The 115,343-nt window shown below is 70.1% G+C and carries 99 protein-coding genes, 2 pseudogenes and 1 riboswitch (2 of these 102 running past the window's edge); of the genes and pseudogenes, 57 read left to right on the forward strand and 44 right to left on the reverse strand.

The window, feature by feature from the left end; translation table 11 throughout:
• From ppc to OED52_RS09775, 3 genes are all read left to right on the forward strand, one after another.
• Nucleotides 1-908, forward strand: partial view of a phosphoenolpyruvate carboxylase gene (ppc, locus tag OED52_RS09765; protein WP_264154425.1) — the 3' portion only. The gene continues 1,855 nt to the left of window position 1, outside the view; 908 of the gene's 2,763 nt are visible here — the last part of the coding sequence; its start codon lies off the left edge, out of view; the stop codon is at nucleotides 906-908.
• Between the two features lie 88 nt (nucleotides 909-996).
• Nucleotides 997-1,335: a YciI family protein gene (locus OED52_RS09770; RefSeq protein ID WP_264154426.1), complete on the forward strand. Its 339-nt coding sequence runs from the start codon at nucleotides 997-999 to the stop codon at nucleotides 1,333-1,335.
• A 3-nt stretch (nucleotides 1,336-1,338) separates the two neighbouring features.
• Nucleotides 1,339-2,571 carry an RNA polymerase sigma factor gene (locus OED52_RS09775; protein WP_264154427.1) on the forward strand — a complete coding sequence of 411 codons (1,233 nt, stop codon included), beginning with the start codon at nucleotides 1,339-1,341 and terminating at the stop codon, nucleotides 2,569-2,571.
• Here the strand turns inward: OED52_RS09775 and OED52_RS09780 are convergent.
• Complete coding sequence (locus OED52_RS09780; protein WP_264154428.1) at nucleotides 2,568-3,056, reverse strand: SRPBCC domain-containing protein; 489 nt, start codon at nucleotides 3,054-3,056, stop codon at nucleotides 2,568-2,570. The genes OED52_RS09775 and OED52_RS09780 overlap by 4 nt on opposite strands.
• A gap of 145 nt (nucleotides 3,057-3,201) precedes the next feature.
• Here OED52_RS09780 and OED52_RS09785 point away from each other — a divergent pair, with 145 nt between their 5' ends.
• Entirely contained in the window at nucleotides 3,202-3,888 is a 687-nt protein-coding gene (locus OED52_RS09785; protein WP_264154429.1) for a hypothetical protein, read from the forward strand.
• A gap of 1 nt (nucleotide 3,889) precedes the next feature.
• A complete protein-coding gene (locus OED52_RS09790) occupies nucleotides 3,890-5,659 on the forward strand; it encodes a GMC family oxidoreductase N-terminal domain-containing protein (RefSeq protein ID WP_264154430.1) in 1,770 nt (589 codons plus the stop codon).
• Between the two features lie 334 nt (nucleotides 5,660-5,993).
• Here OED52_RS09790 and pgl read toward each other — a convergent pair whose 3' ends face one another.
• Genes pgl through tkt form a run of 5 tightly spaced genes read right to left on the reverse strand, consistent with a single transcriptional unit; the run spans nucleotide 5,994 to nucleotide 12,446 of the window.
• Nucleotides 5,994-6,752 (reverse strand): 6-phosphogluconolactonase, encoded by a 759-nt coding sequence (gene pgl, locus OED52_RS09795; protein WP_264154431.1) that lies wholly within the window; start codon nucleotides 6,750-6,752, stop codon nucleotides 5,994-5,996.
• Nucleotides 6,745-7,653, reverse strand: coding sequence for a glucose-6-phosphate dehydrogenase assembly protein OpcA (gene opcA, locus OED52_RS09800; protein WP_318841921.1), 909 nt, complete (start codon nucleotides 7,651-7,653; stop codon nucleotides 6,745-6,747). The genes pgl and opcA overlap by 8 nt, the downstream gene beginning before the upstream one ends.
• Nucleotides 7,650-9,191, reverse strand: coding sequence for a glucose-6-phosphate dehydrogenase (gene zwf, locus OED52_RS09805; RefSeq protein WP_413247736.1), 1,542 nt, complete (start codon nucleotides 9,189-9,191; stop codon nucleotides 7,650-7,652). Before zwf ends, opcA begins: the two co-directional genes overlap by 4 nt.
• A gap of 2 nt (nucleotides 9,192-9,193) precedes the next feature.
• Complete coding sequence (tal, locus tag OED52_RS09810) at nucleotides 9,194-10,339, reverse strand: transaldolase (protein ID WP_264154433.1); 1,146 nt, start codon at nucleotides 10,337-10,339, stop codon at nucleotides 9,194-9,196.
• 4 nt (nucleotides 10,340-10,343) lie between these two features.
• A complete protein-coding gene (gene tkt, locus OED52_RS09815; RefSeq protein ID WP_264154434.1) occupies nucleotides 10,344-12,446 on the reverse strand; it encodes a transketolase in 2,103 nt (700 codons plus the stop codon).
• 212 nt (nucleotides 12,447-12,658) lie between these two features.
• On the opposite strand from tkt, the gene OED52_RS09820 reads away from it, so the two are divergent.
• Nucleotides 12,659-13,636: a heme o synthase gene (locus tag OED52_RS09820; protein ID WP_264154435.1), complete on the forward strand. Its 978-nt coding sequence runs from the start codon at nucleotides 12,659-12,661 to the stop codon at nucleotides 13,634-13,636.
• Between the two features lie 63 nt (nucleotides 13,637-13,699).
• Here OED52_RS09820 and OED52_RS09825 read toward each other — a convergent pair whose 3' ends face one another.
• Nucleotides 13,700-14,665 carry a quinone oxidoreductase family protein gene (locus OED52_RS09825; protein WP_264154436.1) on the reverse strand — a complete coding sequence of 322 codons (966 nt, stop codon included), beginning with the start codon at nucleotides 14,663-14,665 and terminating at the stop codon, nucleotides 13,700-13,702.
• Between the two features lie 23 nt (nucleotides 14,666-14,688).
• Here OED52_RS09825 and OED52_RS09830 point away from each other — a divergent pair, with 23 nt between their 5' ends.
• Entirely contained in the window at nucleotides 14,689-15,030 is a 342-nt protein-coding gene (locus OED52_RS09830) for a hypothetical protein (protein ID WP_264154437.1), read from the forward strand.
• A gap of 79 nt (nucleotides 15,031-15,109) precedes the next feature.
• Here the strand turns inward: OED52_RS09830 and OED52_RS09835 are convergent, their stop codons facing one another.
• From OED52_RS09835 to mptB, 4 genes are all read right to left on the reverse strand, one after another.
• Nucleotides 15,110-16,075: a COX15/CtaA family protein gene (locus tag OED52_RS09835; protein ID WP_264154438.1), complete on the reverse strand. Its 966-nt coding sequence runs from the start codon at nucleotides 16,073-16,075 to the stop codon at nucleotides 15,110-15,112.
• A gap of 70 nt (nucleotides 16,076-16,145) precedes the next feature.
• Nucleotides 16,146-16,943 carry an ABC transporter permease gene (locus OED52_RS09840; RefSeq protein ID WP_264154439.1) on the reverse strand — a complete coding sequence of 266 codons (798 nt, stop codon included), beginning with the start codon at nucleotides 16,941-16,943 and terminating at the stop codon, nucleotides 16,146-16,148.
• Nucleotides 16,940-17,884, reverse strand: a complete 945-nt coding sequence (locus OED52_RS09845; RefSeq protein WP_264154440.1) for an ABC transporter ATP-binding protein — start codon at nucleotides 17,882-17,884, stop codon at nucleotides 16,940-16,942. The genes OED52_RS09840 and OED52_RS09845 overlap by 4 nt, the downstream gene beginning before the upstream one ends.
• A gap of 11 nt (nucleotides 17,885-17,895) precedes the next feature.
• Nucleotides 17,896-19,557, reverse strand: coding sequence for a polyprenol phosphomannose-dependent alpha 1,6 mannosyltransferase MptB (gene mptB / locus OED52_RS09850; protein ID WP_413247758.1), 1,662 nt, complete (start codon nucleotides 19,555-19,557; stop codon nucleotides 17,896-17,898).
• Between the two features lie 171 nt (nucleotides 19,558-19,728).
• On the opposite strand from mptB, the gene OED52_RS09855 reads away from it, so the two are divergent.
• The 7 genes from OED52_RS09855 (at nucleotide 19,729) to OED52_RS09885 (ending at nucleotide 26,341) form a co-directional block, all read left to right on the forward strand.
• On the forward strand, nucleotides 19,729-20,526 hold the full coding sequence (locus tag OED52_RS09855) for a helix-turn-helix transcriptional regulator (protein ID WP_413247737.1): 798 nt from the start codon (nucleotides 19,729-19,731) through the stop codon (nucleotides 20,524-20,526).
• Between the two features lie 97 nt (nucleotides 20,527-20,623).
• Complete coding sequence (gene sufB / locus OED52_RS09860) at nucleotides 20,624-22,069, forward strand: Fe-S cluster assembly protein SufB (RefSeq protein WP_264154441.1); 1,446 nt, start codon at nucleotides 20,624-20,626, stop codon at nucleotides 22,067-22,069.
• Nucleotides 22,070-23,305, forward strand: coding sequence for a Fe-S cluster assembly protein SufD (sufD, locus tag OED52_RS09865; RefSeq protein WP_264154442.1), 1,236 nt, complete (start codon nucleotides 22,070-22,072; stop codon nucleotides 23,303-23,305). It begins immediately after the preceding gene.
• Between the two features lie 75 nt (nucleotides 23,306-23,380).
• The gene (sufC, locus tag OED52_RS09870; RefSeq protein ID WP_264154443.1) at nucleotides 23,381-24,169 is read left to right on the forward strand and encodes a Fe-S cluster assembly ATPase SufC; all 789 of its coding nucleotides are present in this window, start codon (nucleotides 23,381-23,383) and stop codon (nucleotides 24,167-24,169) included.
• A gap of 4 nt (nucleotides 24,170-24,173) precedes the next feature.
• Nucleotides 24,174-25,427, forward strand: coding sequence for a cysteine desulfurase (locus tag OED52_RS09875; RefSeq protein WP_264154444.1), 1,254 nt, complete (start codon nucleotides 24,174-24,176; stop codon nucleotides 25,425-25,427).
• Between the two features lie 3 nt (nucleotides 25,428-25,430).
• The gene (sufU, locus tag OED52_RS09880; RefSeq protein WP_264154445.1) at nucleotides 25,431-25,922 is read left to right on the forward strand and encodes a Fe-S cluster assembly sulfur transfer protein SufU; all 492 of its coding nucleotides are present in this window, start codon (nucleotides 25,431-25,433) and stop codon (nucleotides 25,920-25,922) included.
• Nucleotides 25,922-26,341 carry a metal-sulfur cluster assembly factor gene (locus tag OED52_RS09885; protein ID WP_264154446.1) on the forward strand — a complete coding sequence of 140 codons (420 nt, stop codon included), beginning with the start codon at nucleotides 25,922-25,924 and terminating at the stop codon, nucleotides 26,339-26,341. The genes sufU and OED52_RS09885 overlap by 1 nt, the downstream gene beginning before the upstream one ends.
• A gap of 58 nt (nucleotides 26,342-26,399) precedes the next feature.
• On the opposite strand, the gene ku is transcribed toward OED52_RS09885, so the two are convergent.
• Both ku and OED52_RS09895 read right to left on the reverse strand, forming a co-directional pair.
• Nucleotides 26,400-27,419 carry a non-homologous end joining protein Ku gene (gene ku / locus OED52_RS09890; protein WP_264154447.1) on the reverse strand — a complete coding sequence of 340 codons (1,020 nt, stop codon included), beginning with the start codon at nucleotides 27,417-27,419 and terminating at the stop codon, nucleotides 26,400-26,402.
• Nucleotides 27,420-27,505: 86 nt separating this feature from the next.
• Complete coding sequence (locus tag OED52_RS09895) at nucleotides 27,506-28,621, reverse strand: lycopene cyclase family protein (RefSeq protein WP_264154448.1); 1,116 nt, start codon at nucleotides 28,619-28,621, stop codon at nucleotides 27,506-27,508.
• Between the two features lie 196 nt (nucleotides 28,622-28,817).
• Here OED52_RS09895 and OED52_RS09900 point away from each other — a divergent pair, with 196 nt between their 5' ends.
• Together OED52_RS09900 and OED52_RS09905 are read left to right on the forward strand one after the other, a co-directional pair.
• Complete coding sequence (locus OED52_RS09900; RefSeq protein ID WP_264154449.1) at nucleotides 28,818-30,449, forward strand: ABC-F family ATP-binding cassette domain-containing protein; 1,632 nt, start codon at nucleotides 28,818-28,820, stop codon at nucleotides 30,447-30,449.
• A 76-nt stretch (nucleotides 30,450-30,525) separates the two neighbouring features.
• Nucleotides 30,526-30,789 (forward strand): helix-turn-helix domain-containing protein, encoded by a 264-nt coding sequence (locus OED52_RS09905; protein ID WP_264154450.1) that lies wholly within the window; start codon nucleotides 30,526-30,528, stop codon nucleotides 30,787-30,789.
• Nucleotides 30,790-30,805: 16 nt separating this feature from the next.
• On the opposite strand, the gene OED52_RS09910 is transcribed toward OED52_RS09905, so the two are convergent.
• Nucleotides 30,806-31,402 (reverse strand): TetR/AcrR family transcriptional regulator, encoded by a 597-nt coding sequence (locus OED52_RS09910; protein WP_264154451.1) that lies wholly within the window; start codon nucleotides 31,400-31,402, stop codon nucleotides 30,806-30,808.
• 106 nt (nucleotides 31,403-31,508) lie between these two features.
• Nucleotides 31,509-34,313, reverse strand: a complete 2,805-nt coding sequence (gene acnA / locus OED52_RS09915; protein ID WP_264154452.1) for an aconitate hydratase AcnA — start codon at nucleotides 34,311-34,313, stop codon at nucleotides 31,509-31,511.
• A 341-nt stretch (nucleotides 34,314-34,654) separates the two neighbouring features.
• On the opposite strand from acnA, the gene OED52_RS09920 reads away from it, so the two are divergent.
• The 8 genes from OED52_RS09920 to OED52_RS09955 all read left to right on the forward strand — a co-directional run bounded on the left by OED52_RS09920 (nucleotide 34,655) and on the right by OED52_RS09955 (nucleotide 43,745).
• A complete protein-coding gene (locus OED52_RS09920) occupies nucleotides 34,655-35,209 on the forward strand; it encodes an Rv1476 family membrane protein (protein WP_264154453.1) in 555 nt (184 codons plus the stop codon).
• Between the two features lie 438 nt (nucleotides 35,210-35,647).
• Nucleotides 35,648-37,495, forward strand: a complete 1,848-nt coding sequence (locus OED52_RS09925; RefSeq protein ID WP_264154454.1) for an NlpC/P60 family protein — start codon at nucleotides 35,648-35,650, stop codon at nucleotides 37,493-37,495.
• Nucleotides 37,496-37,645: 150 nt separating this feature from the next.
• A complete protein-coding gene (locus tag OED52_RS09930; protein WP_264154455.1) occupies nucleotides 37,646-39,013 on the forward strand; it encodes an AAA family ATPase in 1,368 nt (455 codons plus the stop codon).
• Entirely contained in the window at nucleotides 39,010-39,978 is a 969-nt protein-coding gene (locus OED52_RS09935) for a DUF58 domain-containing protein (protein ID WP_264154456.1), read from the forward strand. The genes OED52_RS09930 and OED52_RS09935 overlap by 4 nt, the downstream gene beginning before the upstream one ends.
• Nucleotides 39,975-40,955, forward strand: a complete 981-nt coding sequence (locus tag OED52_RS09940) for a VWA domain-containing protein (protein ID WP_264154457.1) — start codon at nucleotides 39,975-39,977, stop codon at nucleotides 40,953-40,955. The genes OED52_RS09935 and OED52_RS09940 overlap by 4 nt, the downstream gene beginning before the upstream one ends.
• A 66-nt stretch (nucleotides 40,956-41,021) precedes the next feature.
• Nucleotides 41,022-41,762, forward strand: a complete 741-nt coding sequence (gene fabG1 / locus OED52_RS09945) for a 3-oxoacyl-ACP reductase FabG1 (RefSeq protein ID WP_264154458.1) — start codon at nucleotides 41,022-41,024, stop codon at nucleotides 41,760-41,762.
• Between the two features lie 98 nt (nucleotides 41,763-41,860).
• Nucleotides 41,861-42,667, forward strand: coding sequence for an NADH-dependent enoyl-ACP reductase InhA (gene inhA, locus OED52_RS09950; RefSeq protein ID WP_264154459.1), 807 nt, complete (start codon nucleotides 41,861-41,863; stop codon nucleotides 42,665-42,667).
• Between the two features lie 4 nt (nucleotides 42,668-42,671).
• Nucleotides 42,672-43,745, forward strand: a complete 1,074-nt coding sequence (locus OED52_RS09955) for a ferrochelatase (protein ID WP_264154460.1) — start codon at nucleotides 42,672-42,674, stop codon at nucleotides 43,743-43,745.
• A gap of 3 nt (nucleotides 43,746-43,748) precedes the next feature.
• Here the strand turns inward: OED52_RS09955 and OED52_RS09960 are convergent, their stop codons facing one another.
• Nucleotides 43,749-44,408 carry a winged helix-turn-helix transcriptional regulator gene (locus OED52_RS09960; RefSeq protein ID WP_264154461.1) on the reverse strand — a complete coding sequence of 220 codons (660 nt, stop codon included), beginning with the start codon at nucleotides 44,406-44,408 and terminating at the stop codon, nucleotides 43,749-43,751.
• 133 nt (nucleotides 44,409-44,541) lie between these two features.
• On the opposite strand from OED52_RS09960, the gene OED52_RS09965 reads away from it, so the two are divergent.
• Nucleotides 44,542-45,387 carry a class I SAM-dependent methyltransferase gene (locus tag OED52_RS09965; RefSeq protein WP_264154462.1) on the forward strand — a complete coding sequence of 282 codons (846 nt, stop codon included), beginning with the start codon at nucleotides 44,542-44,544 and terminating at the stop codon, nucleotides 45,385-45,387.
• Nucleotides 45,388-45,394: 7 nt separating this feature from the next.
• On the opposite strand, the gene OED52_RS09970 is transcribed toward OED52_RS09965, so the two are convergent.
• Entirely contained in the window at nucleotides 45,395-46,204 is an 810-nt protein-coding gene (locus OED52_RS09970; protein ID WP_264154463.1) for a hypothetical protein, read from the reverse strand.
• Nucleotides 46,205-46,303: 99 nt separating this feature from the next.
• On the opposite strand from OED52_RS09970, the gene OED52_RS09975 reads away from it, so the two are divergent.
• Nucleotides 46,304-47,122, forward strand: a complete 819-nt coding sequence (locus tag OED52_RS09975) for a DUF3097 domain-containing protein (RefSeq protein WP_413247759.1) — start codon at nucleotides 46,304-46,306, stop codon at nucleotides 47,120-47,122.
• A gap of 78 nt (nucleotides 47,123-47,200) precedes the next feature.
• Here OED52_RS09975 and OED52_RS09980 read toward each other — a convergent pair whose 3' ends face one another.
• From OED52_RS09980 to OED52_RS10030, 11 genes are all read right to left on the reverse strand, one after another.
• A complete protein-coding gene (locus OED52_RS09980; RefSeq protein WP_264154465.1) occupies nucleotides 47,201-47,860 on the reverse strand; it encodes a hypothetical protein in 660 nt (219 codons plus the stop codon).
• Nucleotides 47,857-48,807 carry an MlaD family protein gene (locus OED52_RS09985; RefSeq protein WP_264154466.1) on the reverse strand — a complete coding sequence of 317 codons (951 nt, stop codon included), beginning with the start codon at nucleotides 48,805-48,807 and terminating at the stop codon, nucleotides 47,857-47,859. The genes OED52_RS09980 and OED52_RS09985 overlap by 4 nt, the downstream gene beginning before the upstream one ends.
• A complete protein-coding gene (locus OED52_RS09990; RefSeq protein ID WP_264154467.1) occupies nucleotides 48,804-49,922 on the reverse strand; it encodes an MlaD family protein in 1,119 nt (372 codons plus the stop codon). The genes OED52_RS09985 and OED52_RS09990 overlap by 4 nt, the downstream gene beginning before the upstream one ends.
• Nucleotides 49,919-51,004: an MCE family protein gene (locus OED52_RS09995; RefSeq protein WP_264154468.1), complete on the reverse strand. Its 1,086-nt coding sequence runs from the start codon at nucleotides 51,002-51,004 to the stop codon at nucleotides 49,919-49,921. The genes OED52_RS09990 and OED52_RS09995 overlap by 4 nt, the downstream gene beginning before the upstream one ends.
• Nucleotides 51,005-51,065: 61 nt before the next feature.
• Nucleotides 51,066-52,082: an MlaD family protein gene (locus OED52_RS10000; RefSeq protein WP_264154469.1), complete on the reverse strand. Its 1,017-nt coding sequence runs from the start codon at nucleotides 52,080-52,082 to the stop codon at nucleotides 51,066-51,068.
• The gene (locus OED52_RS10005; protein WP_264154470.1) at nucleotides 52,082-53,119 is read right to left on the reverse strand and encodes an MlaD family protein; all 1,038 of its coding nucleotides are present in this window, start codon (nucleotides 53,117-53,119) and stop codon (nucleotides 52,082-52,084) included. Before OED52_RS10005 ends, OED52_RS10000 begins: the two co-directional genes overlap by 1 nt.
• On the reverse strand, nucleotides 53,116-54,132 hold the full coding sequence (locus OED52_RS10010; protein WP_264154471.1) for an MlaD family protein: 1,017 nt from the start codon (nucleotides 54,130-54,132) through the stop codon (nucleotides 53,116-53,118). Before OED52_RS10010 ends, OED52_RS10005 begins: the two co-directional genes overlap by 4 nt.
• Nucleotides 54,133-54,139: 7 nt before the next feature.
• Entirely contained in the window at nucleotides 54,140-55,024 is an 885-nt protein-coding gene (locus tag OED52_RS10015; protein WP_264154472.1) for an ABC transporter permease, read from the reverse strand.
• Nucleotides 55,024-55,785 carry an MlaE family ABC transporter permease gene (locus tag OED52_RS10020; RefSeq protein ID WP_264154645.1) on the reverse strand — a complete coding sequence of 254 codons (762 nt, stop codon included), beginning with the start codon at nucleotides 55,783-55,785 and terminating at the stop codon, nucleotides 55,024-55,026. The genes OED52_RS10015 and OED52_RS10020 overlap by 1 nt, the downstream gene beginning before the upstream one ends.
• Before the next feature lie 233 nt (nucleotides 55,786-56,018).
• Nucleotides 56,019-56,882: an oxygenase MpaB family protein gene (locus OED52_RS10025; RefSeq protein ID WP_264154473.1), complete on the reverse strand. Its 864-nt coding sequence runs from the start codon at nucleotides 56,880-56,882 to the stop codon at nucleotides 56,019-56,021.
• A 53-nt stretch (nucleotides 56,883-56,935) separates the two neighbouring features.
• Nucleotides 56,936-57,580, reverse strand: coding sequence for a TetR/AcrR family transcriptional regulator (locus OED52_RS10030; protein ID WP_264154474.1), 645 nt, complete (start codon nucleotides 57,578-57,580; stop codon nucleotides 56,936-56,938).
• Nucleotides 57,581-57,793: 213 nt separating this feature from the next.
• Between OED52_RS10030 and OED52_RS10035 the strand changes: the two genes are divergently transcribed.
• Together OED52_RS10035 and OED52_RS10040 are read left to right on the forward strand one after the other, a co-directional pair.
• Entirely contained in the window at nucleotides 57,794-58,234 is a 441-nt protein-coding gene (locus tag OED52_RS10035; protein ID WP_264154475.1) for an NfeD family protein, read from the forward strand.
• Nucleotides 58,235-58,236: 2 nt separating this feature from the next.
• Nucleotides 58,237-59,475 (forward strand): SPFH domain-containing protein, encoded by a 1,239-nt coding sequence (locus tag OED52_RS10040; protein ID WP_264154476.1) that lies wholly within the window; start codon nucleotides 58,237-58,239, stop codon nucleotides 59,473-59,475.
• A 52-nt stretch (nucleotides 59,476-59,527) separates the two neighbouring features.
• Here OED52_RS10040 and OED52_RS10045 read toward each other — a convergent pair whose 3' ends face one another.
• Nucleotides 59,528-60,496: a DMT family transporter gene (locus OED52_RS10045; RefSeq protein WP_264154477.1), complete on the reverse strand. Its 969-nt coding sequence runs from the start codon at nucleotides 60,494-60,496 to the stop codon at nucleotides 59,528-59,530.
• A 150-nt stretch (nucleotides 60,497-60,646) separates the two neighbouring features.
• A riboswitch (glycine riboswitch) is annotated at nucleotides 60,647-60,735 on the reverse strand.
• Between the two features lie 270 nt (nucleotides 60,736-61,005).
• On the opposite strand from OED52_RS10045, the gene OED52_RS10050 reads away from it, so the two are divergent.
• The 13 genes from OED52_RS10050 to OED52_RS10110 all read left to right on the forward strand — a co-directional run bounded on the left by OED52_RS10050 (nucleotide 61,006) and on the right by OED52_RS10110 (nucleotide 73,944).
• Complete coding sequence (locus tag OED52_RS10050) at nucleotides 61,006-62,499, forward strand: class I adenylate-forming enzyme family protein (protein ID WP_264154478.1); 1,494 nt, start codon at nucleotides 61,006-61,008, stop codon at nucleotides 62,497-62,499.
• A gap of 39 nt (nucleotides 62,500-62,538) precedes the next feature.
• Entirely contained in the window at nucleotides 62,539-63,582 is a 1,044-nt protein-coding gene (locus tag OED52_RS10055) for an NADP-dependent oxidoreductase (RefSeq protein WP_264154479.1), read from the forward strand.
• Nucleotides 63,583-63,688: 106 nt separating this feature from the next.
• Nucleotides 63,689-64,453, forward strand: a complete 765-nt coding sequence (locus OED52_RS10060; RefSeq protein ID WP_264154480.1) for an SDR family NAD(P)-dependent oxidoreductase — start codon at nucleotides 63,689-63,691, stop codon at nucleotides 64,451-64,453.
• A 43-nt stretch (nucleotides 64,454-64,496) separates the two neighbouring features.
• The gene (locus tag OED52_RS10065) at nucleotides 64,497-65,582 is read left to right on the forward strand and encodes an ABC transporter substrate-binding protein (RefSeq protein WP_264154481.1); all 1,086 of its coding nucleotides are present in this window, start codon (nucleotides 64,497-64,499) and stop codon (nucleotides 65,580-65,582) included.
• A 29-nt stretch (nucleotides 65,583-65,611) separates the two neighbouring features.
• The gene (locus OED52_RS10070) at nucleotides 65,612-66,439 is read left to right on the forward strand and encodes a mycofactocin-coupled SDR family oxidoreductase (protein ID WP_264154482.1); all 828 of its coding nucleotides are present in this window, start codon (nucleotides 65,612-65,614) and stop codon (nucleotides 66,437-66,439) included.
• Complete coding sequence (locus OED52_RS10075) at nucleotides 66,436-67,251, forward strand: SDR family NAD(P)-dependent oxidoreductase (RefSeq protein WP_264154483.1); 816 nt, start codon at nucleotides 66,436-66,438, stop codon at nucleotides 67,249-67,251. Before OED52_RS10070 ends, OED52_RS10075 begins: the two co-directional genes overlap by 4 nt.
• Before the next feature lie 25 nt (nucleotides 67,252-67,276).
• Nucleotides 67,277-68,464 (forward strand): thiolase C-terminal domain-containing protein, encoded by a 1,188-nt coding sequence (locus tag OED52_RS10080; RefSeq protein ID WP_264154484.1) that lies wholly within the window; start codon nucleotides 67,277-67,279, stop codon nucleotides 68,462-68,464.
• Nucleotides 68,461-68,949 (forward strand): Zn-ribbon domain-containing OB-fold protein, encoded by a 489-nt coding sequence (locus OED52_RS10085; protein WP_264154485.1) that lies wholly within the window; start codon nucleotides 68,461-68,463, stop codon nucleotides 68,947-68,949. Before OED52_RS10080 ends, OED52_RS10085 begins: the two co-directional genes overlap by 4 nt.
• Complete coding sequence (locus tag OED52_RS10090; RefSeq protein ID WP_264154486.1) at nucleotides 68,946-69,377, forward strand: Zn-ribbon domain-containing OB-fold protein; 432 nt, start codon at nucleotides 68,946-68,948, stop codon at nucleotides 69,375-69,377. The genes OED52_RS10085 and OED52_RS10090 overlap by 4 nt, the downstream gene beginning before the upstream one ends.
• Nucleotides 69,374-70,516, forward strand: a complete 1,143-nt coding sequence (locus tag OED52_RS10095; RefSeq protein ID WP_264154487.1) for a thiolase family protein — start codon at nucleotides 69,374-69,376, stop codon at nucleotides 70,514-70,516. The genes OED52_RS10090 and OED52_RS10095 overlap by 4 nt, the downstream gene beginning before the upstream one ends.
• 47 nt (nucleotides 70,517-70,563) lie before the next feature.
• Complete coding sequence (locus OED52_RS10100) at nucleotides 70,564-71,853, forward strand: acyl-CoA dehydrogenase family protein (RefSeq protein ID WP_264154488.1); 1,290 nt, start codon at nucleotides 70,564-70,566, stop codon at nucleotides 71,851-71,853.
• Nucleotides 71,853-72,968: a phosphotransferase family protein gene (locus tag OED52_RS10105; RefSeq protein WP_264154489.1), complete on the forward strand. Its 1,116-nt coding sequence runs from the start codon at nucleotides 71,853-71,855 to the stop codon at nucleotides 72,966-72,968. Before OED52_RS10100 ends, OED52_RS10105 begins: the two co-directional genes overlap by 1 nt.
• An 82-nt stretch (nucleotides 72,969-73,050) precedes the next feature.
• Entirely contained in the window at nucleotides 73,051-73,944 is an 894-nt protein-coding gene (locus OED52_RS10110; RefSeq protein ID WP_264154490.1) for a TIGR03619 family F420-dependent LLM class oxidoreductase, read from the forward strand.
• 88 nt (nucleotides 73,945-74,032) lie between these two features.
• Here OED52_RS10110 and OED52_RS10115 read toward each other — a convergent pair whose 3' ends face one another.
• The 3 genes from OED52_RS10115 to OED52_RS10125 all read right to left on the reverse strand — a co-directional run bounded on the left by OED52_RS10115 (nucleotide 74,033) and on the right by OED52_RS10125 (nucleotide 77,015).
• Nucleotides 74,033-74,752 carry an SDR family NAD(P)-dependent oxidoreductase gene (locus OED52_RS10115; RefSeq protein ID WP_264154491.1) on the reverse strand — a complete coding sequence of 240 codons (720 nt, stop codon included), beginning with the start codon at nucleotides 74,750-74,752 and terminating at the stop codon, nucleotides 74,033-74,035.
• 119 nt (nucleotides 74,753-74,871) lie between these two features.
• Nucleotides 74,872-76,104: an MFS transporter gene (locus OED52_RS10120; RefSeq protein ID WP_264154492.1), complete on the reverse strand. Its 1,233-nt coding sequence runs from the start codon at nucleotides 76,102-76,104 to the stop codon at nucleotides 74,872-74,874.
• A 122-nt stretch (nucleotides 76,105-76,226) separates the two neighbouring features.
• On the reverse strand, nucleotides 76,227-77,015 hold the full coding sequence (locus OED52_RS10125) for a FadR/GntR family transcriptional regulator (RefSeq protein WP_264154493.1): 789 nt from the start codon (nucleotides 77,013-77,015) through the stop codon (nucleotides 76,227-76,229).
• 141 nt (nucleotides 77,016-77,156) lie between these two features.
• Here OED52_RS10125 and OED52_RS10130 point away from each other — a divergent pair, with 141 nt between their 5' ends.
• The 10 genes from OED52_RS10130 (at nucleotide 77,157) to OED52_RS10175 (ending at nucleotide 88,798) form a co-directional block, all read left to right on the forward strand.
• Nucleotides 77,157-77,963, forward strand: coding sequence for an SDR family NAD(P)-dependent oxidoreductase (locus OED52_RS10130; RefSeq protein WP_264154494.1), 807 nt, complete (start codon nucleotides 77,157-77,159; stop codon nucleotides 77,961-77,963).
• 199 nt (nucleotides 77,964-78,162) lie between these two features.
• Nucleotides 78,163-79,380 (forward strand): CaiB/BaiF CoA transferase family protein, encoded by a 1,218-nt coding sequence (locus OED52_RS10135; protein ID WP_264154495.1) that lies wholly within the window; start codon nucleotides 78,163-78,165, stop codon nucleotides 79,378-79,380.
• Nucleotides 79,381-79,479: 99 nt separating this feature from the next.
• Nucleotides 79,480-80,649, forward strand: a complete 1,170-nt coding sequence (locus tag OED52_RS10140; RefSeq protein ID WP_264154496.1) for an amidohydrolase family protein — start codon at nucleotides 79,480-79,482, stop codon at nucleotides 80,647-80,649.
• A gap of 240 nt (nucleotides 80,650-80,889) precedes the next feature.
• Nucleotides 80,890-82,143 (forward strand): acyl-CoA dehydrogenase family protein, encoded by a 1,254-nt coding sequence (locus OED52_RS10145; protein WP_264154497.1) that lies wholly within the window; start codon nucleotides 80,890-80,892, stop codon nucleotides 82,141-82,143.
• 86 nt (nucleotides 82,144-82,229) lie between these two features.
• Nucleotides 82,230-83,294 carry an ABC transporter substrate-binding protein gene (locus OED52_RS10150; protein ID WP_264154498.1) on the forward strand — a complete coding sequence of 355 codons (1,065 nt, stop codon included), beginning with the start codon at nucleotides 82,230-82,232 and terminating at the stop codon, nucleotides 83,292-83,294.
• A gap of 118 nt (nucleotides 83,295-83,412) precedes the next feature.
• On the forward strand, nucleotides 83,413-83,697 hold the full coding sequence (locus OED52_RS10155) for a hypothetical protein (RefSeq protein WP_264154499.1): 285 nt from the start codon (nucleotides 83,413-83,415) through the stop codon (nucleotides 83,695-83,697).
• A 30-nt stretch (nucleotides 83,698-83,727) separates the two neighbouring features.
• Nucleotides 83,728-84,912, forward strand: a complete 1,185-nt coding sequence (locus OED52_RS10160) for an acyl-CoA dehydrogenase family protein (RefSeq protein WP_264154500.1) — start codon at nucleotides 83,728-83,730, stop codon at nucleotides 84,910-84,912.
• A 28-nt stretch (nucleotides 84,913-84,940) separates the two neighbouring features.
• Nucleotides 84,941-86,104, forward strand: coding sequence for an ABC transporter ATP-binding protein (locus OED52_RS10165; protein ID WP_264154501.1), 1,164 nt, complete (start codon nucleotides 84,941-84,943; stop codon nucleotides 86,102-86,104).
• Nucleotides 86,105-86,112: 8 nt separating this feature from the next.
• Complete coding sequence (locus OED52_RS10170) at nucleotides 86,113-87,846, forward strand: ABC transporter permease (RefSeq protein ID WP_264154502.1); 1,734 nt, start codon at nucleotides 86,113-86,115, stop codon at nucleotides 87,844-87,846.
• A 148-nt stretch (nucleotides 87,847-87,994) separates the two neighbouring features.
• Nucleotides 87,995-88,798, forward strand: a complete 804-nt coding sequence (locus tag OED52_RS10175; RefSeq protein WP_264154503.1) for an SDR family oxidoreductase — start codon at nucleotides 87,995-87,997, stop codon at nucleotides 88,796-88,798.
• On the opposite strand, the gene OED52_RS10180 is transcribed toward OED52_RS10175, so the two are convergent.
• Genes OED52_RS10180 through OED52_RS10190 form a run of 3 tightly spaced genes read right to left on the reverse strand, consistent with a single transcriptional unit; the run spans nucleotide 88,791 to nucleotide 90,642 of the window.
• Nucleotides 88,791-89,303 carry a hypothetical protein gene (locus OED52_RS10180; RefSeq protein ID WP_264154504.1) on the reverse strand — a complete coding sequence of 171 codons (513 nt, stop codon included), beginning with the start codon at nucleotides 89,301-89,303 and terminating at the stop codon, nucleotides 88,791-88,793. The two genes, OED52_RS10175 and OED52_RS10180, sit on opposite strands and share 8 nt — an antisense overlap.
• Nucleotides 89,300-89,881, reverse strand: coding sequence for a sigma factor-like helix-turn-helix DNA-binding protein (locus OED52_RS10185; protein WP_264154505.1), 582 nt, complete (start codon nucleotides 89,879-89,881; stop codon nucleotides 89,300-89,302). The genes OED52_RS10180 and OED52_RS10185 overlap by 4 nt, the downstream gene beginning before the upstream one ends.
• A 56-nt stretch (nucleotides 89,882-89,937) precedes the next feature.
• Nucleotides 89,938-90,642: a DUF6875 domain-containing protein gene (locus OED52_RS10190; RefSeq protein WP_264154506.1), complete on the reverse strand. Its 705-nt coding sequence runs from the start codon at nucleotides 90,640-90,642 to the stop codon at nucleotides 89,938-89,940.
• A 330-nt stretch (nucleotides 90,643-90,972) separates the two neighbouring features.
• Between OED52_RS10190 and OED52_RS10195 the strand changes: the two are divergent.
• Nucleotides 90,973-92,341: pseudogene (locus OED52_RS10195) on the forward strand (ISL3 family transposase).
• Between the two features lie 129 nt (nucleotides 92,342-92,470).
• Here OED52_RS10195 and OED52_RS10200 read toward each other — a convergent pair.
• A pseudogene (locus OED52_RS10200) lies at nucleotides 92,471-93,863 on the reverse strand (IS1380 family transposase).
• A 372-nt stretch (nucleotides 93,864-94,235) separates the two neighbouring features.
• Here OED52_RS10200 and OED52_RS10205 point away from each other — a divergent pair.
• On the forward strand, nucleotides 94,236-103,427 hold the full coding sequence (locus OED52_RS10205; RefSeq protein ID WP_264154507.1) for a non-ribosomal peptide synthetase: 9,192 nt from the start codon (nucleotides 94,236-94,238) through the stop codon (nucleotides 103,425-103,427).
• On the opposite strand, the gene OED52_RS10210 is transcribed toward OED52_RS10205, so the two are convergent.
• Entirely contained in the window at nucleotides 103,424-104,122 is a 699-nt protein-coding gene (locus tag OED52_RS10210; RefSeq protein ID WP_264154508.1) for a TVP38/TMEM64 family protein, read from the reverse strand. The two genes, OED52_RS10205 and OED52_RS10210, sit on opposite strands and share 4 nt — an antisense overlap.
• A gap of 252 nt (nucleotides 104,123-104,374) precedes the next feature.
• Between OED52_RS10210 and mutA the strand changes: the two genes are divergently transcribed.
• From mutA to OED52_RS10230, 4 genes are read left to right on the forward strand one after another with little or no spacing between them, the layout of a single operon-like run.
• The gene (gene mutA, locus OED52_RS10215; RefSeq protein WP_264154509.1) at nucleotides 104,375-106,240 is read left to right on the forward strand and encodes a methylmalonyl-CoA mutase small subunit; all 1,866 of its coding nucleotides are present in this window, start codon (nucleotides 104,375-104,377) and stop codon (nucleotides 106,238-106,240) included.
• On the forward strand, nucleotides 106,241-108,487 hold the full coding sequence (scpA, locus tag OED52_RS10220; RefSeq protein WP_264154510.1) for a methylmalonyl-CoA mutase: 2,247 nt from the start codon (nucleotides 106,241-106,243) through the stop codon (nucleotides 108,485-108,487). It begins immediately after the preceding gene.
• A gap of 7 nt (nucleotides 108,488-108,494) precedes the next feature.
• Nucleotides 108,495-109,553 (forward strand): methylmalonyl Co-A mutase-associated GTPase MeaB, encoded by a 1,059-nt coding sequence (meaB, locus tag OED52_RS10225; RefSeq protein ID WP_264154511.1) that lies wholly within the window; start codon nucleotides 108,495-108,497, stop codon nucleotides 109,551-109,553.
• 4 nt (nucleotides 109,554-109,557) lie between these two features.
• Nucleotides 109,558-110,235 (forward strand): lysoplasmalogenase, encoded by a 678-nt coding sequence (locus OED52_RS10230; protein ID WP_264154512.1) that lies wholly within the window; start codon nucleotides 109,558-109,560, stop codon nucleotides 110,233-110,235.
• Here OED52_RS10230 and OED52_RS10235 read toward each other — a convergent pair.
• The 7 genes from OED52_RS10235 to OED52_RS10265 form a co-directional block, all read right to left on the reverse strand.
• Nucleotides 110,221-110,838, reverse strand: a complete 618-nt coding sequence (locus OED52_RS10235; protein ID WP_264154513.1) for a hypothetical protein — start codon at nucleotides 110,836-110,838, stop codon at nucleotides 110,221-110,223. The two genes, OED52_RS10230 and OED52_RS10235, sit on opposite strands and share 15 nt — an antisense overlap.
• Before the next feature lie 70 nt (nucleotides 110,839-110,908).
• Nucleotides 110,909-111,487 carry a hypothetical protein gene (locus OED52_RS10240; RefSeq protein ID WP_264154514.1) on the reverse strand — a complete coding sequence of 193 codons (579 nt, stop codon included), beginning with the start codon at nucleotides 111,485-111,487 and terminating at the stop codon, nucleotides 110,909-110,911.
• A gap of 93 nt (nucleotides 111,488-111,580) precedes the next feature.
• Nucleotides 111,581-112,540, reverse strand: a complete 960-nt coding sequence (locus tag OED52_RS10245; RefSeq protein WP_264154515.1) for a sulfite exporter TauE/SafE family protein — start codon at nucleotides 112,538-112,540, stop codon at nucleotides 111,581-111,583.
• Between the two features lie 275 nt (nucleotides 112,541-112,815).
• Entirely contained in the window at nucleotides 112,816-114,051 is a 1,236-nt protein-coding gene (locus OED52_RS10250; RefSeq protein ID WP_264154516.1) for a saccharopine dehydrogenase family protein, read from the reverse strand.
• Nucleotides 114,052-114,064: 13 nt separating this feature from the next.
• Nucleotides 114,065-114,457, reverse strand: coding sequence for a DUF2784 domain-containing protein (locus OED52_RS10255; RefSeq protein ID WP_264154517.1), 393 nt, complete (start codon nucleotides 114,455-114,457; stop codon nucleotides 114,065-114,067).
• 40 nt (nucleotides 114,458-114,497) lie between these two features.
• Entirely contained in the window at nucleotides 114,498-114,869 is a 372-nt protein-coding gene (locus OED52_RS10260; protein WP_264154518.1) for a universal stress protein, read from the reverse strand.
• Nucleotides 114,870-115,009: 140 nt separating this feature from the next.
• Nucleotides 115,010-115,343, reverse strand: partial view of an SDR family NAD(P)-dependent oxidoreductase gene (locus OED52_RS10265; protein ID WP_264154519.1) — the 3' end only. 1,136 nt of this gene lie beyond the right edge of the window; only the last 334 of its 1,470 coding nucleotides appear in the window; its start codon lies beyond the right edge, outside the window — the gene reads right to left on this strand; its stop codon occupies nucleotides 115,010-115,012.

Genomic DNA, 115,343 nt, shown 5'->3' on the forward strand with positions numbered 1-115,343 from the left:
GCACCGTCGGCCGCGGCGGCGGACCGAGCTACGACGCGATCCTCGCCCAACCCCCGGGTGCGGTGCAGGGCTCGCTGCGGCTGACCGAACAGGGCGAGGTCATCGCCGCGAAGTACCGCGAACCCGTACTGGCCCGCCGCAACCTCGAGGCCCTCGTCGCCGCCACCCTCGAATCCAGCCTGCTCGACGTCGAAGGACTCGGCGCGGACGCCCCGGAGGCCTACGCGATCCTCGACGACCTCGCCGAACGGGCACGCCGCGCCTACGCCCGGCTCGTGCACGAGACCCCCGGCTTCGTCGACTACTTCACCACTGCGACCCCCGTCTCCGAGATCGGGGCCCTGAACATCGGCAGCCGCCCCGCCTCCCGCAAACCCACCCGGTCCATCGCCGACCTGCGGGCCATCCCGTGGGTGCTGGCCTGGACCCAGAGCCGGGTGATGCTGCCCGGCTGGTACGGCACCGGCACCGCGGTGAGCGAATGGATCGGCGACGATCCCGCCCGGCTCGCGACCCTCCAGGATCTCTACCGGCGGTGGCCCTTCTTCCGCTCGGTGCTGTCGAACATGGCGCAGGTGATGGCGAAGTCCGATCTCGGGCTCGCCGCCCGCTACGCCGACCTCGTCGAAGACGTCGAGCTGCGCGAACGGGTCTTCGGCAGCATCACCGCCGAGCACGCCCGCACCGTCGAGGTGTACGAGCAGATCACCGGGTACGACTCGCTCGTCGCCGACAACCCCGCACTCGAACGGTCGCTGCACAACCGCTTCCCCTATCTCGAACCGCTCAACCACCTGCAGGTCGAGCTGCTGCGCCGCTTCCGCGCCGGGGAGGACACCGACCGGGTGCGGCGGGGAATCCAGATCACCATGAACGGCCTGGCCACCGCGTTGCGCAACAGCGGCTGAGAAATTCTTCCGGCGAGGTGTCGATCCGGCCCCGTCCCGTTCGTCGTAGAGGTGCAGGACGAACATCCCACCGACAGGAGCGACCGCCATGAAGTACATGCTGTTGATCTACGCGTCCACCACCGACGAACCGAGCTGCACCGTCGAGGACTGGCAGGACTACGAGAAGGCCATGCGCGATGCCGGAGTCCTCGTGTCGGGCCACGCCCTGCAGGACCTCGTCACCGCCACCACCGTGCAGGTCGACGCGGACGGGCGCCGCACCGTCACCGACGGACCCTTCGCCGAGACCCGCGAGGTCCTCGGCGGCTACGACGTCATCGACGTCGGCAGCCTCGACGAGGCGCTCGACTGGGCGGCACGCTGCCCCGGCTCACGGGACGGCGGCAAGGTCGTCGTCCGCCCCATCGCCGACTTCGGGGACTGAGCGGTGGGGGAGCCGGCCGCGGCCGTCGAGGCGGTCTTCCGGGAGGAACACGGCCGGCTCCTCGCCGCACTCGTCCACCGGTTCGGCGACCTCGACCTCGCCGAGGAGGTCGCCTCGGACGCGCTCGAGGCCGCCCTCGTCCACTGGCCCGTCGACGGGGTACCCGAGCGCCCCGGCGCGTGGCTTCTCACCACTGCCCGGCGCAAGGCCCTCGACCGGGTGCGCCGCGACCGCACCCACGCCACCCGCCTCGCCGAACTCGCCGTCGACACCGAACGCCGCGCGCACACCGACATCCCGGTGCGTGGGGACCTGCCCGACGATCGGCTCGAACTGTTTTTCACCTGCGCCCACCCGGCCCTGAACGCCGACGACCGGGTCGCCCTGATCCTGCGCTGCCTCGGTGGACCGACCACCGCCGAGGTCGCCCGTGCCTTCCTCGTCCCCACCACCACGATGGCCCAGCGCATCGTGCGCGCCAAGAAACGGATCCGCGGGGCACGCATCCCCTTCCGGGTACCCGCCGCGGACGAGCTGCCCGAACGCCTGCCGGTGGTGCTCGCGGCCCTGTACTCGATCTTCACCGAGGGTCACACCGCCAGCAGCGGCGACCGACTCCAGCGCGTCGACCTCGCCGACGAGGCGATCCGCCTGACCCGGATCCTGCACCGGTTGATGCCGGACCAGCGGGAGGTCACCGGCCTGCTCGCGCTGCAACTGCTCGTCCACGCCCGCCGCGACCCGTCCGGTGGGATCGTGCTGCTCGACGAACAGGACCGCACCCGCTGGGACCGCGACCTGATCGACGAGGGGACCGTGCTCGTCGAACAGGCCCTGACCGGCGGTCCGCCCGGTCCGTACGCGGTGCAGGCCGCCATCGCCGCGCTCCACGACGAGGCACCCGACGCGGCCTCGACCGACCGGGCGCAGATCGTCGCGCTCTACGACGTGCTCCTTGTCCTCGCGCCGTCCCCGATCGTCGCGGCGAACCGTGCCGTGGCCGTGGCGATGCGCGACGGACCGCAGGCGGGTCTGGACCTGCTCGACGCGCTGGCCGACGACCCCGTGCTCCGCGAGCACGGTCCCTTCCACGTCGCGCGCGGCGACCTGCTGCTCCGGCTCGGCCGCACCACCGACGCCCGGATCGCCTATCGGCGCGCCCTCGACCTCGTCGGCACCGAACCGGAGCGGCGACACCTCCGCCGGCAACTGGACGGGACCCGGCGGTCCGGCTAGCGGTACTCGTCGACGAGGTCCAGATAGTCGAGCCAGCGCGGCGGCCGCACGTGCCGCAACGCCGCGTCGAGGCGGTCGAGATAGTACTGCCAGCCCGGACCGACCTCCCCGACCTCCGAGCGCGGCACGTGGCGGTGCCGGAACTCCAGCGCCGTCACCGGCCCGGAGGCGCGTAACGCGATCTCCAGCAGCCATCCGTCGAGATCGACCGCGAGGGCCGTGGGTGGGGCACACCGCAGGATCCGCACGTCCGTCGTCGCACTGTCGACGTCGTCGTGCGTGGTCAGCCGCACCCGGCCCGAGGCCGGATCGCCGGTGTAGGTGCCGAACCACTCGTCCAGCCCCTCGGGCGAGGCGAACATCGACCACACCGTGCCCACCGGCAGCGTGAAGGTCCGGTGGTAGTGCAGCGTCACCAGCGAGGCGCCGTCCGGGCAGTCGCTCTCGGGTCGCACCTCGCCGGGGATCGTCGTCGGAGTACCCATCGCGCCCTCTCGTCGTACACGGCGGACACCTCGATTGTCGTGCACCCGGCGCGTCCGCGTGCCGGGTTACCGGGCGAACCCCCGCCAGTCTCGTACGCTGCAGCCTCGTACGCTGCAGCACCGAGAACCGACGAGGAGGAGACCGGTGGACGACCGGATGGACGAGGCCGGGCAGTGGACCAGGCGACGTTTCCTCGCTGGAACGGCCGCGACGATGCTCGCCCTGGTGGGCACCGCCGCGACGTTCGCCCGTGAGGTCCGGGCGCAACCCACCGAGACGGCACCCCCGGTCCGCGACACCGTCTGCGCGGTCCTGGCGTTCGTCGCGCCCGGCAACGACCCCTGGTCGCGGCAGCAGGGCGTGTGGACCGACCGGCCGGGCGGAGCGACCGCCGGAGCCACGGCCTGCCTCGAACGCACCCTGGACCAGGCCTCACCCATGCCGCTGCTGGGACCCGAGGCCGGCAACCTCCCGGGTGCCGCGGCGATCGCGGTGCTGCTCAACACCTTCGCGGTGACCGCCGACGTCCGCTCGGTCGCGGGACCGTTCGCGGCGCCGTTCGCGAACCTGAGCCACGCGGCCAAAGCGCAGGTCTTCGAATGGCTCGACACCGATCCCCGATTCGAGGGACTCGTGCTGAAGTTCGTGGTCAACGCGATCCCCACCCTGGCCGCGTTCGCGGCGTTCTCCGAGACCTCCGCCTTCGACCCGGATCGGCGGGAACTCATCGGACGGCCGGTGGGCTGGGAACTGACCGGCTACGCCGGTCCGAGCGACGGCTGGGACGAATTCCTCGGCTACTACGGCGGACTCGATCGGGTGGAGGACTGAGGTGACCGACGTCATCGTCATCGGCGCGGGCGGCGGTGGTCCCGTCGTGGCCAAGGAACTCGCGGCGCGCGGCCTCGACGTGCTCGTCCTCGAGGCCGGACCCCGGTTCGCCGACCCCGAATCGGAGTGGACACACTTCGAGGACGACGCGAACAACCCGATCACGGGCCTGTTCCGGCACGGTCCCGGCGACCGCACCCGCACCCCGTGGCTGCGCGACCTGCCCCAGAACTCGTTCGTCTGGCAGGTGTCCGGCGTCGGCGGCACCACCCTGCACTACTTCGGCAACTCACCGCGGGCGGTGCCCGGGGTGTTCGCCGGTTACGACGGCGCCGACCGCGAGATGTACGACACCGCACACGTCTTCCCGTTCGGCTACGACGACCTGCGCCCCTACTACGAGTGGGTGGAGGCGACCCTGCCGGTGCAGACCGCCCCGATGGGCACCAAGGAACAGGTCTTCCTGCGCGGCGCCGCCGCGCTCGGCTTGCCGCACCAGAGGACCCGCGACACCTCCGGCCCGGGCCACCGCGCCCAGCAGAACGCGGTCCTGCAACCCGGCGGCACCGCCGGCCGCACCCGCGACCCGGCGCGCCTGCATCACCCCGAGGCCCGGGGCTGCACCATGTGCGGGCACTGCTATCAGGGCTGCTACCTGCCGTTGGGGGCACCGCGGAACCTCAAGGCCAAACGCTCCACCGACAACTCGTACGTCCCGATGATGCTCACCGCCGATGCCTGGTCCCCGCACGGTCGGCCCGTCACGCTGGTGACCGACGCGGTGGTCTCGCAGATCCTTGTCGAGGAGGTGAACGGCGAGACCGTCGCGCGCGGCGTGCGATTCACCGCCGACGAGGAGGAACACGAGGCCACCGCCCGGGTCGTCGTGCTCGCCGCGGGCTGCGTCGAGAGCCCCCGCCTGTGGCTGAACTCGGACCTGCCGAACCCCAACGGATGGGTGGGCCGCGGCCTCACCGACCATCACATGGACCTCGTCGTCGGGGTGTTCGACGAGTACACCGGCCAGACCCGCGGGGCGGGGTCCAACGCGCGCGTCGACCTGCCAGGCTACGGCGGCATCGAACAGGTGGGCCTGCCCCCGGCGCTGCTCGCCTACGGACTGAACTACAGCGACTCCGGCATCCACGGCCACGGGCGGGCCGGGGGAGTCGTCGACACCGCCGGGGCCGACGGACTCGGCCGGCTCGTCGGCCGCGACCTGCTGGACACGATGGCCGACGCCGACCGGGTGCTCACTGCGCTCGTCATCACCGACGACGACGTCGAAGCCGACAACCGGGTGACCCTGTCGTCGGTGCTGTTCCCCGACGAGGCAGGCCTCGCGCCCCGGGTGACCGTGCGGCACCGCCGCCGGTCGGACCGCACCCGCCGCAACCGGGAACACGTCACCCGCACCGCGGTCGAACTGATGCGGGCCGCCGGGGCGAGACGCGTGCACCGCTGCGACTGGCCGCCGCTGATCCTGCACGCCCAGTCCAGCATGCGGATGGGAACGAGCGAGGATGATTCGGTGCTCGGCCCCGACGCCGAGGCACGGTGGGTGCGGCGGCTGTTCGTCGCAGACAACTCGGCACTCGCGAACAGCCTCGGTGGCCCCAACCCCACACTGACCACCCAGGCGCTCGCCACCCGCACCGCGGAGCGGATCTTCGCGAAGTACTTCGACGGCGATGCGTGGGTGGGGCGCGAGAACCCCGTCTCGTCGATCGACGACCGGGTCACCGCTGCGGTGCTCGACCGCGGCCTCTGACCGCACCTGCAGGCGTTCTTCTCCCGAAACGGAACCGACCGGCCCTCCCGTGCGTCGAACGAGACAGGAGGGCCGAGCACGAACGGTCCACGACGGGAGGAGCCACCGATATGGATCGACCCACCGTGAGGTGCGTCCCCACACGCTCTCGCCTGCGCGACCTGCGGCGCGCGACGGGACCACGCTCGGCCATGCGGATGCGGTGCGTCCGAGCGGGTTCCGGGACGGACGAGGCCGGAGTCGAGGAGGCCGGAGTCGAGGAGAAGGACACCACCGATCGGCGGACCGGCGACACGGACCGCGACGGAACCCCGACGTGACCGTTCCGGAACGATCAGGACGGCAGCTGCGCCGCGGCCTCCGCGTCGACGAACCACACGGTGCGTTCGGTGCCCCGCGCTCCGGCGGCGGGGAACTCCTCCGGCTCGGCGCCCCCCACGGCTGCCGCGACGGCCTCGGCCTTCGCGGCGCCGGCGACGAGGAACCACACCTGCCGGGCGCGCCGCACCGCGGGCAGAGTCAGCGTCACCCGGGCTGGTGGGGGCTTCGGCGAATCCTCCACACCCACCACGAGACGCGCGGACTCGCGCACCGCGTCGGTGTGCGGGAACAGCGAATTGATGTGTCCCTCACCGCCCATGCCCAGCAGGTGCACGTCGAACTGCGGCACCGTGCCGTCGGGGGAGTGCGCCGCGAGGATCTCCGCGTACCGCTGCGCCGACTCGGCGGGGGTGCTGCACCCGTCCTCACCGAGCGCCGGCATGGTGTGGATCCGCGCCGGATCGAGCGGGACGTGGTCGAGCAGCGCCGCCCGCGCCTGGACCTCGTTGCGCTCACCGTCACCGGGCGGCAGGAAACGCTCGTCACCGAAGTAGACGTTCACCGCCGACCAGTCGATGGCGCCCTGGTTGCGGCGCACGTGCTCGAGCATCGCGATGCCGGTGCCGCCGCCGGTGAGCACCACGTGAGCCTGCACGCGCTCACGCTGCGCCGCGACGACCGCCTCCACGAACGCGTCCGCGGCCGCGCGGGCGACCTCGTCGGCGTCGGCGAAGCGGAGAACTTCGGAGGGGGAGGTTACGTGATCAGACATATTCCACCTTCGGCAGCGCCGACAGAGCGGCCTCGTAGACGACGTCGGGATCGAGTCTGCGCAGTTCCTCGGCCAGGCACTCCGCCGAGTTGCGGCGCGCCAGGCTGATCAGCGATGCGGGCTTGCCGGTGCGCTGGAGGGTGGCCACGCGTCCCTCCTGCGGCCGCTCCAGGGCGATCGTCTGCGACGCCGTGCGGAGCTCGACCCGCAGCTCACCGGTGGTGCGTTCGACCGGGCAGTCGAGCCGGCTGGCGAGCCAGCCCGCCAGCAGGTCCACCGCGGGTTCGGTCCGCAGCCCCGACACTCGCGCCGACAGCACCGGCTCGTGCGGTGGCTGGTCGAGCGCCGATACCAGCAGCGCCCGCCAGTAGGTGACCCGCGACCACGCCAGATCGGTGTCGCCGGGGGTGTATCCGGACAACCGTGCTGTGAGTTCGGCGTGCGGATCGTCGGCGTTGGTGACGTCGGTGATGCGGCGCACCGCCAGACGTCCCACCGGATCCTGGGCGGGCACCGGCGGAGCCTGGTTCGGCCACCAGGCCACCACCGGGGTGTCCGGCAGCAGGAAGGGGACCACCACGGACTCCTGGTGCTCACCGAGCTCGCCGTGCAGCGCCAGGATCAACGCCTCGGACGCCCCGGCCTCACCGGCCACCCGGATCTCGGCGTCGAGCCGGGACGGGCCGTCGTGGCGGCCGCGGCCTACGACGATGACACGGCAGGGATGTTCCTTCGACGCCTCGGTCGCGGCGGTGATCGCGGCGTCGAGACCACGGGCGTCGCCGGCGCACACGATGAACGTGAGCACCCGGCCCTGCGTGACCATGCCGCTGGTCCGCCGCAGTTCCACCAGCTTGCGGCTGATCGCGTTCGCGGAGGTGTTGCGCAACTGGAGTCTCACGGACGCCTCCATTCCCGGCCGGAGCGACGGAGCATCTCGTCGGCGGAGGTGGGACCCCAGGTGCCGGCCTCGTAGGGTTCGGGGCGCCCGTTCGCGGCCCAGTACTCGAGCACCGGATCGAGGATCTTCCAGGACAGTTCCACTTCCTCGTCCACCGGGAAGAGGGAGGGCACGCCGAGGAGCACGTCGAGGATCAACCGCTCGTACGCCTCGGGGGAGGACACGGTGAACGCCTGGCCGTAGCTGAAGTCCATGTTCACGTCGCGTACCTCCATCTCGGAGCCCGGCACCTTGGACCCGAACCGCATCGTGACACCCTCGTCGGGCTGCACCCGGATCACCAGGGCGTTCTGGCCGAGTTCCTCGGTCATGGTCTCGTCGAAGGGCAGGTGCGGGGCCCGCTTGAACACCACCGCGATCTCGGTGACCCGGCGGCCGAGCCGCTTGCCGGTGCGCAGATAGAACGGCACCCCGGCCCAGCGGCGCGTGTCCACCTCGAGGGTGATCGCCGCGTACGTCTCGGTGGTCGAGTCCTTCGCGAAACCGTTCTCCTCGAGCAACCCGACGACCTTCTCGCCGCCCTGCCAGCCCGCGGCGTACTGACCGCGGGCGGTGGTCTCGTCGAACGGCTCGGCCGGCCGCGTCGCCGACAGCACCTTGATCTTCTCGGCGTGCAGTTCGGACGCCGCGAAGCTCACCGGCTCCTCCATCGCCGTGAAGGCGAGCAGCTGCAGCAGGTGGTTCTGGATGACGTCGCGTGCGGCGCCGATGCCGTCGTAGTAGCCGGCCCGCCCACCGAGGCCGATGTCCTCGGCCATGGTGATCTGCACGTGGTCGACGTAGTGCGCGTTCCACACCGGCTCGAACATCTGGTTCGCGAAGCGCAACGCCAGGATGTTCTGCACCGTCTCCTTGCCGAGATAGTGGTCGATGCGGAACACCGACTCCTCGGGGAAGACCTCACCGACCACCGCGTTGAGTTCGCGGGCGCTCTGCAGGTCGTGCCCGAAGGGCTTCTCGATGACCACACGGCTCCACGCCCCGTCGCGGCTCTTCGCGAGCCCGGAACGGGACAGTTGGCCGCAGACGACCGGGAAGGCGCCGGGCGGCACCGACAGGTAGAAGGCGTGGTTGCCGCCCGTGCCGCGTTCACGGTCGAGCTTCTCGAGGGTCGTGGCGAGCTCGGCGAATGCCGCGTCGTCGTCGAAGGTGCCCTGCACGAAGCGGATACCTTCGGACAGCCGCTGCCAGACCTCCTCACGGAAGGGGGTGCGGGAGTGCTCGCGCACCGCGTCGTGCACCACCTGACCGAAGTCCTCGTCGGCCCAGTCCCTGCGGGCGAAGCCGACGAGCGCGAATCCGGGCGGCAGGAGACCGCGGTTGGCGAGGTCGTAGACCGCGGGCATGAGTTTGCGGCGTGCGAGGTCGCCGGTGACCCCGAAGATCACCAGCGCGCAGGGCCCCGCGATGCGGGGCAGTCTGCGGTCCCTACCGTCCCGAAGAGGATTCACCCACGCTGCCGCACCGGATTCGGGCACGTTCAGCCCTCCGCGTTCGGAGCGTGCGCCGCCAGCTGCTCCTTCGTCGCCGCGAGGAGATCCTTCCACGACACCACGAACTTCTCGACGCCCTCGTCCTCGAGCTTGCGGAAGACGTCCTGCAGGTTCACACCCACGGAGGCCAGGGCATCGAACACCTGCTGCGCGGCACCGATACGGGCGGTGATGGTGTCGCCGGTGACCTCACCGTGGTCGGCGACGGCCTCGAGGGTCTTCTCCGGCATCGTGTTCACGGTGTTCGGCGCGACCAGCTCGGTGACGTAGAGGGTGTCGGGGTAGGCGGGGTTCTTCACACCCGTGGACGCCCACAGCGGACGCTGCGGCAGCGCACCCGCGGCGGCGAGCTGCTCGAAGCGGGTACCACCCTCGAAGGCCCTCCGGTAGGCCGCGTACGCCAGGCGCGCGTTGGCCAGGCCGGCCTTGCCGCGCAGGTTCAGCGCCTGGTCGGTACCGATCTCCTCGAGCCGGGCGTCGATCTCGGTGTCAACACGGGAGACGAAGAACGACGCGACCGACCGGATCGTCGACAGGTCGTGACCGGCTGCCTTCGCAGCGGTCAGGCCGTCGAGGTAGGACTCGATGACCCGCTCGTACCGCTCGACGGAGAAGATCAGCGTGACGTTGACGCTGACGCCCTCGGCGACGACCCGGGCAATCGCGGGCAGACCCGCCACCGTCGCCGGGATCTTGATGAACAGATTGGGGCGGTCCACGATGCGCCACAGTTCCAGCGCCTGCTGCACGGTGGCGTCGGTCTTGTGCGCCAGCCGCGGATCGACCTCGATCGACACGCGGCCGTCGAGACCACCGGTCGCCTCGAACACCGGGGCGAGTACGTCGCACGCGGCGCGCACGTCGTCGGTGGTGACCGCGAGGATCGACGCGTCGACGTCGTGGCCGCCCGCGGCGAGCTCACGGATCTGCTCGTCGTAGGCGTGCCCCTTCGACAGGGCCGCCTGGAAGATCGAGGGGTTGGTGGTCACACCGACGACGCTGCGGGTCGCGACCAGGTCGGCGAGCTTCCCCGACCGGATGAGATCGCGGGAGAGATCGTCGAGCCACACCGACACACCTTCGGCGGACAGCGCCGCCAGCGCCGGATTCTGCGTGGAAGTCTGCTGGGTCATCCGATCATCCCTTCACTCGGGTCAGCGAGCGGCGCGCAGCGTCGACGACGGCCTCGGCGGTGATGCCGAACTCGCGGAACAGGGTCTTGTAGTCGGCGGAAGCGCCGTAGTGCTCGAGCGACACGGCCTCGCCGCCGTCGCCGAGCAGGCGGTACCAGGGCATCGCCAGGCCGGCCTCGACGGACACCCGCGCGCGCACCGACGGGGGCAGGACCTCGTCGCGGTAGGCCTGATCCTGCTCGAGGAACCAGTCGAGCACCGGCACCGACACGACACGGGTGGGCACGCCCTCGGCCTCGAGGACCTCGCGGGCCGCCACGGCCAGCTGCACCTCGGAACCCGTCGCGAGCAGCACCACCTCGGGGCTGCCGGAGGACGCCTCGACCAGCACGTAGGCGCCGCGGGCGACACCCTCGGCAGCCTTCTCCCGGGTGCCCTCGAGCACCGGGACGTTCTGGCGGGTCAGGGCGAGCGCGGTCGGACCCGTGCGATTCTCCAGCGCGGCCTTCCACGCGAACGACGTCTCGTTGGCGTCGGCCGGGCGGATCACCGCGAGGTTCGGGATCGCGCGCAGCGCGGCGAGGTGCTCGATCGGCTGGTGCGTCGGGCCGTCCTCGCCGAGACCGATCGAGTCGTGCGTCCACACGTAGATCGCCGGGGTCTGCATCAGGGCCGCGAGACGCACCGCAGGCCGCATGTAGTCGGAGAACACCAGGAAGGTGCCGCCGTAGGGGCGGGTCGGGCCGTGCAGCGCGATGCCGTTGAGGATCGAGCCCATCGCGTGCTCACGGATACCGAAGTGCAGGGTGCGGCCGTAGGGCTGCGCGGTCCAGTCCTTGGTGGAGATGGACTCCGGGCCGAACGAGTCGGAGCCGGGGATCGTGGTGTTGTTGCTGCCCGCGAGGTCGGCGGAGCCACCCCACAGTTCGGGCAGGATCGGGCCGAGGGCCGCGAGGACCTTGCCGGACGCCGAGCGGGTCGCCGGGCCGTTCTCGGTGGGTTCGTAGGTCGGCAGCGCCTCGACCCAGCCCTCGGGGAACTCGCCGGCCTGCAGCCGGTCGAACAGCGCCTTGCGCTCGGGCTCGCGTGCGGCCCAGGCGTCGAAGCCGGCCTGCCACGCGGCGCGGGCCTCGGCGCCACGGTCGACGACCTTGCGGGTGTGCTCGATCACGGCCGGGTCCACGTCGAAGTTCTTCTCGGGGTCGAAGCCGAGGGCCTTCTTGACGGCGGCGACCTCGTCGGCGCCGAGCGCGGCACCGTGCACGTCGCCGGTGTTCATCTTGTTCGGCGCCGGGTAGCCGATGATCGTGCGCACCGAGATGAGCGACGGGCGGTCGGTGACGGCCTTCGCGGCCTCGACGGCCTCGAGGATGGCGGTGACGTTCTCGCCGCCCTCGACGGTCTGCACGTGCCAGCCGTAGGCCTCGTAACGCTTCGAGACGTCCTCACCGAGCGCGATCGCGGTGTCGTGCTCGATGGAGATCTTGTTGTCGTCGTAGAAGACGATCAGGTTGCCGAGCTGCTGCACGCCGGCGAGCGAGGACGCCTCGGAGGTCACGCCCTCCTCGATGTCGCCGTCGGAGGCGATGACGTACACGTAGTGGTCGAAGGGACTCGTGCCCTCGGCGGCCTCGGGATCGAACAGGCCGCGCTCGCGCCGCGCCGCCATCGCCATGCCGACGGCGGAGGCCAGGCCCTGACCCAGGGGGCCCGTGGTCATCTCGACGCCGGCGGTGTGGCCGTACTCGGGGTGCCCGGGGGTGAGTGAACCCCAGGTGCGCAGCGCCTCGAGATCGGCGAGCTCGAGTCCGTAACCGGACAGGTAGAGCTGGATGTACTGCGTCAGGCTGGAGTGGCCGCACGAGAGCACGAACCGGTCGCGGCCGACCCACTGCGGGTCGGTCGGATCGTGGCGCATCACCCGCTGGTAGAGCGTGTAGGCGAGGGGAGCGAGGCTCATCGCGGTGCCGGGATGTCCGTTGCCCACCTTCTGCACGGCGTCGGCCGCCAGCACGCGCGCGGTGTCGACGGCCTTGGTATCGAGGTCGGTCCAGTCGGCCGGATGCGCAGGCTGGGTGAGGGTGCGGATCTCGTCTGTGATCGACACGAGCTTCAAGTCTCCTGACATGGGTGTACGGGGTCCCGGCGGGTGGAAGTCGGCCCGCGCGCTACTTCAGACTAGTGCGCGGCCCGGAGTGGGTCGATTCGGTCCGGGCAAGCCTGCCGTCTACCATCGTTCGTAGTAGAGGAGCGTCCGGAATCGGGCGACCGTGAACGGGCGAAACGAAGGTGCGGATTCGCGTGGGACGAGGAGACAGCGTGCGGGTAGGGCGACGGCCGGGAGGTCACGGCTTCGGCGTCCCGGAAGCGCCGAGTACCCCGCGTCCCGACAGCGCGTGGGGCCGCATCTCGGGGACCGTGCTCGCGTACATCGCGCTCACGAAGCCCCGGGTGATCGAACTTCTGCTGGTCGCGACGATTCCGGCGATGCTGTTCGCCGATCGCGGTCACGTCGACATCGTGCTCATCCTGAGCACCCTGTTCGGCGGGTGGATGGGCGCGGCGAGCGCCAACTCCCTCAACTGCGTCGTCGATGCGGACATCGACAAGGTGATGAAACGCACGGCGCTGCGCCCGCTCGCGCGGCAGACGGTGCCGACCCGCAACGCCTTCGTCTTCGGCATGGTCCTGGGCGTCGCGTCGTTCGTGTGGCTGTGGTGGCGGGCGAACCTGCTGGCAGGCCTGCTCGTGGTGGCCACCATCGCCTTCTACGTGCTCGTCTACACGATGGTCCTCAAGCGCCGGACCTGGCAGAACGTGGTCTGGGGCGGCGCGGCCGGCTGCATGCCGGTGATGGTCGGCTGGGCCGCGGTCACCGGTTCGCTGAGCTGGGAACCGATCGTGCTGTTCCTGGTCATCTTCTTCTGGACGCCGCCGCACACCTGGGCGCTCGCCATGCGCTACAAGGAGGACTACAAGGCGGCCGGTGTGCCGATGCTCCCGGTCATCGCGACCGAGCAGCACGTCACCAAGCAGATCCTGATCTACACCTGGGCGACCGTGCTCGCGACGCTGGTGATCGTCCCGGCGGCGGGTGTGATCTACGCTGCGGTCGCGGTGCTGGCCGGGGCGTGGTTCCTGATCGTCGCCCACCAGCTCTACAACAGTGTGCGCGGCGGGGCGTCGGTCAAGCCGCTGAAGCTGTTCCTGCAGTCCAACAACTACCTCGCGGTGGTCTGCCTGGGTCTGGCGATCGACTCCGTGCTGGCGATGCCCACGATCGGCTCGTACTTCTGACACACGCCGCATGGACGATGCCCCGGCCGTCCGGCCGGGGCATCGTCGTATCCGGTCAGGAGATCACGGGAGCAGGACGATCGATCCGGTGGTCCGGCGTCCCTCGAGATCGGCGTGGGCGCGGGCGGCCTCGGCCAGGGGGTAGCTCGCCCCCACACGGATCGTCAGCGAGCCGTCGGCGAGCGCCGCGAGCACGTCACCGGCCCGCCACAGCAGCTCCTCGCGATCGCGCGTGTAGTGGACGAGGGTCGGGCGGGTGACGAACAGCGAGCCCGCCGGATTCAGTCGCTGCAGGTCGAAGGGCGGCACCGGGCCGCTGGCCGCGCCGAACAGGGCGATGGTGCCCCGCACCCGCACCGACGCCAGCGACGCCTCGAAGGTCGCGGCACCGACCCCGTCGTAGGCTGCGGCCACACCCTCTCCGCCGGTGAGTTCGCGCACCTTCCCGGCGAGGTCGTCGCCGTAGCGCAGCACCTGCCAGGCACCGGCCTCGCGGGAGAGGGCTTCCTTCTCGTCGGACGAGACGGTGGTGATCACCCGCACGCCCTTCGCGACGGCGAGCTGCGTGAGGATCAGCCCCACCCCGCCGGCACCGGCGTGGACGAGCACCGTTTCGCCGGGTTGCGCCGCGTACACGGAGTTGAGCAGGTAGTGGGCCGTCATGCCCTGCAACAGGACCGAGGCGGCCTGGTCGGCGGGCACCGAGTCGGGAACCGGCACCGCGACGTCCTCGGGGACACGGACCAGTTCGGCGTACGAGCCGGGTGCGTTGCACCACGACACCCGGTCACCGACCGCGGTTCCGCGCACACCCTCGCCGACGGCGACGACCGTGCCGGTGCCCTCCGAGCCGGGGATGTAGGGCAGTTCCGTCCCGTAGAGGCCGGTGCGGAAGTAGGTGTCGATGAAGTTGACGCCGATCGCGTCGGTGCGGACCAGCAGTTCGCCCGGGCCGGGCGTGGGGTCGGGTCGTTCGACGGGAACGAGGACTTCGGGGCCTCCGTGCTGTGCCACTTCGATTGCGTGCATGGCGTTCACAGTATTCTGCAGGCATGAGCGTCGAAACACAGGTCGTGGCCGCACCGGCCGACATCGTCTCGTCCATCCGCAGCTTCGTTGCCGAGCACGGCGGATCCGGCAAGGCCGTCCTGCAGCCGATCGGTCTGTCGGGTGTCCGGATCACCGTGGTCGCGGCCGACGGCACCCTCGGCGATCGCGTCGCCAAGGACCTCCCGACGGCGCGTGCCGTCGTCGAGCAGATCCCCGACGTGACGGTCTCGGAGTGGGACCGCGAGGTCACCAGCATCGCGACCCCGCAGAAGGGTCACTGGGCCAGGATGGCCGGCTGGGTCGCGCGGCAGACCAAGTTCCCCAAGGCACGCAACGAGCGCTGACGACGCACCTCACCGACATCTCGGGCCCGTCCACGATCGTGGACGGGCCCGAACCGTATCGAGGGCGGACCGGAGTGGCCTAGGCGGCGACGGGTTCCGGGGCGGGCTCGGTGGTGCGCACCCGGCCGGCGGCCCACACCGCGGAGGTCGCCGCCGTGCACAGGCCCGCACCGGCGACGTGCATGATCACCAGCACCGCGGGCACGTCGGTCCAGAACTGCACGAGACCGATGCCGGCCTGCACCACGACCAGCGCGAGCACGACCTTCAGGCGCAGCGTGACGGCGCGGGGGGCGTGCACGGCGTAGACGGCGAAGGTGAGCCCGATGAGCAGAGCCAGGTAGCCGACGAGGGCCTCGGCGTGCAGGTGCACGAGGTTGGTGATGTCGAGGTCGAGGCGGGGAACCGGGTCCTCGGCGCTCTTGTCGCCGGCGTGGGGCCCGGCGCCGGTGACCATCGTGCCGAGCACGAGCACCACGGACAGTGCCACACCGGACAGGACGGTCAGCCACCGCAGCGGCCGCGGCAGCACCTGGACGACCACGCCGTCGTCGGGTTCGCTCACCTTCGCGTAGAGCACCACGGCGAGCCACACCATGAGCATGGACGCGAGCAGGTGGATCGCGACGGTCCACCAGGCGAGTCCGGCGAGGACGGTTATACCGCCGATGATCGCCTGCAGCACGGTGCCGGCGGGCATGACCCAGGCCCAGGCGACGACCTCCTTGCGGCGGCGGGCGCGGGTGACGGCCAGCACGATCGCGGCCGCGGCGGCGACCACGACGAAGGTCAGCAGCCGGTTGCCGAACTCGACGACCTGGTGCAGCGTGTTCACCCCGCTGGACACGCCCACCGGGACGAGGGAGCCGGGGAAGCACTGCGGCCAGGTCGGGCAGCCGAGCCCGGAGGCGGTCACGCGCACCACCGAGCCGGTGACGGCGATGCCGCCCTGGGTGAGGATCGTGAGGAACGCGATGATCTTCTGCGTCCGCAGAGACGGCAGCGGAAGACGGTCGACAAGGCTCAGGTAGCCGCGATACAGCACGGATCCGATGGTACGGCGTGAACCACTACACACCGTAGTTGGGCCGAATCGCAGCTCTCCCGGCGCCGGCTCAGGTGAACCGGAACCAGCGTGCCGCAGCGGCCCCGCCGAGCGCCGCCCACACCACGAGCAGCACCATCGACAGCCAGTCCACCGTCCCGGCGACCGCGCTCTCGAGCGCGAGGGTCAGCGCCCCGGACGGCACCAGCCGCACCAGATGCTCGACGGTCTCGGGCACCCCGTCGCCCATCACCACGACACTGCCGATGCCGAGCAGCACGAACCACACGATGTTCGCCAGGGCCAGCACGATCTCCGCGCGCAGTGTCCCGCCGAGCAGCAGGCCGAGGGTCGCGAACATCACGGTGCCCAGCGCGATCACGACCGCGCCGATCGCCAGCCCGAGCAGGGTGGGACGCCAGCCCAGCGTCACCCCGATCCCGCCGAGCAGCACCGACTGCAGCACCACGACGATGCCCACCGCGGCGCTCTTGCCGGCGATGATGCCCCACTTCGGCAGGGCGGTCGCGCCGATCCGCTTGAGCGCCCCGTAGCGCCGGTCGAAACCGACGGCGATGGCCTGGCCGGTGAAGGCCGTCGACATCACGGCGACCATCATCACGGCCGGCAGCACCCGACCGACGCGGTCGTCGCCGAGGTCGCCGATCGGCAGGAGGGTGAGCCCGATGAGCAGGGTCACGGGGATGAGCATGGTCAGCAGCAGCTGCTCGCCGTTGCGCAGCAGCAGCTTCAGTTCCATGACGGTCTGGGCCGCCAGCATCTTCGACGGCGAGTTAGGCTTCGGACGCGGGACGAATGTCCCCTCCGCGAACCTGTTGTTCGCCAGACGATCGTGGGTCACGCTCACCCTCTCAACTCCCGGCCCGTGAGCTCGAGGAAGACGTCCTCGAGGCTGCGCTGGTCCACCCGGATCTCGGTGGCCAGTGCTCCCTGATCCGCGCACCAGGTCGCGGCGGCGGCCACGACCGACGGGTCGATCGTGCCCTCGACGAGATAGCGACCGGGATGATCCTCGCGCACGCGATGTGTGCCCGCGAGCGTCGACTGCAGGCCGGTGACGTCCAGCCCGGCGGGGGCGGACAGCCACAGCTGGCCCTCGGCGCCGCTGCGGGTGACCTCTTCGGGAGTGCCCGCCGCGACGACCCGGCCGTGGTCGATGATGACGATCTCGTCGGCCAGTTCCTCGGCCTCGTCCATCAGGTGGGTGGTGAGCAGCACGCTCACCCCGTCGCGCCGCAACGCGTCGATCAGCTCCCACACCAGCAGACGCGCCTGCGCGTCGAGACCGGCGGTGGGTTCGTCGAGGAAGACGAGTTCGGGGCGCCCCACCAGCGCGCACGCGAGCGCGAGACGCTGCTGCTGGCCGCCGGACAACCGCCGGTAGGGGGTGCGCCGGGCTTCGGTGAGGCCGAGGCGCTGCAGCAGCCACTCCGGGTCGAGGGGGTCGGCGGAATAGGCCGCCACCAGGTCGAGCATCTCCCCGGCGCGCGAACCGGGATAGGCGCCACCGCCCTGCAGCATCACGCCGATCCGGGGGCGCAGGGCATCGGAGTCGGCGACGGGATCGAGACCCAGGACGCGGACGGTGCCCGCGTCGGGGGTGACGAATCCCTCACACATTTCGACGGTGGTGGTCTTACCGGCGCCGTTGGGACCGAGGAGGGCGAGCACCTGCGCACGTTCGACGGTCAGGTCGAGACCGGCGACTGCGGTGACGCCCCCGTAGGTCTTGACGACGCCGTCCAGACGCACGGCCGGTGCCGCACCGGAGGGAGAACTCGGGATCACGGGGTTCCAGCCTAGGCGCCCGTGGTTTCCGCCGGACGCGGTGGTGTGCGCTCCTGCAACCGCCACGGCAGCCGCGAGCGCGTCGCCACGATGAGCAGCCCGACCACCACGATCGTCACGATCGACGCCTGGACGATCACGAACGGCTGGTACTCGCCGCCGTTCGGCATGAGGATCATCCCGACCACCGACGAGAAGGCGATGGTGGGGATGCGGAAGACCGGCCGGGTCGCCCACGCGGCCAGCGGGATCACCGCCCACAACAGGTACCAGGGCTGCACGACCGGGAACAGCAGCACGATCGCGCCGAGGGAGACACCGAGGGCCCCGACCGGATGGATCCGGCCGGTGAGCACGGCCAGCAGCATCCGCACCGTCACCACCGCGGCCACGAACGCCGCGATGGGCCGGGTGATCGACAACACGGCGGTGGTGTGGTCGCCCAGGCCGAGCAGCACTCCGCCCAGCCCGGTGCCCATGCCCAGCAGGGTGGGGATCGACATCCAGCTGCGCACCTCGGTCGCGGTGCCGAGGGTCTTCGTCCAGCCCAGCCCCAGGCCGCTGCCCCAGCTCACGAGCACGATCACCACACCCGCTCCGACGGCCAGGACGGCGGCGGCGGCGAGCACCGCGCGGAGCGTGCCGCCCCAGCGCCGGGCCAGGGCCATGCCGACGAAACCGAGGGCGAGCAGGGAGGGCACCTTCACCATCGACGACAGCGCGATCAGGGCCGTGCCCGCCGCGAGCCACCCGGCGACCTGCAGCCGTGTCGTCGACTCGGCGACGTACACCCCGCGCAACGCGAGCTCGACACCGGCGAGCATGAGGCCGAGCATCAGCGCCTCGTTGTGGATGCCGGCGACGAGGTGGAACAGCAGCAGCGGGTTGGCGGCGCCGAGCCACAGCGCGCTCACCGAGGCGACGCCGCACCGGCGGGCCAGGCGGGGCAGTGCCCACACGATCAGCGCGACACCCACCAGCGCCAGCAGACGGTGCACGAAGATGCCCGCGACGATGTTCTCCCCGGTCAGATGGGTGATCTTCTCGCCGATCCACAGGAAGGCCGGTCCGTAGGGGGCGGGGGTGTCGCGCCAGATGTTGGGCACCGTGCGGGTCAGGACGTGGTCCACCCCCAGCGCCCCGGCGGGCCCGATCGCGTAGGGGTCCAGGCCGCGCGCGGCGATCTCGCTCTGCGCGAGATACGAGTAGACGTCCTTGCTGAACATCGGCGGTGCCACGACGAGCGGGACGATCCACAGCAGCAGGGTGCGGTCGAGCTGGGAGCGTGACAGGCGCCGGGGTGCGCCGTCCTCGTCGCGCCGGCCGATCGCGAAGCGGCCGAGCAGCAGCCAGGACAGGATCACCAGCGCCGTGCCGGTCATCGCCAGGGTCAGCGACGCGCTGGGCATCCGGGCCGCCAGACCCAGGCCGCGCACGCCCTGCACGGGGTTCTGCAGCACCGGTTGTGCGCCCGCGCCGAGCGCGCCGACGGCCATGAGGACGGTGCCGGTGGCGCCGAGCAGCCGGATGCGGTGCAGATAGCTGGTCTCGGTCGCGTCGAGCCCGCGTCCCTCGACCTCGTCGCCGTGCAGCACGGTGGTGACGTCCGCGCCGGCGCCCGGCGCGTCGAGCCCGAGGATGCGGCGGCCCCAGCCGAGGAGGCGTCCGCCCACACCGGTGCGGTCCGGTGCGGGGCCGTCCGTGAGCGGCGCGGCGAGTGGGGGAGTCGACGACACGACAGCAGCGTAACGGGGTGCCCGGTGGGTTCCTCGACACCGCCGGAGCCGGTGTAAGGAAGGGCACCCTTGGTGGACCCGGTCCCCGAATTCCGTCACACTGGTGTTGTGAAATACCCGCCCGCATCCGCTGAGAGCGCCGAACGCACAGGTCACGCGCCTGTCGGGGCGTCGTCGCGGGTCCTGGGCGGACGTCCGGCAGCCACGGTCGCCGCGGGACGCGAGAGCCACGAGGGTCAGACCCGCGCGGCCGTCGTGCAGCTGCTCCTCGAAGAAGGACCCATCACGGCCCCCGAGATCGGCGAACGCCTCGGTCTGAGCGCCGCCGGTGTGCGCCGCCACCTCGACGCCCTCATCGAGGCCGGTGAGGCCCAGGCCGCCGCCCCGCCGCGCCGCCAGGGCCGCGGCCGCGGCCGCCCCGCCCGCCGCTTCCAGCTCACCGCGGTCGGGCGCGCCCGCCTCGGACACTCCTACGACGACCTCGCCACCGCCGCGATGCGGCACCTGCGCGAACTCGGCGGCGACGCCGCGATCGAGGACTTCGCCCGCCGCCGCGTCGAGTCGATCCTCAGTGGTGTCCAGCCCGCCGAACCCGGCACCGAGGGCGATGCCGAGGACATCGAGTCGATGGCCGAGGAGATCGCCGCGGCGTTCACCGCCTCGGGTTTCGCGGCCTCCGCCCGCCGGGTCGGCACCGGCGTGCAGATCTGCCAGCACCACTGCCCGGTCTCGCACGTCGCCGAACAGTTCCCCGAGCTGTGCGAGGCGGAGCAGGAGGCCTTCGTGCGCATCCTCGGCACCCACGTGCAGCGGCTGGCCACCATCGCCAACGGTGACGCCTTCTGCACCACCCACGTACCGGTGCTGCCGCCGCCGGGTGTCCCGCAACGGGAGCCGCCTCCGTGACATCCCCGCCGGCGCGACCCCGCCGCCCCCGAGACCCCCAGTTCACCGACGGTGCACAGCCCGCACCGCTCACCACAAGACTCCGGAAGGAGCTCGCATGACCGTCGCATCGGATCAGACGTCCGGCGGCACCCCGCTGACTCAGGAAGAGACGATCGATTCTCTCGGCCACTACGAATACGGCTGGGCGGACCCGGACACCGCAGGTGCCACCGCGCAGCGCGGCCTGTCCGAGGAGGTCGTGCGGGACATCTCCGCGAAGAAGAACGAGCCCGAGTGGATGCTCGACATCCGCCTCAAGGCGCTGCGCACCTTCGACAAGAAGCCGATGCCGGTGTGGGGTTCGAACCTCGACGGGATCGACTTCGACAACATCAAGTACTTCGTGCGCTCGACGGAGAAGCAGGCCGCGAGCTGGGACGAGCTCCCCGAGGACATCAAGAACACCTACGACAAGCTGGGTATCCCGGAGGCCGAGAAGCAGCGGCTCATCGCCGGTGTCGCCGCCCAGTACGAGTCCGAGGTGGTCTACCACCAGATCCGCGAGGACCTCGAGAGCCAGGGCGTGATCTTCCTCGACACCGACTCGGGTCTGCGTGAGCACCCCGAGCTGTTCAAGGAGTACTTCGGCACGGTCATCCCCGCCGGCGACAACAAGTTCTCCGCGCTCAACACCGCGGTGTGGTCGGGTGGCTCGTTCATCTACGTCCCGCCGGGTGTGCACGTCGACATCCCGCTGCAGGCCTACTTCCGCATCAACACGGAGAACATGGGGCAGTTCGAGCGCACCCTGATCATCGTCGACGAGGGCGCCTCCGTGCACTACGTCGAGGGCTGCACCGCCCCGATCTACAAGTCCGACTCGCTGCACTCCGCGGTCGTCGAGATCATCGTCAAGAAGGGCGGCCACTGCCGCTACACGACCATCCAGAACTGGTCGAACAACGTCTACAACCTGGTGACCAAGCGCACCAAGGTCGAGGCCGGCGGCTCGATGGAATGGATCGACGGCAACATCGGTTCCAAGGTGACGATGAAGTACCCGGCCGTGTGGATGATGGGCGAGCACGCTCGCGGTGAGGTGCTCTCGGTCGCCTTCGCCGGCGAGGGCCAGCACCAGGACACCGGCGCGAAGATGCTGCACCTGGCTCCGCACACCTCCTCGACCATCGTGTCGAAGTCGGTGGCGCGCGGTGGTGGACGTGCCTCCTACCGCGGCCTCGTGCAGGTCAACAAGGGCGCTCACGGCTCGAAGTCGACGGTCAAGTGCGACGCGCTGCTCGTCGACCAGATCAGCCGTTCCGACACCTACCCGTACGTCGACATCCGCGAGGACGACGTGACGATGGGTCACGAGGCGACCGTCTCGAAGGTGAGCGACGACCAGCTGTTCTACCTCATGAGCCGCGGTCTCGACGAGGACGAGGCCATGGCGATGGTGGTGCGTGGATTCGTCGAGCCCATCGCCAAGGAACTGCCGATGGAGTACGCCCTCGAACTCAACCGCCTGATCGAACTGCAGATGGAAGGGGCAGTCGGCTAAATGACTGCGGAAGCGAAGAACACGCCGGCTACCGCGACGGGCGTGCAGGATGCCGTGCGTGCCGAGAACCGGGTGCCGGCCGTCAACACCGCCGGCAAGCCGGCAATCAACAAGGGTGAGGTCTTCACGTCCTTCGACGTGAACGCCTTCGAGATCCCGTCGGGTCGCGACGAGGTGTGGCGGTTCACCCCGCTGCGCCGCCTCCGCGGTCTGCACGACGGCACGGCCACCGCGACCGGCACCACGACCGTCGAGGTCACCGAGGTCGACGGCGTGACCGTCGAGACCGTCGGCCGCGACGACCCGCGCCTCGGCCGGGGCGGTGTGCCGTTCGACCGTGTCGCGGCACAGGCCTACTCGTCCTTCGAGACCGCGACCGTCGTCACCGTCGGCCGTGAAGTCGAGGTCGCCGACCCCGTCGTCTTGACGATCACCGGCCCCGGTGAGGGCGAGACCGCCTTCGGCCACCTGCAGATCCGCCTCGAGGCGTTCGCGAACCTGACCCTCGTGATCGACCAGCGCGGCAGCGGCACCTACGCCGAGAACATCGAGTTCGTCGTCGGCGACAGCGCGCATCTGAAGGTCGTCGCAGTGCAGGACTGGGCCGAGGACGCCGTGCACGTCGCGGCGCACCACGCCCGCCTCGGCCGCGACGCGGTGCTGCGTCACTTCACCGTCGCGCTCGGCGGCGACCTGGTGCGCGTGTCGGCCACCACCAAGTACGACGGCCCCGGCGGCGACGCCGAGCTGCTCGGCCTGTACTTCGCCGACGCCGGCCAGCACCTCGAGCAGCGCCTGCTCGTCGACCACTCGCAGCCGAACTGCAAGTCGAACGTCGTGTACAAGGGTGCGCTGCAGGGTGATCCGGCCTCCGGCAAGCCCGACGCGCACACCGTGTGGATCGGCGACGTGCTCATCCGCGCCGAGGCCGAGGGCACCGACACCTTCGAGCTCAACCGCAATCTCGTGCTCACCGACGGCGCCCGCGCCGACTCGGTGCCCAACCTCGAGATCGAGACGGGCGAGATCGTCGGCGCCGGACACGCCTCCGCGACCGGACGTTTCGACGACGAGCAGCTGTTCTACCTGCGTGCGCGCGGCATCCCCGAGGAGGAGGCGCGGCGTCTCGTCGTCCGGGGCTTCTTCCACGAGCTGCTCGAGCGCATCACGGTCCCCGAGATCCGCGAGCGGCTCGAGGCGGCCATCGAGGCCGAGCTGGAAGCCGTCGGCGCCTGACCGTCACCCTGCGTGCCGGCACGAGCGCCGATGCACCCTAGTCCCGATACTTCTCCACTAAGGAAACGCATTTCGATGTCCACACCTTCGAACGTCCTCGAGATCAAGGATCTGCACGTCCGCGTCGCCCAGACCGACGAGAGCGCCGAGCCGATCGACATCCTCAAGGGCGTGAACCTCACGGTCCGCTCCGGCGAGACCCACGCCATCATGGGCCCCAACGGTTCCGGCAAGTCCACCCTGTCGTACGCCATCGCCGGTCACCCCAAGTACGAGGTGACCTCGGGCAGCATCACCCTCAACGGTGAGGACGTGCTCGAGATGAGCGTCGACGAGCGTGCCCGCGCCGGCCTGTTCCTCGCCATGCAGTACCCGGTCGAGGTGCCCGGCGTGTCGATGTCGAACTTCCTGCGCACCGCCGCGACCGCCGTGCGCGGCGAGGCCCCCAAGCTGCGCCACTGGGTGAAGGAGGTCAAGGAGGCGATGTCCGAGCTGGACATCGATCCGGCCTTCGGCGAACGCAGCGTCAACGAGGGCTTCTCCGGCGGCGAGAAGAAGCGCCACGAGATCCTGCAGCTCGGCCTGCTCAAGCCGAAGATCGCCATCCTCGACGAGACCGACTCCGGCCTGGACGTCGACGCCCTGCGCGTCGTCTCCGAGGGCGTGAACCGCTATCAGGAGCGCGAGCACGGCGGCGTGCTGCTCATCACCCACTACACCCGCATCCTGCGCTACATCAAGCCGCAGTTCGTGCACGTCTTCGTCGGCGGCCGCGTCGTCGAGTCCGGCGGACCGGAGCTGGCCGACGAGCTCGAGACCAACGGCTACGTGCGTTTCACCCAGGCTGCAACGCAAGGAGCGTGAGCGAATGACGGTGCCGGTGCGGACCCTCGACGTCGCCCGGATCCGGGCGGACTTCCCGATCCTCGCGCGCACGGTGCGTGACGACAAACCCCTCGTCTATCTGGACTCGGGGGCCACCTCGCAACGCCCCGTGCAGGTGCTCGACGCCGAACGCGCGTTCCTCGAGTCCTGCAATGCGGCGGTGCACCGCGGTGCCCACGCGTTGTCCGAGGAAGCGACCGACGCCTACGAGGACGCCCGCGCCGTCGTCGCCGCCTTCGTCGGGGTCGATCCCGACGAGGTGGTGTTCACCAAGAACGCCACCGAGTCGCTCAACCTCGTCGCGTACGCGTTCGCCGACGACCGGTTCCCGTACCGGCTCGGCCCCGGCGACGAGATCGTCATCACCGAACTCGAGCACCACGCGAATCTCGTGCCGTGGCAGGAACTCGCCCGGCGCACCGGCGCGACCCTGCGCTGGTACGGGGTCACCGACGACGGTCGCATCGACCTGGACTCGCTGACCCTCACCGATGCGGTGAAGGTCGTCGCGTTCACGCACCAGTCCAACGTGACCGGTGCGGTCGCGCCGGTCGAGGAGATCGTCCGGCGCGCGAAGGAGGTCGGTGCGCTCGTCGTGCTCGACGCCTGTCAGTCGGTGCCGCACATGGCCGTCGACTTCCGGGCCCTCGGTGTGGACTTCGCGGCGTTCTCCGGGCACAAGATGTTCGGTCCGTCCGGCGTCGGTGTGCTCTACGGCCGCCGCGACCTGCTCGCCGAGGTGCCGCCGTTCATCACGGGCGGCTCGATGATCGAGACCGTCACGATGGAGGCGACCACCTTCGCGGCACCGCCGCAGCGGTTCGAGGCCGGTTCGCCCATGTCGTCGCAGGCCGTCGGCCTCGGCGCCGCGGTGCGCTACCTGCAGGAGATCGGCATGGACGCGGTGGCCGCGCACGAGCACGAGCTCACCGCCGCCGCCCTCGCCGAACTCGGCGGTATCGAGGGGGTGCGGATCATCGGCCCGACCACCGCCGAACGTCGCGGCGGCGCCGTGTCGTTCGTGGTCGACGGGATCCATGCCCACGATCTCGGGCAGATCCTCGACGACGAGGGTGTCGAGATCCGCGTCGGTCACCACTGCGCGTGGCCGCTGCACCGCCGGTTCGGGGTGGCGGCGACGGCCCGCGCCTCGTTCGCCGTGTACAACACGCTCGACGAGGTGCAGGCACTCGGCGCGGCGATCCGCCGTGCCCAGAAGTTCTTCGGGGAGGCGTGAGCGATGCGGATGGAGCAGATGTACCAGGAGGTCATCCTGGACCACTACAAGCACCCGCACCACCGTGGCCTGCGTGAACCGTTCGGTGCGGAGGTGCACCACGTCAACCCCACCTGCGGCGACGAGGTGACCCTGCGGGTGCACCTGGACGGCGACACCGTGGCCGACGTGTCCTACGACGGTCAGGGCTGCTCGATCAGCCAGGCCTCCACGTCGGTGCTCACCGATCAGGTGATCGGTACCTCCCTCGGGGACGCACTGAAGATCGTCGAGAGCTTCGTCGAGATGGTGAGCAGCCGCGGCACCGTCGAGGGCGACGAGGACGTGATCGGCGACGGCATCGCGTTCGCGGGTGTGGCGAAGTACCCGGCGCGCGTGAAGTGCGCGCTGCTGGGCTGGATGGCGTTCAAGGACGCGGTCGCGCAGACCGTGGACGCCACGGGCTCCGGTGCGCCGGACGCCCCCGAAACCGTTTCGAGCGGAGGACAGAACTGATGACCGAACCCGCCCCGGGCACCGTGAACACCGACCAGAATCCGCCGGCGGACGGGGGAGCGGAGGAGGCCTCGGCCCTTGTCGCGGACACCGCCCCGCCGATGGATCCCGGCCGTCTCGACGAACTCGAGGAGGCCCTGCGCGACGTCGTCGACCCCGAGCTCGGCATCAACGTCGTCGACCTCGGTCTCGTCTACGGCATCTCCGAGACCGACGAGGCCGTCACGGTGGACATGACCCTCACCTCGGCCGCGTGCCCGCTCACCGACGTCATCGAGGAGCAGGCCAAGGGTGCGCTCGTGCGCAGCGGCCTGTGCGACGAACTGCGCATCAACTGGGTGTGGATGCCGCCGTGGGGCCCCGACAAGATCACCGACGACGGTCGCGAGCAGCTGCGCGCGCTCGGTTTCACCGTCTGACCGGCACCACCCTTCGGGCCTCGGCGCCTGACCCCATCCCGACCTCCGGGCGGGTGGGTCAGGCGCCTTTGCGTTCGCCCGAGCTCTTCTTCGCGGGGCCCTTCTCGGCAGTGCTCTTCTTCGCGGTGGTCTTCTTGGCGGTGGTCTTCTTGGCAGCCGCCTTCTTCGCAGGAGTCTTCTTCGCGGCCGTGGTCTTCCCGGCCGTGTTCTTCTTCGCCGCGGTCTTCCCGGCGGTGCTCTTCTTCGCCGCGGTCTTCCCGGTGCTCTTCTTCGCCGCCGAACCGGACGGCCGCTTGTCGCTGCCGGCCTGTTCCAGACTCTGCTTCAGAGCGGCGACGAGGTCGAGCACCTCGGCGTCCTCCTCCTCGTGCTCGGGTTCCGACACCTGGAAGACGTTGTCGCCCCGCGCGATTGCCTCGTCGATCAGCGTGCGCAACTCGACCTGGTACTCGTCGACGTATTCGGTCGGATCGAAGTCACCGGACATCGATTCGACGAGGGTCTCGGCCATCGCCAGCTCGCGCTGCTTCGGCTTCTCGATGTCGTCCAGCGAATCGAACTCCGCCGCCCGCACCTCGTCGGGCCACAGGAGTGTCTGCAGGATGAGCAGACCGTCCTGGGTGCGCAGCGCCGCCAGCCGGGTACGCTGCCGCAACGTGAAGTGCACCAGGGCGGTGCGGTCGCTCTGCTCGAGTGTCGCGGCGAGCAGCCCGTAGGCCTTCGGCGACGACGAGTCGGGTTCGAGATAGTAGGACTTCTCGAACAGGATCGGGTCGATCTGCTCGGTCGGCACGAACTGCAGCACCGGGATCTCGTGCTTCTCCGCGACCGGCAACTTTTCGAAGTCCTCGTCGGTGAGCACCACCCGCTCGCCGTCCTCGGAGTCGTACGCCTTGTCGATCTCCTGGTAGGGGACCACCTCACCGCACTCGCTGCACACGCGCTGGTACTTGATCCGCCCACCGTCCTTCGCGTGCACCTGGTGGAACGTGATGTCGTGGGACTCGGTGGCCGAGTACACCTTCACAGGTACGTTGACCAGGCCGAACGCGAGGGAGCCTTTCCAGATCGACCGCATGTGTCCATCATGATCGACGCCCGGGGCACCCGCTGGAAACCCGCGAAACTCACCCCGCACTGGACGAGACCTTCGTCACGTCCAGCTCAGCGCAGCGACCGCAGGATCGTGCGGCGCTGCGAGGACGGCAGCTCCCGGAACAGCTGCCACATCGTCGCGGCCACCCCCGCGGCGTCCTCGCGGCCCGACAGGTAGGCGCGTTGCCGGTCGACCGGCAACGCGAAGAACGCCTCGAAGAACTCCGTCGCAGCGTCTGCGTCGAGGTTCAGCAGCACTCGCAGTCCCAGCCGCCGCAGACCCGCCACCGCGCGGCTGCGTGCCGGCCACAGCACCTTCCGGGGGTCGGTACCCCGGCACATCGCGTCGACCACCGCGTCGGCCGTCGCCAGCGCCGTGGCCACCGCGTATCCGGTGGCGGGGTGCATGAGGCCGCCACGGGCACCGACCCCCAGGACCCCTTCGGCGACCGGCCCGCCCTCGACGGCGAAGCGCACCCGTTCGGTGCGCGCACCCCCGTGCACGTCCACCCCGCGCGCTGCGAGCCGGACCCGCAGCCGGCGCTCGAGTTCGGGGAGGCCGAGCGCCGGCCGCCCCACCAGGCAGGTCTCCTCCAGGATCGTGCGCCCGCCGCCGACCGGCACCGCGTACAGGAACGACGGCACGTCGCCCGGAGCGGTCCCGTTGTCGCGCCGCCAGTCCATGAACCAGGCCTGCCGGCCCTCCAGCGCGGGAGCGGCGACCGCGTCGTCGACGATCACCCCGAAGGCGGTCTGCTGGGCGCGGTGCGGCTCGGCGGGCACCCCCCGCGCGTCGACGACGTACCGGGCCCGCAACCGCCGCCCGTCGTCGAGCACCACCCCGTCGGCGCCGACGTCGCGCACCCGGGCCGCCACCACCCGCGCCCCGTCGAGACGCAGACACTGTTGCAGCGCGACGGTGTCGAGCACCCGATAGGGCCGGTCGACGACGTGCAGCCGCCGCGTCCACGCGGCGGGGGCCTGCGTGTGGGTGGCGACGGCCTCCGCGGGTAGCCAGGCGGGCAGCTCGTCCGCCCACGCGGCGTAGGTGGCGGTCCATCCCCGGTCCGGGCGCGCGTCGACGGCGGTGACCGTCAGTCCGGCGGCCGTGGCCCGGGAGGCGAGGGAGCGGCCGGCGGGGCCGAGACCGGCCACCAGCAGGTCGGTGGGTGGGGAGTCCGTCACGGCGTCAGCCTAGGCCGGGGGCCGGTAGGGCGACGCAGGCCGGGTCCGGCGGTTCCTGTGGAGGCGGCGGGGTGGGTAGCGCATCTCACCTCCGGAAACGAGCGGCGCCACGGTAAAATCAGTGGTTCGTGTGCCCGGCGATCCGGCATCCTGACACCCGTCCGAGAACTTTCCGATCCTTCTAGGAGTCCCCCGCGTGATCACCGCTACCGACCTCGAAGTCCGCGCCGGCGTGCGGACGTTGCTCAGCGCGCCGGGCTCGGCGCTGCGAGTGCAGGCGGGGGACCGGATCGGCCTCGTGGGACGCAACGGCGCCGGCAAGACCACCACGCTGCGCATCCTCGCCGGTGAGGGTGAGCCGTACGCGGGCACCGTGATCCGGTCCGGCGAGATCGGTTACCTCCCGCAGGACCCGAAGGAAGGCAACCTCGACGTCCTCGCCAAGGACCGGGTGCTCTCGGCCCGCGGTCTCGACGAGATCCTCCGCAGCATGGAGAAGCAGCAGGCCATCATGGCCGAGGCCGTGGACGAGAAGATCCGCGACCGTGCGGTGCGCAAGTTCGGGTCGCTCGAGGAGCGTTTCTCGACGCTCGGTGGTTACGTCGCCGAGTCCGAGGCGTCCCGCATCTGCCACAGCCTCGGACTGCCCGACCGGGTGCTCGGGCAGCCGCTGCGGACCCTCTCCGGCGGTCAGCGCCGTCGTGTCGAACTCGCGCGCATCCTGTTCGCCGCTTCGGACGGCTCCGGCGGCAAGTCCGACACCACCCTGCTGCTCGACGAGCCCACCAACCACCTCGACGCCGACTCGATCTCGTGGCTGCGCGGCTTCCTGAAGAACCACGACGGCGGCCTGATCGTGATCAGCCACGATGTGGACCTGCTGGCCGACGTCGTGAACAAGGTGTGGTTCCTCGACGCCGTGCGCGGCGAGGCCGACGTCTACAACATGGGTTGGCAGAAGTACCTCGACGCCCGCGCCACCGACGAGGCCCGTCGTCGCCGCGAGCGCGCCAACGCCGAGAAGAAGGCCGCCGCGCTGCAGAAGCAGGCCGCCAAGCTCGGTGCCAAGGCCACGAAGGCGACGGCCGCGCAGAACATGGCCAAGCGCGCCGAGAAGCTGCTCTCGGATCTCGACGAGGTGCGGGTCGCGGACAAGGTCGCCAAGATCCGGTTCCCGACGCCTGCTCCCTGCGGCAAGACGCCGCTGATGGCGAAGGAACTGACGAAGGTCTACGGCTCGCTGGAGATCTTCACCGGCGTCGACCTCGCCATCGACCGTGGCAGCCGCGTGGTCGTGCTCGGCCTCAACGGTGCCGGCAAGACTACACTGCTGCGCCTGCTCGCCGGAGTGGAGAAGCCCGACCTGGGTGAGCTCGTGCCCGGGCACGGCCTGAAGATCGGTTACTTTGCGCAGGAGCACGACACCATCGACGACTCGGCGACCGTGTGGGAGAACATCCGGCACGCCGCCCCGGACGCGGGGGAGCAGGACCTGCGTGGGCTGCTCGGCGCATTCATGTTCACCGGTCCGCAGCTCGATCAGCTTGCCGGGACGCTGTCCGGCGGTGAGAAGACGCGTCTGGCGCTCGCGGGCCTGGTGTCGTCGGCGGCGAACGTGCTGCTGCTCGACGAGCCGACGAACAACCTCGACCCGGTCTCGCGCGAGCAGGTGCTCGACGCGCTGCGCAGCTACGAGGGCGCCGTCGTGCTGGTCACCCACGATCCGGGTGCCGCCGAGGCCCTCGACCCGGAGCGCGTGATCCTGCTGCCGGACGGAACCGAGGACCACTGGTCGCAGGAGTACCTGGAACTCATCCAGCTCGCCTGATCCGATCCGCACCGCGCGGGCCTGCGGTTCCTCTAGCCTGGGGACGGGACCTTTGGCGAGGTGCAGGGAGGATCCGATGGCGCGGAATTCCGAACGTGGACAGGCACGTGAAGGCACGACCTACGCGAAGGGAGCTCGGGTCACCGGCGAATCGCGGGACCGTCTGCAGGAGGAGTTGAAGCGCCGCTACGAGGAGGGCGCGAGCATCCGCACCCTGGCGAAGGAGACCGGACGGTCCTACGGCTTCGTGCACAACGTCCTGGTGGAGTCCCGGGTGCAGCTGCGTGGCCGGGGAGGCCCGAACCGTCGCCGCGCCACGGCCGGCGACGCCCAGGGGTGAACTCTGCGCCGGTGATCTAGCCGGTGGGCCGGTCGGCGTCGGACGGCCGATCGGGGCGCCGCACCGATTCCTCGACGAGGTCCAGCACCGCCTCCAGGTTCCGATCGGTGTGCCCGGAGGCGAGACGGGCGATGAGCCCGTCGAGTACGAGATCGAGATAGGCCAGCAGCACCTCGGTGGGCACGTCCTCGCGCAGCCGCCCGGCTTCGCGCTGCCGTTCGAGGCGGCCCACGGTGGCCTCGGTGAGTTCGACGGAGTGCTGGGTCCACGCCTTCGCGAACTCGGGGTCGGTGCGCAGACGGCGGGTGATCTCGAGGCGGGTGCCGAGCCAGTCGAACTGGTCGGGGGAGGACAGCATGTCGCGCATGACCTGCACGAGGCCCTCGTTGGCGGCGACGTCGGCCATCCGCTTGGCGTCCTCCTGCGCGAGCGCGAGGAACAGGCCGTCCTTGTCCTTGAAGTGGTGGAAGATCGCGCCGCGGGACAGGCCCGTGGCCTCCTCGATCAGCCGTACGGTCGCGCCGTCGTAGCCGTATTCGGCGAAGCAGCGACGGGCACCGTCGAGGATCTGCCTGCGCCGTGCGGCGAGATGGTCCTCACTGACCTTGGGCACGAGCCACATCCTTTCCGCTCAGGGGAGACGGCGGGCCCGAGACGAGTCTCGCCCCGGGCCCGCCGCCTTCACACAGATGTGACCACTGGGGTCACGCGCAGTGCACTCAGCCGCGGATCATGTTCCGCAGCACGTACTGCAGGATGCCGCCGTTGCGGTAGTAGTCCGCCTCACCGGGGGTGTCGATGCGGACGACGGCGTCGAAGACGACCTTCTCGCCGTTCTCCTTGGTGGCGGTGACCTTGACGGTCTTCGGCGTGACGCCCTCGTTGAGCTTCTCGATGCCCTCGATGTCGAAGACCTCGGTGCCCGTCAGGCCGAGCGACTTGGCCGACTCGCCCGCCGGGAACTGCAGCGGGATGACGCCCATGCCGATGAGGTTCGAGCGGTGGATGCGCTCGAACGACTCGGTGATGACGGCCTTCACGCCGAGCAGGCGGGTGCCCTTGGCGGCCCAGTCACGCGACGAACCGGAGCCGTACTCCTTGCCGCCGAGCACGACCAGCGGGATGCCGGCCTTCTGGTAGTTCTGCGAAGCGTCGTAGATGAACGCCTGCGGAGCGCCTTCCTGCGTGAAGTCGCGGGTGTAGCCACCCGAGACACCGTCGAGCAGCTGGTTCTGCAGACGGATGTTCGCGAAGGTGCCGCGGACCATCACCTCGTGGTTGCCGCGACGCGAACCCAGCGAGTTGTAGTCCTTGCGCTCGACACCGTGGGAGTCGAGGTACTGCGCGGCCGGGGTGCCCGGCTTGATCGGACCGGCGGGGCTGATGTGGTCCGTGGTGACCGAGTCACCGAGCAGCGCGAGGACGCGGGCGCCCTTGATATCGGAGACGGGCTCCGGATCCAGCGGCATGCCGTCGAAGTACGGGGCCTTGCGGACGTACGTCGAGTTCTCGTCCCACGCGAAGGTGTCGCCCTCGGGGGTCTCGAGGTTCTGCCAGCGCTCGTCGCCCTTGAAGACATCGGCGTAGGACTTGCGGAACATGTCCTGGCTGATCGCCGACTTGATGGTGTCGTCGATCTCCTGGGCGGAGGGCCAGATGTCCTTCAGGAAGACGTCGTTGCCGTCCTTGTCCTTGCCCAGCGGGTCGGTCTCGAAGTCGAAGTCCATCGTGCCCGCGAGCGCGTAGGCGATGACCAACGGCGGCGAGGCCAGGTAGTTCATCTTCACGTCGGGCGAGATGCGGCCCTCGAAGTTGCGGTTGCCCGAGAGCACCGCGGTGACCGAGAGGTCGTTGTCGTTGATGGCCTTGGAGATCTCCTCCGGCAGCGGGCCGGTGTTACCGATGCAGGTGGTGCAACCGAAACCGCCGAGGTAGAAGCCGAGCTTCTCGAGGTACGGCCACAGGCCGGCCTTCTCGTAGTAGTCGTTGACGACCTGCGAGCCGGGCGCCATGTTGGTCTTGACCCACGGCTTGGTGGACAGGCCCTTCTCGACCGCGTTGCGGGCGAGGAGGGCGGCACCGAGCATGACCGACGGGTTCGAGGTGTTGGTGCAGGAGGTGATACCCGCGACCACGACGGCGCCGTGGTCGAGGATGAACTCGCCGCGGTCCTCGGAGACGACCTTGACCGGCTTCGACGGACGGCCGTGGGCGCCGTTGGCGGCCGACTGCACGTCGACGGCTCCGTCGTCCGCGAAGGACAGGACGGCCGGATCGGAGGCCGGGAAGCTCTCCTCGACGGCCTCGTCGAGCTTGGTGTGCTCGGCCGGGAGGTTCTCCTCGACGTAGTTGTGGATGTCCTTGCGGAAGGCGACCTTCGACTCGGACAGCAGGATGCGGTCCTGCGGGCGCTTCGGGCCGGCGATCGACGGGACGACCGTCGACAGGTCCAGCTCGAGGTACTCGGAGAACTCGGGCTCGCGGCTCGGGTCGTGCCACAGGCCCTGCTCCTTGGCGTACGCCTCGACGAGAGCGAGCTGCTCGTCGCTGCGGCCGGTCAGGCGCAGGTAGTTGATGGTCTCGCCGTCGATCGGGAAGATCGCGGCGGTGGAACCGAACTCGGGGCTCATGTTGCCGAGGGTGGCGCGGTTGGCGAGGGGGACCTCGGCCACACCGGCGCCGTAGAACTCGACGAACTTGCCGACGACACCGTGCTTGCGGAGCATGTCGGTGACGGTGAGCACGACGTCGGTGGCGGTCACGCCCGGCTGGATCTCACCGGTGAGCTTGAAGCCGACCACGCGCGGGATGAGCATGGAGACCGGCTGGCCGAGCATGGCGGCCTCGGCCTCGATGCCGCCGACGCCCCAGCCGAGCACGCCCAGGCCGTTGACCATGGTGGTGTGCGAGTCGGTGCCGACGCAGGTGTCGGGGTAGGCCTGGCCGTTGCGGACCATGACGGTCGGGGCCAGGTACTCGATGTTGACCTGGTGGACGATGCCCATGCCCGGCGGGACGACGCGGAAGTCGTCGAAGGCGGTCTGGCCCCAGCGCAGGAACTGGTAGCGCTCGCCGTTGCGCTCGTACTCGAGGTCGACGTTGCGCTCGAGGGCGTCGGCGCGGCCGAAGTAGTCGAGGATGACCGAGTGGTCGATGACCATGTCGGCGGGGGAGAGCGGGTTGACCTTGTTCGGGTCGCCGCCGAGGGTCGTGACGGCCTCACGCATGGTGGCGAGGTCGACGACACAGGGCACGCCCGTGAAGTCCTGCATGATCACGCGGGCGGGCGTGAACTGGATCTCGATGCTCGGCTCGGCCGAGGCGTCCCAGTTCGCGATGGCGCGGATGTGATCGGCCGTGATGTTGGCACCGTCCTCGGTGCGCAGCAGATTCTCGGCCAGGACCTTCAAAGAGTAAGGAAGTTTCTCGGTGCCGGGGACGGCCGACAGGCGGAAGATCTCGTAGGAGTTGTCTCCGACCTGCAACGTTCCCTTGGCGCCGAACGAATCAATACTGGTGCTCACGTCAGCTCCACTCGTCGTTTCGGCTCGCCGCCGACGGGGCTGTGTCGACGGCTGAAGCGAGGCACACGTGATCTGCCGGACCGGTGGACCGGATGCAATCGTCGTGGCGTCTCGCACTCGATTCTAACAGTACGCTTGTCCTGCATTGAACCGGATCGGGGGATGTCGCGCCGTGTCGCGGCCGCGCGGGATCGTCCCTGCTCGGTGGTGCGCGGCGGCGCCTGCTCGGGCCGATCGCGTAGTGTTCCCAGTGCCGCACGGGTGTCGCGCGCTCCGTCCCGGCCACCCGCGGTGGCAGGGACGGCGGACGCCCGCTCCTGCCCCAGCACCACCGGAGAGAGATGTCTGCGCCACTGCTTCGAGTACCGGGTCCTGTGCACACGGATCTGCCCACCGGGGTGTCCGTCGACAAGGTTCTCGTCGACCTCGCCGACGACCAGGTCGCAGCGCCCCCGGAGTACGTGGACCGGCTCGTGGCCGAGGTGCAGCGGGCCCGGGACAACGGCATCGACCTCAGCGTGGTGGTGCTCGACGAGGACCCGAGGGTCGACTCGCAGCTGCGCGATCTCGCGACCGAGGTGGGTGTCGAGGACGGCGGCACGGTGCTCGTGCTCAGTCCCGGCTGGGTGGGTACCTACAGCGACAGTCTGGACCGGGTGACCCTCGAGGCCGCCCAGGACCGCACCTACACCGGCGACCCGGTCGTCTCCACCCGCAACTTCGTCGACTCGGTGCTCGAACCCTCCCCGCCGTGGACCGGGATCACCCTGGTGCTCGTGCTGCTCGTCGCCCTGGTCGGCGGCGCCACCTACTGGGCGAAGGTGCGCCGGTCCCGTCACGAGCAGGCCTCGGAACACCGGGCCGAGCCTCCGCAGGCGCCGACGAAGACCCTCTGACGTCCCGTCTGTCGTCGTCGCCGACGTCCCGTCTGCGTCATCACCGACGTCTCGTCTCCGTCACGACCGGGTTCGGTGAGGTCGAAATCGAGTAGCGAACCCGTCATACCGGACGTAACGGTGCATTCGTTGTGGCCCGTCGTATCTCCGACCCGCGAAATTCGTGACTGTCGTGCGACATACACGCTCCATGTCGTACGGTGCTCATGACACTCTTGGGGAAGGTGTGTCACAACCCGGCTCGTGGGGACGCTGCCCGCAGCCGGTGCAGGACAGGCAGCGTGTGAACCGTGAGGTGCTCACGGTAGGGCGGTGCTGTCTGTCGATGCTGCGTGCCTTCCTTCGGGTGTCGGGCCGGATGTCTCGGCCACCAGGCACGACCGAGGGAGACGTGAAGTGAGACGGTTCGGCATCCACGGAGGGATTCCGCGACGGTCCGTGCCGGAAGGCACCGTCACGACCAGGGCCACGGTCGACGAGACGAACGGTTCGCCCCCGGCCCGCCGCTCACCCCGTCGCCGCACCGGCAGACTCCTCGCAGGACTCGGTCTGGTCACCGCTGTACTGCTCACGGTCTCCACGACCGCCGGGGCCGCACCGCCCCCGCCGCCGAATCCGTCGGACGCCGAGATCGACCGGGCCGGCGCCGCGGTCGCCGCGAACGTCGACCGGGTCGGCGAGCTGATCGTCCGCATCGCCGACGCCGACCAGCGCCTGTCCGAACTCGACGCGCAGGTCGCGATCAAACGCGAGGACGTCAACCGCGCCCTCGTCGACCTGCAGGCCGCCCGCGACGCCGTCGACGCCGCCGAACGCTTCGTCGCCGACACCCGCCGGGCACTCGAGGACGCCGCGGCCCACATCGCCTTCGCTCAGAAGGACTTCGACGCGTTCGTCCGTAACAGCTACATGCGCGGGTCCAACTCGGCGTCGCTCGCAGCCTTCCTCGACGTGGACGGTCCCGACGACCTGCTCGACCGCGCGCAGGTCATGCGGCTGCTGTCGACGGGCCGCGCCGCGGTGCTCGATGCCCTGCAGCGCGCCCGCACGGTCGAGGCCAACTCCAATTCGCGGGCCCGCGCGGCCAAGCTCGAGGCCGACGCCGCCGCGCAGGCCGCCGAGCAGCGCAAGGCCGAGGCCGAGGCCGCCATCGTCACCGCCCGGGAGGCCCTCGAGAAGCAGGCGGCGGAGAAGGCCCGCATCGAGCAGGAACGCGCGACCGCGCAGGCGGCGCTCGACGAGGCGCGGTCGACGGTCACCGGTCTCGAGGGTCAGCGCGCGCAGTATCTCGACTGGGAACGCCGCAAGGCCGCCGAGGAAGCCGCGGAAGCGGCTGCGGCCGAGGCCGCTCGGGCGGCCGCCGCGGAGGCGGCCGCGCGGGTCGCGGCCGACGAGGCGGCACGGGCGCGCGCGGAGGAACTCGCCAACGGCCGGCGACCGCACACCCAGATCGAGGACACGCCCCGGAACTCGGAGAGCGCCCCCGACACGAGCAGCGGCACGACCGGCGGCGGTACCACCACCGATCCGGATCTGTCCGGTAGCGGACCGGTGCCCGACGACACCGATCCCGGCACCGGCCTCGGCGGCACCGAGTACGACCCCGACTACGGCTCCGGTGACCCCGATTACAGCTCCGACGACGACACGGACTACGGATCGGGTGACGACTCCGGGTACGACGACCCCGATTACGGCACCGACGACGGCACGGAGGATTCCGACGACTCGGGCAGCGGCAGCGACACGGACAATCCGGATCCGAGCGATCCGGTCCACGAGGACGGCCCCTCGGGCACGGGTTCGCAGCCGTCGAACTCCGGCTCGACGCCGCGTACGGGCACGCGTCCGACGGTCACCGGCGCTGCTGCGATCGAGATCGTGATCGACCGCGCGATGTCGCAGATCGGGGTGCCCTACGCGTGGGGCGGTGGCAACGAGAACGGCCCGACCCGCGGCATCCGGGACGGCGGTGTCGCCGACGTCCACGGCGACTACAACAAGATCGGTTTCGACTGCTCGGGCCTGATGGTCTACGCCTTCGCCGGCATCGGTATCTCCCTGCCGCACTACACCGGCTACCAGTACACGGCCGGCACGCAGATCCCGTCCGCGCAGATGAGACGCGGCGACATGATCTTCTACGGGCCCAACGCCAGCCAGCACGTCGCGCTGTATCTCGGCAACGGGCAGATGCTCGAGGCGCCGCAGTCGGGATCGTTCGTGAAGATCTCGCCGGTACGCTGGGACGGCATGACACCGTACGTGGTGCGCATGGTGTCGTGACGGTGAGGTTGCCGCGGCCGACGTGCCGCCGAGGACGGGTGCTCCCTCCCGGCCGGTGCTGTGGTGACGGCACACCGAGCCGACACCTGCCATAGTGGTGCGGCAGGTGATTTCCAGCGGAGCAACGTAGGCGAAAGCGGTGGATTCTTGGTGACCTCACGCGAGGGTGGGACGTCGGGTTCGGCAACGCCGGGCAACCAGGGCGGCAGTGACGAACGGAAGAACGACCGGACCGCAGGGGGAGCGGCCGCGACTCGGAAGGACACCCCCGCACAGCAGCCCGGGTCGTCGTCCGCGTCGGCGGAACCCACGGTGGACACCACGAAACGGATCGACTCCCCGAAGACCGGCACCGACAAGGCCGACCCGAAGAAGGCCGATGCGGCGAAGGTCGACGCCCCCGAGAGCGACGTCACCGAGAAGGCGTACGACCCGGCCGAGGACGTCCGGCTCCTCGAACGCGCCATCTACGAGGTCAAGCGCGTGATCGTCGGCCAGGACCTGCTCGTCGAACGCATGCTCGTCGGTGTGCTCGCCCGCGGCCACGTGCTGCTCGAGGGTGTACCGGGTGTCGCGAAGACCCTCGCGGTCGAGACCTTCGCCAAGGTGGTCGGCGGGTCGTTCTCCCGCGTGCAGTTCACCCCCGACCTCGTGCCCACCGACCTCATCGGCACCCGCATCTACCGGCAGGGCCGCGAGGAGTTCGACACCGAACTCGGCCCCGTCGTCGCGAACTTCGTGCTCGCCGACGAGATCAACCGTGCCCCCGCCAAGGTGCAGTCGGCGCTGCTCGAGGTGATGGCCGAACGCCACGTCACCATCGGCGGCAGGACCTTCCCGATGCCGGAACCGTTCCTGGTGATGGCCACCCAGAACCCGATCGAGAACGAGGGCGTCTACCCGCTGCCCGAGGCGCAGCGCGACCGCTTCCTGTTCAAGGTGCTCGTCGACTACCCCACGGTCGAGGAGGAACGCGAGATCGTCTACCGGATGGGCGTCGCCGCACCGGAACCGAAGCAGGTGCTCGACAACGAGCAGCTGCTGCGGCTGCAGAAGATCGCCGGCCGGGTCTTCGTGCACCACGCGCTCGTCGACTACGTCGTGCGGGTCATCTTCGCGACGCGGCAGCCCGCCGATCTCGGCCTGCACGACGTGCAGGGCTGGATCGCCTACGGCGCCTCCCCGCGCGCGACCCTCGGCATCATCTCCGCGGCCCGGGCCCTCGCCCTCGTGCGCGGCCGCGACTACGTCGTGCCGCAGGACATCGTCGACGTCATCCCCGACGTGCTCCGGCACCGGCTCGTGCTGTCCTACGACGCGCTCGCCGACGACGTGTCGGCGGACCGGATCATCACCCGGATCCTGCAGACCGTCGGGCTGCCGCAGGTCGCCCCGCAGGCCAACGTGCCGGTCCCGGCCGGACCCGCCCCGCAGCAGCCGGTCGGGCCTCGACCTCCTGCCGGTGCACAACCTCCCGTCGGCGCCCCCGGTCCCCAGGCGGGCACAGGCCCGCGGTGAGCACACGTCGTCACGACGGAGCGCCACCGACGTTCCGGTCCGGTGAACTGCGCGACCCCGCCCTCACGGCGGCGTTGCGCACCCTCGAGCTCACCGTGCGGCGCCGGCTCGACGGTGTTCTGCACGGCGACCATCTCGGGCTGATCCCCGGGCCGGGCTCCGAACCCGGCGACGCCCGCGAGTACCAGCCCGGCGACGACGTGCGGCAGATGGACTGGTCCGTCACCGCCCGCACCACCCACCCGCACGTGCGGCAGACCGTCGCCGACCGCGAACTCGAGACGTGGCTGGCGATCGACATGTCGGCCAGCCTCGACTTCGGCACCGGGGCCTGCGAGAAACGCGACCTGGCCGTCGCCGCGGTCGCCGCGCTGGCGCACCTGACCACCGGTGGCGGCAACCGTATCGGCGCCGTGATCTCCACCGGTCACGACTCCGTCCGGATGCCCGCCCGCGGCGGCCGCCTGCACGCCCAGTCGCTGCTGCGCACCGTCGCGACCACCCCGCACCCGCCGGACGGCACCCGCGGCGACCTGCGCGGCGTGATCGAGGCGCTGCGGCGTCCCCAGCGCCGCCGCGGTCTCGCCGTCGTCATCAGCGACTTCCTCGGCCCGATCGACTGGGAACGCTCCCTGCGCGCCCTGTCCGCGCGGCACGAACTGCTCGCCGTCGAGGTGCTCGACCGGCGCGACCTCGAGCTGCCCGATCTCGGCGACGTGGTCCTCCACGACCCGGAGACCGGACGCACCCGGGAGTTCACCACCACACCCGAGCTGCAGGCCGACTTCGCGCAGGCCGCCGCCGAGCATCGCGCCGCGGTGCACCAGGCGTTGCGCAGCTGCGGAGCGCCCGTGATGACATTGCGGACCGACCGCGACTGGATCGGCGACATCGTGCGGTTCGTCGCCGCCCGCCGCCACAGCTACGGCGCGCCCACCGGTCCCGCACGGAAGGGGGGACGATGAGCCTGTCCGGCTTCACCTCACCCTGGTGGCTGCTGCTGCTGTTCGTCGTCGCCGCACTCGGCGTCGGCTACGTGATCGTCCAGCGCAGACGCCTCACCAACACCCTGCGCTTCACCAACCTCGAACTCCTCGAGAAGGTCGCGCCCAACCGGCCCGGCCGGGCCCGCCACATCCCGATCGCGCTGCTGCTCGTCGGCCTGACCTTCCTCACCGTGGCACTGGCCGGACCGACCGCCGAACAGCGGGTGCCGCGCAACCGCGCCACCGTCGTGCTCGTCATCGACGTGTCGCTGTCCATGGAGGCCACCGACGTCGCCCCCACCCGCCTCGCGGCGGCGCAGGAGGCGGCGAAGCAGTTCGCCGACGACCTGACCCCCGGCATCAACCTCGGTCTCGTCGCGTTCTCCGGCACCGCCTCGGTGCTGGTCTCACCGACCACCAACCGCGAGGCCACCAAGACCGCGATCGACAACCTGCAGCTGAGCGAGCGCACCGCCACCGGCGAGGCCATCTTCACCGCCATGCAGTCCATCGACACCCTCGCGGCGGTGCTCGGCGGCAGCGACCAGGCGCCACCCGCCCGGATCGTGTTGCTGTCCGACGGCAAGCAGACCGTCCCCGAGAGCCCCGACGACCCCCGCGGAGGATTCACCGCCGCCCGCCAGGCCGCCGAGAAGGGCATCCCCGTCTCGACGATCTCGTTCGGCACCGAGACCGGCACCGTCACCATCGAGGACGAACGCATCCCCGTGCCCGTCGACGATCCCTCGCTCAAGGAGATCGCCAACCTGTCGGGCGGAACCTTCTTCACCGCGTCGAGCCTCGAGGAACTCGAGGACGCCTACGACACGCTCGAGGAGCAGATCGGCTACGAGACCACCCGCGGCGACGCCAGCCGTCCCTGGCTGCTGCTCGGTGCCCTCTGCGTGGCGGGCGGGCTCGTCGCGGCGATGGTGCTCCGCCAGCGGCTGCCCTGATCCGCTCGACTGTGCGCCCGGGAAGCGGTTTCCGTCTCCGATCGATCACCAGATAGGTTGGAGCCCATGACTGACGCAGACAGCAGCGCCGCGCGCGCGGTAACGCCCCGGTCGGTTCTCGTCACGGGAGGTAACCGGGGCATCGGCCTCGCCGTGGCCCGCCGCCTGCAGGCCGACGGCCACAAGGTCGCGGTCACCCACCGCGGGTCCGGTGCGCCGGAGGGCCTGTTCGGTGTCCGGTGCGACGTCACCGACGCCGACTCGGTGGACGCGGCGTTCAAGGAGGTCGAGGAACACCAGGGTCCCGTCGAGGTGCTCGTCGCCAACGCCGGCATCACCGACGACACCCTGCTGATGCGCATGACCGAGGACCAGTTCACCAAGGTACTCGACGCGAACCTCACCGGCGCCTTCCGCTGCGCCAAGCGCGCCAACCGGGCGATGCTGCGGGGCCGTTGGGGCCGGATGATCTTCCTCGGCTCCGTCGTCGGTCTCGCCGGCCAGGCGGGCCAGATCAACTACGCCTCCTCGAAGGCCGGTCTCGTCGGCCTCGCCCGCTCGATCACCCGCGAGCTCGGCTCCCGGTCCATCACGGCCAACGTCGTCGCCCCGGGCTTCATCGAGACCGACATGACCGCCGACCTGTCCGACGACCTGCGCGACACCGCGAAGAAGTTCATCCCGCTGCAGCGGCTCGGCAGACCCGAGGACGTCGCCGCCGTCGTCAGCTTCCTCGCCTCCGAGGACTCCGCCTACGTCTCCGGCGCCGTGATCCCCGTGGACGGCGGGATGGGCATGGGCCACTGACGGTCCCCCCGGGGACCGTATGGGCCACTGGCGGTCCCCGCGGACCACACCGGATCGCATCGACCACATCCGAATCTCACTGGAGGACCGACACACTCATGGGCGGACTGCTCGAGGGCAAGACCATTCTCGTCACCGGCATCATCACCGATGCCTCGATCGCGTTCCACACCGCGAAGGTCGCGCAGGAGCAGGGCGCGAAGGTGATCATCACCGGCTACGACCGGCTCCGGCTGATCGACCGTATCGCGCAGCGCCTGCCGCAGCCGGTGCCCCCGGCGATCGAACTCGACGTGCAGAACCCCGAGCACCTCGAGGGTCTCGCCGAGAAGATCCGCGAACTCGCACCCGAGGGTCTCGACGGCGTCGTCCACTCGATCGGCTTCGCACCCCGCTCGTGCCTGGGCAATCCCTTCCTGGACGCCCCGTGGAACGACGTCGCCGTCGCCGTCGAGGTGTCGGCCTACTCCTACGCCGCGCTCGCCAAGGCCGTCCTGCCGGTGATGAACGAGGGCGGCTCGATCGTGGGCATGGACTTCGACCCGTCGCGGGCCGTGCCGTTCTACAACTGGATGGGCGTCTCGAAGGCCACGCTGGAGGCCGTGAACCGTTACGTCGCCAAGGAGGTCGGCCCGCGCGGCATCCGCTCCAACCTGGTCGCCGCCGGCCCGATCAAGACCCTCGCGGCCAAGGCCATCGCCGGCGACGCGACCGGCCCGGGCGCCGAGATGAACCGCCTCAACGAGGGCTGGGCCGCCGCGTCCCCGATCGGCTGGGACGTCGACGACCCGACCCCGGTCGCCAAGACCGTGTGCACCGTGCTGTCCGACTGGCTGCCCGGCACCACCGGGTCGATCGTCTACGTCGACGGCGGCTTCCACTCCCAGGTCGGATTCGGGGCCTGATCCGATGAGCGAGAACGCCCCCTACGACGCACTGCTCGTGCTCTCCTTCGGCGGTCCGGAGGGACCCGACGACGTGCGCCCGTTCCTCGAGAACGTCACGCGCGGCCGCGGCATCCCGCCGGAGCGGCTCGACGAGGTCGCCGAGCACTACCTGCACTTCGGGGGCGTCTCGCCCATCAACGCGCTCAACCGCGCCATCATCGACGCCGTGCGCGCCGAGTTCGACGCCCACGGCATCGATCTGCCGATCTACTTCGGCAACCGCAACTGGCACCCGATGGTCGAGGACACCGTCGCCGCCATGCGCGACGAGGGCATCCGCAACGCCCTGGTCTTCGCGACGTCCGCCTGGGGCGGCTACTCCGGCTGCCGGCAGTACCACGAGGACATCGCCCGGGCCCGCCAGGCCGTCGACGGCGCCCCGCAGCTGACGAAGCTGCGCCAGTTCTACGACCATCCGCTGTTCCTCGACGCGGTCGCCGACGCCGTGCGCGCAGCCCGCGTCGAACTGCCCGACGAGGTGCGCGACACCGCGCGGCTGGTGTTCACCGCGCACTCCGTCCCGAACTCCTTCGACGCCACCGGTGGTCCGGCGGAGGCGGGCGGGCACCTGTACAGCCGGCAGGTCGCCGAGGCGGCGCGGCTCGTCGCGGAAGCGCTCGGCGTCGCCGACTACGACCTGGTGTGGCAGTCCCGGTCCGGCCCGCCGCAGGTGCCGTGGCTCGAACCCGACATCGTCGACCACATCGACGCGCTGCACGAGCGCGGCACCGAGGCCGTCGTCGTCGTGCCCGTCGGGTTCGTCTCCGACCATCTCGAGGTGGTGTGGGATCTCGACACCGAGGCCCGCGACCGCGCCGCCGAGCACGGCATGGGCTTCGTGCGGGCCGGCACCGCCGGAACCGATCCGCGCTTCGCGCAGCTCGTCCGCGAACTCGTCGAGGAGCAGCGGAACGGCGTCGCCGCCCGCCGCCGCGGCACCGAGCCGCTGCTCGGGGTGGGCTGCAACGGCAGCCTGTGCGCGGCACGCTGCTGCGAGCCGCCCAAGCGGCCCACGCGTCCCGCGGCCTCGCGCTGACCGTCAGACGGCGAGCGGGGAGACGAACCAACGCGGCAGGCTGCGGCGCAGCGGCGACGGCCCGTCGATCGTCACCGCACCCGACCGCTGCGCACCCTCCCAGGTGGCTTCGCCCCGCCAGATCTCGGTGAGTTCGCGCAGCCTCGCGGTGACGGTCACCGACACCTCGAAACCCGGGTCGACGTCGCACACGTCGACGTCGTCGGCGGTGACCACGAGCCACCACCGGCGCGACGCCCGCGTCACCCCGGGGAAGACGAACTGCACCACCACCCGGGCCTCGGGGACCTGCGCGTGGTCGACGTGCCGGTGCATGTCCCACATCAGCAGTTTCGGATCGAGATCGGCGTCGCCGAGCCGGCCCGTCCACCGGGCACCCCACGCCCCGAGCGCGTCGACGACGGTCTCGAGTTCCCGGCCCGCCGGGGTGAGCACGTAACGCACCTCGGACCCGTCGGTCACGCGCCGCACGATGCCCGCCGCGGTGAGCTGGTGCAGCCGCTTCGACAGCAGGCTCGGCGACATCCGCGGCAGACCGCGCCGCAGGTCGTTGAAGCGTTCGCTGCCCAGGACGAGTTCACGCACCACGAGCAGCGTCCACCGCTCGTCGAAGAGTTCCATCGCCTTGGCGACGGGACAGAACTGGTGGTAGGGCGAACCCATGGTCGAATCGTAGGCCCGCCGGGGGAGCGCGGTACAGATCCTGTACTGGAGGCGGATCTCCACGCGTTCCTACAGTCGAGACGTGACCCGGCACCGCGCCGGATCGCGATCGCATCCGACAGGAGGAATCGCGATGACCGACACCTCGACGACCCCCGGCCTCTGGGCCACCGACGCCGACCGTGCCCTCAAGGCCAAGCATCGCATCATGTGGGCCCTCGGCGACTACCCCGCGGTGGCGACGGAGGTCATCGCCACCCTCGGCCCGACCCTCGTGGACGCCACCGGCATCGCTGCCGGAGACCGTGTCCTCGACGTCGCCGCCGGCTCGGGCAACGCCGCGATCCCGGCCGCACTCGCCGGCGCCGACGTGCTCGCCACCGACCTGACCCCCGAACTCTTCGACGCCGGCCGCCGTGCGGCCGCCGCGGCCGGCGCGACCCTGACCTGGCAGGAAGCCGACGCCGAGGCGCTGCCCTTCGACGACGCGAGCTTCGACGCCGTGCTCTCCTGCGTCGGCGTGATGTTCGCGCCGCATCACCGTCTCGCCGCCGACGAACTGCTCCGCGTCACCCGCCCGGGCGGACGCATCGGGCTGCTGAACTGGACCCCCGGTGGGTTCATCGGCCAGATGTTCGCGACCATGAAACCCTATGCGCCGCCGCCCCCTCCGGGTGCGCAACCACCGCCGCTGTGGGGCGACGAGACCCACGTGCGCGACCTGCTCGGGCACGCCGTCACCGACCTGGAGGTGCGCACCGACAACCTGCGCGTCGAACGGTTCGCGAGCGCCGAGGACTTCCTCGACTTCTTCAAGTCGACCTACGGACCCACGATCGTGGTCTACCGCAACATCGCCGACGATCCCGACCGCGTTGCCGCCCTCGACCGCGCCCTGCTCGAACTCGCCCTGCGCCACGACATCGGTGGGGGAGCGATGAACTGGGAGTACCTGCTGGTCACCGCGCGTCGCGCCTGAGCCGCCGTCAGGGGTGGTGCTCGGCGCGCAGCGCGGCCGTCACCGCGCACACCCGCGCCTCCCGCACCGCCGTCCACAACGGCTGCAGCACCGCCTCCCGTCCGGCGGTCGCCGACGCGGACCCGGCCCGCAGGCCACCGCCGCGACCGGCGACGGTGAGGATCGCCGCGACCTGGTCGGCGGTGTCGAGGATGCGCGCCGCGCGCGGCGGCAGCGACCCCGGATACCGGTGCCGCGCGAGTTCGGCCACCTCGGTGGCGATCTCCTCCCGGGGATCGGCACGACGACCGTCGGTCCCGACGGTGGGGATACCGGTCAGCGCCGACGCCGCGTCGCGGACGGCCTCGCGCATCGCGAACTCGGCCTCCCCGAGACCCCGGTCCGCGGCGGACTCGGGCACCGACTCCAGGGCGAACACGCTCCAGCGCAGCACGTCCGGGCCCTCCCGGTGCGGGACGAGCCCGAGCCCCGGGGCGCCCGGCGCACCCACGACGACACCTTCACCCGTGGCGAGGGCCGCGCCCGCGAAATCCGTGCCGGCCGGCAGACCGCGCACGTCGCCGGGCGCCGGCAGCACCAGCCGCAGTCCCGCGCTCTCCGCCGAATCCACCTGCCGGATCAGCGCGAGCAGCAGGGCCGCACCGTCGGAGACACCCCGCTCGGGCAACCCGGCCGAGGCGGCCGCCGCCGCGTCGTGCGCGCCGACCAGATGCATCGGAGCCCACGCGTGCAGAGCGTCTATGACGTCGTCGGGTGCGGCGTGCCCGGACAACCACGACCCGGCCCAGACGGTCAGTGTCAGGCTCGGAGAACTCACCCGCAAAGCATACGACCGGGACGGGTGCCGTGGCCCGGCGTGGCGGACGGATCCGGTTCGGACGATGTCCTAACGTGGGTCGGCGTGAGCCCACGCGACATGTATGCCGGCGACATCCTCGCCGGTCACACCCGGAGGAAGAAGAAGTCCGTCCCCGAACTCGAAGCCGAGCGCGGGGTCGTCGTCGAGGACGCCGCCTCCGGCTGGTGCGGTGCGGTCGTGGGCTTCGAGAAGACCTACGACGGCGACTTCGTCCGGCTCGAGGACGCCCAGGGCCGCACCCGGCTGTTCGCGATGCGCCCCGCGGCGTTCCTCGTCGATGGTGCCCCTGTCACCCTCGTCAAGCCGAAGGCTCGGTCCGCCGCGCAACCGGCCCGGTCGGCCTCCGGGTCCACCCGCGTCGAGGGACTGCGGGCCCGGGTCGCGCGGGGCAGCCGCATCTGGGTGGAGGGTGTGCACGACGCCGCTCTCGTCGAACGGGTGTGGGGCCACGACCTGCGCGTCGAGGGTGTGGTCGTCGAACAGCTCGAGGGCCTCGACAATCTCGGTTCGCGGCTGGCCGAGTTCGGCCCCGGGCCCGGCCGGCGCGTCGGTGTCCTCGCCGACCACCTCGTCACCGGTTCCAAGGAAGAGCGGCTCACCGCGAACCTCGGCCCGCACGTCATGGTCACCGGCCATCCCTACATCGACGTGTGGCAGGCGGTGAAACCGAAGGCCGTGGGTATCGACGCCTGGCCCGTGATCCCGCGCGGCGAGGACTGGAAGACCGGCGTGTGCCGTGAGCTCGGCTGGGGCACCCCGCAGGACGGCTGGCGCCGCGTCTACGACGCCGTGAACTCGTTCCGTGACCTCGAATCGCACCTCATCGGTGCGGTCGAACGTCTCGTGGACTTCGTCACCGAGCCCGACGAGGGCTGAGCCCTCACAGAATCCGACGAGGGCTGAGCCCTCACAGAATCCGACGAGGGCTGAGCCCACCCCGGGCTCGGGCCGGGCTCAGCGGCCGCCGGTCTCCGTGGGGGCGTCCCCGGTGCCGGGCAGGCCCGTGCCGACACCGCCGACGTCGACGATCGTCCAGTCGGAGGCGCGGTCCATCGTCACCGTGTAGGTCGCGGTGGCGGCGACCCCGTCGGGGGTCTGCTTGCTCTTCGACACCATGTCGACGAACACCTGTACCACGTAGGTGTCGCCGTCGGTGTGCGACGCCTCGGCGGCGAGCAGCCGCGCGTCGGCGGTGTACTCCATCTGCGTCAGCCACGGCGACACCACGTCGACGGCACCCTCGAGCTTCGGCGTCAGCTGTTCGCTGACGCCGTCGGTCAGCGCGGCCCGCCACCCCTCGAGGTCCCGGAAGTCGACCTCGGAGACGCTCAACGCGTACTCGGAGGCGACGGCTTCGGCCTCGGCTTCGACGTCGAGCCGGCTCTGCAGGGCCTGCAACTGCTCGGACGAGTCGTCGGTCGCCCACAGCGCCCCGAATACCACGGCGGCGACGACCGCCGGCGCCGCGACGATCCAGGCGGTGCGGGCGGAGGTGAGGCCGCGGCCCGGGCCCGCCGTCGCGGTGCCGGTGCCGGTGGTGGCCGGATCCTGTTCGGGGAACTCGGTGTTCGAGGCCGAGCCGGTGTTCGACATGACGCTGTATTCCTTCTTCATCGGGGGACGCTCACGGTGAATCGGACGCTGTCGCCCGGTAGCGTGGCGATGGCCTGTTCGAGCAGAGTACCGAGATCCATCCGGCCCACCACGGATCCGGTGGCCTGGGTGGCCGGTCGCAGCGCCACCCCGATCGCGCCGAGTTCGGGTGCCATCTTCTTCAGGAAGTCGGCGAGCTCGATCTCCTGCTGACGCCACGACCCGAGGACCTCCTTGCCGCGCAGCACCGACGAGCCTTCGAACAGGTACTCGTAGGAGACGCCGAGGGTTTCGCCGAACTGGTCGAGCATCGGCGGTGCGGCGACCATTGCGGGCCGCACCCAGTCGACGTCACCCATCATCCACATCAGGTCGCTCAGCACCGTCTCCAGTGACCCGTCGTGCCGGGTGAGGGTCGCCAGCAGCAGTTCCGCACCGCGCGCGGCCGCCGGCATCGTCTCCTGCAGCCCGGACACCGACTCGGTGAACGTCGTGACCAGCTCGTTCAGTGACTCCGCGTCGGTCTGTTCGAGCAGTTCCGAGGTGGTCGCGAGCAGATCCGGTACCGAGGTGGGCAGCTCCACGACCTCCGTCAGGTGCGCGCCGTCCTCGAGATAGGGGCCCTGCGAGGTCGCCGGCAGGAACGAGAACACCGGCTCGCCGAGCGACGACAGGTTCTCCACCCGCATCGTGCTGTCGACGGGGATGCGGTGCTCGGCGTCGTAGGAGATGTTCAGGCGGACGAACCCGTCGAGGTTCTCCATGCCGTCCACGCGGCCGATGTTCACACCCCGGTAGACGACCTTCGAGCCGGTCCGCAGACCGGCGGCGTCGCGCACGTCGACCATCGCGTGGGTGCGGCTGCGCGTCGGGTCGATCTGCAGCACCCCGACGACGAGATACCAGCTGCCGAGGGTCATCACCACGACCAGGGCGAGGGCGGACAGCCAGGCGGGAATACGGGTCACGGCAGAGCTCCGATCATGCGCAGGAGGACCAGACCGTCGGCGAGGGGACTCTCCTCCTCGCCGGCGATGGTCACCTCACGGATGTCGATCCCCGGTTCGAGCAGGAACGGCACGAGTTTCTCGTCGACCAGCGCGACGAGTTCGGCGGCGTTGCCGCGCAGTTCGTCGGCGTTGGGGGACGGCTCGCGCAGCAGCGGCGTGAGGGTCTCGAGATTGTCGTTGATGTGCGGCAGACGCGGGATCAGCCATTCGAGGCCCGTGACCATCGTGTTCACGTCGATGACGATGTTGAGCACGGCCTCCATGAAGTAGGGCACCCGGTCGAGGCGGTAGCGCGCGGTGTCGGAGAACAGGAATCCGATGTCGTCGCGCGCGGCGTCGAGCCGCTGGGACAGGTCGTCGGTGGCGACCACGATGCGGTCGATCTGGTCGATGTTCGCGGCGGCCTCGTTCAGGTCGTTCGAGATCACCGCCGACAGGTCCCGGGTCTCGGCGGGGTCCTCGGGCAGCACCTCGTTGAGGCGGGCGATCGAGTCCTGCAGCCGGGTGATGCTGCCGCCGTTGACGAACATCGCGATCCGCTCGAGCATCTCCTCGATCTGCGGGCCGGGATCGGTGTCGCTCAACGGGATGGTGTCACCGTCCTGCAGGGGCGCGCCGCCGCCGTTCTCCGGCGGCAGCAGCGCGATGTAGATGTCGCCGAGCGCCGTGTTCTGACGTAGTTCGGCGCGGGTGCCGGCCGGCACGATCACCGAGTCGCGCACGTCGATGCGTGCGACGGCGCTGTGCGGTTCGAGGTCGATCGCGCGCAGGGTGCCGACGGAGATGCCGCCGCTGCGGACGTCGGCGCCCGCGGGCAGGCTCAGCAACGACTCGAACTCGAGGTTGAGCCGGTAGGTCGGGCCGCGCACCCCGGAGCCGGGCAGTGCGTGGTCGCTGGGGTCGAAACTGCACCCGCACAGCACGAGCAGCGCGGCGAGCATCGCGCCGACGAACCGCCCTGTGTGGGCGCGGTGGCCGAGCCGCCCTGTGTGGGCGCGGTGGCCGAGCCGCCCTGTGTGGGCGCGGTGGCCGAGCCGCCTCGAGTGGTCGGAGCGGGGGAACGAACGGGTCACGGCGTTGCTCCGATCGTCGACAGGACCAACTGGGGCAGCGGCACCGCCACCGACCGGGAGGACACCACGGTGCAGCTGCCCGGGGCGACCTGTTCGAGTGCCGCGCAGGTCAGGGCAGCGTCGGGGGTGGGTACCTCGGCGCGGGCCGGATCGAGTTCCATCGCGACGGATCCCGGATGGGACTGCACCATCGTCTCGAGCATGGTCAGCGTGCCGGGGATCGTCGCGAGCAGTTCGCTCGAGCTCTCCGCCTGGGTGCGCAGCATCGTCAGGGTGGGCAGCGACGAGTTCAGCGCGTTCATCAGGTGGGGGAAGTGCTCGTTGAACAACCGGTCGAGCGGGCCCACGGCCAGTGACAGTTTCTCGACGAGGATCTTCGCCACGACCAGCATCTGCTCGATGCCGGCCAGGCCCGGCGCGAACGTTTCGATGGTGGACTTGACGTTCTCCCAGTCGCCGACGAGGAGCGAGCTCATCTCGGCGGAGTTGTCGAGGATCTGCCCGAGCTGGTCCATGAAGTTGTCCGGGGAGGACAGCAGCTCCGCGAGATCCCGCAGTTCCCGGTTGAGGGTCGGGCCGAGTCCCTCGAACTCGCGGCCGGCGTCCTGCAGTGCCGACTCGAACGGCGCCGTGCCGTCGGGTCCGCGTTCGGTCATCTTCCGCACGAGCTCGGAGAACGAGCCGAGCGCGTCCGAGACGCTGACCGGGGTGCGGGTGCGGGCGGTGTCGATGCACGTCTCCGGCGACAGGGTCGGGCCGGGGCGTGGATCGGCGTCGACGAGTTCGAGTCTCCGGTCGGTGAGGATCGACGCGTTGGTGATCACGGCGCCGGTCTCGGCGGGCAGGTCGCGGTCGTGGACGGCCATGTCGACGCGTACCCGTGTGCCGTCGGGTTCGACCCGGTCGACGCTGCCGACCGTGATCCCGCGGATCGTCACGGGCGAACCGGGGTACAGGCCGTATGAGTCCTCGAAGTACGCGCAGATCGAGGTGTCGTCGCGGGAGGTCGCGGTGAAGGCGGTTGCGCCGGCCACGGCCAGCGCCACCACCGTCACGGCGGGGACGAGTCGTCGAGTGTTCATGATCGCTGGTCGCAGGTCGGCTGGTCGCAGATCGGCTGGTCGCAGATCGGCTGGTCTCATATCAGCACCGCACTCCCGGCCTCGGGAGACAGACGTCGGGTCGTTCGACCGTCAGTCCGCTCTGGTCGACGAGGGCCTGGCCTTCGGGCCCGGCGACGGCCGCCAGGCCCGTGAGGGTCTCGCGGAGGGACGCCGTCATGGACTCGACGGACGCCTGCAGTTCCGCGCCGCGCTCACCGGCCTCCACGAGGTGGGGGATGATCGGCTCGACCTTCTCCGGGTAGGGGCCGCTGAGGAAGTCGAACAGCAGTCCGGCGAGACCGGAGAGCCCGTCCGCGAAGATCCTCACGTCGTCGGCGGCCTCGATGATGTTCGGGCCGAGGACGGCGTAACCCCGGATGATCTCGAGTGCGAGTTCCTTGTTGTCGTTGGCGGTGCGCAGGTACTCGTTGGACAGCTCGAGCAGGCTCTCGATCTGGTCCTTCTGGGTTGCCATGACGTCCATGACCGACTCGAGGTCGGTGACGGTGATGCGTACCGAATCCGGGGATTCGCCGAGCAGCGCGGCGGTCTTGTCGAGGGCGGTGCGCAGCGCGCCGGTGTCGAGTTCCTCGACCACGGCGGTGGCCTCCTGGAACATATCGTCGACCAGGAACGGCAGGGCGGCGCGGTTCGCCGGGATGGGTTCGGTCAGCGGTTGCCGGCCGGCCGGGTGCAGGGCGAGGTACAGGCCCCCGATCGGGGTGAGCATCCGCACCGACACGGAGGTCTGGTCGCCGACGAAATGCTCGGAGTCGACGGTGAACTCGACGTCGACGTGGTCGTTCGCCAGGCTCGTCCGGGTCACCGACCCGACCGGGACCCCGGCGATGCGCACGTCGTCGCCCGCCGCGAGACCCGCGGTCTCGGGCAGTTCGAGCCGGTAGGTGTGTGCCCCGACGGGACGCAGGTACAGGGCGAGGACGACACCGGCGATCAGGGCGAACACCAGCAGACCCGACAGCGCCCACCACATCTGGGTGCGGGGATCGGCGTCCTCGGCGCCGAAGTCGAGTCGTCCGAACAGGCGGGTGCGCATCAGGCACCTCCGTTGCAGACGGTCAGGGCGCGGCCCTGGAGCAGGACGTCGGCGGCGATCGGCAGTTGCACCGTGCCGTTGCTGCACTGCCGGGCCGTGTCGGTGCGGGGGATGAGGGAGTTGATTCCCTCGAAGATCCCGGGCAGCACCGTGAGCGTGTCGATCGCGGTCTTCGGATCCGGGATCACCTGGTCCACCCGGCGGATGAAGTCGTCGTTGCGTTCGAGGAACCCGTCGTGCTCGGTTTCGGCGCCGAGGCCCAACTGGGAGAGCAGGTTCACGGTGCGGTCCACCTCGGCCATCTCGATCGCGCCGAGCTCGGTCAGGGACAGGAACTCGGTCATGCGTGTCACCAGGGGGGTGAAGATCGAATGGAAGACCTCGAGGATGTTCTCGAGGTTCTCGGATCGGCTCTCCAGTCGGTCGTTGAGGGCGGTGAAGTTGTCGAGGAGCCGGCTCATCAGGGCGCTGCGGTCCTCGGCGTAGCTCGCGAGTTCGGCGATGTCGCGCATGACCGGGGTCGGGCTGGACTCACTGCCTTCGATCAACGCCGCGACGTTGGTGGCCAGCCGGTTGTACACGGCCGGATCCGCTTCGCGCAGAAGCGGTTTGAGGCCGTTGAAGATCGTGGTGATGTCGAACGAGTCGACGGTGTTCACCACCAGGCCGGCCGGGTCGAGTTCCTGCCCGCCCTCCTCGCTGCGCTGCAGTTCGAGATAACGCTGGCCCGTGAGGTTCTGGAACTTCACGAGCAGCCGGTCCGTGTCGCGCAGCCGGTACTCCTCGAGCACGGTGAAATCCACGAGCGCACGGTTGCCGTCGGAGACCGAGATGTCGGTGACCTTGCCGATCTGCACGCCGCGCAGACGCACGTCGGCGTTCTCCTTCAGACCGAAGACGTCACCGAACTGCGCCTTGTAGGCGATGGTCGTGCCGCCGACGGGACGTTCGATCGCCTGCACGATCAACACGATGATCAGGGCGACGACGCCGGCGAGCAATACCAGCCGGATCGCGGCCTGTCGGGGAGTCCTCATCGGGTACCTCCGGTGGTCTCGAGCGGAACCCGGAAGGCGGGGAAGGTGTCGACCAGCACGTCCACTCCCAGCACCACACGATCGCCCTGCCGGTGCAGGGCACCGCCGGCGCCCTCGGTCAGCCGCGCGACCTGGTCGGGGTCGACCGTCTGCAGGCTCTGGTTCATCGGGATCAGGATGTCGAGCAGCATGTCCACGGCATCCGAGGTCGGTCCCAGCGCACCGACGATCTCACCGGACAGGGCGAGCACCAGGTGCGACACCTCGGTGATGGTCTCGCTGGCCTGCTGGGTGCGGAAGTCGTCCTCGAGTTCCTCGACGGACGCGATCGCCGACAGGGTGTTCAACGCCGACGGGGTGAACGCCGCGATCCCCTCGGTGACGTCGGCGAACTTCGGCAGCAGTTCGCTCAGCGGCTCGTTCTGGGTGCGGGCGATGTTCCGCATCACCAGCAGCGACGAGGCCAGCAACGGTGCCATCTGCTGGGTCAGCTCGGCGGCGCTGTCGATCGAGTCGGACAGCTGTGGTGTCACCACGTCGAGCAACAGGCGCCCGGAGTCGCGCAGCACCGTGGTGACGGTGTAGTCGCCGACGTCGCCGAGGTCGAGGGTGCTGCCCGGGGTGATCGGCTGCCCACCCGGCCGGGGGATGAGTTCGAAGGCCGTGGAGCCGAAGATGTTCGACGAGACGAAGCGGGTGTGCATCGTCGACGACAGCTCGTCGAGGTGGTTCTCGTCGACGCTGAGGGTGACGACCTGCTGTTGCGGTCCCCGCGGCTCGACGTCGACCACCGAACCGATCGTCATGCCGCGCAGGCGGACCGCGGTGTCGGTGGAGACACCGTCGCCGAGATTCGATGCGGTGACGGCGAACTGGACCTGGCCCGAGCGGTCCGGTTTCGTTCCCCACCAGGCCGCGGCGGCGACCACGGCGGCGGCGACGAGGACCGCGAGGCCGCGGATGCGCAGCCCGCGCCGGGTAGGCCCGAAGGCCGTGTACTGTGCGTTGCTCACGTGGTCCTCACCCCGAGAAACTGATCGTCGCGTCGAGGCCCCACATCACGAGCGTGAGCACCATGTCGGTGGTCACGATCAGGACGAGGCTTGCCCGGATGGCGCGTCCGGAGGCGATGCCGACCCCCTCGGGGCCGCCGCTCGCGTGATAGCCCTGATAGGCGTGCACGAGCGTCACGACCAGGACGAACACCACCACCTTGATCAGCGAGTAGATCAGGTCGACCGGTTCGGTGAACATGTGGAAGTAGTGGTCGTAGGCGCCGGATCCCTGTCCCTGCACGACGGTGACCGTCACGCCGGTCGCGGCGAAGCCGAGGGCGAGCGCGATGAGATAGGACGGCACGACCGCTCCGACCGCGGCGATGAGCCGGGTGGACACGACGTACGGGATCGAGTCGATGGCCTGCGCCTCGAGCGCGTCGATCTCCTCCGAGATCCGCATCGCGCCGACCTCCGCGGTGATCCGGCAGCCGGCCTGCGCGGCGAACCCGATGGCGGCGATCAGCGGGGCGAGTTCCCGCGGGTTGGCCAGTGCCGACATCGCGCCGGTCAGCGGACCCATCCCGAGCATGTCCAGGGCGGAGAAGCCGACGAGACCGACCATCGCCCCGGCTACCACGCCGAGGATCGCCAGGACCGGGGCCACGCCGCCGCCGACGATGACGGCGCGGCCGTTGCCCCAGGTCAGGTCGGTGAAGATGGAGATGGTCTGTCGCCGGTTGCGGCGCAGGGCGTGCCCGATGCCGCGGAACGAGACGACGACGAAGTGCAGGTAGGCGCCGAGGGACTCGATCGGGATCCAGCCCCGGCGGGCGTGCCGTGTCCACCGCAGGCCGCGGGGCAGATAGGGGGACGGCGTTGCGACGGGGGTCTTCTGTGCGGCGCTCATCAGAGGAACCTCATCGGGACGAACATCAGGACCACCTGGGTGATGAAGAGGTTGACGACCATGCAGGCGATGATGCTGAGCACCACGGCCGCATTGACGCTGTCGGCCACGCCTTTCGGGCCGCCCTTGGCCTCGAGGCCGCGCTGGCTCGAGATGATCGCCACCACGTACCCGAAGACCGCCGCCTTGAACAGGCACACCAGCAGGTCGGTGGTGGAGGCGAAGCTGCCGAAGGACAGCCAGTACGAGCCCGGCGCGACTCCCTGACCGAGGGAGGCCACCGCGAAGCTCGCGACGATGCTCATGAGGATGATCAGCACCGACAGCATCGGTGCGACGACCGCCATCGCCAGGATGCGGGGGGAGACCAGACGACGCTGGGGGTCGATGCCCAGGGTGCGCAGCGCGTCGATCTCCTCGCGGATGGTGCGCGAGGCCAGGTCCGCGGAGATCGCCGAACCACCGGCGCCGCCGATGAGCAGGGCCGCGGCCAGCGGGGCGATCTGCTGCATCACACCCATGCCGCCGACCGCGCCGGCCATGGAGTTGGCGCCGACGTTGTCGGTCATGCTGCCGACCTGCACGGCGATGACGACACCGAGCGGCAGGGCCACCAGCACGGCCGGGACCGCGGACACCGAGATGAAGAACCAGCCCTGCACGATCGCCTCCCGCAGCGGGAAGCGGCCACGGAGGATGTCGACGATCAGGTAGGCCGTCGCGCGGAACGCCAGCCGGAGGGTGCGGCCGAAGGTGCGCATCGACTCGGCCAGGCGTGCCGCGAAGGCGTTCCCGCGAGGTGGTGCACCTGCGGTGCCGTGTGGCGGCGCGCCCGGGACGGCGCCGTCCGCGGTGTGCGAAGTCATGTGGATCCCCCTGAGAAAAGCGATGGTGAGCGGCCCGGCGCGAAGACCGCGACCCGGTGGGGTCGGCGGTGTGCCGCAGCGCGGGCGGTGTCCGTCACGGATATGGAGACGATGACGGTGGTCGGCGGTCAGACCCCCAGAGCCGCACGGGCTTCCGGGATCATCCGGAAGCGCGCGGGCAGTGTACGGGAGGCGAGGAGCATGAACGCCAGCAGTGCCCGGAACTCGCGTTCGCGGGCGGCGCTCCACGGCACACCCCAGATCTGCCGGACGTGTTCGGGGAACGCCCCGAACATCAGCGTCTTCACCGGGCGGCCCGTGAGTTTCTTCAGCACGGCCGGAAGGGGCCGGGGGAGTTCCGCGAGCCTGGGTTCGAGGGTCGCGATGACGTCCTGCTCGTCGACGAGCTGCTGCATGCGGCGGGTGCCGGGCGACATCGCGAGCTTCTCCCGGACCCCGTCCTCGACGTAGCGGCGCAGGCCGGCGACGTCGGCGGGCATGTCGTCCTCGCGCACCCCGAACAGCCGGCCGAGGCGGCAGCTCTCCCGGTAGAAGGCCTCGACCCGGTCCTGCGGTTGCGGGCCGAAGCACACGTCGATGGCGTAGAGGAGCGATTCGACGGTGGTCAGGTGCACCCAGGCCCACACGTCGCGGTTCCACGCGTGGTAGCGGCGTCCCTCGTAGTCCTGCCCGGTGATGGGACGGTGCATCTCGCGCAGTTCCCGCGCGGATTCGGCGACGTTCTCACCGAAGTAGATGCGATAGGTGTAGGCGAGGGTGTTCTCGGCGCGTTCCGAGGGCCGGTCCCACGACTTCGAGTGCTGTTCGAGAGCCGCCATGACGGTGGGGTGCGTGCCCTGCAGGGCCAGGGCGCGGAACAGGAACATGGGCCAGATGCGCCGGTCCGCCAGCAGGTGCACGAAGGTGCGCTGCGCGACGGGAATGTCGGCTTCGATGTTCTCGGGAACGCGCTGTGCGGGAGTGATGTCCATCGCTGGGCTCCTCGGACTCGATGGCGGTGATGGCGGTGGGAAGGGTGCCGTGGTCACTCGGCGTCGGGGGAGGGGGAGGGGGAGGGCGGCGCACTCAGGAAGGACAGCAGGATCCTGGCGATCCGGCGCACGCCGTCGTCGGTGGCGGTGGCGGTACCGAGTTCGGGTGCCAGCCACACGCTCGCGAAGAAGCGCGAGACGATCTCCGCCGCGGTCTCGGTGTCGAACTCGACCCCGGCGTGCGTCGCGGTGAGTTCGAGTTCGTGGCGCACGGACACGAGCAGCATCGTGGTCAGCTGCGGGTCGTGGAGGACCGGGAGGGCGGCACCGTCGTCGACGAACCGGCGGGACACCGGATGGTTGCGGACCGTGCGTACCGCTTCGACGATCCACTCGATGGCCCGCTCGAGGGGATCCTCGATGTCGTCGATCGCATCGTGGAAGGAGCGGACGAGGCGGTCGAGTTCCCACGCGAACGCGCGGCTGAGCAGTTCCTCCTTGGTGTCGAAGCGGCGGAAGACGGTCGCCCGTCCCACCCCGGCCTCGGCTGCGACGTCCGCGACCGTGGTCCGTTCGAGGCCGTGCCGGCTGAGGCACCGGATCGTCGCCTCCATGATCGCGGTGTCCGTCGGGTCGATATCGGAGGAGTTGCCGACCAGTGCTCCTACCAGGAGCGAACGCACCGGAGTGATACCCATAGTTCGGGGACGGTATCACCGATCTCACATCCGGGGAAGGACGTGTTTCAGCCAACTATCGTTACGGGGAACAGATTCCGGGCATGACGGAAACAATCGATTGACCGAATCCAGTGGCGGCGATCCTCCCTGCTCGCGAACCCGGAAGGGCGCGAATGGGGCCTGTGGCCGCTCTCACCTGGGCTGCTGCCGCGATGTCCGATTTGTGGTTCGATGGTGACCGTGGCCGCACTGATTTGGTTGATCGCCGGCCTGGCGTTGGCGGCCGGCGAAGCCCTCACGGGCGACTTCGCGCTGCTGATGCTCGGCGGTGCCGCAGTGGTCACTGCAGGGTTCTCGGCACTCACCGAGCTGCCGCTCTGGACCGATGCGGTGATCTTCGCGCTGACCTCGGTGGTGCTGCTGCTGGGGGTGCGGCCGGTGCTGCAGCGCCGCTATGCGCAGCCGCCCGCGCTGCCCACCGGGGTCGAGGCCCTGCCCGGCAAGCACGCACTCGTGCTCGAGCGGGTGGGGGAGCATTCGGGGCAGGTCAAGATCGACGGTGAGGTGTGGACGGCCCGGCCGCTCGACGCCACCGAGGTGTACGAACCGGGCACGACCGTGACGGTGATGGAGATAGACGGCGCGACCGCCGTCGTATGGAGGGGGGTCTGAGAATGGAAGCGTTGATCGTGCTCGCCGTCGTGGTGGCACTGGTCGTGCTCCTGGTGTCCAAGTCGGTGGTGCTGGTACCGCAGGCGGAGGCTGCGGTGATCGAACGGCTGGGCCGGTACTACCGCACCGCCTCGGGCCAGCTGACCTTCCTGGTGCCCTTCGTCGACCGGATCCGCGACAAGGTCGATCTGCGCGAGCGCGTGGTCTCCTTCCCGCCGCAGCCCGTCATCACCGAGGACAACCTCACCCTGAGCATCGACACGGTCGTCTACTTCCAGGTCACGAACCCGCAGGCCGCCGTCTACGAGATCAGCAACTACATCGCCGCCGTCGAGCAGCTGACGGTCACCACGCTGCGCAACGTCGTCGGTGGGATGACCCTGGAACAGACGCTCACCTCCCGCGATTCGATCAACGGGCAGCTCCGCGGTGTCCTCGACGAGGCGACCGGCCGGTGGGGCCTGCGCGTCGCTCGCGTCGAGCTCAAGAGCATCGATCCGCCGCCGTCGATCCAGGAGTCGATGGAGAAGCAGATGAAGGCGGACCGTGAGAAGCGCGCCATGATCCTCACGGCCGAGGGTCATCGCGAGTCGGCGATCAAGACCGCCGAAGGCGAGAAGCAGTCCCGCATCCTCTCCGCGGAGGGCGCGAAGCAGGCCGCGATCCTCGAGGCGGAGGCCGACCGGCAGTCGCGGATCCTGCGCGCGCAGGGCGACCGCGCCGCCCGCTATCTCGAGGCACAGGGCGAGGCGAAGTCCATCGAGAAGGTGTTCGCCGCGATCAAGTCCTCCCGCCCCACCCCCGAACTGCTCGCCTACCAGTACCTGCAGACCCTGCCGCAGATGGCGCAGGGCGACGCGAACAAGATGTGGGTGGTGCCGAGCGATTTCGGCAAGGCGCTCGAAGGATTCGCGCGGAGCCTCGGTCAGCAGGGCGAGGACGGCGTGTTCCGGTTCGAGCCCAGCCCCGTCGAGGAGGATCTGGAACGGCCCGAGGACGACTCGGCCGAGGTCGAGGACTGGTTCACCACCAAGCGCGATCCCGAGGTGGCGCAGGCCGTCGCCGAAGCCGAGGCCGTGGCCCGCACCCCGGTGGATCCGGCGGTCCGGACCGCCGCGCCGAAGCAGGACACCGGACCGGGCGGCGATCAGGCGGCGCTGCCGACCCCGACGCCGCCCACGCAGACCTGGCCGGCGCAGGACGCCGACGAGGCCCCGGCGCCGCGGCACTCCCAGCAGTAGACGGAAGACGGTGCGGGGCGGCCACCGAAGTGGGCGCCCCGCACCCGCGTCGTCATCGCGCTCGCGCGACCAGTGGTAGTGCCATCGACAGCAGGATCAGGCCGGCGCCCAGTGCGGCGAGGGTCGAGACCGCCTCGCCGAACGCGAGCATGCCCACGGCGAGAGCGACGACGACCTCCAGATAGGACAGCCCGGACAGTTCGGCGGCACGCAGGTGCTTGCCGGCGACCACCAGCAGCCCCAGGGCGAGTAGACCGCAGACGGCGAAGAAGCCGCCGGCCCACATCCAGTTCTCCGTCGTCATCCCCGACAGGTCGGGACGGGTCACCACGACCATCGCGCCGGTGGCGACGGCGCCGAACGCAAAGTTCCAGAAGCACCGCACATCCGACGGCATGTCGCGGCGGTAGCGATAGCAGAGCAGCGCGGCGCCGTAGAACAGGCCCGACGCGACACCCAGCACCGTCCCGAGCGTCTCGTGCTCGCCGCTGGACGCGTCGCCGCCGACGAAACCCGCGGCGAGCAGCATGCCCGCGAAGGCGGTACCGATCGACAGCGCATCGAGTCGGGCGATCCGTTCCTTCAACACGACGCGGGCGAGGACGGTGGCGACGACCGGACCGAGATAGTGCAGCACCACCGCTCGGGAGAGATCGGTCAGCACCGTCGCCGACAGATAGGTCGCCAGCGACAGGCCGAGGAACACCCCGCCGCCCACGACCGACCACGACAGTCGCTCCCGGCGCACCTGCCCGAGACGTCGGGTGGCGGCGAGCAGCACGAGCATGCCCAGTGCGCCGACCGCCATCCGGCCCAGGGTCAGAGCCTCACCGAGCACCGCTCCGTCCGGGCTGGCCTTGCGCCCGAACAGGCCGGCCGCGCCCATCGCGGTGGCGGACACCACGATGGCAACGATGCCGAGCCGACGATTCGGGCGTGGAGCGGCGACAGGGGTGGTTCGAACAGCAGCAGGTGGAACAGCGATATCGGCGCGCGCAGGCGCGCCCAGGGAAACGGTCACACGTCTTCCTCGGGTCCAGGGTGCACGAAAGAGGGCACCAGCGGGTGTCTGTCGTTTCCCCGCTCTGTCATCGGACCTGAGAGCTTTCGCGGACGTGGATCCGCCTACACCGTCGGTGAACTCGAAATCGAGTTGCTTTCCAGAGGAGCCTCGCCGTCGGCGGTCTGGGGGCCTGAGAGATTCCCGGGGAGGTTGCTCCTTCGGCGCCCGCGCATGCGGGACTCTCCCGCCGCGGTTCGGTGGCTGTTCAGTTGTCGCGGTCAGTATGCCATGCCCTTCGGAACGGAGCGTCGTTGCCCTGAGGCATGGGGCGTGTCTCACATTCCTGCTGGTGAGAGGGCTGCCGAAAAACTTCTGCCGATACCTTCACAAATATTGGCATAATTGCTATGGTGTGCATCACACGGTCTCGTGAGGGGTGTGGACGACATTCCGCATCCGGGGGGCACGAGGTCCGATCCCTTCGTCTCTTCTCGTACGGCACTAGGTATCTACAGACAGGTGGTCACATGGGCATCGGGATGGTTCTCGACATGGCGTCTGCCGCTACCCCCGGGCGGATCGCGACCGGTTCGCGACAGGGTGGCACGACCTATCGGCAACTCGACGAACTCGCCTCGCGGGGGGCGGGACTGATCGGCGAGCTCGGCGCGCGCCACCTCGTGTTCGTGGGGGTCAACGGGCCGGTGCTGCCGGTGTTGATGTTCTCCACCGCGCGAGCCGGTATCCCGTTGGCGCCGTTGAACTACCGCCTTCCGTCCCATCAGTTGCTCGAGTTGATCGACCGCTTGGGCGATCCGGTGGTGGTGGCGGACGCCGAATACGTCGACAAGCTCGCCGGATGCCGGCACCGCATCCTCTCGACCGACGAATTCCTCCGCCTCGCAGGCGAGACGGAACCTGTCGCGGGAGACCGCTCGGAGGACGAGGGCACCGCGGTCGTCCTGTTCACCTCCGGTACCACCTCGGCCCCCAAGGGTGTGCTGCTCCGGCACCGCAACCTGCTGTCGTACCTGATCAACACCGTCGAATTCGGTTCCGCTGCAGAGGAACAGGCTGCATTGGTCAGTACGCCCCCCTATCACATCGCCGGTCTCGGTGCCGTGCTGAGCAACGTCTACTCGGGTCGGCGCATGGTGTATCTCCCCGACTTCACCCCGCAGGGCTGGCTCGACGTCGTCCGGCGCGAAGGGGTCACCAGTGCGATGGTCGTCCCCACCATGCTCGCGCGCATCGTCGACCACCTCGACGGTGCGCCCGCCGAGTGCCCCACACTCGAATCGCTCGCCTACGGAGGGGCGCGGATGCCGCAGCCCGTCCTCGAGCGGGCACTCGCGGCGTTCGGGAACACCGGCTTCGTCAACGCCTACGGACTGACCGAGACCAGTTCGACCATCGCGGTCCTCGGTCCCGAGGACCACCGTGAAGCCTTCGCGAACCCCGAACTGCGAGGACGTCTTTCGTCGACGGGACGGATCGTTCCCGGGGTCGAGGCCCAGATCCGGTCCGAGGACGGGACCCGGGTGCTCCCCGAGGGGGAGACGGGACTGCTGTGGGTACGTGGTGCCCAGGTCAGTGGGGAGTACATGGGCAACGGCTCGGTGCTCGACGAGGACGGTTGGTTCCCCACCCGCGACCGCGCCCGAATCGAGGACGGCTATCTCTACATCGGGGGCCGCGCGGACGACACCATCATCCGCGGGGGCGAGAACATCGCCCCGGCCGAGATCGAGGACGTGCTGGCCCATCACCCCCACGTCCGCGAGGTCGCGGTGATCGGCACCCCCGACGACGAGTGGGGTGAGCGGATCTGCGCCGTGATCGTCCCGTCGGTCGACGACCACGACGACCCCGAGGAGATCCGCACCTGGTGCCGCGCGCGTCTGCGCGGCTCGCGGACGCCGGACGATGTCGTCTTCGCCGACGACCTGCCCCGCACCCCCACGGGCAAGCTCGTGCGCCGCGACCTCGTGGAACAGATCACCGCGGGACTCGCGGGCTGACCCGCCCGGCAACGCCTTCCGCACAGAACAGGTTCTTCCGTGAGCACTCACCCCACCACCACGGCCACGCGACTCGAATGGGTCCTGCGTGCCCGCCCGAGCGGCCGGCCCCGGCCGAGCGACGTCGAACTGGTCGACTCCCCGCTCGCCGAGCGGGGCCCGGACCGGGTCCGTGTCCGCAACCTCGTCATGTCGGTCGAGCCGTACATGCGGGGCCGGATGGGCGGTGAGGCGACCTACGCGGAGCCCTACGCACTGGGGGAGCCGATGCTCGCACCGACCGTCGGGATCGTCACCGAGTCCGACGACCCGGCGCTCCCGGTCGGTGCCCACGTCCTCCACGATCTCGGCTGGCGCACCGAGGCCCTCGTCCCGGTGGCCGACTGTCGCCGCTTGCGGCACGCCGACCTGCCCGCCGCCGTGCACCTGAGCGTGCTGGGTATCCCCGGCATGACGGCCTGGGTGGGGATCGACCGGATCGCGCAGGTCCGTGCCGGGGACGTCGTGTTCGTCTCCTCCGCTGCCGGCGCGGTCGGTTCGACCGCCGTCCAGCTGGCGAAACGACGCGGCGCCGTGGTGATCGGCAGCGCCGGGTCGCCCGAGAAGGTCGCACTCGTGCGCGACCTCGGAGCGGACGCGGCGTTCGACCACCACGACGGGCCGGCGAAGGACCTGCTGCGCGAGGCCATGGCCGAGGCCGGGGTTACGGCCCTGGACGTGTACTTCGACAACGTCGGTGGCGAACAGCTCGAAGCGGCGATCCGGGTCCTGGCCGACCACGCCCGCATCGCCCTGTGCGGGATGATCAGCCTCTACAACTCCGCCGAGCCCGTGCCCGGCCCCCGCAACCTGCTCCGGCTGATCTGGCGCCGCGCCCGCATGGAGGGCTTCCTGCTGGCCGACCACCTCGACGCCCGCGAGGAGTTCGAGGACGAGATGGCCACCCTCGTGCGGGAAGGACACATCCGGCCCGTCCACACCGAGTTCCCCGGCGGCATCTCCGGAGCATGGGACGCCTTCGTCGGGATGCTCGACGGCACCGCCACCGGCAAGGCCCTCGTCCCCCTCGACCCCGCCACCTGATCCGCACCGGGACCGATCCCGACGTCGCGCCCGCGACGCCGGTGTCCCGCCGTACCTTCCCACCCCCGTCCGGCGCCCCGCGCCGACCACATCGACAGGAGCCCCCATGACCACGCATCCCCGTCCTCTCGAAGGAAAGGTCGCGCTCGTCACCGGCGGCAGCCGCGGTCTGGGCCGCGAGATGGTGCTTGCCTTCGCGCAGGCCGGAGCCGACGTCGTCATCGTCAGCCGCAAGGTCGACAGCTGCGAGAAACTCGCCGCGGAGGTCGCCGAGACCACCGGCCGCAAGGCTCTCCCGCTCGCTCTCCACGTCGGTGACTGGGACGCCCACGAACCCGTCGTCGACCGGGTCTACGACGAATTCGGCCACCTGGACGTCCTCGTCAACAACGCCGGGATGGCCCCGCTGTATCCGAGCCTCGACCAGGTCTCGGAGGAGCTGTTCGACAAGGTGATCGGCGTCAACCTCAAGGGCGCCTTCCGTCTGACCGCCCTCGTCGGACCGCGCATGGCGGCCGGCGACGGCGGATCCATCATCAACATCAGCTCGATCGCCTCCGAGCGGCCGATGACCACCGACCTGCCCTATGCGGCCGCCAAGGCCGGACTCAATACCCTCACCAAGGGGTTCGCGCAGGCCTACGGTCCCACGGTGCGGGTCAACACCATCATGGCCGGTGCGTTCCTCACCGACATCAGCAAGGCCTGGGACATGGACTCGGCCAACGAACTGTTCCGTGCCATGCCGCTCCAGCGTGCCGGTGACCCCAGCGAGATCGTCGGGGCTGCACTGTATCTCGCCGGACCCGGCTCCACCTACACCACCGGTGCAGTGATCCCCGTCGACGGCGGCCGCACCTCCACCCCCTGACCGATCCCGGCAACCCCACCGGACCGACGACCAGGAGCCCCACATGACCCCCATCAAGTCCCGGCGCACCTTCCTGTCCGCCCTGACCGCCGCCGCACTCGCTGCGACCCTCGCGGCCTGCGGCGGTAGCAGCAACGCCGACGACCGCATCACCGCCGACTCCGTCGGTGCCACCGGCCCGGCCGGTGACGAGGCGTGGCAGCAGATCGTCGAGGCTGCCCAGCAGGAGGGTGAGGTCACCATCTATTCCTCCAACGCCGCCGATGCTCTCGCCGAACTCGGACGCCGCTTCGAGGCCGACTACGGCATCCGCCTCAACGTGGTCCGAGATGTCGACGCGAACCTGCACCAGAAGATCGGTGCGGAGGCGGAGACGGGCAACCGTGTCGCCGACGTGATCACCCAGGCCAGCGTGCCCTGGGCCGTCGAGAACGGCGCGAACGGTGTCTTCGCCCAACCGGTCGGCCCCGCCTTCACCGACTCCGCGAGCGAATACGACGTCGCGACGTTGATGGACGACGACGGCTACTTCGTCACCAACGCCTCGGTGCTGACCTTCGGCTGGAACACCCAGCGTTACCCCGACGGCCTCGACAGCTACACCGACCTGCTCGATCCGTCCCTCGCCGACGGCAAGATCGGCATCGTCACCCCCACCTCGACCGCCCACGTCGACTTCTACGACAGCTATCTCGAACAGGTCGGGGGAGAGGGATTCCTCGAGAAGCTCTCCGCCCAGAAGCCGCGGATCTACCCCAGCGCACTGCCACTGGCTCAGGCCCTCGCCTCCGGTGAGATCGCCGTCGCCGCCTTCGTGCAGGACCAGAAGAGCGAACAGAAGACCGGTGCGCCCGTCGACTCGGCGTTCGGGGACGTCGTGTGGGGCGCACCCATGTACACCGCGATCCTCGCCGACGCCGTTCATCCCAACGCGGCACAGGTCCTCGCCAACTACATGATCACGCCCGCCGGCCAGGAGGCCGTCTCGTTCCGCAACGCCGCGGTGCTGCCGAACATCGCCTCGTCGGTCACCACCGTGGACAAGGTCGCCCCGCAGGACACCGAGGCGATGACGCCGGAAGCACTCGAGGACCTCAAGGCCCGCTTCGGTCGCCTGTTCAACCAGTAGCCCCGGATCGCCGGAGAAGGAGTCACCCCATGGGAAGAGTCGAAGGCAAGGTCGCGCTGATCACCGGCGCGGCCCGCGGCCAGGGACGCTCGCACGCCCTGCGTCTCGCCGAAGAAGGAGCCGACGTCGTCCTCCTCGACGTGTGCGCACCCATCGAATCGGTGCCGTATCCCCTCGCCACCGAGGACGATCTGAAGGAGACCGAGGCACTGGTCGCCGCGACCGGTCGCCGGGTGCTCTCCCGGATCGCCGACGTACGCGACCAGGCGCAGCTGGACGCCGCCGTGGCCGACGCGATCGGCACCTTCGGCCACATCGACATCGTCTGCGCCAACGCGGGCATCGTCGGTTTCCGGCCCACCTGGGAGCTGAGCGACGCCGAATGGCAGGACATGCTCGACGTCAACCTCACCGGTGTGTTCCACACCGTCCGGGCAGTCGTCCCCGAGATGATCCGGGCCGGTCGCGGCGGTTCCATCGTCATCACCAGTTCCATCCAGGCGATGCTCGGTTCGGCCAACATCGGGCACTACAACGCCTCCAAGAGCGGTGTCGTCGGCCTGATGCGCACCCTCGCCACCGAACTCGGGCCGCACGGGATCCGCGTCAACACCGTCAATCCCAGTGCCGTCGAGACCCCGATGCTGCACAACGACGCAACCTTCCGGATCTTCGCCCCCGATCTCGAGGCTCCCGGGCCGGACGATCTGTGGGAGCGCTCGAAGGGGCGCAATCCGATGGGCATCGGCTGGGTCGCCACTCAGGACATGACCAACGCCGTGTTGTTCCTGGCTTCCGACGAGGCACGATTCATCACCGGCGTGGCACTGCCGGTCGACGCAGGAGTTCGACTGTGACAACTCTGGACAACGAAACCCGTCCCGACACCGCCCGAGGGCTGCGCCGCCTCGAAGGACGCCGCATCTTCGTCACCGGTGGCGGCAGCGGAATCGGGGAGGCCGTCGCCCACCGCCTCGCCGCCGAGGGCGCCCTGGTCGCCGTGACCGACGCACGGGGCGAGGCCGCCGAATCGGTCTCCGCCGCGGTCGCCGACACCGGCGCCCGTACCCTGGGTCTGCGCTGTGACGTCGGCGACGAGACCTCGGTGGAGGAAGCGATGGCCGCCTCGGTCGCCGAGTTCGGCGGCCTCGACGGGGTGGTGACGTGCGCCGGTGTCAACGGCACCGCGATGCTGCACGAGATGGACCTCGCCCACTGGGAACGCATCCTCCGGGTGAACCTCACGGGCACCTTCCTGCCGTTGCGCGCGGCGCTGCCGCACCTGCTCGAGGCCGGGGGCGGGTCGATCGTCACCGTCGGGTCGGTCGCCTCACTGGTGGCGACCAATCTGAACACCCCCGGTTACGACGCGTCCAAGGGCGGTGTCCTGCAGCTCACCAGGTCGATCGCCATGGGCTACGCCGACCGCAACATCCGCGCGAACTGCCTGTGCCCGGGCCTCGTCCGCACCGGGCTGCGGGTGAACTCGCAGGCGTTGCAGGGACCGGAACCGGAGCCGACCCGCAGCCGGGTCGTGGAGAACACCGCGCTCGGCCGCTCCGCGGATCCCGCGGAGATGGCGTCGGTGGTGGCCTTCCTGCTCTCCGACGACGCGTCCTTCGTGACCGGCGCGGCCATCGCCGCCGACGGTGGCCTGACCGCGAACTGACCCACTAGACAGAGGTGACCCACACATGTCCACCGACCCGACCTGGCGCAGGGATGCCTGTGCCATCGCAGGAATCGGGACCACCCGGTTCTCCAAGGATTCCGGCGTGTCCGTCACGGCGCTCGCCGTCGAGGCCGCCGCTGCGGCGCTCGAGGACGCCGGCCTGACCCCCGCCGACGTCGACGGCGTCGTCCGCAACGACATGGACCTGGTCTCGTGCGCGGCGCTCGCCGACGGCCTCGGCGTACCGCATCTGACCTACTGGGGCGAAGCGGGACCGGGTGGCTCCGGTCCGGCCGCGATGGTCGCCCAGGCCGTCGCCGCGATCATGAGCGGCCAGGCGACCACCGTCGTCGTCTTCCGCTCGCTCAACGGCCGCTCCGGCCGCCGTTTCGGTCTCTCCCCGGTCGTCACCCCCGAGGTGGGCGGCAACGAGACCTTCGAGGAGTTCTTCGGTCCCTACGGGCTGCTCTCGTCCGGCCAGTACTTCGCGCTCATGGCCCAGCGCTACATGACCGAGACCGGCCTGACCTCCGAACAGCTCGCGCAGATCGCGCTGGTGACCCGCAAGCGTGCCAACGCCAACCCGGCCGCCCAGATGTACGACCGGCCGATGACCCTCGACGACTACTTCGCCTCGCGGATGCTGTCGTCACCGCTGCGCCTGTTCGACTACTGCCTCGAGACCGACGGCGCCGCTGCGGTCGTCGTCACCACCACCGAACGCGCCAAGGACCTGCGCCAGCCCCCGGCGCTGATCCGCTCGGTCGCGATGTCGACCTGCCGGCACCCGCAGCCGGGTCTGATGTACCCGACGCTCATGCGCGAGAACATCACCGTGCTGCCCTCACGTGAATGCCAGGACACGCTCTACAGCCGTGCGGGGCTCGGGCCAGCAGACGTCGACGTCGCCCAGATCTACGACTGCTATTCGATCACCGCCCTCATCCAGCTCGAGGACTACGGCTTCTGCAAGCGCGGCGACACCGGGGACTTCCTCGCCGACGGCCAGATCGACCTGGGTGGGTCCATCCCGATCAACACCAGTGGAGGACACATGTCCGAGGGATACATCCACGGAATGAACCACGTCGTCGAAGGGGTGCGGCAGATCCGCGGCACCTCCACCAGTCAGGTCGAGGGCGCCGAGGTCTCCCTCGTCACCTCGGCCCCGCCGCCGGCGGCGTCCGCACTGCTCCTGGTGGCGGCATGAGCGCCGCGCCCGCCGCGACCGCGGCCACCCCCGATACCCCCCGACTCCGCCCGCTCGTCACCGAACGGGGCAGCGCCGGCTTCTTCTCCGCCGCCGCGCGGCGCCGCATCGAGATCCTCACCTGCGAGGACTGCGGCCGGCGTATCCACCTGCCGCGTCCGCGCTGTGTGCACTGCGGCAGCACGAACGTGTCGTGGACCCCGGCCCCGCACACCGGCACGGTCTACAGCCACACGGTCGTCGAACACCAGGTCCATCCGCTGTTCCCCGTGCCCTACACGGTGATCGTCGTCGACCTCGACGGCGAGGAGGACGGCGTACGCCTGATCGGCAACCTGCCCGGCCGTGCCGAGGTCACCGCCGGCACCCCCGTCCGCTGCACCTTCGAGGACCTCGGAGAGGACGCGGCCGGAAACCCTGTGGTCCTGCCCGTATGGGAGATCGATACCGAGCGCGCGAGCAGCGGAACCGAGGAGGACGCGTGACCACGACATCCACCCGCCCGATCGATCCGGTCCTGTTCGTCGACGACGATCCGAACGGCGCGCTGCGCGGTGCCCGTTGCGCCCGCTGCGCGACCGTCACCTTCCCGGTCCAGCACAGCTGCCCCCGTTGCGGGGCCGCGGAGATGAACCCCGAGGCACTGCCCACCGAAGGGGTGCTCTGGTCCTACACCGTGCAGTCCTTCGCCCCGAAGAAGCCGTTCCTGCACACCGAACCGTTCACCCCCTTCGGGGTCGGTTACATCGATCTCGGTGACGTGATCGTCGAGTCCCGGCTCACCGTGAACGATCCGGAGTCGCTGGAGATCGGGATGCCGATGCGGTTGTGCAGCATCGTCAACCACGTCGACGACGACGGCACCGAGGTCGTCACCTTCGCATTCGCACCGAGCAAGGAGGAGGCGGCATGAAGGTCGCGATCGTCGGTATCGGCATCCACAGGTTCGGCCGCACCGAGGGTGTGAGCGGTCTCGAACAGGGCGCCTACGCGGCCCGGCAGGCGATGGCCGACGCCGGAGTCGAGTTCAAGGACATCCAGTTCGCCTACGGCGGCAGCGATTCCGCGGGTAACGCAGACACCCTCGTGTCCACCCTGGGCCTGACGGGCCTGCCGTTCGTCAACGTGTCCAACGGATGCGCCACCGGTGGCAGCGCGCTGACCTCGGCGGTGAGCCGGATCCGTTCCGGCGAGTCCGATCTCGGCCTCGTCGTCGGGTTCGACAAGCATCCCCGCGGTGCGTTCAACCCTCGTCCCGAGGACAACGGGCTCGGCCGCTGGTACGGCGAGTCCGGGATGATGGTCACCACCCAGTTCTTCGCCATGAAGATCCAGCGGTACCTCGTCGAACACGGGCTGCCGAAGTCGCTGCTGGCGACGGTGGCCGCCAAGGCGTTCCGCAACGGCTCGCTCGCCCCGCACGCCTGGCGCCGCACCCCTCTGACCGAAGAGGAGATCGCCGGCGCGACGATGGTCAACGACCCGCTCACCCAGTACATGTTCTGCTCCCCGGCCGAGGGCGGGGTCGCGCTGGTGCTCGCCCGCGCCGACCACGCCCACCGTTACACCGACACCCCGGTCTTCCTCGAGGCCGCCGAGCTGCGGTCCCGGTTGTTCGGATCGTTCGAGGTGTTCAGCCCGTGGATCTCACCCGAACGGGCCGACGGGCCGACGGTGACCGCCTCCCGGGCCGCGTTCGAAGCCGCCGGGATCGACCCGAGCGACGTCGACGTGGCGCAGATCCAGGACACCGAGGCCGGCGCGGAGATCATGCACCTGGCCGAGACGGGTCTGTGCAAGCACGGCGAGCAGGAGACGCTCATCCGGTCCGGCGCCACCGAGATCGGTGGCTCGATCCCGGTCAACACAGACGGCGGGTGCCTCGCGAACGGAGAGCCGATCGGCGCGACCGGCCTGCGGCAGGTCTACGAGAACGTCGTGCAGCTGCGTGGCGCGGCGGGCGCCCGTCAGGTCCCGGGCGACCCCAAGGTCGGGTTCACCCATGTGTACGGGGCTCCGGGCATCAGCGCGTGCACGGTCCTCACCCGCTGACCCGTCCCACCGACGAGAACTTTCACCAACGCTAGGAGACGATCGACATGGCATGGGATTTCGAAACCGACCCGGAGTTCCAGGAGAAGCTGGACTGGGTGCAGACCTTCGTGAAGGAGGAGGTCGCCCCCGTCGACCGCGTCATCGAGCACGCGTGGGACGTCACCGATCCGACGCGCAACAAGCTCATCCGCCCGCTGCAGGACATCGTGCGGGAGAAGGGCCTGTGGGCGTGCCATCTCGGCCCGAAGCTCGGTGGCCCCGGTTACGGGCAGCTCAAGCTCGCGCTGCTCAACGAGATCCTCGGCGCCACCCACAGCGGCCCGGTCGTGTTCGGCTGTCAGGCACCGGATTCCGGCAACGCGGAGATCCTCGCGCACTACGGCACACCCGAACTGAAGGAACGCTACCTGCAGCCGCTCATCGACGGCGACATCGTCTCCTGCTACTCGATGACCGAACCCCAGGGCGGCTCGGACCCGACGAGCTTCGTCACCCGCGCCGTCCGCGACGGCGACCACTACGTCATCAACGGTGAGAAGTGGTTCTCCTCGCACGCCCGGTTCTCGTCGTTCCTCATCGTGATGGCCGTGACCGACCCCGACGCCCCGCGCACCAAGCGGGCGTCGATGTTCGTCGTCCCCATGGACACCCCGGGCATCGAGATCGTCCGGAACGTCAGCGTGTGGGGGCACCAGGAATCCGAGGGCACCCACGCGTACATCCGCTACACCGACGTGCGCGTGCCCGCCGACCACCTGCTCGGGGAGGAGGGCGAGGGCTTCGCCGTCGCCCAGACCCGGCTCGGCGGTGGCCGCATCCATCACGCGATGCGTACCGTCGGCCTGGTCAAGGCGTCGCTGGAGATGATGCTCGAACGCGCCGTGTCGCGGCAGACCCGCGGTCGCTCCCTCGCGGACATGCAGATGGTGCAGGACATGATCGCCGAATCGTGGGTCGATCTCGAACAGTTCCGCCTGCTCGTGCTGCAGACCGCCTGGAAGATCGACCGGCTCGACGACTACAAGAAGGTCATCGCCGACATCTCCGCCGTGAAGATGGTGATGCCGAAGGTCCTCAACAACGTCGTCTCCCGGGCGATCCAGCTGCACGGCTCACTCGGCATCTCCACCGAGATGCCGTTCGGCAAGTGGCTGCTCGAGAGCTACCACATGGGCCTGGCGGACGGCGCCACCGAGCTGCACAAGCAGCAGATCGCCAAGCAGCTGCTCAAGACCGCCACGCCGGCCGAGGGCCTGTTCCCGACCGGGCATCTGCTCGCGCAGAACGCCGCGGCGGAAGCGAAGTTCGGGCTGCCGGCGCTGGGGGTGCAGTGATGACCGACCTCGCAGCGCGGCCGCGCGCCGGGGAGGTGGAGGAGCCGCGCGTCGAGGTCGCGCCCGTGAGGCCGGGGGAGGAGCTGGACTGGGCTGCCCTCGAGGCCTACCTGCGCACCCACCTCGACGATCTCGACGGCGAGTTCTCGGTGCTGCAGTTCCCCCGCGGCTCGGCGAACCTGACCTACCGGGTGGCGTTCGGTGACCGCTTGCTCGTGGTGCGCCGTCCCCCCTTCGGGAAGATCGCGCGCGGCGCCCACGACATGGCCCGTGAGCATCGCGTCCTGTCGCGGCTGTACCGCGCGTACGACCGCGCCCCGCGGGCGCTGCTGCACTGTGCGGACACCTCCGTCGTCGGTGCGGAGTTCTTCGCCTCCGAGTACCGCGAGGGGGTCGTCGTGTGGGACGAGATCCCCGAGTCGATGGCACAGCATCCGGACGCCGGTCGGCGGATCGGGTTCGCCGTCGTCGATGCGCTCGCCGAACTGCACGCCGTCGATCCGGCGTCGTGTGATCTCGCGGATCTCGGCCGGCCGGAGGGATATCTGGAACGGCAGGTCGCGGGGTGGTCCTCGCGGTGGGAGGCCGTCGCCGAGTACGCCTCCGACCGGGAGGTCGCCGAGCTCGTGGAGGAGGTCGGCCGCCGGATCCGCGCGGACGTGCCCGGCAGCCAGCGGGCCGGCATCGTCCACAACGATTACAAGGTCGACAACTGCCAGTTCCCGCACGGTGATCCGGACCGGGTGAAGTCGGTGTTCGACTGGGACATGGCCACCACCGGTGACGTGCTCGTGGATCTGGGCACCCTGCTCAACTACTGGCCGGACCGGACGGTGGACCCGGACTCGGACGCGGCGTTCATCGTGGTGCCCGGCATGCACGCCCTCGACCTGCCGTCGCGGGCCGAGATCGTCGAGCGCTACACGGCCGGAAGCGATCTCGATCTGTCGCGCATCGACTGGTACGAGGCCTTCGGTTGCTGGAAGACCGTGGTCATCCTGCAGCAGCTCTACGCGCGGTTCGTGCGGGGGGAGACCACCGATCCGCGGATGGGCCAGCGTGGGGAACTCGTCGCGCCGCTCGCGCGCCGGGCTCTCGGCCTGCTGCCCGCCTGACCGTACACACCGACGGGGCACGTCCGGTGGCGCGAGCCGCCCGGCGTGCCCCGTCGTCGTTTCGCCACCACGAGGAGAGAACGTGCCCACTGTCGGACTGTGCACCTACGGCATCACCCCGCACGACGCGCTCGACCTGGCCCGCGCCGCGGACGAACTCGGATTCCACGCCCTGTGGCTCGGGGAGCACGTGCTGCACCCGATCTCGTACGGGAGCGCGCACCCGTCGACAGGCACCCGCCAGCACCATTCGGGGCCGATCGTCGACGACACCACCGAACTCACCGACCCGCTCGCCCTGCACGCCGCGATCGCGGCGTGCACGCAACGGCTGATGCTCGGCACAGCCGTCTACGTCACCGCCCTCCGGCACCCCCTGCACACGGCCCGTACGACGATCACCCTGCAGGAACTCAGCGGTGGACGGTTGCTGTTCGGGATCGGTTCGGGCTGGCTCGAGGAGGAGTTCACCGCCCTCGACGTGCCCTTCACCCGGCGGTTCGCCCGCACCGACGAGTGTGTGGAGATCCTGCGTAAGGCGTGGGGCGGCGAGTCGTTCGCCCACGAGGGTGCCCACTACCGGTTCGACGAGGTACGGCTGCACCCGCGGCCGGTGACGGTGCCGGTCGTCTACGGCGGCAACGGGCCTCGTGCCCTCGCCCGCGCAGCACGTCTCGGCGATGCGTGGATCTCCTCGGGCACACCGACCTTCGAGGAGGCGGTGGAGTTGGTGGGTACCCTGCGTCGGCACCGCCGGGAGATCGACGGCAATGCGGATTTCCCGTGCTATGTGCGTGTCGAGATCACCGAGGAGACGACGGCGTCGGATCTCCACCGTTACCGGGAGCACGGACTCGACGATCTGGTCGTGTGGGCCGACGCGGGTTGGAAGGGCGCCACCCTCGCGCAGCGGCGGGAGAATCTGGCGGCCCTGGCGGATCGGCTCGGGGTGCGGTCGCCGGCGACCGTGGGCTGAGCCGAACAGCACGAGACCCCGCGGCCGGGCGCGGAATCCGGAACCGCGGGGTCTCGTCGTCCGTCCCTGGGATCGGACGGCGGCGGGGTCAGCGGGCAGCGGTGCTGCCGGTGACCGGGACGAGAGCGCCGGTCACGGCGCGGGAGGCGTCGCTCAGGAGGAACGCGATGACCTCGGCGATGTCGGTGGGGCGCGCCCATGAGGAGGTGTCGGCGTCGGGCATGGCCTGTCGGTTCGCCGGGGTGTCGATCATGGACGGCACCAGGCCGTTGACGCGGATGGAGTCGGGGGCGTACTCCACGGCCATGCTCTGCACCAGCGCGGCGACGGCGGCCTTGGAGGCGATGTAGCCGGCGGCGCCGGGGAAGGGGCTCGTGGCAGCGGCCGACCCGATGCACACGATCGATCCGCCGCCGTGCCGGATGAGTTCGGGCAGCGCGGCCTGGGTGACGAGGTAGGCGATGCGCAGGTTGAGGGAGAGCTGGGCGTCGAGCACGTCGACGGGGGTCTCGTGCACGCGGCTGCCGGAGTGGAACCCGCCGACGAGGTTGACCAACCCCGTCATGGGACGGGAGTCGTCCTCGGCGGCAAGGGAGATCACGCGCTCGACGTCGTTCTCGTCGGACAGGTCGGCCTTGACGAGCAGGAGATCGGGGTGCGGGGTGAGCCGATCGACCTCGGCCTCGTCGTACCACGGGACGACCACACGGGCGCCGGTCGCGAGGAGACGTTCGGTGACGGCGGTGCCGAGACCGCCGGTGCCGCCGGTGACCACGACGGAGCCGGATCCGGGGGTGTGTTCACTCATGACGAAGCCTTTCGGTGCGGTGCTGGGAGCGACTCTCCTGCAGGAGAGTTCATGTCGGGTGGACATAAACATGCCCATATTTAGGATGGTTGTGAGTGTACCGCGGAAAGTGGCCCGCGTCACCCTTCGGTCGGCACCGGTTCGGAGGTGGGCTCCGTCCGGGTACGCCGCCGCGACGGCAGCAGTCGCCCGCCGAGTGCGAGAGCGCCCAGACCGAGGAACGCCGCGGCCGCGGTGGCTGCGAAGGGAACCCACGGCTCGGTGGTCTGGCCGAGCCATCCGGCCAGCCACGGCGCGCAGGCGCCACCACCGAAACGGACGAAACTGTAGCTCGCCGCGACGGTGGCGCCGTCCACCGTCGAGACGTGCATCCCGATCTCCGTCACCAATGCGTTGAGCAGGCCGACGAACAGGCCGGAGACGACGATGCAGGCCGTGACCACGGCCCGGTCGTCGACGAAGACCGCGACCAGGGCCAGGGTGGCGGCGAACGACACCAGTGCCGTGGCCACGGTGGGTACCGCCCCGACGGTCGACTGCAGTCGAGGTGCCAGAAGGACGGAGGCGCAGACCAGGCACAGGCCCCATCCGGAGAACACGAAACCGATTCGGGTCGACGAGTATCCGAGGACGAACGGGCCGTAGGAGAACAGCGTGAACAGACCGAGGTGGTAGAGCAGCGATACCACCGCCACCGAGAACAACCCCCGATGCGCGAGGGCGCGGAACGGGGCGGTGAGCGAGGTCGGAGCCGCCGGGCGCGGGGCGGGGGGCAGAATCGCCACCAGCACGACGAACGAGGCGACGACCAGCGCGGCCGATCCGAGGAAGGCCGCGCGCCACGAGATCTGCCCCAGCAGTCCACCGAGCAACGGGCCCGTGGCGATTCCCGCGCCCACCGCCGCCTCGTAGAACGTGATCGCCCGGGAACGCTCACCGGGCATCGCCGCCACGATCGCAGCCAGGGAGGTCGCGACGAACAGGGCATTCCCGAGACCCCAGCCGGCGCGGAAGCCGACGATCTGCCCGACCGTCCACGACAGGCTCGATCCGAGGGCGGCCAGCGCGATGACCGCCAGCCCGACCAGCAGGGTCGTGCGCATACCGATCCGGCTGGAGATCCAGCCGGTGGCCACCATCGCCAGTCCCATCACCGCCATGTAACTGGTGAACAGCAGGGACACCTGGGCCGGTGACCCACCGAGTTCGAGGGCCAGGGTCGGGAGGATGGGGCTCACCACTCCGATGCCCATGAACACGCCGACGGTGGCGAAGGCGACCGCCAGACCGGCGCGGGGGAGAGGGGAGCGACCGCGCGAACGGTCACGGCGGATGACAGGTTTCGATGACACGCAGGTCTCCGGCTGGGTGCGACGACCTGCAGCGTCCGTCCGGCGGCCGCGGTGGCCGCCGGACGGACGATGTTCAGGTCACGGGTGGGGGACCCGGATGCCGATCGAACCGGAGGGAGTGGTCAGCGCCAGTCCACGCGTTCGTCCAGCATCCGGGGATTCACTGAGGAGAGGTTGTCCATCACGTCGCGCATGTGCTCGCGCGCGAGGCGGCGGGCGAGTTCGGGGTCGCCTGCGGCGATGGCGTCGTGGATCGCCTGGTGGGGACTCTCGAAGCTCTGACGTTCCTCCTCGCTCCACACCTGGGGATGTGCCTCGAGCATCCGATCGGTGTAGATGTGGGCGAGCGCGGAGCCCGTGAGAGTGAGGATGTAGTTGCCGGACAGCTCCCGCAGGGTCTCGTGGAACCCGACGGCGGCCTCGGTGACCTCCTCGTCCGTCATGTCCGTGGAGATGCGCTTGCCGGCCAGTGCGTCGAGGTCGACCTTCTCGCCGGCGGCGACACGGTCGGCGAGCATCGCGGCCGCGAGTCCTTCCATCTCGAGTGCCGCCTCGGCGACCTGGCGGAAGCTGACGCCCTTCGCCTGCAGATACATCGACAGGGTGTCCCCGAACTCGCTGCCCGACGGCTCGGAGACGATCGGGCCGCCGCCGAGTCCCTGCCGTACGGTCACCAGGCCCTGGGCCTCGAGCAGACGCAGTCCCTCTCGAACCGAGGCGCGTCCGACGCCGAAACGGCGGGCCATCTCGGATTCCGCCTCGAGGGCGGATCCGGGGGCGAGCTGCCGGTCGGCGATCTCCTTGGCCACCATCCGGGCCACGGTGCGCGAGACCTTCTCGTGCCGGGTCATCGCCACCGCGCGCCGGCGCGCCGCGGTGTCCGACTGCGAGCTCGTGATGTTGCGGGTCATGGTGTCCTCGTCGTTTCAAGCGGGTTCCCGCACTCGTCCGAGCGGGGTGAGCGTGCCGCCGAGTATAGGGATGGCGGCCCCTCGATGAGGCTACTTTACAAATATATGTATGTTTCGCGTGTTTGATGCTATACCACTCCTATGACCCAGAACACACCCACCTACGAATCGTTGGCGCACAACACGAACGCGCACCCCCTGTCCGGGCAGCACGTCCTGGTCACAGGCGGAAGCGAGGGTATCGGCTACGGCATCGCGGAACGTCTGCTCGACGCGGGCGGCACGCTCACCCTCGCCGCCCGGCGGCCGCAGGTGCTCGACGACGCGGTCGAACGGTTGCGGACCCGATGCGGCGACGCGGCGCGCGTGACGGGCGTCGTCGCCGACATCCGCGACGCGGACTCGATCGCCGCGATGTTCGACACGGCGCAGGACCGGAACGGGCCGCTGAACGTGCTCGTCGCCAATGCCGGCAGCGGTACCGTCGTTCCCTTCCTCGATCTCACCCGTCAGCAGTGGCAGGACTGCATCGACCTGAACCTGACGGGAACCTTCCTGTGCGTGCAGGCCGCGGCCCGCTCGATGGTCGACCGCGCAGGGGAGAACCGCTCGATCGTCGTGGTCTCGTCGATCCGGGCGCTCGGCGCGCGGCCCTCCCTCGTGCCCTACGGTACGGCGAAGGCGGGACTCAACCAGCTCGTGCGCCTGGCCGCGTACGAACTCGCCTCCACCGGCGTGCGCGTGAACGCCCTGTCTCCCGGTATCACCGCGACACCGCTCACGCAGGATCGCAACAGCCTCTTCGAGGAACGGGCCGCCACCGTGCCCATGGGCCGGGCGGGAACGCCGGCCGACATGGCTGCTGCGGCACTGTATCTCGCAAGTCCCGACTCGTCCTTCGTGACCGGGACGAATCTCGTGGTGGACGGCGGCGAATCGCTCTACTGAGGCCGACGGCGGGTGCTCGGGGGCACGCCCGAAAAAATTTGTGATGTACAACGCACAAAACATTGCTATAGTTACAGTGTTTTCAGCTCACGTCCGAGCATCCGCCGGATTCCTCACCCCGATCACGGAGTCGTCCGGCGCTCACTCCCATCCTGCGCGCGGCCCGTCGTGGCCGTGAGACGACGAAGGAGAACACTCGATGACCACGGTGATGAACGGGATCAAGGTCGTGGAGGTGGCGCTGTACGCGTTCGTCCCCTCGGCGGCCGCGATCCTCTCCGACTGGGGAGCCGACGTCGTGAAGGTCGAGCACTCCGATTTCGGGGACCCCACCCGATCCACCGCTGCGTGGGGCGTGCCCGCCGAGGTGGACGGCCTCGCAAGCCTCTTCGAGATCAACAACCGCGGAAAGCGTGCCGTCGCACTGGATATCGCGCACCCCGACGGGCGCGAAGTGCTCATGAAGCTCGTCGAGTCCGCCGACGTGTTCATGACCAACTTCCTGCCCGACGCCCGTGCCAAGCTGGGCATCGACGTCGACGACATCTTCGCGCGCAACCCCCGCATCGTGTACGCCCGCGGCACCGCCCAGGGTGTGGCTGGTCCCGAGAGCGACAAGGGTGGATTCGACGGCATCACCTACTGGGCGCGCTCCGGCGCGGCCGGATCCATCGCGCCGGACGACCTCGACTGGCCGGCCAACATGCCCGGCCCGGCCTTCGGTGACTCCCAGAGCGGCATGGCCCTCGCCGGTGGTATCGCCGCGGGCCTGTTCCACCGCGAGCGCACGGGCAAGGGCATCGTGGTCGACACCTCCCTGTTCTCGATGGGTGCCTGGGCCATGCAGGCGACCATCGCGGGCTGCCAGGTGATCGGCGCCGACGAACTGCCCTATCCCGATCGGAACAACCCCGTCAATCCGGTGTCGAACATCTACCGCACCAAGGACGGTCGCTACATCCATCTCGCGCTGCTGCAGAGTCAGAAGTTCTGGCCCGGCCTGTGCGAGGCGATCGGACTGTCCCACCTCATCGACGACCCGCGGTTCGCGACCTTCGAGGACCGGGCGCGCAACTCCCGTGAGTGCACGGCGATCCTGACCGAGTTGTTCGAGCAGCGCACCCTCGAGGAGTGGACCGACATCCTCGGCAAGCAGGAAGGTCAGTGGGACGTCTTCCGCAAGCCGATCGACGTGCTGTCCGATCCGCAGGCGCTGGCCAACGGGTTCGTGCGGACCGTGGAGTACGAGAACGGGCGCACCCTCGACATGGTCACGGCCCCGACCAGTTTCGACGGGCAGGCCCCCACGCTGACGCGGGCTCCCCGCCACGGTGAGCACACCGACGAGGTGCTCCTCGAGCACGGCCTGGACTGGGATCGCATCGTCGAACTCAAGATCTCCGGCGCGATCAAGTAGCGCCCTTCCCCGGCCGCGACCGGCCCGGTCGTCGCCCGCCTCCGCGCGCACCTGCGCGCCGACGGTTTCCGTTTCCCCTCATCCCGAGAAGGAGTTCTCGTGTACGACCTTCGAGACATCAAGATCATCGACACCGACACCCATGTCGTCGAGCCGCCGGACCTGTGGACCTCCCGCATGTCGAAGAAGTGGGGCGACCTCGTCCCGCACGTGCGCTGGGACGAGCAGCGCGGCGACGAGGCGTGGTTCGTCTCCGGCACCCGTATGAGTGCCGTCGGCTCGCCCGCGATGGCCGGCTGGCACGAGTACCCGCCGAACTGCCCGCCGCGCTTCGAGGACACCGATCCGCGCTCCTGGGATCCGGGCAAGCGACTGGCCCTGATGGACGACTACGGCATCCATGCCCAGATCCTGTACCCGAACGTCGCGGTCTTCAGCCAGAAGACCCTGCAGTCCAACGGATCCAACGAGCTCCAGCTCGAGTGCGTGCGCGCCTACAACGACTTCCTCACCGAGTGGGCGCAGTTCGCGCCCGGCCGTTACATCCCGGTCGGCATCCTGCCCTTCTGGGACATGGAGGCCACCCTCGCCGAGATCGACCGTATCGCCGCCGCCGGCCACAAGGGCCTGGTGTTCACGCAGAACCCGGCGGCCTTCGGCCTGCCGATGCTGACCGATCCCTACTGGGACCGGCTGTGGGCCTCGGCGCAGGAGAAGAAGCTGCCGATCAACTTCCACATCGCCTCGGGTGAGGTCGACCTGAGCGGCTTCGGGCACGAGAGCGTCGGCACGCACGCCAACTACGGCATGATGGGCATCTCCTTCTTCATGGACAACGCCCGTACGCTGTCGCAGCTCATCTTCGGTGGTATCTGCGACCGTTTCCCGGATCTGAAGTTCGTCTCCGTCGAGTCGGGTATCGGTTGGATGCCGTTCGCGCTCGAGGGCATGGACTGGCAGTGGAAGAACAGCGGCGTGCACAAGGAGCACCCGAACTACGAGCTGCTGCCCAGCGAGTACTTCAAGCGGCAGATCTACGGCTGCTTCTGGTTCGAGCAGGACTCGGCCCGCAGTGCGATCGAGCAGCTCGGCGCCGACAACATCCTCTACGAGACGGACTACCCGCATCCGACGTCGATGTCGCCCGGACCGGCGACCGACGCGGTCCGTCCCGACGACTACCTGCGCCGCAACTTCGCGCACCTGTCGGAGGAGGATGCCCGCAAGATCCTCCACGACAACGCCGCAGCGCTCTACAACCTGGACTGACGTCCTCGAATCCCAGGTGCCGGCCCGTATGCGACGGGCGGGCCGGCACCACGGTCCGCGGTGGGGTGCACGATCCGGCGTGGGTGACATGAATCTCCCTTGCTGCTGGACTGTGACGTAAATCTCCGTTAATATGCGTATGTTCCGAATGGATGCCGAGCGGGTAGTTCCTGCCACCGGCCGCGGACCGACCAGAAGCCCGACTGTCCTGCCCGGACGGTCTCAGCCAGTGGAGTATTCATGTCCCTCTCGGAATTCGAGACCCGCGCCCGGAACTGGGTGGTGGACACCCTGACCCGACTGGAGTTCACCGCCGTCGACGACGAGTTCGACGTCTCGGTCTTCCACGACCTCACCGAGGACGAGGAACGCGCCCTCCTCGACCGCCACCGCACCTGGCAGCGCGAGAAGTTCGACGCCGGCTACGGCGCTCTCGACTGGCCGCGCGAGTACGGCGGCGCGGAGGCGGGAACCGAGATCGCCGAGGCGTTCGCCCGGATCGACAACGAACTGTGCCCGCTCCCGCCGCACGAACTCGTCTCGGTCACCCTGCACCTCATCGCCCCCACCATCCGCCTCCTCGGCACCGACGAGCAGAAGCAGCGGTTCCTGCCTCGTATGCTCCGCGGCGAACTGCTCGCGTGCCAGCTCTTCTCCGAGCCCGACGCGGGGTCCGACCTCGCCGACCTCGGCACACGGGCCGTGCGTGACGGCGACGACTGGATCGTCTCCGGCCAGAAGGTGTGGACCTCGGGCGCACAGTTCGCCGAATGGGGTGAGCTCATCGCCCGTACCGATCCCGATCAGCCCAAGCACCAGGGCATGACGGCCTTCCTCGTCCCGCTCGACGCCCCCGGCGTCGAGATCCGCCCGATCCGGCAGATGTCCGGCGGCAGCAGCTTCAACGAGGTCTTCCTCGACAACGTCCGTATCCCCGACACGAACCGTCTCGGTGAGGTCGGCAAGGGATGGTCGGTCGCACTGACCACCCTGGCCTTCGAACGCGAGGGTGGATCGAACACCGCCAACGTCGGTGGGCAGTTCTCACAGCTCGTCGCCACCGCCCGCCGACTCGGCCGGGAGGACGACCCGCGGGTGCGTGAACAGCTGGCCCGCGTGTACCTGCGCCAGCAACTCGCCGCCGTCGACCTGCTGCGCGACCGGCAGGCACGCGAGGAAGGTGCCGCGCCCTCGGCGATCGGCTCCGTCCGCAAGATCCAATGGGTCGACAAGCTCACCGCCGTGTCGACCGCGGCGCGAACGATATTGGGCCGCAACCTGATCGCCGATACCGGAGTGCCCGGGACCTACGCCTGGAACGCCCACGTGCTCGGTGCGCCCGGCTACAGCATCGCCGGCGGTTCGGACCAGATCCAGCGCAACATCGTCGCCGAACGACTGCTGGGACTGCCCACCGAACCCCGGGCCGACCGGGGCCTGAGCTGGCGCGAAGGACGACAGCGCGCCCGCGAACGCGCCGGCTCGGCGCACTGAGAACTTCCCCCCTCGGCTCCGCCTCCCGACAGTCCCGGGATGTGCGGTCGCCGGACCCCGTCGGATCATCCCCCGAAAGGTCTGCCATGAGACTTGCGTCGTTTCGTCGCTCCCTCGCCGGAATCGGCATCGCCGCAGCAACCTTCGCTGCTGCCGCATGCGGTTCCGGTAGTGCCGCCGAGATCTCGGAAGAAGACCTCGGCCCAGCGGGTGACGGTGCCTGGGAGGAGGTGATCGAAGCAGCCAAGCAGGAGGGCTCGATCACCTACTTCACCGGCCAGGCGACGGACAACCTGCAGGAACTCGCCTCCCGCTTCGAATCCGTCTACGGCATCGACGTCGAGATCGTCCGCGACACCGACGCCAACCTCCAGACCAAGCTCGCGGCGGAAGCGGACACCGGCCGGCACACGGCCGACCTCATCGCGACCGCCTCCCGCCCCTGGGTGGACGAGAAGCTCGCCGAGGACTACTTCGTCCCGGTCACCGGTCCCGCCTTCGGCGCTCCCGAATTCGATCGCGAGAAGTTCCTGCGCGACGACGACCGGATCTTCGTCTCGTCCGCCGCCGTCCTCACCTACGGCTGGAACACCAGTCGTGTCCCGGACGGCATCGACGGCTACGAGGATCTGCTCGATCCTGCTCTCGCGGACGGCAAGATCGGGGTGATGCTCCCCGTGTCGTCGGCGGTCGTCGACTTCTACGACTACCTCGAGGAGACGGTCTCGCCGGACTACGTCGAACGTCTCGCAGCGCAGAAGCCCCGCACGTACCCGGGCGCGCAGGCCATGGCGCAGGCGCTCACCTCCGGTGAACTCGCCGCCACCGTCTACACCCTGCCGCTCACCGCGGAGAAGGAGGCCGGAGCTCCCGTCGAATCCGGCATGCCCTCGCCGGTGTTCGGCGCACCCTTCCTCACCGGGGTGCCGGCGACCGCGCCGCATCCCAACGCCGCGCAGCTGTTCGCGAACTTCCTGGTCACCAAGGCCGGTCAGGAGGCCGTCGCCAGCCGCGCCGGCGCAGTGCTGCCCGACATCCCCACGGCCGCGACCTCCGCGGACGGTATCTGGGTGAGTGGCCGGGTCGTCACCGCCGACGAGACCGAGGCGTTCCGTGCGGAGTTCACGGACATGTTCGGTTCCAGCCAGTAACCGCATCCCTGCCTGACACATCCCCAGCCACCACACCGGCGGGGAGCGCCCGTCGTACGGGCGCCCCCGTCCCTCCGGTGACCGTGACCGGTCCCGGACACGAGAGGAACGACGAAAGATGAAGGTCGGAGAACGTCTCAAGAGCCCCGTCTGCGGCGCCGAGGTCGTGGTCGTCCGCGTGGACGACGGCGTGACCGGCCCCCTGCTCTGCGGGGGAGCGCCGATGGCCGCCGATGCGGAGACCCCCGCGGCACCCGTGACCGATCCGGGGTTGCTCATCGGCAAGCGCTACGAGGGCGGAGGAGTCGAGGTGCTGTGCGTGCGGCCCGGCGCCGGCCCCCTGGCCGTCGGCGATGCGGTCCTCGCCGAGAAGCAGGCCCGTCCCCTCCCGTCCTCGGACTGAGCACACCCGGCACCCAGGAAAGGCGACACCATGATTCTCTCGAGCGCGGCCGGCGCCGAGGACACGGCGCTCCTCGTCGACACCATCCGGGCCGCCGTCGGCAGGACCGACCCCGCCGACGGACGATCCGAGCGGGTGTACCGCGACGGGCCCGTCGATCACGACCTGTGGTCGGTGCTCGGCCGCGAGGTCGGCGTCGGGGCCCTCGCCGTCCCGGAATCCTTCGGCGGCCTCGGCACCTCCTACGCCACGGTGGCGGCCGTCCTCGAAACCCTCGGGGCGGAACTGACCCGGGTCCCGGTGCTCGGCGGCGTCGTCGCCGCCGGCACGCTGGCCCGCTGCCCGGAACACCCGCTCGCCGGTGACCTGCTCACCGGGATCGCGGCCGGCACCCGGATCGTCGCCACTGTGATCCCCGGCGACGGCCTCGACTCCCCGGGAGAGGGGATCCTGCGGGCCGACGACACCGATGGAGCCGTAACCCTCACGGGAACAGTCCACTTCGTCCTCGACGCCGACATCGCCGACACCGTCCTGGTCCACGCCGTCGACCGGCGGGGAGCGCTGGGGCTGTACGCGGTCGAGCGCACGGACCTTCGGGTCGAGCGGATGGAGACCACCGACGCGACCCGCAGCCTCGCCCGTCTCGAGGCGGCCGCAGCCCCGGCGACCCTGCTCACCGACCGTCCCGAACCCGCCCGGGTCCGCGACCTGGCCCTGGTGGCCCTGGCCTGCGACAGCCTCGGTGTCGCCCGCGCCTGCCTGGACGCCGCGGTCGGCTACGCGAAGGAACGCATCCAGTTCGGTCGGCTCATCGGCGAGTTCCAGGCGATCAAGCACATGCTCGCCGAGGTGGCCGTCGCCGTCGAACTCGCCGACTCCGCGGTGGCCCACGCCGCCTGGGCGATCGAGGAGGGAACGGACCACGATCTCGCCGAGGCCGCCGCGATCGCCGCGCTGACCTGCGGGGACGCCGCAGGCCTGGCATCCGCCACCAACATCCAGGTGCACGGGGGCATCGGTTTCACCTGGGAACACACCGCACACCTCTACTACCGCCGGGCCCTGAGCTCGAGCGTGTTGTGGGGCACCGCCGACGATCACGCCCAGCGTCTGTATCGGCTCGCGACCGGTCGCTCGGACCGGGAAGGCGGCACCCCGTCCTCCGAACCCGCCCGCGAGGCGGCCACGGCCCTGTCCGCCACCGAGGCCTGATCCCCGCCGGTCAGAAAGTGAGTACACGATGTCCCACGTCTCGATACGCCAACTCCTGAAGAACTTCGACGGCAAGCCCCCGACGGTGGCCGTGGACCACCTCGACCTCGAGATCGAGGACGGCGAGTTCCTCGTGCTGCTGGGCCCCTCGGGCTGCGGCAAGACGACGACCCTCCGGTGCCTGGCGGGGCTCGAACAGCCCGCGAGCGGCTCGATCACCCTCGGCGACCAGGTGGTCTACGACGGAGCCCGCGGCGTGAACCTGCCGCCCGACAAGCGCTTCATCGGCATGGTCTTCCAGTCGTACGCCCTGTGGCCCCACATGACCGTGCGCAAGAACATCGCCTACCCGCTCAAGTCCCGCAAGCTCACCGACGCCCTCGCGAGCGGTCGCGTCGAGGAGACCGCCGCCCTCGTCGACTGCGAACGGCTGCTCGACCGGCTTCCCGCCGAACTGTCCGGCGGCCAGCAGCAGCGCGTCGCGCTGGCGCGCGGCCTCGTCTCCCACCCCGACCTCGTGCTGTTCGACGAACCGCTGAGCAATCTCGACGCGCGGCTGCGCGACCAGGTCCGGGCGGAACTGCACGACCTGCACCAGCGCAAGCCGTTCACCGCCGTGTTCGTCACCCACGACCAGAGCGAGGCGCTGGCGCTGGGCACCCGGATGGCCATCATGCGCGCCGGCCGCATCGTCCAGATCGGGCCGCCGCGCGAGGTCTTCGAGGAGCCCGTCGACGAGTACGTCGCCGGCTTCACCGGCATGTCCAACCGGCTGCCTTGCGAATACGTCGACGGACGGTGGTACGCGCTGGGCACCGAGATCCACGGAACCCAACCGGGGACGGTCGCCGCCGGCGAGTTCGTCCTGCGCCTGCGCCCCGAGAAGATCCGTCTGGTGACCGACGTCGCAGACCTGCTGCCCGGCGAGGCCGGTGTCGCCGTGACCGTCGACGACGTCGAGTACGGCGGCCTGCACTTCGACGTCATGTGCTCGGTGGTCGGCGACGGTGCGGTGCGCCGCCAGCTGCACGCCCGGATCCCGACCTTCGATTCGGCGCGCACGCCCCGCACGGTGAACCGCGGCGCGACGATGATCTTCGCGTTCGATCCGCGCGACGCCCGCACCTTCGACACCGACGGCAACGCGCTGGCCGTGCCGCAGCAGGCGCTGACCGGCGCTCTGGTGGGGTGAGGGCGGACATGGCTGTCATGACACTGCCGACCCGTGAAGTCGGCGAGGCCCCCACGAGCGTTCCCCGCGGCCTGCAGAACGAGGCGGTGCGGGTCGTGGCCCGACGCCTCGGCGTCATTGCCTTCGTGGCGCTGCTCGGCTATCTCGTCGTGCTGCCGGTAGTTCGGCTGCAGGCGACCGCCTTCGAGGACGGCGCCGCCGGTTACAGCCGGGCCTTCGGGCTGCCGCGCATCGGCCAGATCCTGTGGAACACCGTCGGTCTGGCGTTCGGATCGCTGGTCATCGCGATGGTGCTCGGCACCGCCCTGGCATGGGCGGCGAACCGGCTGCCCCGGCGGCTCGCGGTGCTGCAGATCCTGCCGATCCTGCCGATCGTGATCCCCGCCGTCGCCGCCATCGTCGGCTGGGCGTTCCTGCTCTCCCCGCGCCCGGGCTACCTCAACGCGATGCTGCGGAACCTGCCGTGGTGGTCGCACCTCGAGGAGGGCCCGATCGACATCTACTCCATCCAGTGGATCGTCATCATCACCGGTTTCTCCCTGAGCTCGTTCGTGTACATGTTCGTCCGGTCCGGGTTCGAGAACATCAACTCCGAGATGATCGAGGCGGCGCAGGTCTCGGGCCTGCCGGAATGGAAGGTCTTCTTCAAGATCACCCTTCCGCTGCTGCGGCCCACCCTGATCTACGGCGCGGGCGTCGCCCTGCTGCTCGGCCTCGGCCAGTTCACCGGGCCGTTGCTGCTCGGCACCAACACCGGCGTCAGCGTGCTGACCACGGAGATGTACTTCCAGATCAGCGATTCGCCGGCGCAGTTCGCCACCGCCGCGGCCCTCGGCTCCCCGCTGCTGATCGTCGGGATCGTCGTGGTCTTCGCCCAGAAGGCCCTGCTCGGCAACCAGCGCCGTTTCGTCACCCACGGCGGTAAGGCGTTCCGCTCCCAGGGGCGCCCCTCGAAGACCGGTGTGGCGATCATCCTGCTGTTCTCGTTGCTGTCGACGGTGCTGCCGCTGCTCGCGCTGGTGTTCGTCGCCCTGTCGCGGTACTGGAGCGGGACGATCACGTTCTCGGCGTTGTCCTTCGACAACTTCCGGACCATCTTCTCCGGTTCGGCCGTGCCCGCGGCCGTGAGCAACAGCGTGATGTTCTCCCTGGTCGCCATGGCGATCGTGCTGCCACTCGGATTCGTGGCCGCGAACCTCATCGTCCGCGGTACGCGGTACCCGATCCTGCGGGTCGTCGCCGACGTCCTCGTCTCGATGCCGCTCGGTGTGCCCGCGGTGATCTTCGGTGCGGCCTTCCTGCTCACCTACACCCGCGGACCGCTGGTGCTCTACGGCACCCCGTGGGTGGTGATCCTGGTGTACGTCACGCTGATGCTGCCGTTCGCGACCCGCATGCAGCTGTCGTCGATGCTCGCCCTGGGCGACACCTATCTCGAGGCCTCCCGGGTCAGTGGCGCCGGCTTCGTCGCGACCAACGTCAAGATCCTGCTGCCGCTGATGCGGGGCAGCCTCGGCGGCACCGCGGCACTGCTGTTCGTGCTGCTCACCCACGAGTTCACCGCGTCGCTGCTGGTGCGGGCCTCGCAGACCCAGGTGATGGGCACCATCTTGTTCGAGTACTGGTCCAACGGCGGATACCCGCTCGTCGCCGCCGTCGCCCTGGTCATGACCGGGGTCACCGCGGTCGGTGTCGCCGCCGCGATGCTGGTCGGCGGGGCCGACGCCCTCAGCAAGATGTGACGACCGCCGGGCGTCGAGCCCGGTACCGACCCGCGCTGTGCCCGGCGGCGACCCGTTCGCCACCGGGCACAGCGCCCGTTGACCCCCATCGACCACAGGGCGCCGCCCTGTTCGCCGGCCGGCGCCGGCGCGGAGGAAAGGACAATCCATGACCCACGAGACCGGACCGGAACACCTCCGGGACGCGGGCGCCGTCGTCACCGGTGCCGGGCACGGCATCGGCCGGGCCCTCGCGCACCGGCTCGCCCGGGCCGGAGCTCGGGTCGTCGTCAACGACCTCGACGCCGAGGCCTGCACGCGGGTCGCCGAGGAGATCGGTGGGATCGCGGCCCCGGGCGACGCCGCCGGGGAGGACGGCGTCGCCGATCTCGTCGCCCGCGCGCAGGCCGCGCTGGGTGCGGTGGACATCTGGTTCGCCAACGCCGGCGTCGAGACGGGGGCGGCCGAGACCGAGGCGGCCTGGCAGCTGTCCTGGGACGTCAACGTCATGGGGCACGTCCGGGCGGCCCGGCTGCTGCTGCCGGAATGGCTCGAGCGGGGCCGTGGCCGGTTCGTGGCGACGGCGTCGGCGGCGGGACTGCTCACGATGCTGGGATCCCCGGCCTACTCGGTGACCAAGCATGCGGCCGTCGCCCACGCCGAGTGGCTCGCCGCCACCTACGGGGACAAGGGTGTGATCGTGCAGTGCCTGTGCCCGCAGGGTGTGGCGACGGATCTGCTGCCGACCGACGCCGCGGGGCGGGTGATCTTCGAATCGGGGGTGATCACCCCCGAGCAGGTCGCCGACGAGGTGCTGCGCGCACTCGCGGACGACCGGTTCCTGATCCTGCCGCACCCCGAGGTCGCCGACTACTACGCGGGGCGGGCGGCGGATACCGAACGGTGGTTGCGGGGGATGCGCCGGATCCAGCGGCGCATCGAGGAGGCCCGACAGCTCGACACGGTCAGCTGAGCAGCGCGTTCCCCGCTCCGCACACCGCGACCGCCCACAGCACCGAGGTGGAGGTGCCGATGATGAACTGCTCGGAGGCGTTCGGGTTGCGCAGTTCCGGATACCGGGCCAGGCCCTTGACCGCCATGACGACGGCGATGCCCTCCGGCCACCCCGCGAGGATCGAGGCGGCGACGGCGCCGCGTTCGAGCGCGCCGATGACCCGGCCGCCGCGCAGCGGGCCGGGCGGGGGAGAGGGCTCGGGTCCGGCGTCCGGCTGACGGCGGGCGATCCGGAACGCCACGAGCACGGCCGGGCCACCGCCGGTGATCGCGGCCAGGGCGGTGAGGACGAGGGTCGCGGCGAGCGCGACACCGTGCACGGGTGCGACGGCCGTCGCGGCCAGTGCCGCACCGGCGAGCCCGGCGACGCTCAGTCCCGCACCCGGCCACAGCAGCGCCGGCCGCAACGCGAGCAGGGGTGCGAGGGCGGCGGTGGCCAGGCACAGCAGCGCGAGAACGGTCACCGATCGGCCCTTTCCAGGAGACGGCGCGCGAGTTCGCGCCCGGCGACCTCGGCCTGCCAGGCGGCGGTGGTCAGCCGCTGGGACACCGCCTGGCGGCTGATGCCCAGGCGTTCGGCGATCCCGGCCTGCGACAGGCCTTCGCGGGCGAGGTCGACGGCCTCGTGCCCCTGGGCGGAGCGACGCAGCACGAGGGTGGCGAGCAATGTCAGGGCGGCGTCGGCGTCGCCGGCCGCGTCGCTGTCCGCCCCGTCGACGGCGACCCGGCCCGGCGCGTTCTTGGCGCGTTCGACGGCGCTGCGGGCGTGTTCGAAGGCGCGGCCGCGCCCGGCCCGGGTCTGCTCCGGGAGGGGGTGTTCGACGGGGCCGACGCCGACACCGATGCTCCAGTGTTCGCGACGCAGCAGGTCGAGGACGAGATCGACGACCACCACCGGATCGTCGGTGACGGCCTGGATCTCGTCGCCCGCGGTGCGTTCGAAGGGGCGCAGCAGCGGGGCGTCGCGCAGGTCGGTGAGCAGATCCGCGACGCGGTCGACGTCGCGACGGCTGTCTCGCTGGTCGACGGTCAGCACGAACATCCGTCAAGTCTGAATACTTGATCGGAAGAATGCAAGTCTCCGAGCTTGCAGAGAGGTCAGTGGGCCTGCTCGTTGCCGACCATCTCGTGGTGGGCGGTGATCGCCTCGACGACATCCCCCTCGTAGGTCATCCGCTTCGCCAGGATCAGGCGCAACGCCGAGGGCAGCCCCGGAGCGAACTTCTTGAAATAGGCCCGCAGCCATTCCGGGCGGCCCATGAGGAACGGGAAGTCCGTCGTCATCATGTTGCGCGCGACCAGCATCGGAAGCGGGGCGTCGAGTGGGTGGAAGTCGTGGTTCCACAGTCCCGGCTGGGAGCATCCGGGATAGAACTGGCCGAGCATGCATCCGCGTTCGACGAACCGCGACTTGCAGCCGGCGTGCACCTCGTCGATCACGGTGAAGTCCGTGAGATCGGGCAGCACGGTGGCCAGTGCTTTCAGAGTGCGGTCCCTGTCGTCCTCGTCGACCAGGCGGAGGTAGAGATCGTACTGGTCGGCCACGATGGTGGTCAGCGTGCCGGCGTCGACGTGGGCTCCGTGCACGAACGCCACGCCGAAGAGGTGCTTCTCGACGGAAGGGCGCACGAAGGGGCACACGGGTCCGGCGCGACCGAGGTCCGGGTGGGGTTCGACGAGATAGCCACCGATCCACGCTCGCAGCACCTGCGCGCTCGCTTCGTGTGAGTGGTCGGGGAGGTCTCCGAAGAGGTCCGCCCAGACCGTGCCCGACCGGGGCCCCACATGTCTCTGCATCGACATGTCGGCATCCTTGTTTCCGTGGAGGGAAAGATGGAAACTATTGACGAATCCCCCTGTCGAAGCGATCGGATCGACGCGAGCGGGTAAAGAATCCTTTCAGGAATGTTTTGCTCGTCGATTGGACTTCGAAGTCCTGAATCGAGCATATCCCGGACCGTGGGTTCGCTCCATATCCGAAAACGAACTCTAGCCTCAATCTTTCGCGCGGACCGCGTGCCGGCCTGAGCGGTCTCGGATTGGGTGTGGAAACCGGGCTCTTCGCACTTGGTAGGGGCGGGTGTCGATCGACGCCGTTGCCGTGTCGGTGATTGAAAAAGGGCCCGCGCCCTTGTGAGCTGGGTGTTCTCAGGCATCCAGGACAGCAAGGAACGCGGGCATGCACCACGGTAGTTCATTGCTGCTCGATCTCGACGGCGTCATCGTCGAATCGGTGCAGCGCACGGTCGAGGGCAGCCGGATCGTGCAGATCGCGACGGCCCCACAGTGGGTCGGGGTGTGCCCGCAGTGCGGGCAGAAGTCCACGCGTTCGAAGGGCTGGGTCACCACCAGACCGCGGGACGTGCAGGTCGGACCCGACCGTCCACTGCTGGTGTGGCGGAAACGGAAATGGTTGTGCACCAATAGCGCCTGTGACCGTAAGGTGTTCACCGAGTCGACGCCGGGGGTGCCGTCCCGGGCACGGGTCACGCCACGAGCGAAGGCGCTGCTGGTCGAGGCGGTCCTCGACGGGGACCGGTCGGTCGCCGCGGTCGCGGGCGACTACGGGTGCGCCGGGCACACCGTCCACGGCCACCTCGTCGTGGTCGCCGACGCCGCCCTGGCCGGCGAACCCGAACCGGTGGTCGTCCTCGGGATCGATGAAACCCGCCGCGGGAAGGCGAAATGGGAAACCGATCCGGACACCGGTGTGCGGTCGTGGGTGGACCGGTGGGACACCGGACTGGTCGACCTGACCGGCGATCAAGGGTTGCTGGCGCAGGTCAACGGACGCACCTCCGCCGTGGTGATCGACTGGTTCGACGCCCGCGACGAGACGTGGAAGGCACAGATCACCCATGTCGCGATCGACATGTCGACGGTGTACGCAAAGGCGGTGCGCGAGGCACTGCCGCACGCACAACTGGTGGTGGACCGGTTCCACCTGGTCAAGAAGGCCAACGAGATGGTCGATACCGTCCGGCGCAGGGTCACCCAGGCCGAGCGGGGTCGGCGCGGCCGCAAGAGCGATGTCGAATGGATCAATCGACGACGGTTGTTGAGGGCCTCCGAACGCCTGACCAACGAACAACGATCGGCCCTGTTCGAGAAGCTGACCTCCGCCGACCCGCACGGGGACATCGCCGCCGCATGGATCGTCAAAGAACTACTGCGCGATGTGTTGCGCTGCACCGACCGTGGTGGCCTTCGCCATGAAATCCGGGACAGACTGTACCGGTTCTACACGTTCTGCGCGGCATGCCGGGTCCCGGAGATCGGCAAGCTGGCGACGACCATCTCGGCGTGGCAGGAACCGATGATCCTGGCGATCACCACCGGCCTGTCGAATGCGCGCAGTGAAGGCTACAACCGGATCGTCAAGCACGTCGGCCGCATCGCGTTCGGATTCCGTACCCCGGAGAACCAACGCCGCCGGGTACGCTGGGCCTGCACTCGACGGTCACGTCGGGTCGCACCCAGCCGGCACCAGTACCACTGCTAACTGCGAAGAGCCGGAAACCGTGGATCCGGCGTGCATCCACGGTCGACTGCCCGACACGGTCGGGTGGCGTCGGGGTCCACGGCCCCGGAAATCGTGTCCTTTCGTCTCGATGAAACTGGTACATGCAGGTCACGCAGGCGCAGGTAGCGCTGCGAGCCGGTTCAGGCTGGCCACGAGAAGATCGACATCCGGAGCTGTCGCAGCCAGTCGCAGACGAACACGGCGGGCATGCCGGGCGATCTTCCCGGCGATCGACAGCAACCGCAGCCGCAGCCGTTTCGGTTCCCACCGCCGCGCTGGAACCTCGGTCAAGGCGAGCATCTGCATCCACGCGAGCAGCTCGCATGCCAGTTGCACGAGCGCCAACCAGATGCGGTTCTGGTCGAAACCGTGCAACGGAAGATTCTGCAAGCCGGTGGCTTTCGCTGCCCGGATCCGGTCCTCGCACCGAGCCCGTCGCCGATGCCGCAACTCCAGATCTGGCAGCTGACCGCGGCGGGTGTTCGTCACGAACGCGGTCAGGCGTAGGCCGTCGCGGTCGGTGAACCGCAACTGCGCACCGGGGTGTGGGCGCTCCTTCCGGACGATCACCCGCATGCCTTTCGGCCAGGTGGACAGGTCGAGTAGGTCGGTGATCTCGGTGATCCAGGCACCGTCGCGGACCTGCCCGTCGGCGTCGTAGGCCGGGGTCCATGCCTGTTCCGGAACCAGATCGATCGCGTCGGCGTGGGCGTCGGTCAACCCGAATCCGATCGAGTACGATAGGCGACGCTTGGTGAGGTACTCGATCAGGTGGTGGGTACCGCCGGCGCCGTCGATACGGACCAGTACCTTCTTCCCGACCCGGTATGCCGGGTCGAGCGGCAACTGTGCGAGTGCGTCCTGCACCACGGTGATGTGATCGGAGGCGGTGTTCGATCCCGAGTTACCCGGCCGCAGCAGCATCGCGACGGGTTCACCGGTACCGCCGGTGCCGTGGTCGACGAACGCGCACAACGGATGGAAACCGAACCCTCGCTTGAACGTCGGGGCGGCCTGTTCCTTCTCGGAATGCGCGGTGACCAGGGTGGCATCGATGTCGAGGACCAGCGGATGCGCTTCGTCGATGGCATGGTCGGGAGCCGATGTGCCGGCAGCGGCCCAGGCGTGGGAGCGGGCGGTGGCGCGGCCGGTCGATCGCGGCCAGTGCGGTGTCGGTGTCGGCGGCCAACCTGCTGATCAGGCGGGAGACGGTCGGGTCGGAGGCCACCGCACCGAACAGTTCGGGGTGAGCGCGCAGTTGTGCGATGTCGGCGAGGCAGTCCCCACCGAGTGCGAGGGATACCGCGAGGTCGAGGACGATCTTGCCGGGATCGTGTCGGGTCAACGGCTTTCGATACGGTGCGAGTTCGGTCGTCAATGCCGTGGCAAGTCCGGTTTTCTCCGCGGTGCGCAGCAGCAGGACGGCTCCGGCATGCGACACGAGGCCGGTTCCGGTGGCTGATGCGGACAGGTGGGGATAGGGGGACGTAGACTTGCTCACCGGAATGGTGCTCCTCGAACTGGGACTGATTCAACCTTCGCAAGTCGAATTATCCCAGCTCAGAGCATCATTCTTCGTGATTGACACGGGTTTCCGCTCAATCGGCATGAATGCCCGAGGCTAGGGTTTTGCTGAGAATGTTCCGATTGCCGGGATCAGTCGTCCGGTGCGGCGACTCCCTGCGGATTCCATTCCGCCCCAAGGCATTGCGGAAGAGCGGTTTCCGAACCTAGGCTGACGCATGTATTCCTGTGGTGATGTCGATCCGGAATCCGGGAAAGTTGTACGAGCGCGCAATTCTCACCGGCACCGGCCGCGTCGGGGATTCGTGCCGAATACAAGAAAATTCGGCATCTTCGCGAAGGGTCCGTCATGAGCATTCCCGTCGAATCCGCCGAAACGCCCTCCGCGAGCGTACCCGCCGGCGCATTTCCTCTGAGTCCCGCCCAGTACGGCATCTGGATCGCTCAGCAACTCCTGCCCGACGTTCCCTTCGTGATCGCCCAGTACGTCGAATTCCACGGCGATCTCGACCCGGACCTGGTGCGCTGGGCCTCGGCGACGGCAGGACGCGAGTTCGAGACGGTGTTCCTGCGTCTGCTCGAGGTGGACGGGCGACCCTTCCAGCTCGTCGACGAACACGTCGGATTCGACACCGAGGTGCTCGACTTCCGTGACGCACCCGATCCGCGCGCAGAAGCCGAGGAATGGCTCCGTCGGGACGTGGAGACACCCGTCGACCTCCTGTCCGACCGGCTGTGCCGGATCGTCCTCCTCCGGATCGGCGACGCGCACCATCTCGTCTACGTCAAGGCACACCACGTCGCGCTCGACGGCTTCGGGGCCATGATCCTGATCCGTCGCGGCGCCGAACTGTATTCCCAGGCGCTCGAGAGCCGGGCGACCGACACGCCCGTGCCCCGGGCGAAACCGCCCGCCTCGCTGCGGTCCCTCTACGAGAAGGACCGGCAGTACCGTGCGTCCCGACGATTCGCCGCAGACCGTGACTACTGGACCGAACGCATCGTCGGCCTCCCCGGTGCGGTCGAGACCACCGACGTTCCTCCCACGGCGCGCACGCTCACCGCCGAGACGGAACTGCCGGACACGGTCGGTACCGGACCGGACGGGACCCGCGACGCCTCCGCCGCCGTGGTGCTCGCGGCCGCCGCCTGCTTCTTCTCACGTCTGTCCGGCCGGCGCGAGGTGGTCGTGAACATCCCGGTCTCCGCCCGCACCACCGCCGAACTGCGCCGCTCCGCCGGGATGCTCGTCAACGTCGTTCCCCTGCGGATCCGGGTGGATCCGGACGAATCGGTCGACGATCTCGTCCGCCGCACCCAGGTCGAACTGGTCGGGGCCCTACGTCATCAGGCCTGTGGCCTCGACGACATCCGCCGCGCCGGTCACGAAGCCGTGTCCAGGTTCTCGGTACCGCTGGTGAACGTCATGCTCTTCGACCAGCAGCCGAGGGTGGGGGATGTCGCGGGCATCCCGCACGTGCTGTCCCGCGGTCCGGTGGGGGACCGGCTGATCACCGTCCACCGTCGCAGCGCACCCACCGGCACCGTCGTCGAGTTCCGGGCGAACCCCAACCGGTACCGGCAGGACGAGATCGACGCACAGTGCGCACGATTCACCGAGATACTCGACGAGTTCACCACTGCGGACCCGGCGATGCCGCTCGGCTCGATCCATCCGCCGAGTGCCGCGGCGGCCGCGCCGCGCTACGAGGCGACCGCCCTGCTCGAACACTGGGCCACGGTCCTGGCCGGTGCCCCGACCCCACCCGCGCCCCTCCCCGGCGGGGGTGGGGCCGGGGCACCCGGGTCGTCCCACCGGTGGGCGGAACACACCCGCCGGCTCGACACCGATCTGCTCCGCGCCCTCGACACCACCGCCGAACGGTACGGTGCCGACACGTCCACCCTCGTGCACACCGCCGTCGTCGTCCTCCTCGCCCGCACGACCGGCGTCGGTGACATCGTCCTCGGATGTACGGTGCCCCCCGCATCCGGCGCGGTGCTGCCGGTGCGGGTCCGCACGCAGCCGCAGCGGACGTTCTCCGAGCTGCTCACGGACGTCCGCCGGACCGTCGAGGACGCGCTCGCCCACGCGGCCGTGCCCCTCCCGGCTCTGCTCGAGGCGCTGGCCCCCACCCGCGACGGCTCCCGGGCACCGTTGTTCCGCGTCACGCTCGACCGGGCCGACGACACCGGCCCGGGCGCGGACGACACCGCGCGCGGGGCGGTGGAACTGGGATTGTCCGTCCCCGATCGGCACAACCCGCTCCGGATCCGGTACGCCTCCGACCGGTACACCGCGACCGAGATCGCGCGGTTCGCGCAACGCTTGGAGACGCTCCTGGCGGCCGCCGTTGCCGACCCGGCCGCACCCGTCGGCGACCTCGACCTGCTGGGCCCGGCCGAACGGCGGGCCCTCGTCCCCGCGAGCGGACCACCCGCCGAACCGGTGCGGCTGCTGCCCGACATCCTCGGCGACGCCGTGGCACGTGCCCCCGAGGCCGATGCCCTCTCGTGCGGCACCACCCGGCTGTCCTACCGGGAACTCGACGAACGGTCGAACCGGCTCGCCCGCCTGCTCGTCGACCTCGGTGCCGGACCGGACCGGACCGTCGCGATCGGTATGTCGCGGTCCGTCGACTCGGTGCTCTCGACCTGGGCCGTCGCCAAGACCGGCGCCGCCTTCGTACCGATCGACCCCACCTACCCGCGCGAGCGGATCGACTTCATGCTGCGCGACTGCGGGGCCGTGCTCGGCCTGACCACCCGGGCGGAACGACTGCAACTCCCCGATGCGGTGCCGTGGACGGTGCTCGACGACCCCGACGGGACCGCAGCACGGGCACATCACCCCTCCGGCCCCGTGACCTCCGCGGACCGGCGGGCGACCCTGCACCCCGACCACGCGGCCTATCTCATCTACACCTCGGGTTCGACGGGGCGCCCGAAAGGCGTCGTGGTCACGCACCGGGGCCTGGCGAACCTGGTCGCCTGGATCCGCACACTGGCCGACACCGACGCCCGGGTCTGGCACGGCGCCTCCCCGAGCTTCGACCTGGCGGTCCTCGAGCTGCTCACGGCCGTCGGCGCAGCGGGCCACCTGGTGGTCGGGCCACCACACCTGTCCGGAACCGAACTCGCCGAGGCCATGCACGCCGAGCGGATCACCCATCTGTGCATCCCGCCGGGGGTGCTCGCCACCCTCGATCCCGACAGCCTGGAGGACCTCTCCGTCGTCGTCGGAGGAGAGGCCTGCCCGCCGCGGCTGGTGCAGCGATGGGCCCCGGGCCGCCGCATGATCAACGGCTACGGCCCCAGCGAGACCACCGTGCAGATGAGCGCGGCCGATCTCGTCCCCGGCGAGCCCCCCGCCCTCGGTGGACCCGGACCCGGGTTCCGCGCCGTGGTCCTCGATGCGCGGTTGCAGCCGGTGCCGATCGGAGTGGCAGGCGAACTCCATCCGTCCGGTCCGGGACTCGCCCGCGGCTACCACCACCGGCCCGGGCTCACCGCCACCCGGTTCGTCGCCGATCCGTTCGGCGCCCCCGGATCCCGGATGTACCGCACCGGCGACCTCGTGTACTGGACCTCCGGGGAGGACGCGGGACCGGACGAACCGTCCGCACTTCGCCTGTCCTATATCGGTCGGGTGGACCTGCAGGTGAAACTGCGCGGCCACCGCATCGAGCTCGGTGAGGTGGAAGCGGCGTTGCTGAACCGGCCCGACATCGCACAGGCCGCAGCGGTGATCCGGAACGACACCGGAACCGAGCAGCTGGTGGCCTACGTGGTGCCGGAGGACGGGCGGACTCCGGACGCCTCCGCGCTGAAGGCCGCGCTCGCGGACCGGCTGCCCGAGTTCATGGTGCCCGCCGTGGTGGCGCCCCTGCGGGCGATGCCGCTCACCGCGAACGGAAAGGTCGACCGGGCTGCCCTGCCCGCGCCCGACCGCCGCGCCGCGAGACGCCGGGCACCCCGGACACCCGTGGAACGGGCCCTCGTCGACGCCTTCGCCGACGTGCTGCACCGCTGCCCGGACGAGCTGGGTATCGACGACAACTTCTTCGCCCTCGGCGGCGACTCGATCATGGCGATCCAGCTGGCGGCGCGCGCGAAGGCCGCCGGACTGGTGTTCACCCCGCGGGACGTCTTCGACCACGAGACCGTCGCCGCGCTCGCCCGGGTCGCCGCGGACGGCCCGGCCACCGCGAGACCGGAGGAACCACCCGGGGGTGGAGTCGGCGAGGTTCCGCTCACCCCGATCCTGCAAGGGCTGCTCACCGGCGAGCGGTGCTTCCCCCGCTGCCACCGGTCCGTGCTCGTGCCGCTGCCCGACGGCATCCGGCCGGAGAACCTGACCGCCGCCCTGCAGACGGTGCTGGACCGGCACGACATGCTCCGCGCCCGCCTGTCCCGTGAAGCGGACCGCTGGTGTCTCGAGACCCGACCGGCCGGGGCCGTCCCCGCGGCCATGATCCTGCGGCACCGGCAGGTCGAAGCCGTCTCCGGGCCGGGCTTCGATGCGCTCGCCGACACCGAACTCGACGCCGCGACCGGGCGGCTGGACCCCATGGCCGGGGTGATGCTGCAGGCCGTCCACTTCGACACCGGCGCATCCTCCCGGCTCCTGCTCGTCGCCCACCGGACGGTGACGGACGTGGCCTCCTGGCGGATCCTGCTCACGGAGCTGGTCACGGCGGCAACCCGCCTCGACCACGGCCACGAACCCGACCTGGCGCCGGTCGGCACATCCGTGCGCGGCTGGGCCCACGGTCTCCTCGACGAGGCTCGACGCGGCACCCGCCGCGGTGAACTCGGGTTCTGGCAGGCGATGGCGGCCGGCCCGGATCCGCTGCTCGGCAGCCGACCGCTCGACCCGGCCGTCGACACCGGCGCGACGCTCGACACCGTCACCGTCGAACTGCCCGCTTCCGCCACTGCGCCGCTGCTCACCGCCCTGCCGGCGGCCTTCCACTGCGGGATGCTCGACGGGCTGCTGGCCGCCCTGGCCGCGGCCGTCACGGCCTGGCGCGCTCGGCGCGGTACCGACCTCCCACAGGTGACGCTGAGCCTGGCACGACCCGCGCGGGAGGAACAGGCGGTACCGGGCGCGGACCTGTCCCGCACGGTCGGCTGGTTCACCACCACCCATCCGGTGCGCCTCGACCTCGCCGGCGTCGACCCGCGCGCGGTCGCCGAGGGCTCCGCCGCGGCCGGGCGTGCCGTCAAGGCCGTCAAGGAGAACCTCCGGGCGATCCCCGACCACGGGATCGGCTACGGCATCCTCCGTTACCTCGACGACGAGACGCGAGCAGCACTCGAACCCCTGCCGGCCCCGCAGATCGTCTTCGACTGTCCGGGCCGGATCACGAACCCGGGGCCGGACACCGGGCTCGGCGCCGTGCCGGAACCCGGCCTCGAGTTCGGGGGCGGACTCGATCCGGAACAACCGGCACCGGCAGTGCTCTCGATCGACGCCGGGATCGTCGACGGCTCCGACGGACCCCGGCTGCGCGCCGGCTTCGCCTACGCCACCGGCGTACTCGAGCGCGAGCACGTCACCGAACTCGCGGAGCTCTGGTGTGACATGCTCACCGGCCTCGCTCGTCACACCACCACGCCGGGCGCGGGAGGCCGCACACCCTCGGACCTGCCGCTGGTCCGCCTGAGTCAGGAGCGGATCGAGGAACTGGAACAGCGTCACCCCGATCTCCAGGACGTGTGGCCGCTGACCCCGTTACAGGCCGGATTCTTGTTCCACGCCGTACAGACCGAATCGGTCGATGCCTACACCGTGCAGATGATCCTGCATCTCGGCGGGACGGTCGACTCCGCACGGCTGCGGCGCAGTACCGCCGCGCTGGTGGCTCGGCACCCCAACCTGCGGGTGAACTTCGTCATGGACGCCTCCTCACCCCCCGTGCAGGTGGTGCACACGCAGGTGGACGTCCCGATCCGCGAACTGGATGTGAGCGAGGCGGACACGGCGACCCGGGCGGCCACCCTCGCCCGGGTCCGGGACGAGGACCGCACACGACGATTCGACCCGGGACGCGGTCCGCTGATGCGGTTGAGCCTGGTGCGGATGGGCCCGGACGACGTGCGGGTGGTGTTCACCAACCACCACATCCTGCTCGACGGTTGGTCCACCCCGTTGCTGCTGAAGGAACTGCTCGCGCTCTACGTCACCGACGGGGTCACCACCGCACTCCCGCCGGTGCCGCCCTACCGGGACTACCTGGACTGGCTGACCCGGCAGGACACCGACGCCGCCCGCGCCGCGTGGGCACGTCGTCTCGGCGGTCTCGATCGCCCCACGCTCGTCGCACCGGCGGCCCTACGGGCACCCGTCGAGGCCCTGTCCGAGGAGACGAGCCTCGTGCTGGACCCGGCCACGACCCGGCGCCTGGAGACGTTCGTCTGCGCCCGGGCCACCACTGTCGGAACCCTCGTGCAGACCGCGTGGGGAATCGTGCTGTCCGGGCTCACCGGGCGGGACGACGTCGTGTTCGGCAGCACCGTCTCGGGGCGGCCCGCCGAGGTCCCCGGGATCGAGGAGATGGTCGGGCTGTTCGTCAACACGGTGCCGGTCCGGGTCCGTCTCGACGCCTACGAGACACTCGGGGCGCTGGTCGACCGGGTCCGCGCCGAACAGGCCGAACTGGTGGACCGGCACCATCTCGGCCTGGCCGACATCGCCCGCGTCGCCGGGCCCGCCGCCGGTTTCGACACCCTCACGGTGGTCGAGTCCTATCCCGTCGACCACGCGGGCCTGTCCGAGGCCGTCGACGTCGCGGGGATGTGCGTGCACGAGGTCACCGTGCGCGACTCCGGGCACTATCCACTCACACTCGTCGTCCACCCCACCGACCGGCCGACACTGCGGTTGACCTACCGTCCGGATCTGTTCGACGTCACCACCGCCGAACGGATCGTCGCCCGGGTGGCCCGGGTCCTGACCCTGCTCGTCACCCGGCCGGACGCGCCGCTCGGTCGGATCCGTGTCGCCGACGAGGTCGCACCCGCCACGGCATCCCCGGCGCCGGGTGGGGAGCGGACGTGGACCGAGCTGCTCGACGACTGGACGAGCCGGGTACCCGAGGCCGTCGCGGTGGTCGACGACGGCTGCCGGTGGACCTACGCCGAGCTCGATTGCCGGGTGAATCAGGCTGTGCGGCTGCTGATCTCGAGTGGAGTGGGACCGGAGACGCCCGTGGTCGTCGCGATGCGACGCTCCTTCCTGCGGCTGGTCGCGATGCACGCGGTGCTGCGCGCCGGAGGGGTGTACGTGCCGGTCGATCCCGATCATCCCGCCGAGCGCACCGCGGCGGTGCTCACGGCGGTGCGACCGGCCCGCGTGCTCGTCGACCGGCCCGAACCCGCCCTTCCCGTCACCGCTCCGACGCTGTGCGTGCAGGAAGCCACCCTCGATGCGTTCGATGCCGCACCGGTGACCGACGCCGACCGCGTGGCGCCCGTGCGCACCGACAACTCCGCCTACGTGATCTTCACGTCCGGGTCGACCGGAACTCCGAAGGGGGTGGTGGTGACGCATCGCGGCATCGCCCACCTGGCGCACCGGCTCGCGACCGTGGCAGATAGCGATTCTGTTGTGGCACAGTCGATTTCGCCGGTCTTCGATGCGTCGCTGCTGGAATCGGTCGTGGCGTTCTCGGCGGGCGCGCGGCTCGCGGTGGTGCCCCCGGGAATCGACGCCGGCGACGCACTGGCCCGGGTCCTCGCCGCCACGGACGTCACCCACCTCTACACCACACCGGCGGTGCTCGCGACCCTCCGGCCCGAGGACCTGCCGGCGTTGATCTTCGTGAGCGTCGGCGGCGAGACGTGCCCTCCCGCCCTGGCGCAGGCCTGGGCCGGCGATCACCACATGGTCGCCGGATACGGGCCCAGTGAGACGACGGTGATGTCGAACCTGCTCGACCCCCTCGTCGCGGACCGGCCCGTCACGATCGGCACTCCCATGCCCGGCTTCGTCGAGTACGTCCTCGATTCGCGGCTGCAGCCCGTCCCGGATGCGGCGGTGGGGGAGATGTACCTCGCCGGTCCGGCCCTGGCCCGCGGCTATCTCGGGCGGCCGGGGCTCACGGCGAGCCGGTTCGTCGCCGATCCGTTCGGGCCTGCCGGCCGGCGGATGTACCGCACCGGGGACCTGATGCGCCGTCCCCCGGGAACCGGTGACGCCGAGTACGTCGGGCGTACCGACCTCCAGATCAAGCTGCGGGGCCTGCGGATCGAACTGCAGGAGGTGGAGGAGACCCTGGTCCGGCACCCGGCGGTGGCGCGGGCGGTGGTCGTCGTCCGCGACGACGGCGCCGGCGACCGGCTCGTCGGCTATGTGGTCCCCATCGGGAGCGAGGCGATCGGGACCGCCGAGCTCCTGCAGTTCGCCGGCGCGCGGCTGCCCCGCTACATGCTGCCGACGGCCCTGATGGTGGTCGAGGACCTTCCCATCACCGCGAACGGCAAGATCGACCGGTCGGCGCTACCGGCGGTCCCGCCCACCCGCGCCCCGTACCGTGCGCCGGAGACACCCACCGAACGGCTCGTGGCGCGCGCCTTCGCCGCGGCACTCGGCCTGACCGGGATCGGCGCCGACGACGACTTCTTCGAGCTCGGCGGTACCTCGCTCGGTGCCGCCTCGGTGGTCTCGGCGCTGCGCACCGAACTGGACCGGGACGTCCCGGTGTCGCTGATCTTCCGGGCGCCCACACCCGCGGCGCTGGCACGTGTTCTCGACGATGCGGCGACCACCCGGATTCCCGTCACGGGGTTGCTCGACGTCCTGATCACCCTCCGCGGGCAGGGCCGGCGGACCCCGCTGTTCTGCGTGCACCCGGCCATCGGACTGTCGTGGGTGTACACGGGACTGCTGCGGTATCTGCCGGACCGCCCGGTGTACGGGCTGCAACTGCCCTTGTTGTCCGGCGGGCCCGCCTACGGAAGCCGCGCCGAACTCGCCCACCGCTACGTCGAGGAACTGCGCGCGGTGCGCCCGCACGGGCCGTACGCGTTGCTCGGCTGGTCCCTGGGCGGTCTTCTCGCGCACCACATGGCGGTCGAGTTGCGGGTGCAGGGGGAGGCCGTCGACCTGGTGATCCTCGACTACTACCCGGTGCCGCAGGTGCGTCGCACCTTCACCCTCGCGGGGATGCTGACCGGTCTGGGAATCGATGTGCCGGGCGATGACGAGCCGTCGTACGAGGACGCCGCCGCGGCGATCGACCGCGCCGTCGGCCACAGGACAGGTCTGTCCGCCGCCGGCCTCCGGCGCATAGAGCGGGTCCTCGCGGAGTCGGACCCGGGCGGGACGGACCTCGGCCTCGGAAGTTTCGACGGGGACCTGGTGTTCTGCGCCGCGGCCGGTTCCCTGGACGCGGGCGAGTCACCGGGGACGTGGCGGCCGTGGATCTCGGGGACGATCACCGAGCACGTCGTCGACTGCGACCACGACCACCTGATGACGCCGGAGCCGCTCACGGTTATCGGGCCGATCCTGGCCGACCACCTCGATGCGGACTAGTCGGAGACGGGGGACCGATCGGGATCGGTCAGGGCGTCGAGCGCGGAACCCGCGGGTTCGGGAAGCCGCGCCTCGAGCCACAGCCCTCCGAGCCCGAGCGCGATGCACACGGCGGTCACCACCATCAGGCCCGGATGGGTCTGCCCGGTGAGCGCGTCGCCGAGCAGCACGACCGCGACGGTGCCGGGCATGATGCCCACGATCGTGGCGAGAGTGTACGGCAGCAGTCGCACCGACGAGACCGCGCAACAGCAGTTCACGACGAAGAACGGCGCCGCCGCGATCAGCCGGAGCGAGCCCACCGCGAGCCAGCCGCGCCGCGCCAGCCGCAGGTCGATCGCCTGCGCCTTCGGGTGTGTCAGCCGTTCGGCGACGGCCTTGCGGCCCACCGCCCGCACCAGCAGGAACGCCAGGACCGCACTGACCGTGCTCGCTGCGGCCGCCACCGAGATGCCGACGACGCTGCCGAACAGCACCCCGGCGCTGAGGGTGAACACGGTGCGGGGGATCGGCGCGATCGTCGCGATCGCGTGCACGGCGAAGAAGACCAGCACGAGCGCGGGCCCGTGGAAGGACTCCGACCACTCGCGGATCTGCCCGATCGACGGGTGCGGCACCACGAGCGCCGCGGCGACGAGCAGCGCCAGCAGGACGAGGATGCCGAGAACTCTGCGGTCTGCGATAAGCCTCGTCACGGGTGCTCAGACTACCCGTCGCCCCGCAACGGGTTGCCCCCGTGCGGGGGCGGGTGGGGCGCAGGGTACCGTCTCGTCGGACGCGTTCGTTATCGATCGTTAGAGAATCTGTGGTGATCCCCACAACGCCGCCTCGGTGTGTGGGGCTAGCATCACAGCAGCGACGCCCTACCCTGTTCCGGGGTCGTCCGTCTCCGGCCGACAACGCCGTCCGAACCACAGCCTGCAAACCCGCAGTAGGAGGAATCGCACGTGTCATTAGCTGCAGAAGCCGAGGATGCCGCGCGCGCATATGCGCAGTGGCAGGACGCGGTTGCGGGAGTGCTGGCCAAGTCCCGGCGCGTCGATCCGGCGGAACTCGGCCCCGAGCCGCAGCGCCTGCTGGAGACCACGACCTACGACGACGTCACCGTCGCCCCGCTGTACAGCCGCCGGGACGAGCGCGACGAGCCCCCGCTGCCCGGTGAGTTCCCGTACGTGCGCGGCGGCTCGGCCACCCGTGACGTCAACACCGGCTGGCTCGTCAACGTCCGCTTCACCGGCACCGACGCGGCCGCGGTCAACGAGCGCATCCTCGACGCCCTGAACAACGGTGTCAGTGCCCTGTGGCTCGAGACCGGCGCGGGCGCGGTCCCCGTGGACACCCTGGCCACCGCCCTCAACGGCGTGCTGCTCGACCTGGCGCCGGTCACCCTCGACGCCGGTGCCGACACCGTCGCCGCGGCGACCGCCCTCTACGCCCTGCTCGACGCCCGCACCGACGTCCAGGACTGCGCCGCGGTGCGTCTGGCTCTCGGCGCCGCCCCGCTGACCAGTGCCTTCTCCGGTCGCGCCGACGTCACCCTCGCCGACGCGACCGAGCTGGCCCGCACCGCCGGCGAGCGCACCGAGACCGTCCGTGCGATCACCGTCGACGGCACCGTCTTCCACAACGCCGGCTCCTCCGACGCCGAGGAACTCGGCGCCGCGATCGCCGCGGGCATCGAGTACGTGCGCGAGCTCGTCGCCGCCGGGATCCCCGCCGCGGCCGCCCTCGCCCAGCTCGAGTTCCGTCTCGCCGCGACCGACGACCAGTTCCAGACCATCGCCAAGTTCCGTGCCGGCCGCCAGGTGTGGGCGCGGATCGCGCAGGTCGTGGGCGCCCCCGAGGCGGGCAACGCGCCGCAGCACGCGGTGACCTCCGCCGCGATGATGGCCCAGCGCGACCCGTGGGTGAACATGCTGCGCACCACCCTCGCCGCCTTCGGTGCCGGTGTCGGTGGCGCCGACGCGGTCACCGTGCTGCCCTTCGACGCGGCCCTGCCCGCCGGTGTGCTCGACGTGTCCGAGTCGTTCTCGGCGCGCATCGCCCGCAACACCCAGCTGCTGCTGCTCGAGGAGTCCAACCTCGGCCGGGTCCTCGACCCTGCCGCCGGCTCCTGGTACGTCGAGGAACTCACCGCGAAGATCGCGGAGAAGGCCTGGTCGTTCTTCCAGGAGATCGAGGCGGCCGGCGGCTACCGCGCCGCGCTCGACGCCGGGCTGATCGCCGAGCGCATCGCCGCGACCCGCGCTCGCCGCGAGACCGACATCGCGCACCGCAAGTTCTCGGTCACCGGTGTCAACGAGTTCCCGAACCTCGCCGAGAAGCCGTTGCCGGCCGGTGCCGCCGAGGCGGGGGAGATCGCCGCCCGCTACGCCGCTCCGTTCGAGGCGCTGCGTGACCGGTCGGACGCCCACCTGTCCGCCCACGGTGCCCGCCCGCGGGTGCTGCTGGCGCCGCTGGGCCCGATCGCCGAGCACAACGTGCGCGCGACCTTCGCCACGAACCTGCTCGCCGCCGGTGGTATCGAGGCGATCAACCCCGGCCCGCTCGATCTCGGCTCGGACCTGTCCGGGCTCGTCGGCGAGACCGGTACCGGCGTCGCGGTGCTGTGCGGCACCGACACGCGTTACGGCGAGGAGGCGGCCACCGCCACCGCGGCGCTGCGCGCCGCCGGCATCTCCACGGTGCTGCTCGCCGGACCCGAGAAGGTCGTCGGGGACGCGCAGGGCGACAGCCGCCCGGACGGCTTCCTCAACGCGCGGATCGACGCCGTGGCGGCCCTCTCCGACCTGTTGAACACTCTGGGAGCGTAAGTGAGCATCGAACACGAAATCGGCAGTTTCGCCGACGTCCCGTTGACGGACCCGGCGGCGCCGGCGTCTGCCGCTCCCACCGCGGAGCAGGCCGCCGCGCTCGTCGAATCCGTTGCCGCGGCGAACAATTACAGCCCCGACGAGGTCGTGTGGACCACGCCGGAGGGCATCGACGTCAAGCCGGTCTACACCAAGGCCGACCGCGACGCCGTCGCCGCCGAGGGTCATCCCCTCGACAGCTATCCGGGTCTCGCGCCGTTCCTGCGCGGCCCGTACCCGACCATGTACGTCAACCAGCCGTGGACCATCCGCCAGTACGCGGGCTTCTCCACTGCCGCCGAGTCCAACGCCTTCTACCGGCGTAACCTCGCGGCCGGCCAGAAGGGCCTGTCGGTCGCCTTCGACCTGGCGACGCACCGCGGCTACGACTCCGACCACCCGCGCGTCCAGGGCGACGTGGGTATGGCCGGCGTCGCGATCGACTCGATCCTCGACATGCGTCAGCTGTTCGACGGTATCGATCTGTCGCAGGTGTCGGTGTCGATGACCATGAACGGCGCCGTGCTGCCGATCCTCGCGCTGTACGTCATCGCCGCGGAGGAGCAGGGCGTCAAGCCCGAGCAGCTGGCCGGAACCATTCAGAACGACATTCTGAAGGAGTTCATGGTCCGCAACACCTACATCTACCCGCCGAAGCCGTCGATGCGGATCATCTCCGACATCTTCGCGTACACCTCGGCGAAGATGCCCCGGTTCAACTCGATCTCGATCTCCGGCTACCACATCCAGGAAGCCGGTGCGACCGCCGATCTCGAGCTGGCCTACACCCTCGCCGACGGCATGGAGTACATCCGTGCCGGTCTCGACGCGGGCATGGACGTCGACAAGTTCGCGCCGCGTCTGTCCTTCTTCTGGGCGATCGGCATGAACTTCTACATGGAGATCGCCAAGATGCGGGCCGGCCGCCTGCTCTGGGCCGAGATCGTCGACAAGTTCGGTGCCAAGAACGCGAAGTCGAAGTCGCTGCGTACCCACTCGCAGACCTCCGGCTGGTCGCTCACCGCGCAGGACGTGTTCAACAACGTCGCCCGCACGTGCATCGAGGCGATGGCCGCGACTCAGGGCCACACCCAGTCGCTGCACACCAACGCCCTCGACGAGGCGCTCGCGCTGCCCACCGACTTCTCGGCGCGCATCGCCCGCAACACCCAGCTGCTGCTGCAGCAGGAGTCGGGCACCACCCGCCCGATCGACCCGTGGGGCGGCTCCTACTACGTCGAGTGGCTCACCCACCAGCTCGCCGAGCGGGCCCGCGCCCACATCGCCGAGGTCGAGGCCGCCGGCGGTATGGCCCAGGCGATCTCGGAGGGCATCCCGAAGCTGCGCATCGAGGAGGCGGCGGCCCGCACCCAGGCGCGCATCGACTCGGGCCGCCAGCCGGTCATCGGCGTCAACAAGTACCAGGTCGACGAGGACGCCCAGATCGAGGTCCTCAAGGTCGAGAACTCGCGCGTGCGCGCCGAGCAGATCGCCAAGCTCGAGCAGCTGCGCGCCGAGCGTGACGAGGAGGCCACCCGCGCCGCCCTCGACGCGCTGACCCGCGCGGCCGCCGCCGAGAGCAACGGCCTCGAGAACAACCTGCTCGCGCTCGCCATCGACGCGGCCCGCGCCAAGGCCACCGTCGGCGAGATCTCCGAGGCGCTGGAGAAGGTCTACGGCCGTCACCAGGCGGAGATCCGTACCATCAGCGGCGTGTACCGGGACGAGGCCGGCAAGTCCGGCAACATCAGCGCTGCGACCGCTCTGGTCGAGAAGTTCGCCGAGGAGGAGGGCCGCCGCCCGCGCATCCTCGTCGCGAAGATGGGCCAGGACGGTCACGACCGAGGCCAGAAGGTGATCTCCACGGCCTTCGCCGACCTCGGCTTCGACGTCGACGTGGGACCGCTGTTCCAGACCCCCGAGGAGGTCGCCCAGCAGGCGGCCGACAACGACGTGCACGTCATCGGCGTGTCGTCGTTGGCCGCGGGTCACCTGACGCTGGTTCCTGCCCTCAAGCAGGCACTGGCCGAGGTGGGCCGCGAGGACATCATGGTGGTCGTCGGCGGCGTCATCCCGCCGGGTGACTTCGACGAGCTCTACGCGGCCGGTGCAGCGGCGATCTTCCCGCCCGGCACCGTGATCGCGGATGCGGCGACCGGTCTGCTGACCAAGCTCGCCGCGCAGCTCGGCCACCAGCTCGAGGGCTGAAGGCACAATGAGTGACACCTCGGTCGACGCACCGAAGACCCGTCGGCGTCCCGTCGACGTCGACGCCCTGGAACGGGCCGTGCTCGCCAACGAGCGAGCCGGCCTGGCCCGGGCGATCACGCTGATCGAGTCCACCCGCGACGACCACCGGGAGCAGGCGCAGCAGCTGCTGCTGCGCCTGCTCCCGCACGCGGGCAACGCCATCCGGGTGGGCATCACCGGGGTGCCGGGGGTCGGCAAGTCCACCTTCATCGACGCCCTCGGCATGTACCTGCTCGAGCAGGGACACCGGGTCGCGGTGCTGGCGGTGGACCCCTCCTCCACCCGCACCGGCGGGTCGATCCTCGGTGACAAGACCCGCATGGCACGGCTCGCGGTGCAGCCCGACGCCTTCATCCGGCCGTCCCCGTCCGCGGGCACGCTCGGCGGTGTCGCCAAGGCCACCCGCGAGACGATGGTGCTGCTCGAGGCGGCCGGTTTCGACGTGATCCTCGTCGAGACCGTCGGTGTCGGGCAGTCCGAGGTGACCGTGGCGAACATGGTCGACACCTTCTGCTTCCTGACCCTGGCCCGCACCGGCGACCAGCTGCAGGGCATCAAGAAGGGCGTGCTCGAACTCGCCGATCTGGTGGCCGTCAACAAGGCCGACGGGGAGTTCGAACGCGACGCGCGGGTCGCCGCCCGCGAACTCGCCGGTGCGATGCGCATGGTGCATCCGCACGACGCGATCTGGAAGCCGCCGGTGATCACCATGAGCGGCATGACCGGCACCGGTCTGGACACCTTCTGGAACACCGTGCTCGAGCACAAGAGGGTGCTCACCGAGGCCGGCCTGTTCGAGGAGAACCGGCGCCGCCAGCAGGTGGACTGGACGTGGACGATGGTGCACGACCAGCTGCTGCGCCGCCTCGAGACGTCCCCGCGGGTCAAGGCGATCCGGGGCGACGTCGAGGCGTCCGTGCGGGACGGTTCGCTCACCGCGGCCCTGGCCGCCAAGCGCCTGCTCGACGCCTTCGACGGGGTGGACGACACCGCCTCGGGCACGTCGGACGGCCGGGATTCCTGAGCCCGTGAGCCGCCGCGCGATCGCCGGCACCGTCTTCGGTGCGTGCGCGATCGGCGCGGCGGCTCATCTGCTTTCGCAGCTCGTCGCGCCGGAGTCGGCGTTCACCGATGTCTCGCAGTGGTTCCTCATGCCGCTGCTCGCGGCCGGGCTCGCGCTCGTCACCTCGGCCCCGCGCAGCCGTCTCGTCGTGTCCACCCTTGTGGCACTGGGATTTTCGTGGCTCGGTGACACCGCGCCGGATCTCGTCGACGGCGACGCGTCGTTCCTGGTGCTCGTCGGTTTCTTCCTGTGCGCCCAGCTCACCTACATCGTGGGGTTCCTGCCCTACCGGACCGCGAGCGTGCTGCGCACCCGGCCGTGGGTGGTCGGTCTCTACGCCGTCGCGGTCGTCGCGATACTCGCCGTGTGCGTGTCCGCCGCAGGGATTCTCGTCGTCCCGATGGCCGTCTACGCGTCGTGCCTGGCGGCGATGGCGATCCTGGCGACCGGGGTGTCGCGGCCGGCGGCGATCGGCGCGGTGCTGTTCGTGGTCTCCGACGCGCTCATCGCCGTCCGTGCCTTCGTCGACGCGGAGTTGCCCGCCATGGGGTTCTGGATCATGGCCACCTACATCGCGGCGCAGGCGCTGATCGTGCGCGGCGTGCTCACCGCACACGATCAGCGGGTGTTACAGACCCAGTAGCTGCTTGGCGACGGCCACGGCCGCGGGGGCATCCAGTGCCGGCGCATCGCCCCATCGGCCCCCGGAGATCGACACCTCCACGTCGGGGAGCTGCACGTGGGTCACCGAGACGGCGGCCACCGCGATGGCCTCGTCCAGGGTGTAGGCGATACCGCCCGCCTCCTCGACGGCAGCATCGGGGACCGGCACGAGACCGCCCGCCCCGAGGTCGCTCGCAGTGGGGACGGGACCCGCCGACGGGGCCACCGTGATCTCCACCGAGCGGATCTCGGCGAGGCTCGTGGCGCTGTCCGGGGTCTCCCACAGGCACAGGACGCCGAACTCGTCGACGGTGCTCGACGGCTGCAGCGCCAGGCCCTCGATGTAGGGGGCGACGGCGGGTGCGACGTCGTCGCAGCTCGAGAAGCGGTCCAGGATGTCGCCGTCGAGCGCGCTCGCACCGGCGAGGGCGTCGGCGTCGACGGTCGCCGTGGAACCGGAAGTCGAGGAATCGGATACCGGCGACTCGGAAACCGAATCGTCGGAGGAACAGGCCCCGAGGAGCAGAGCGCCGGCGAGGGCCGCGGATGCGACCGCGTAACGGGTGTGGTTCACACGGGGCATCGTAACTACCAGTACGAGCGGTATGTGATCTTGGTTCTCCGTTGCGGTCGCGGTCCGCGACGCCGCTCTCCTACAGGCCCAGAAGAACCTTGGCGACCTCGACGCCACCGGCCGGATCGAGCACGACCTGCGTGTCGCGGCCGCTCACCGTGATCGACACCGACGCCCGCGGCAACTCCACTCCGGTCGCGGTGACGGCGGTGCCGGGCATGTTGATCGGCATGCTGTGGGCGAAGCCGCCCACCGCCTCGATCCGCTCGTCCGGGATCGTGACGAGCCCGGTCTTCGCGGCGGTCGCGGAGGTCACCGTCTCGGGATCGATGGAGATCTCCACCGAGCGGATCCCCGCGGGCGACTCGCCCTCGGGGGCCTTCCACTCGCAGAACACCTTCGTCCGGTCGACGGTGCTGCCGGGGGACAGGACCAGGCCGTCGACGTAGGGGGCGATCGTGCCGCCGACGGCCTCGCAGGTGGGGAAACGCTCGGCGACGCTCACGAGATACGGGGACTCGGACGCGGTCGTGCTCGCGGATCCGACGTCGGCGGCATTGCGGATCTCGGGGTTCTCGTCGCCGGACGAACAACCGGCCAGGATCAGGCCGCCGGCGAGAACGACGGGGACACTCTTGTGTATCGGGTTTTGTCGCACGCGGGCATGATAGCGATTATGTCGGCCCGTCGGGCATCCGTCGTGACCAGGCGGAAAGACCGCGATTTTCGTTGTGGCGCGGCACCTTCGGGGTCAGTTCGCGGGCGTGCCGGAGGGTGTTTCCGCGGGCTCGCGCAGCACCGCGGGGGTGGGTTCGGCGAGCGGTTCGAGCGAGCCGTCCTTCTCCGCGCGGGTGAGCCGCGACCGCTTCCACGACACGGTCAGCAACGCCACCCACGCCGTGAGGATCAGGGCGTAGACCGCGGCGAGCCCACCGCCGGTCAGACCGGCCGCACCGGCGAGCTTGTGGGCGTTGGTCAGCACGATGACACCACCGACGCCCGTGCCCAGCAGCGTGGCGGGCACCCGGCTGACGAGCCAGGCCGCGACCGGCGCCGCGATCGCCCCGCCGAGGGCGAGGCCCGCGACGATGACGAGATTGCCGAGCGACTCGTGCCCGAGCCCGAACACGAAGCCCGCACTCGCGGCCAGGGCGACGAGGAACTCCGAGGCGCTCACCGACCCGATGACGGTGCGCGGGGCGGTCTTACCGCGGGAGAGCAGGGTGCTCGTGGTGATCGGGCCCCAGCCCCCGCCGCCGCTCGCGTCGATGAACCCACCGAAGAAGCCCAGCGGCGACAGGAACTTCGCGGTGTGCGGGGAGGTGCGGGCGTGCGCGACCGCGGGCGGGCGCACCGAGAACCGCAGCGCCACGTACACCCCGATGGCCAGCAGGATCCCGGCCGTCACCGGTTCGGCGGCCTTCGTCGACAGCCCGGACAGCACCGTCGCACCGAGGAACGCGCCGATCGCACCCGGCACGCCCAGCCGCAGCACGACCTTCCAGTCGATGTTGCGGAACCGCCAGTGCGACGCGCCGGACACGAGAGTCGTGCCGACCTCGGCGAGGTGCACCGCGGCGCTCGCGTGCGCCGGACCCACCCCGCTGAACAGCAGCAGGGTGGTGGCGGTGACCCCGAAGGCCATGCCGAGGGCGCCGTCGACGAGCTGGGCGCCGACGCCGACGAGGGTGAAGACGAGCAGATTCAACATGCAGTGCTCCGAAAGCTGGAAGTACCCGGGGAAGACGGACGAGCGCCGAAGCGCTCAGCAACACTCCGGGGTACGACACAGGCAGTCGAAGCAGGCGCCGCGACGGGTGGGCCAGAAGGACATCAGCGCGAGGCGAGAGGCCGGAGCCGTCTCGAAGCCCGTCGCGTGCATGTCGTCGTCCTTGCTGTCGGTCGCGGTGGCGAATAAGAATCCGGTCGAGCATAACCCTGGTGCGGGCGCAGGGCACCTCAGGGGTGGACTCGCCCAGGGGGGGATCAGGTCAGGCGCCGCACCCCGATCTCGAAGCCCGCCGCGCGCAACCGGTCGGTGAGCACGTCCCCGAACGCGACCGCCGGGGTGAGCACCCCACCCCCGGCGTGCAATTCCGCGCCGCCGACCGCCAGCGACAGCGCCGACTCGGCAAGCATCACCGCGGTCGCCTTGTAACCCGGATCGCCCTTCGCCGCGAACCGCGCGGTGTAGCGCGCCCCGGATTCGGTCGTCGTGTACAGATCGGCGATGAAGAAGCCGTTCTCCCGGACCTTCTCGGACGGGCCCTCGCCGGGCTTCGGCAGCAGCCGGTCCAGCACGAACCGGGTGGGCGGGAACATCAGCCCGGCCGCGAGCGCAGCGGTACCGGCACCGACCAGACCGGCGAAGAGCGGCGACAGCGGCGACGACCCGACCCCGACGACCTCGCGGTAGCGGAACCGCCGCCCGTACGCCCAGTCGCGCAGCGCGTTGCTGCGGCGCACGATCCGGGTGTTGTAGGTGGCCATGACGAACGGCGCGGTGCGGCCCTTCAGTTCGGGGGAGATCGCCTTGCCGTCGAGCATCACCAGATCGCTCTGGCGGCCGAGATCGGGTTCCTTCGACGGATCCGGCGACAGCGAATAGGGCCGGGCGGCGAGCCTGCGTGCGTCCGCGTCCTTGCGGACCACGTCGAGCTGCTGGCGCAGCGAGTCGATCGTGCCGCCGCTGACGCCGCCGCGGAAGGCACTGAGTACGAAGGTGGTGTCGAGGAGCGGCCCGGTGCCGTCGGCCGCCGCGGCCCGGTACAGGGCGTGGACCCCCAGATCGGAGGGGATCGAGTCGAACCCGCACGAGTGGACGATGCGGGCGCCGGTGCGGCGCGCGGTCTCGTCGAACCGGTCGATGCTCTCCCGGTGGAAGAGCACCTCACCGGTGAGGTCGACGTAGTCGGTGCCGGCCTCGGCGCAGGCCTGCACCAGCGGCATGCCGTAGCGGGCGTAGGGGCCGACGGTGGAGATCACCACGCGGGTGGACTCCGCCAGCGCGGTGAGGGAGGCGGGGTCGTCGGCGTCCGCCTCGGCGATCCGCCAGTCGACGCCGAGTTCGGCGGCGAGCTTCTCGAGTTTGCTGCGGGTGCGGCCCGCGAGCCCGACGGCCACACCGGCCGGGAGGTGCTCGGCGAGATAGGCGGCGGTGAGGCGGCCGACGAATCCGGTCGCGCCGTAGACGACGATGTCGAGATCCCGGGAGGCAGTCATGGCCCCACCCTACTCACGGGTAGCTGCCGGATGCGAGCTTCCTCACACGATCGGCCCGCTTCGCCCGGCGCCACACCCCGACCCAGGAGACGACGACACACGCGGCGGCCAGTGCCCGCACGAGCCCGAGCGCCGATTCGGGATAGATCACCCCGGTCAGGTAGTGGTCGATGAAACCGTTCGGGTCCAGACCGGCCTGCCCGGCCGAGCGTCGCGCCCAGTTCTCCACATCGGTGAGCGGGCAGTCGAAGCCCACCAGGACCGACGCACCACCCCAGAGCACCGCGGCCACGTGCAGGACGATGGTGCGCGGCCACCGCCACGCCAGGAAACCACCGAACGCGACGTAGAGCACGAACAGCAGATGCACGCATGCCGTGAGGTCGGCGATCACCCGGAACGCCATGTCCCCAGCGTAGATCGGAGGACCGGCGTGCGGGAGGACCCTAGTCCTCGGGCTTGATCACCAGCACCGGCACGGACGACTCGGTGATCAACCGCTGCACCGCCCGCTCCACCAGGAACTTGCCGGTCGCGGTGCGTCCCCGGCTGCCGATGACCACCCGTTCGGCGCCGCTGCGCTCGAGCAGCTGCACGGTGGTGCCCACCGGGTCGCCCTCGTGCACCTCCGAGAGCAGCTCCCAGCCGTTGTCCCCGGCCACCGCGGTCACCTGCTCCCGCACCGCCTCGGCCTCGCCGGGATCGTCGAGGGGGTGCAGCACCACCAGCGGCTGGTTCCGGTCGGCGGCCTCGCGCACGGCAGCCCGCAGTGCGACGCGCCCCTCCGGGGTATCGGCGTGAACGACAGCGACAGACATGACTCTCCTCGAGCGGGAACCGACAACGGCGTCCATTATCTCCACCCCGGCGGGGTGGCGGCCACGCGCACGGGTGTGGAACCGGTCTCCACAGCGGGCGGCGTGTCGGCCCGGTCTCGCCGGACCGCTGCCGCACCGGATCACCAGGGGACGCGGCGGTAGTCCTTGAGGAAGCAGCCGTACACGTCCACCCCGGCCTCGCCCTGCACGATCGGGTCGTAGACGCGGGCCGCGCCGTCGACGAGATCGAGCGGGGCGTGGAAGCCCTCCTCGGCCAGCCGCATCTTCGTGTGGTGCGGCCGCTCGTCGGTGATCCAGCCGGTGTCGACGGAGGTCATGAGGATGCCGTCGGTGAACATGTCCTCGGCGCTGGTACGGGTGAGCATGTTCAACGCCGCCTTGGCCATGTTGGTGTGCGGATGCCCGGCCCCCTTGTACCGGCGGCCCCCGAACTGTCCCTCCATCGCGGAGACG

Source organism: Rhodococcus sp. Z13, from assembly GCF_025837095.1.
Classification (GTDB): Bacteria; Actinomycetota; Actinomycetes; order Mycobacteriales; family Mycobacteriaceae; genus Rhodococcus; species Rhodococcus sacchari.

Excerpts from the sequence above, each read along its gene's own strand:
- OED52_RS10235 (WP_264154513.1), bottom strand. The coding sequence starts at position 110,838 with ATGCCCCGTGTGAACCACACCCGTTACGCGGTCGCATCCGCGGCCCTC.
- OED52_RS10060 (WP_264154480.1), top strand. The coding sequence starts at position 63,689 with ATGACCACGCATCCCCGTCCTCTCGAAGGAAAGGTCGCGCTCGTCACC.
- OED52_RS09825 (WP_264154436.1), bottom strand. The coding sequence starts at position 14,665 with ATGCACGCAATCGAAGTGGCACAGCACGGAGGCCCCGAAGTCCTCGTT.
- OED52_RS10070 (WP_264154482.1), top strand. The coding sequence starts at position 65,612 with ATGGGAAGAGTCGAAGGCAAGGTCGCGCTGATCACCGGCGCGGCCCGC.
- sufD (WP_264154442.1), top strand. The coding sequence starts at position 22,070 with ATGACTGCGGAAGCGAAGAACACGCCGGCTACCGCGACGGGCGTGCAG.
- sufU (WP_264154445.1), top strand. The coding sequence starts at position 25,431 with ATGCGGATGGAGCAGATGTACCAGGAGGTCATCCTGGACCACTACAAG.
- OED52_RS09920 (WP_264154453.1), top strand. The coding sequence starts at position 34,655 with ATGTCTGCGCCACTGCTTCGAGTACCGGGTCCTGTGCACACGGATCTG.
- OED52_RS10050 (WP_264154478.1), top strand. The coding sequence starts at position 61,006 with ATGGGCATCGGGATGGTTCTCGACATGGCGTCTGCCGCTACCCCCGGG.
- OED52_RS10040 (WP_264154476.1), top strand. The coding sequence starts at position 58,237 with ATGGAAGCGTTGATCGTGCTCGCCGTCGTGGTGGCACTGGTCGTGCTC.
- sufB (WP_264154441.1), top strand. The coding sequence starts at position 20,624 with ATGACCGTCGCATCGGATCAGACGTCCGGCGGCACCCCGCTGACTCAG.
- OED52_RS10020 (WP_264154645.1), bottom strand. The coding sequence starts at position 55,785 with ATGCGCACCTTCGGCCGCACCCTCCGGCTGGCGTTCCGCGCGACGGCC.
- OED52_RS10260 (WP_264154518.1), bottom strand. The coding sequence starts at position 114,869 with ATGTCTGTCGCTGTCGTTCACGCCGATACCCCGGAGGGGCGCGTCGCA.
- OED52_RS09955 (WP_264154460.1), top strand. The coding sequence starts at position 42,672 with ATGAGCGAGAACGCCCCCTACGACGCACTGCTCGTGCTCTCCTTCGGC.
- OED52_RS10145 (WP_264154497.1), top strand. The coding sequence starts at position 80,890 with ATGTCCCTCTCGGAATTCGAGACCCGCGCCCGGAACTGGGTGGTGGAC.
- OED52_RS10150 (WP_264154498.1), top strand. The coding sequence starts at position 82,230 with ATGAGACTTGCGTCGTTTCGTCGCTCCCTCGCCGGAATCGGCATCGCC.
- OED52_RS10205 (WP_264154507.1), top strand. The coding sequence starts at position 94,236 with ATGAGCATTCCCGTCGAATCCGCCGAAACGCCCTCCGCGAGCGTACCC.
- OED52_RS10155 (WP_264154499.1), top strand. The coding sequence starts at position 83,413 with ATGAAGGTCGGAGAACGTCTCAAGAGCCCCGTCTGCGGCGCCGAGGTC.
- OED52_RS10125 (WP_264154493.1), bottom strand. The coding sequence starts at position 77,015 with ATGACCCGCAACATCACGAGCTCGCAGTCGGACACCGCGGCGCGCCGG.
- OED52_RS10245 (WP_264154515.1), bottom strand. The coding sequence starts at position 112,540 with ATGTTGAATCTGCTCGTCTTCACCCTCGTCGGCGTCGGCGCCCAGCTC.
- OED52_RS09780 (WP_264154428.1), bottom strand. The coding sequence starts at position 3,056 with ATGGGTACTCCGACGACGATCCCCGGCGAGGTGCGACCCGAGAGCGAC.
- OED52_RS10160 (WP_264154500.1), top strand. The coding sequence starts at position 83,728 with ATGATTCTCTCGAGCGCGGCCGGCGCCGAGGACACGGCGCTCCTCGTC.
- OED52_RS10095 (WP_264154487.1), top strand. The coding sequence starts at position 69,374 with ATGAAGGTCGCGATCGTCGGTATCGGCATCCACAGGTTCGGCCGCACC.
- OED52_RS09940 (WP_264154457.1), top strand. The coding sequence starts at position 39,975 with ATGAGCCTGTCCGGCTTCACCTCACCCTGGTGGCTGCTGCTGCTGTTC.
- OED52_RS09980 (WP_264154465.1), bottom strand. The coding sequence starts at position 47,860 with ATGAAGAAGGAATACAGCGTCATGTCGAACACCGGCTCGGCCTCGAAC.
- OED52_RS09975 (WP_413247759.1), top strand. The coding sequence starts at position 46,304 with ATGTATGCCGGCGACATCCTCGCCGGTCACACCCGGAGGAAGAAGAAG.
- tal (WP_264154433.1), bottom strand. The coding sequence starts at position 10,339 with ATGACCCAGCAGACTTCCACGCAGAATCCGGCGCTGGCGGCGCTGTCC.
- OED52_RS10015 (WP_264154472.1), bottom strand. The coding sequence starts at position 55,024 with ATGAGCGCCGCACAGAAGACCCCCGTCGCAACGCCGTCCCCCTATCTG.
- OED52_RS10100 (WP_264154488.1), top strand. The coding sequence starts at position 70,564 with ATGGCATGGGATTTCGAAACCGACCCGGAGTTCCAGGAGAAGCTGGAC.
- OED52_RS10025 (WP_264154473.1), bottom strand. The coding sequence starts at position 56,882 with ATGGACATCACTCCCGCACAGCGCGTTCCCGAGAACATCGAAGCCGAC.
- OED52_RS10105 (WP_264154489.1), top strand. The coding sequence starts at position 71,853 with ATGACCGACCTCGCAGCGCGGCCGCGCGCCGGGGAGGTGGAGGAGCCG.
- OED52_RS10190 (WP_264154506.1), bottom strand. The coding sequence starts at position 90,642 with ATGTCGATGCAGAGACATGTGGGGCCCCGGTCGGGCACGGTCTGGGCG.
- OED52_RS10065 (WP_264154481.1), top strand. The coding sequence starts at position 64,497 with ATGACCCCCATCAAGTCCCGGCGCACCTTCCTGTCCGCCCTGACCGCC.
- OED52_RS10115 (WP_264154491.1), bottom strand. The coding sequence starts at position 74,752 with ATGAGTGAACACACCCCCGGATCCGGCTCCGTCGTGGTCACCGGCGGC.
- OED52_RS09960 (WP_264154461.1), bottom strand. The coding sequence starts at position 44,408 with ATGGGTTCGCCCTACCACCAGTTCTGTCCCGTCGCCAAGGCGATGGAA.
- OED52_RS10085 (WP_264154485.1), top strand. The coding sequence starts at position 68,461 with ATGAGCGCCGCGCCCGCCGCGACCGCGGCCACCCCCGATACCCCCCGA.
- OED52_RS10080 (WP_264154484.1), top strand. The coding sequence starts at position 67,277 with ATGTCCACCGACCCGACCTGGCGCAGGGATGCCTGTGCCATCGCAGGA.
- OED52_RS09875 (WP_264154444.1), top strand. The coding sequence starts at position 24,174 with ATGACGGTGCCGGTGCGGACCCTCGACGTCGCCCGGATCCGGGCGGAC.
- OED52_RS09905 (WP_264154450.1), top strand. The coding sequence starts at position 30,526 with ATGGCGCGGAATTCCGAACGTGGACAGGCACGTGAAGGCACGACCTAC.
- meaB (WP_264154511.1), top strand. The coding sequence starts at position 108,495 with ATGAGTGACACCTCGGTCGACGCACCGAAGACCCGTCGGCGTCCCGTC.
- fabG1 (WP_264154458.1), top strand. The coding sequence starts at position 41,022 with ATGACTGACGCAGACAGCAGCGCCGCGCGCGCGGTAACGCCCCGGTCG.
- OED52_RS10255 (WP_264154517.1), bottom strand. The coding sequence starts at position 114,457 with ATGGCGTTCCGGGTGATCGCCGACCTCACGGCATGCGTGCATCTGCTG.
- OED52_RS09885 (WP_264154446.1), top strand. The coding sequence starts at position 25,922 with ATGACCGAACCCGCCCCGGGCACCGTGAACACCGACCAGAATCCGCCG.
- OED52_RS10185 (WP_264154505.1), bottom strand. The coding sequence starts at position 89,881 with ATGTTCGTGCTGACCGTCGACCAGCGAGACAGCCGTCGCGACGTCGAC.
- OED52_RS09995 (WP_264154468.1), bottom strand. The coding sequence starts at position 51,004 with ATGAACACTCGACGACTCGTCCCCGCCGTGACGGTGGTGGCGCTGGCC.
- OED52_RS10165 (WP_264154501.1), top strand. The coding sequence starts at position 84,941 with ATGTCCCACGTCTCGATACGCCAACTCCTGAAGAACTTCGACGGCAAG.
- OED52_RS10135 (WP_264154495.1), top strand. The coding sequence starts at position 78,163 with ATGACCACGGTGATGAACGGGATCAAGGTCGTGGAGGTGGCGCTGTAC.
- OED52_RS10175 (WP_264154503.1), top strand. The coding sequence starts at position 87,995 with ATGACCCACGAGACCGGACCGGAACACCTCCGGGACGCGGGCGCCGTC.
- OED52_RS10170 (WP_264154502.1), top strand. The coding sequence starts at position 86,113 with ATGGCTGTCATGACACTGCCGACCCGTGAAGTCGGCGAGGCCCCCACG.
- OED52_RS10035 (WP_264154475.1), top strand. The coding sequence starts at position 57,794 with ATGGTGACCGTGGCCGCACTGATTTGGTTGATCGCCGGCCTGGCGTTG.
- OED52_RS09830 (WP_264154437.1), top strand. The coding sequence starts at position 14,689 with ATGAGCGTCGAAACACAGGTCGTGGCCGCACCGGCCGACATCGTCTCG.
- OED52_RS10030 (WP_264154474.1), bottom strand. The coding sequence starts at position 57,580 with ATGGGTATCACTCCGGTGCGTTCGCTCCTGGTAGGAGCACTGGTCGGC.
- OED52_RS10005 (WP_264154470.1), bottom strand. The coding sequence starts at position 53,119 with ATGAGGACTCCCCGACAGGCCGCGATCCGGCTGGTATTGCTCGCCGGC.
- OED52_RS10250 (WP_264154516.1), bottom strand. The coding sequence starts at position 114,051 with ATGACTGCCTCCCGGGATCTCGACATCGTCGTCTACGGCGCGACCGGA.
- OED52_RS10130 (WP_264154494.1), top strand. The coding sequence starts at position 77,157 with ATGACCCAGAACACACCCACCTACGAATCGTTGGCGCACAACACGAAC.
- pgl (WP_264154431.1), bottom strand. The coding sequence starts at position 6,752 with ATGTCTGATCACGTAACCTCCCCCTCCGAAGTTCTCCGCTTCGCCGAC.
- OED52_RS09965 (WP_264154462.1), top strand. The coding sequence starts at position 44,542 with ATGACCGACACCTCGACGACCCCCGGCCTCTGGGCCACCGACGCCGAC.
- OED52_RS09770 (WP_264154426.1), top strand. The coding sequence starts at position 997 with ATGAAGTACATGCTGTTGATCTACGCGTCCACCACCGACGAACCGAGC.
- sufC (WP_264154443.1), top strand. The coding sequence starts at position 23,381 with ATGTCCACACCTTCGAACGTCCTCGAGATCAAGGATCTGCACGTCCGC.
- OED52_RS10000 (WP_264154469.1), bottom strand. The coding sequence starts at position 52,082 with ATGCGCACCCGCCTGTTCGGACGACTCGACTTCGGCGCCGAGGACGCC.
- inhA (WP_264154459.1), top strand. The coding sequence starts at position 41,861 with ATGGGCGGACTGCTCGAGGGCAAGACCATTCTCGTCACCGGCATCATC.
- ku (WP_264154447.1), bottom strand. The coding sequence starts at position 27,419 with ATGCGGTCGATCTGGAAAGGCTCCCTCGCGTTCGGCCTGGTCAACGTA.